Annotated in this window: 108 protein-coding genes, 5 tRNA genes and 1 pseudogene (2 of these 114 cut by a window edge); 17 read left to right on the plus strand and 97 right to left on the minus strand. The window is 61.1% G+C overall.

The genetic code is table 11. From position 1 onward, the window contains the following. Positions 1–748, minus strand: partial view of an acetate--CoA ligase gene (gene acsA / locus G485_RS0101090; RefSeq protein ID WP_027090989.1) — the beginning only. 977 nt of this gene lie to the left of the window's left edge; 748 of the gene's 1,725 nt are visible here — the first part of the coding sequence; it begins with the start codon at positions 746–748; the stop codon falls past the left edge of the window. Between the two features lie 282 nt (positions 749–1,030). Between acsA and G485_RS0101095 the strand changes: the two genes are divergently transcribed. Together G485_RS0101095 and G485_RS0101100 are read left to right on the plus strand one after the other, a co-directional pair. Next, positions 1,031–1,663: a GNAT family N-acetyltransferase gene (locus tag G485_RS0101095; protein WP_027090990.1), complete on the plus strand. Its 633-nt coding sequence runs from the start codon at positions 1,031–1,033 to the stop codon at positions 1,661–1,663. Positions 1,664–1,694: 31 nt separating this feature from the next. Further along, a complete protein-coding gene (locus G485_RS0101100) occupies positions 1,695–2,891 on the plus strand; it encodes an acetoin utilization protein AcuC (protein ID WP_051317932.1) in 1,197 nt (398 codons plus the stop codon). An 11-nt stretch (positions 2,892–2,902) separates the two neighbouring features. Here G485_RS0101100 and G485_RS28690 read toward each other — a convergent pair. The 10 genes and pseudogenes from G485_RS28690 to aroA all read right to left on the minus strand — a co-directional run. Then, positions 2,903–3,145, minus strand: a pseudogene (locus G485_RS28690) (2-thiouracil desulfurase family protein); the annotation flags it as partial. Between the two features lie 10 nt (positions 3,146–3,155). Beyond that, the gene (locus G485_RS0101105; protein WP_027090992.1) at positions 3,156–3,845 is read right to left on the minus strand and encodes a 5'-methylthioadenosine/adenosylhomocysteine nucleosidase; all 690 of its coding nucleotides are present in this window, start codon (positions 3,843–3,845) and stop codon (positions 3,156–3,158) included. A 92-nt stretch (positions 3,846–3,937) separates the two neighbouring features. Then, positions 3,938–4,942, minus strand: a complete 1,005-nt coding sequence (gene ccpA, locus G485_RS0101110) for a catabolite control protein A (protein ID WP_027090993.1) — start codon at positions 4,940–4,942, stop codon at positions 3,938–3,940. 142 nt (positions 4,943–5,084) lie between these two features. Next, positions 5,085–5,450, minus strand: a complete 366-nt coding sequence (ytxJ, locus tag G485_RS0101115) for a bacillithiol system redox-active protein YtxJ (protein ID WP_027090994.1) — start codon at positions 5,448–5,450, stop codon at positions 5,085–5,087. A gap of 100 nt (positions 5,451–5,550) precedes the next feature. Then, entirely contained in the window at positions 5,551–6,093 is a 543-nt protein-coding gene (locus G485_RS0101120) for a hypothetical protein (protein WP_169732277.1), read from the minus strand. Further along, entirely contained in the window at positions 6,090–6,497 is a 408-nt protein-coding gene (locus tag G485_RS0101125) for a VanZ family protein (RefSeq protein ID WP_035154315.1), read from the minus strand. Before G485_RS0101125 ends, G485_RS0101120 begins: the two co-directional genes overlap by 4 nt. 81 nt (positions 6,498–6,578) lie before the next feature. After that, the gene (gene ptsP, locus G485_RS0101130; RefSeq protein ID WP_027090997.1) at positions 6,579–8,327 is read right to left on the minus strand and encodes a phosphoenolpyruvate--protein phosphotransferase; all 1,749 of its coding nucleotides are present in this window, start codon (positions 8,325–8,327) and stop codon (positions 6,579–6,581) included. Continuing rightward, on the minus strand, positions 8,324–10,207 hold the full coding sequence (locus tag G485_RS0101135; RefSeq protein WP_027090998.1) for a glucose PTS transporter subunit IIA: 1,884 nt from the start codon (positions 10,205–10,207) through the stop codon (positions 8,324–8,326). The genes ptsP and G485_RS0101135 overlap by 4 nt, the downstream gene beginning before the upstream one ends. Positions 10,208–10,712: 505 nt before the next feature. Next, a complete protein-coding gene (locus tag G485_RS0101140; protein WP_027090999.1) occupies positions 10,713–11,150 on the minus strand; it encodes a CoA-binding protein in 438 nt (145 codons plus the stop codon). A gap of 66 nt (positions 11,151–11,216) precedes the next feature. Continuing rightward, the gene (aroA, locus tag G485_RS0101145; RefSeq protein WP_027091000.1) at positions 11,217–12,509 is read right to left on the minus strand and encodes a 3-phosphoshikimate 1-carboxyvinyltransferase; all 1,293 of its coding nucleotides are present in this window, start codon (positions 12,507–12,509) and stop codon (positions 11,217–11,219) included. Between the two features lie 114 nt (positions 12,510–12,623). On the opposite strand from aroA, the gene G485_RS0101150 reads away from it, so the two are divergent. After that, on the plus strand, positions 12,624–12,923 hold the full coding sequence (locus G485_RS0101150) for a rhodanese-like domain-containing protein (RefSeq protein WP_027091001.1): 300 nt from the start codon (positions 12,624–12,626) through the stop codon (positions 12,921–12,923). Between the two features lies 1 nt (position 12,924). On the opposite strand, the gene G485_RS24705 is transcribed toward G485_RS0101150, so the two are convergent. Beyond that, positions 12,925–13,446 (minus strand): shikimate kinase, encoded by a 522-nt coding sequence (locus tag G485_RS24705; protein WP_276203324.1) that lies wholly within the window; start codon positions 13,444–13,446, stop codon positions 12,925–12,927. Positions 13,447–13,568: 122 nt separating this feature from the next. On the opposite strand from G485_RS24705, the gene G485_RS0101160 reads away from it, so the two are divergent. Next, positions 13,569–13,862, plus strand: a complete 294-nt coding sequence (locus G485_RS0101160; RefSeq protein WP_027091002.1) for a hypothetical protein — start codon at positions 13,569–13,571, stop codon at positions 13,860–13,862. Position 13,863: 1 nt separating this feature from the next. Here the strand turns inward: G485_RS0101160 and gndA are convergent, their stop codons facing one another. Further along, the gene (gene gndA / locus G485_RS0101165) at positions 13,864–15,279 is read right to left on the minus strand and encodes an NADP-dependent phosphogluconate dehydrogenase (RefSeq protein ID WP_027091003.1); all 1,416 of its coding nucleotides are present in this window, start codon (positions 15,277–15,279) and stop codon (positions 13,864–13,866) included. A gap of 219 nt (positions 15,280–15,498) precedes the next feature. On the opposite strand from gndA, the gene G485_RS0101170 reads away from it, so the two are divergent. Beyond that, positions 15,499–16,062, plus strand: a complete 564-nt coding sequence (locus tag G485_RS0101170) for an LOG family protein (protein ID WP_027091004.1) — start codon at positions 15,499–15,501, stop codon at positions 16,060–16,062. Positions 16,063–16,129: 67 nt separating this feature from the next. Here the strand turns inward: G485_RS0101170 and G485_RS0101175 are convergent, their stop codons facing one another. The 6 genes from G485_RS0101175 to G485_RS0101200 form a co-directional block, all read right to left on the minus strand. After that, entirely contained in the window at positions 16,130–17,239 is a 1,110-nt protein-coding gene (locus G485_RS0101175) for a GerAB/ArcD/ProY family transporter (protein WP_240489034.1), read from the minus strand. Further along, positions 17,236–17,478: a hypothetical protein gene (locus G485_RS0101180; RefSeq protein WP_027091006.1), complete on the minus strand. Its 243-nt coding sequence runs from the start codon at positions 17,476–17,478 to the stop codon at positions 17,236–17,238. Before G485_RS0101180 ends, G485_RS0101175 begins: the two co-directional genes overlap by 4 nt. A 6-nt stretch (positions 17,479–17,484) precedes the next feature. Then, positions 17,485–18,672 (minus strand): Ger(x)C family spore germination protein, encoded by a 1,188-nt coding sequence (locus G485_RS0101185; protein WP_027091007.1) that lies wholly within the window; start codon positions 18,670–18,672, stop codon positions 17,485–17,487. A gap of 16 nt (positions 18,673–18,688) precedes the next feature. Continuing rightward, positions 18,689–20,269: a spore germination protein gene (locus tag G485_RS24710; protein ID WP_084423044.1), complete on the minus strand. Its 1,581-nt coding sequence runs from the start codon at positions 20,267–20,269 to the stop codon at positions 18,689–18,691. A gap of 145 nt (positions 20,270–20,414) precedes the next feature. Further along, on the minus strand, positions 20,415–21,065 hold the full coding sequence (locus tag G485_RS0101195; RefSeq protein ID WP_027091008.1) for an SGNH/GDSL hydrolase family protein: 651 nt from the start codon (positions 21,063–21,065) through the stop codon (positions 20,415–20,417). 134 nt (positions 21,066–21,199) lie between these two features. Further along, positions 21,200–21,796 (minus strand): hypothetical protein, encoded by a 597-nt coding sequence (locus G485_RS0101200; RefSeq protein WP_027091009.1) that lies wholly within the window; start codon positions 21,794–21,796, stop codon positions 21,200–21,202. Positions 21,797–22,004: 208 nt separating this feature from the next. Between G485_RS0101200 and G485_RS0101205 the strand changes: the two genes are divergently transcribed. Beyond that, positions 22,005–22,649, plus strand: a complete 645-nt coding sequence (locus tag G485_RS0101205; protein ID WP_027091010.1) for a YktB family protein — start codon at positions 22,005–22,007, stop codon at positions 22,647–22,649. 68 nt (positions 22,650–22,717) lie between these two features. On the opposite strand, the gene G485_RS0101210 is transcribed toward G485_RS0101205, so the two are convergent. From G485_RS0101210 to G485_RS0101235, 6 genes are all read right to left on the minus strand, one after another. Next, positions 22,718–25,726 (minus strand): efflux RND transporter permease subunit, encoded by a 3,009-nt coding sequence (locus G485_RS0101210; protein ID WP_027091011.1) that lies wholly within the window; start codon positions 25,724–25,726, stop codon positions 22,718–22,720. A 153-nt stretch (positions 25,727–25,879) separates the two neighbouring features. Continuing rightward, complete coding sequence (gene galU, locus G485_RS0101215; protein WP_027091012.1) at positions 25,880–26,767, minus strand: UTP--glucose-1-phosphate uridylyltransferase GalU; 888 nt, start codon at positions 26,765–26,767, stop codon at positions 25,880–25,882. Then, positions 26,764–27,180, minus strand: a complete 417-nt coding sequence (locus G485_RS0101220; protein ID WP_035154318.1) for a GtrA family protein — start codon at positions 27,178–27,180, stop codon at positions 26,764–26,766. The genes galU and G485_RS0101220 overlap by 4 nt, the downstream gene beginning before the upstream one ends. Next, positions 27,173–28,138: a glycosyltransferase family 2 protein gene (locus G485_RS0101225; protein WP_027091014.1), complete on the minus strand. Its 966-nt coding sequence runs from the start codon at positions 28,136–28,138 to the stop codon at positions 27,173–27,175. Before G485_RS0101225 ends, G485_RS0101220 begins: the two co-directional genes overlap by 8 nt. A gap of 14 nt (positions 28,139–28,152) precedes the next feature. Further along, the gene (locus G485_RS0101230; protein ID WP_051317934.1) at positions 28,153–30,351 is read right to left on the minus strand and encodes a glycosyltransferase family 39 protein; all 2,199 of its coding nucleotides are present in this window, start codon (positions 30,349–30,351) and stop codon (positions 28,153–28,155) included. A 251-nt stretch (positions 30,352–30,602) separates the two neighbouring features. Further along, a complete protein-coding gene (locus G485_RS0101235) occupies positions 30,603–31,781 on the minus strand; it encodes an MFS transporter (RefSeq protein WP_027091016.1) in 1,179 nt (392 codons plus the stop codon). A gap of 243 nt (positions 31,782–32,024) precedes the next feature. On the opposite strand from G485_RS0101235, the gene G485_RS0101240 reads away from it, so the two are divergent. Then, on the plus strand, positions 32,025–33,494 hold the full coding sequence (locus tag G485_RS0101240) for an aminotransferase class I/II-fold pyridoxal phosphate-dependent enzyme (RefSeq protein ID WP_027091017.1): 1,470 nt from the start codon (positions 32,025–32,027) through the stop codon (positions 33,492–33,494). 264 nt (positions 33,495–33,758) lie between these two features. Continuing rightward, complete coding sequence (locus G485_RS0101245; RefSeq protein WP_027091018.1) at positions 33,759–34,178, plus strand: DUF1885 family protein; 420 nt, start codon at positions 33,759–33,761, stop codon at positions 34,176–34,178. Positions 34,179–34,259: 81 nt separating this feature from the next. Here G485_RS0101245 and G485_RS0101250 read toward each other — a convergent pair whose 3' ends face one another. From G485_RS0101250 to G485_RS30310, 5 genes are all read right to left on the minus strand, one after another. Beyond that, positions 34,260–34,550 (minus strand): DUF1292 domain-containing protein, encoded by a 291-nt coding sequence (locus tag G485_RS0101250; protein ID WP_027091019.1) that lies wholly within the window; start codon positions 34,548–34,550, stop codon positions 34,260–34,262. Between the two features lie 115 nt (positions 34,551–34,665). After that, a complete protein-coding gene (locus G485_RS0101255; RefSeq protein WP_027091020.1) occupies positions 34,666–35,241 on the minus strand; it encodes a hypothetical protein in 576 nt (191 codons plus the stop codon). Between the two features lie 93 nt (positions 35,242–35,334). Further along, the gene (locus tag G485_RS0101260; protein WP_027091021.1) at positions 35,335–35,562 is read right to left on the minus strand and encodes a hypothetical protein; all 228 of its coding nucleotides are present in this window, start codon (positions 35,560–35,562) and stop codon (positions 35,335–35,337) included. A gap of 330 nt (positions 35,563–35,892) precedes the next feature. After that, complete coding sequence (locus tag G485_RS0101270) at positions 35,893–36,123, minus strand: hypothetical protein (RefSeq protein ID WP_027091022.1); 231 nt, start codon at positions 36,121–36,123, stop codon at positions 35,893–35,895. Positions 36,124–36,217: 94 nt separating this feature from the next. Continuing rightward, entirely contained in the window at positions 36,218–36,382 is a 165-nt protein-coding gene (locus G485_RS30310; protein ID WP_169732278.1) for a hypothetical protein, read from the minus strand. Positions 36,383–36,561: 179 nt separating this feature from the next. On the opposite strand from G485_RS30310, the gene G485_RS0101280 reads away from it, so the two are divergent. The 5 genes from G485_RS0101280 to G485_RS24725 all read left to right on the plus strand — a co-directional run bounded on the left by G485_RS0101280 (position 36,562) and on the right by G485_RS24725 (position 39,248). Further along, positions 36,562–36,637 (plus strand) — tRNA-Val (locus G485_RS0101280). A 133-nt stretch (positions 36,638–36,770) separates the two neighbouring features. Continuing rightward, positions 36,771–37,148 carry a WGxxGxxG family protein gene (locus G485_RS24715; protein WP_240489035.1) on the plus strand — a complete coding sequence of 126 codons (378 nt, stop codon included), beginning with the start codon at positions 36,771–36,773 and terminating at the stop codon, positions 37,146–37,148. Between the two features lie 124 nt (positions 37,149–37,272). After that, on the plus strand, positions 37,273–37,983 hold the full coding sequence (locus G485_RS28165) for a hypothetical protein (protein WP_027091023.1): 711 nt from the start codon (positions 37,273–37,275) through the stop codon (positions 37,981–37,983). 64 nt (positions 37,984–38,047) lie between these two features. Next, positions 38,048–38,123: transfer RNA gene (locus G485_RS0101295), tRNA-Val, on the plus strand. Between the two features lie 87 nt (positions 38,124–38,210). Next, positions 38,211–39,248 (plus strand): S-layer homology domain-containing protein, encoded by a 1,038-nt coding sequence (locus G485_RS24725; protein WP_156922039.1) that lies wholly within the window; start codon positions 38,211–38,213, stop codon positions 39,246–39,248. 18 nt (positions 39,249–39,266) lie between these two features. Here the strand turns inward: G485_RS24725 and G485_RS0101305 are convergent, their stop codons facing one another. Then, positions 39,267–40,088 carry an SPL family radical SAM protein gene (locus G485_RS0101305; RefSeq protein WP_051317936.1) on the minus strand — a complete coding sequence of 274 codons (822 nt, stop codon included), beginning with the start codon at positions 40,086–40,088 and terminating at the stop codon, positions 39,267–39,269. A 2-nt stretch (positions 40,089–40,090) separates the two neighbouring features. Then, positions 40,091–40,822, minus strand: coding sequence for a uracil-DNA glycosylase (locus G485_RS0101310; RefSeq protein ID WP_027091025.1), 732 nt, complete (start codon positions 40,820–40,822; stop codon positions 40,091–40,093). A gap of 105 nt (positions 40,823–40,927) precedes the next feature. On the opposite strand from G485_RS0101310, the gene dat reads away from it, so the two are divergent. After that, on the plus strand, positions 40,928–41,764 hold the full coding sequence (gene dat / locus G485_RS0101315) for a D-amino-acid transaminase (RefSeq protein ID WP_027091026.1): 837 nt from the start codon (positions 40,928–40,930) through the stop codon (positions 41,762–41,764). A 101-nt stretch (positions 41,765–41,865) separates the two neighbouring features. Here the strand turns inward: dat and G485_RS29650 are convergent, their stop codons facing one another. From G485_RS29650 to G485_RS0101380, 13 genes are all read right to left on the minus strand, one after another. Beyond that, complete coding sequence (locus tag G485_RS29650; protein ID WP_156922041.1) at positions 41,866–42,039, minus strand: hypothetical protein; 174 nt, start codon at positions 42,037–42,039, stop codon at positions 41,866–41,868. 99 nt (positions 42,040–42,138) lie between these two features. Further along, positions 42,139–42,651, minus strand: a complete 513-nt coding sequence (locus G485_RS0101325) for a metallophosphoesterase (RefSeq protein ID WP_027091027.1) — start codon at positions 42,649–42,651, stop codon at positions 42,139–42,141. Between the two features lie 316 nt (positions 42,652–42,967). Further along, a tRNA-Leu gene (locus tag G485_RS0101330) sits at positions 42,968–43,056 on the minus strand. A gap of 318 nt (positions 43,057–43,374) precedes the next feature. Beyond that, a tRNA-Ile gene (locus tag G485_RS0101335) sits at positions 43,375–43,451 on the minus strand. A 21-nt stretch (positions 43,452–43,472) separates the two neighbouring features. Further along, positions 43,473–43,549 (minus strand) — tRNA-Met (locus G485_RS0101340). A gap of 95 nt (positions 43,550–43,644) precedes the next feature. After that, positions 43,645–43,815, minus strand: a complete 171-nt coding sequence (locus G485_RS29655; protein WP_156922043.1) for a YycC family protein — start codon at positions 43,813–43,815, stop codon at positions 43,645–43,647. 91 nt (positions 43,816–43,906) lie between these two features. Further along, positions 43,907–44,071 carry a hypothetical protein gene (locus G485_RS30315; RefSeq protein WP_169732279.1) on the minus strand — a complete coding sequence of 55 codons (165 nt, stop codon included), beginning with the start codon at positions 44,069–44,071 and terminating at the stop codon, positions 43,907–43,909. 128 nt (positions 44,072–44,199) lie between these two features. Next, a complete protein-coding gene (locus tag G485_RS0101355; protein ID WP_035154322.1) occupies positions 44,200–45,750 on the minus strand; it encodes an ABC transporter substrate-binding protein in 1,551 nt (516 codons plus the stop codon). 111 nt (positions 45,751–45,861) lie between these two features. Next, the gene (locus G485_RS0101360) at positions 45,862–47,391 is read right to left on the minus strand and encodes an ABC transporter substrate-binding protein (protein ID WP_035154324.1); all 1,530 of its coding nucleotides are present in this window, start codon (positions 47,389–47,391) and stop codon (positions 45,862–45,864) included. Continuing rightward, the gene (locus G485_RS0101365; RefSeq protein WP_027091030.1) at positions 47,388–48,278 is read right to left on the minus strand and encodes an ABC transporter ATP-binding protein; all 891 of its coding nucleotides are present in this window, start codon (positions 48,276–48,278) and stop codon (positions 47,388–47,390) included. The genes G485_RS0101360 and G485_RS0101365 overlap by 4 nt, the downstream gene beginning before the upstream one ends. 4 nt (positions 48,279–48,282) lie before the next feature. Then, entirely contained in the window at positions 48,283–51,159 is a 2,877-nt protein-coding gene (locus G485_RS0101370; protein ID WP_027091031.1) for an ABC transporter permease, read from the minus strand. 3 nt (positions 51,160–51,162) lie between these two features. Further along, on the minus strand, positions 51,163–52,275 hold the full coding sequence (locus G485_RS0101375) for an efflux RND transporter periplasmic adaptor subunit (protein ID WP_027091032.1): 1,113 nt from the start codon (positions 52,273–52,275) through the stop codon (positions 51,163–51,165). Beyond that, positions 52,241–53,011: an ABC transporter ATP-binding protein gene (locus G485_RS0101380; RefSeq protein WP_084423046.1), complete on the minus strand. Its 771-nt coding sequence runs from the start codon at positions 53,009–53,011 to the stop codon at positions 52,241–52,243. The genes G485_RS0101375 and G485_RS0101380 overlap by 35 nt, the downstream gene beginning before the upstream one ends. 208 nt (positions 53,012–53,219) lie before the next feature. On the opposite strand from G485_RS0101380, the gene G485_RS0101385 reads away from it, so the two are divergent. Both G485_RS0101385 and nagZ read left to right on the plus strand, forming a co-directional pair. Then, positions 53,220–54,908, plus strand: coding sequence for a glutamine--tRNA ligase/YqeY domain fusion protein (locus G485_RS0101385; RefSeq protein ID WP_420805709.1), 1,689 nt, complete (start codon positions 53,220–53,222; stop codon positions 54,906–54,908). An 87-nt stretch (positions 54,909–54,995) separates the two neighbouring features. Next, positions 54,996–56,324, plus strand: coding sequence for a beta-N-acetylhexosaminidase (nagZ, locus tag G485_RS24730; protein ID WP_035154326.1), 1,329 nt, complete (start codon positions 54,996–54,998; stop codon positions 56,322–56,324). A gap of 119 nt (positions 56,325–56,443) precedes the next feature. Here the strand turns inward: nagZ and G485_RS0101395 are convergent, their stop codons facing one another. The 15 genes from G485_RS0101395 to lspA all read right to left on the minus strand — a co-directional run bounded on the left by G485_RS0101395 (position 56,444) and on the right by lspA (position 73,812). Then, positions 56,444–58,072 (minus strand): S-layer homology domain-containing protein, encoded by a 1,629-nt coding sequence (locus G485_RS0101395; protein WP_051317937.1) that lies wholly within the window; start codon positions 58,070–58,072, stop codon positions 56,444–56,446. Positions 58,073–58,138: 66 nt separating this feature from the next. After that, positions 58,139–59,125: a nucleoside hydrolase gene (locus G485_RS0101400; protein ID WP_051317938.1), complete on the minus strand. Its 987-nt coding sequence runs from the start codon at positions 59,123–59,125 to the stop codon at positions 58,139–58,141. Between the two features lie 146 nt (positions 59,126–59,271). Continuing rightward, entirely contained in the window at positions 59,272–60,000 is a 729-nt protein-coding gene (locus G485_RS0101405) for an ABC transporter permease (protein WP_084423048.1), read from the minus strand. A 108-nt stretch (positions 60,001–60,108) separates the two neighbouring features. Further along, on the minus strand, positions 60,109–60,930 hold the full coding sequence (locus G485_RS0101410) for an ABC transporter permease (RefSeq protein ID WP_051317939.1): 822 nt from the start codon (positions 60,928–60,930) through the stop codon (positions 60,109–60,111). Then, positions 60,927–61,934, minus strand: a complete 1,008-nt coding sequence (locus tag G485_RS0101415; protein ID WP_027091039.1) for an ABC transporter ATP-binding protein — start codon at positions 61,932–61,934, stop codon at positions 60,927–60,929. Before G485_RS0101415 ends, G485_RS0101410 begins: the two co-directional genes overlap by 4 nt. 272 nt (positions 61,935–62,206) lie before the next feature. Then, positions 62,207–62,449, minus strand: a complete 243-nt coding sequence (locus tag G485_RS0101420; protein WP_027091040.1) for a hypothetical protein — start codon at positions 62,447–62,449, stop codon at positions 62,207–62,209. Positions 62,450–62,577: 128 nt separating this feature from the next. Further along, complete coding sequence (pyrE, locus tag G485_RS0101425) at positions 62,578–63,225, minus strand: orotate phosphoribosyltransferase (protein ID WP_027091041.1); 648 nt, start codon at positions 63,223–63,225, stop codon at positions 62,578–62,580. Then, entirely contained in the window at positions 63,225–63,959 is a 735-nt protein-coding gene (gene pyrF, locus G485_RS0101430) for an orotidine-5'-phosphate decarboxylase (RefSeq protein ID WP_027091042.1), read from the minus strand. Before pyrF ends, pyrE begins: the two co-directional genes overlap by 1 nt. Before the next feature lie 92 nt (positions 63,960–64,051). Next, on the minus strand, positions 64,052–67,273 hold the full coding sequence (carB, locus tag G485_RS0101435) for a carbamoyl-phosphate synthase large subunit (RefSeq protein WP_027091043.1): 3,222 nt from the start codon (positions 67,271–67,273) through the stop codon (positions 64,052–64,054). Beyond that, positions 67,260–68,405, minus strand: a complete 1,146-nt coding sequence (locus tag G485_RS0101440; protein ID WP_027091044.1) for a carbamoyl phosphate synthase small subunit — start codon at positions 68,403–68,405, stop codon at positions 67,260–67,262. Before G485_RS0101440 ends, carB begins: the two co-directional genes overlap by 14 nt. Before the next feature lie 55 nt (positions 68,406–68,460). Continuing rightward, complete coding sequence (locus tag G485_RS0101445) at positions 68,461–69,759, minus strand: dihydroorotase (RefSeq protein WP_027091045.1); 1,299 nt, start codon at positions 69,757–69,759, stop codon at positions 68,461–68,463. A 157-nt stretch (positions 69,760–69,916) separates the two neighbouring features. Beyond that, positions 69,917–70,444, minus strand: coding sequence for a bifunctional pyr operon transcriptional regulator/uracil phosphoribosyltransferase PyrR (pyrR, locus tag G485_RS0101450; protein WP_035154446.1), 528 nt, complete (start codon positions 70,442–70,444; stop codon positions 69,917–69,919). Between the two features lie 305 nt (positions 70,445–70,749). Then, entirely contained in the window at positions 70,750–72,003 is a 1,254-nt protein-coding gene (locus G485_RS0101455) for an LL-diaminopimelate aminotransferase (RefSeq protein WP_027091047.1), read from the minus strand. Positions 72,004–72,314: 311 nt separating this feature from the next. After that, a complete protein-coding gene (locus G485_RS0101460) occupies positions 72,315–73,316 on the minus strand; it encodes an RluA family pseudouridine synthase (protein WP_035154447.1) in 1,002 nt (333 codons plus the stop codon). Further along, a complete protein-coding gene (lspA, locus tag G485_RS0101465) occupies positions 73,276–73,812 on the minus strand; it encodes a signal peptidase II (RefSeq protein ID WP_027091049.1) in 537 nt (178 codons plus the stop codon). Before lspA ends, G485_RS0101460 begins: the two co-directional genes overlap by 41 nt. 224 nt (positions 73,813–74,036) lie before the next feature. Here lspA and G485_RS0101470 point away from each other — a divergent pair, with 224 nt between their 5' ends. Further along, entirely contained in the window at positions 74,037–74,774 is a 738-nt protein-coding gene (locus G485_RS0101470; RefSeq protein ID WP_027091050.1) for a TraR/DksA C4-type zinc finger protein, read from the plus strand. A 22-nt stretch (positions 74,775–74,796) separates the two neighbouring features. On the opposite strand, the gene G485_RS0101475 is transcribed toward G485_RS0101470, so the two are convergent. From G485_RS0101475 to G485_RS0101665, 37 genes are all read right to left on the minus strand, one after another. Further along, a complete protein-coding gene (locus G485_RS0101475) occupies positions 74,797–75,165 on the minus strand; it encodes a DUF5665 domain-containing protein (RefSeq protein WP_420805710.1) in 369 nt (122 codons plus the stop codon). Positions 75,166–75,284: 119 nt separating this feature from the next. Further along, the gene (locus G485_RS0101480) at positions 75,285–75,623 is read right to left on the minus strand and encodes an FGGY-family carbohydrate kinase (protein ID WP_084423049.1); all 339 of its coding nucleotides are present in this window, start codon (positions 75,621–75,623) and stop codon (positions 75,285–75,287) included. A gap of 43 nt (positions 75,624–75,666) precedes the next feature. Next, a complete protein-coding gene (ileS, locus tag G485_RS0101485; protein WP_027091053.1) occupies positions 75,667–78,762 on the minus strand; it encodes an isoleucine--tRNA ligase in 3,096 nt (1,031 codons plus the stop codon). Between the two features lie 593 nt (positions 78,763–79,355). After that, a complete protein-coding gene (locus tag G485_RS0101490; RefSeq protein ID WP_027091054.1) occupies positions 79,356–79,844 on the minus strand; it encodes a DivIVA domain-containing protein in 489 nt (162 codons plus the stop codon). Between the two features lie 79 nt (positions 79,845–79,923). After that, positions 79,924–80,709: a YlmH family RNA-binding protein gene (locus G485_RS0101495; protein WP_027091055.1), complete on the minus strand. Its 786-nt coding sequence runs from the start codon at positions 80,707–80,709 to the stop codon at positions 79,924–79,926. A gap of 38 nt (positions 80,710–80,747) precedes the next feature. Further along, positions 80,748–81,017 carry a YggT family protein gene (locus G485_RS0101500; RefSeq protein WP_027091056.1) on the minus strand — a complete coding sequence of 90 codons (270 nt, stop codon included), beginning with the start codon at positions 81,015–81,017 and terminating at the stop codon, positions 80,748–80,750. 7 nt (positions 81,018–81,024) lie between these two features. Then, positions 81,025–81,474, minus strand: coding sequence for a cell division protein SepF (locus G485_RS0101505; RefSeq protein WP_027091057.1), 450 nt, complete (start codon positions 81,472–81,474; stop codon positions 81,025–81,027). Between the two features lie 50 nt (positions 81,475–81,524). Beyond that, positions 81,525–82,217, minus strand: a complete 693-nt coding sequence (locus G485_RS0101510) for a YggS family pyridoxal phosphate-dependent enzyme (protein ID WP_027091058.1) — start codon at positions 82,215–82,217, stop codon at positions 81,525–81,527. Positions 82,218–82,225: 8 nt separating this feature from the next. Beyond that, a complete protein-coding gene (pgeF, locus tag G485_RS0101515; RefSeq protein WP_027091059.1) occupies positions 82,226–83,077 on the minus strand; it encodes a peptidoglycan editing factor PgeF in 852 nt (283 codons plus the stop codon). A 68-nt stretch (positions 83,078–83,145) separates the two neighbouring features. After that, positions 83,146–83,421: a YlmC/YmxH family sporulation protein gene (locus tag G485_RS0101520; RefSeq protein ID WP_027091060.1), complete on the minus strand. Its 276-nt coding sequence runs from the start codon at positions 83,419–83,421 to the stop codon at positions 83,146–83,148. 335 nt (positions 83,422–83,756) lie between these two features. After that, positions 83,757–84,539: an RNA polymerase sporulation sigma factor SigG gene (gene sigG / locus G485_RS0101525; protein WP_027091061.1), complete on the minus strand. Its 783-nt coding sequence runs from the start codon at positions 84,537–84,539 to the stop codon at positions 83,757–83,759. A 64-nt stretch (positions 84,540–84,603) separates the two neighbouring features. After that, positions 84,604–85,326: an RNA polymerase sporulation sigma factor SigE gene (sigE, locus tag G485_RS0101530; protein WP_027091062.1), complete on the minus strand. Its 723-nt coding sequence runs from the start codon at positions 85,324–85,326 to the stop codon at positions 84,604–84,606. Positions 85,327–85,341: 15 nt separating this feature from the next. Continuing rightward, a complete protein-coding gene (locus G485_RS24735) occupies positions 85,342–86,304 on the minus strand; it encodes a sigma-E processing peptidase SpoIIGA (protein ID WP_035154330.1) in 963 nt (320 codons plus the stop codon). A 92-nt stretch (positions 86,305–86,396) separates the two neighbouring features. Beyond that, complete coding sequence (locus tag G485_RS0101540) at positions 86,397–86,576, minus strand: hypothetical protein (protein WP_027091063.1); 180 nt, start codon at positions 86,574–86,576, stop codon at positions 86,397–86,399. Between the two features lie 974 nt (positions 86,577–87,550). Further along, a complete protein-coding gene (locus tag G485_RS0101555) occupies positions 87,551–87,859 on the minus strand; it encodes a hypothetical protein (RefSeq protein ID WP_027091066.1) in 309 nt (102 codons plus the stop codon). After that, the gene (locus G485_RS0101560; RefSeq protein WP_027091067.1) at positions 87,856–88,230 is read right to left on the minus strand and encodes a GntR family transcriptional regulator; all 375 of its coding nucleotides are present in this window, start codon (positions 88,228–88,230) and stop codon (positions 87,856–87,858) included. Before G485_RS0101560 ends, G485_RS0101555 begins: the two co-directional genes overlap by 4 nt. 65 nt (positions 88,231–88,295) lie before the next feature. Continuing rightward, entirely contained in the window at positions 88,296–89,438 is a 1,143-nt protein-coding gene (gene ftsZ / locus G485_RS0101565; protein WP_027091068.1) for a cell division protein FtsZ, read from the minus strand. Positions 89,439–89,489: 51 nt separating this feature from the next. Continuing rightward, complete coding sequence (ftsA, locus tag G485_RS0101570; protein WP_027091069.1) at positions 89,490–90,731, minus strand: cell division protein FtsA; 1,242 nt, start codon at positions 90,729–90,731, stop codon at positions 89,490–89,492. A 187-nt stretch (positions 90,732–90,918) separates the two neighbouring features. Beyond that, positions 90,919–91,704, minus strand: coding sequence for a cell division protein FtsQ/DivIB (locus G485_RS0101575; protein ID WP_027091070.1), 786 nt, complete (start codon positions 91,702–91,704; stop codon positions 90,919–90,921). 105 nt (positions 91,705–91,809) lie between these two features. Beyond that, positions 91,810–93,093, minus strand: a complete 1,284-nt coding sequence (murA, locus tag G485_RS0101580) for a UDP-N-acetylglucosamine 1-carboxyvinyltransferase (protein ID WP_027091071.1) — start codon at positions 93,091–93,093, stop codon at positions 91,810–91,812. 16 nt (positions 93,094–93,109) lie between these two features. Beyond that, complete coding sequence (gene murB, locus G485_RS0101585) at positions 93,110–94,015, minus strand: UDP-N-acetylmuramate dehydrogenase (protein WP_027091072.1); 906 nt, start codon at positions 94,013–94,015, stop codon at positions 93,110–93,112. Positions 94,016–94,170: 155 nt separating this feature from the next. Further along, a complete protein-coding gene (gene murG, locus G485_RS0101590; RefSeq protein WP_027091073.1) occupies positions 94,171–95,280 on the minus strand; it encodes an undecaprenyldiphospho-muramoylpentapeptide beta-N-acetylglucosaminyltransferase in 1,110 nt (369 codons plus the stop codon). 5 nt (positions 95,281–95,285) lie between these two features. Beyond that, positions 95,286–96,383, minus strand: a complete 1,098-nt coding sequence (spoVE, locus tag G485_RS0101595) for a stage V sporulation protein E (protein WP_027091074.1) — start codon at positions 96,381–96,383, stop codon at positions 95,286–95,288. A gap of 48 nt (positions 96,384–96,431) precedes the next feature. Then, on the minus strand, positions 96,432–97,874 hold the full coding sequence (murD, locus tag G485_RS0101600; protein ID WP_027091075.1) for a UDP-N-acetylmuramoyl-L-alanine--D-glutamate ligase: 1,443 nt from the start codon (positions 97,872–97,874) through the stop codon (positions 96,432–96,434). 4 nt (positions 97,875–97,878) lie between these two features. Beyond that, positions 97,879–98,841, minus strand: a complete 963-nt coding sequence (gene mraY / locus G485_RS0101605) for a phospho-N-acetylmuramoyl-pentapeptide-transferase (RefSeq protein ID WP_027091076.1) — start codon at positions 98,839–98,841, stop codon at positions 97,879–97,881. A 4-nt stretch (positions 98,842–98,845) separates the two neighbouring features. After that, positions 98,846–100,255, minus strand: coding sequence for a UDP-N-acetylmuramoyl-tripeptide--D-alanyl-D-alanine ligase (locus G485_RS0101610; RefSeq protein WP_027091077.1), 1,410 nt, complete (start codon positions 100,253–100,255; stop codon positions 98,846–98,848). Beyond that, positions 100,252–101,739, minus strand: a complete 1,488-nt coding sequence (locus tag G485_RS0101615; RefSeq protein WP_027091078.1) for a UDP-N-acetylmuramoyl-L-alanyl-D-glutamate--2,6-diaminopimelate ligase — start codon at positions 101,737–101,739, stop codon at positions 100,252–100,254. The genes G485_RS0101610 and G485_RS0101615 overlap by 4 nt, the downstream gene beginning before the upstream one ends. A 135-nt stretch (positions 101,740–101,874) precedes the next feature. Next, entirely contained in the window at positions 101,875–103,794 is a 1,920-nt protein-coding gene (locus G485_RS0101620; protein WP_027091079.1) for a stage V sporulation protein D, read from the minus strand. A 91-nt stretch (positions 103,795–103,885) separates the two neighbouring features. Then, complete coding sequence (locus tag G485_RS0101625) at positions 103,886–106,201, minus strand: penicillin-binding transpeptidase domain-containing protein (RefSeq protein ID WP_027091080.1); 2,316 nt, start codon at positions 106,199–106,201, stop codon at positions 103,886–103,888. A 23-nt stretch (positions 106,202–106,224) separates the two neighbouring features. After that, positions 106,225–106,626, minus strand: a complete 402-nt coding sequence (gene ftsL / locus G485_RS24740; RefSeq protein WP_051317940.1) for a cell division protein FtsL — start codon at positions 106,624–106,626, stop codon at positions 106,225–106,227. Between the two features lie 38 nt (positions 106,627–106,664). Continuing rightward, the gene (rsmH, locus tag G485_RS0101635; RefSeq protein WP_027091081.1) at positions 106,665–107,639 is read right to left on the minus strand and encodes a 16S rRNA (cytosine(1402)-N(4))-methyltransferase RsmH; all 975 of its coding nucleotides are present in this window, start codon (positions 107,637–107,639) and stop codon (positions 106,665–106,667) included. A gap of 79 nt (positions 107,640–107,718) precedes the next feature. Then, positions 107,719–108,156 (minus strand): division/cell wall cluster transcriptional repressor MraZ, encoded by a 438-nt coding sequence (gene mraZ / locus G485_RS0101640; RefSeq protein ID WP_027091082.1) that lies wholly within the window; start codon positions 108,154–108,156, stop codon positions 107,719–107,721. Between the two features lie 128 nt (positions 108,157–108,284). Then, positions 108,285–109,517, minus strand: coding sequence for a DUF4349 domain-containing protein (locus G485_RS28170; protein WP_051317941.1), 1,233 nt, complete (start codon positions 109,515–109,517; stop codon positions 108,285–108,287). Positions 109,518–109,734: 217 nt separating this feature from the next. Next, positions 109,735–110,820, minus strand: coding sequence for an LLM class flavin-dependent oxidoreductase (locus tag G485_RS0101650; RefSeq protein WP_051317942.1), 1,086 nt, complete (start codon positions 110,818–110,820; stop codon positions 109,735–109,737). A 506-nt stretch (positions 110,821–111,326) separates the two neighbouring features. Beyond that, entirely contained in the window at positions 111,327–112,589 is a 1,263-nt protein-coding gene (locus G485_RS0101655) for an adenosylhomocysteinase (RefSeq protein ID WP_027091084.1), read from the minus strand. A 42-nt stretch (positions 112,590–112,631) separates the two neighbouring features. After that, on the minus strand, positions 112,632–114,266 hold the full coding sequence (gene bshC, locus G485_RS0101660; RefSeq protein ID WP_027091085.1) for a bacillithiol biosynthesis cysteine-adding enzyme BshC: 1,635 nt from the start codon (positions 114,264–114,266) through the stop codon (positions 112,632–112,634). A gap of 237 nt (positions 114,267–114,503) precedes the next feature. Further along, positions 114,504–114,601 carry the final stretch of an ABC transporter ATP-binding protein gene (locus G485_RS0101665; protein WP_084423052.1) on the minus strand. Its footprint extends 913 nt past the window's final position, so only the last 98 of its 1,011 coding nucleotides appear in the window; its start codon lies beyond the right edge, outside the window; the stop codon is at positions 114,504–114,506.

Below are 114,601 nucleotides of genomic sequence, written 5' to 3' on the forward strand. Positions count from 1 at the left end.
CGCCTTCCTTCAGATCGAGCACGACGCGGCCGGTATAATAATGATGGATCATAGCGTTCTGGACGTGGTAAACGCCCTTCGGCTTGCCGGTCGAACCCGACGTATAATGAAGAATGAGTCCGTCCTCGCGGCCGAGCCATTCGATGTTCGCTTCCTCGGACGCTTCCGCCATCGCTTTGCGGTAATCCACGATGCCGCCGCCTTCCTCCACTCCGTCGCCGTACACGATCAAGTGCTTCAGCTCCGGCAGCTCGTCGCGAGCGATGCGAGGCAGCAGCGCGGGTGTCGTCACGATGGCCACGGCCCCGCTGTCCTGCAGCCGGTCTTTGACCGCCGTCTCCATGAACGCTTCGAACAGAGGGCCGACGACCGCTCCGACCTTCAGAGCGCCGAGCAAGCCGATGTACAATTCGGGAGTCCGGGGCATGAATATGAACACGCGATCGCCTTTGCGAATCCCGAGCTTCCGAAGCGCGTTCGCAAACCGGTTGGACGCTTTGGCCAGATCGGCGTACGTGTAGCTCTCGTCGCGCTGATTGTCGCTGTAGTGCAAGGCGATAACGTCGCCCTTGCCGTTCTCTACGTGGCGGTCGATCGCCTCGTAGGCCATGTTGACCTTGCCTGTGGTCGCCCAGGAGAAATGCGCTTCGATGTCTTCCAGGCGGAAATTCTTCACCGCTTCTTCATAAGAGCCGAGGTTTGAGCCGGTTGCCGTAACGGCGATCTTCTCGTCGTGTTGCAGTGTCATTTCCATCACCATCCCGTAAGAGTACATGAATCGCTCCGAATAAAGTATGCGCTTACAACCGATAGATCGGAGGACGCTAACGTCATTATAACACAGTCTGCCGATGCTGGTCATTCCGGGGGAAGTGAATATTCGCCAAAAAGGGAAATTATGGCCGAACAGTGCGGTTCGCCAGGCAGATCGGTTCATGTTCGGCGGGAGTCTCGGCAAATTTCGGATTCCAACGCAGGCGCCGTTTGTTGTATAATGGCAGCAACCCAAAGGAGGATCGGGAGGATCGGAATGGAGCACCTGAAGCGGTATCAACGGCATATCCGGCAAGGACGTACGGGTCCGATCGTCGTGGAGGGTCCCGTTCCGCCCGACCGGCTGAAGCGCTACCGGATGCATCCGTCGCTCGACTCGTTCCGCCGTCCGCCCGAACAGCATGCGGCGCTCGTCGAGATCGCCGAATTGCCCGAAGGGCGAATTATCGCGGCGGTGGATGGCGACGTCATCGTCGGCTATGTGACGTTCCACTATCCCGACGAGCTGGAGCGGTGGTCCGAGGGCGGCATGGACGACCTGATCGAGCTCGGCGCGATCGAAGTGGCGGACGAATACCGGGGGCTCGGACTCGCCAAAGCGCTCATCGTCACCGCGTTCGAGGACGGCCAGCTCGACAACGCCATCGTCTACACGACGGAATATTACTGGCATTGGGATCTCGAAGGCAGCGGGCTAAACGTCTGGGAGTACAGGAAGATGATGGAAAATCTGATGAAAAACGTCGGTATGGTGTGGTTTGCAACGGACGATCCGGAAATTTGCGCGCACCCGGCCAATTGCCTCATGGTGCGGATCGGCAAGGACGTCCCGCTCTCCTCGGCGGAGAAGTTCGACCGCATCCGGTTCCGCCAGCGGTTCATGTATTGATTCGAACGTCCAGCGAAAGGAAGAGATTGCGTTGACCTCGTCTGCCCCCGCCCCGGTATGGATCGATTGCTCCGCATCCGGGCGCTACCGTTTCCATGAGGATCACCCGTTCCACCCGATTCGCCTCCGGCTGACGGAAGATTTGCTGTACGCTTGCGGAGCGCTCAGCCCCGGGCAAATCGTATCCGCCGAATCGAACGATGTCGACGAAACGCTTGAACGGATTCATCGATCGGACTACCTGGATGCCGTGAAGGAGCTCAGCACCCCCGTTCCCTCCCCGGATGCCGTGGCGCTAGCCGCCCGCTACGGGTTCGAACCGGACGGAGACACGCCGTACTTCGCCGGCATGCACGAGGCCGCAGCCGCGGTCGTCGGAGGCTCGCTGGCGGCGGCCGAAGCCGTCATGACCGGCCGCGCCTCGCACGCGCTTCATCTCGGCGGCGGGCTTCATCACGCCTTTCCCGACCGGAGCTCCGGCTTCTGCGTCTACAACGACGCCGCCGCCGCCATCTCCTGGATCAACTGGCGATACGGCGCCAAAGTGCTGTACATCGATACGGACGTGCATCACGGGGACGGCGTCCAATGGTGCTTCTACGCCGATCCGGAAGCGTTTACGTTCTCGATTCACGAGACGGGCAAATTTCTGTTCCCGGGCACGGGGTTCGCGAACGAGCGCGGGACGAATTCCGGTTATGGCGCGTGTCTGAACGTTCCGGTCGAGCCGTACACGGAGGACGATTCGTGGCTCGAATGCTTCACGGCTTCCCTGACGCGCATTCTGCGCTCGTTCAAGCCGGACGTCATCGTCAGCCAGCATGGCTGCGACGCTCATGCGTTCGATCCGCTCGCTCACGTCCATTGCAGCATGCGCGTCTACCGGGAAATACCCAAGATCGTTCACCGCCTGGCCCACGAATGGACGGAAGGCCGCTGGGTCGCGCTCGGCGGAGGCGGCTACGACCATTGGAACGTCGTGCCGCGCGCCTGGAGCCTGCTCTGGCTGGAGATGACCGATCATCCGATGCTGCGCGATATCGATTCCTCCCCGAACGGAGGCGAGCTTCCGAAGGATTGGCCCCGCATCGCGTCCGACCGCCGCCCGCGGGAGCTGCCCCGCACGTGGCTCGACGACACCGGCCGCTGGACGCCGATCCCCCGCCGCGCAGAGATCGAAGCCAAAAACCGCCAAGTGCTGGAGGTCGCCCTCCAGCACTTGGGTTGATCGTCTGCCGCTAACGGATTGACGTCCCTGCCCGACTTCTCGACGACGACTCTCGCCTTGCCATCCAGCACGTCGTCCCCGTCGCCTCCGACGATCTCGGCGGGCTCTCGCGGCGTGACGAAGCCCCCCAGCAGTTCCGGGCAGACGGTGATCGCCTCGTTCTCCTCCAACAGCTTGCGAATCCGGGCGTCCAAGCTGTTCGTGCCGTTAAATCGGACGTTTAACCCGGCCAAGCAGGCGCTCACAAGTATCATAAGGATTCACTTAAAGCTGCCGAAGCATTTCGCTCACGATGGCGAACGACCGGTTCGACGCTTCGACCGTAAACTCGGCAAAGTTGACCGAAGCCGAACCGTCGGCCTTGTCCGACATCGATCGAATAACGACGTAAGGAACCCCGTTCATCGCGCACGCTTGGGCGACCGCCGCGCCTTCCATCTCGGTGCATGCGCCTTCGAACGTCTCGCGAAGCCGTCTGACGACGTCGCGGTCGGCGATGAACTGGTCGCCCGACAGCACTTTGCCCTTCTTGACGCGCCCGGGCGCGGCCTTCTCTCCGGCCGTTGCGGCCAGCTGCACGAGCGCTTCGTCGGCCGGCCATTCGGATTTGTCCTGGTAGGGGATGACCCCCTTCGGAAAGCCGAGCGCCGTTACGTCCACGTCATGCTGCAGGCAGCTCGTCGAAATGACGACGTCCCCGATGTCGAGCTCCGGATCCAGCGCTCCCGCCACCCCCGTGAAAATGACTTTGGATACGCCGAACCGGTCGATCAGCACCTGCGTATAGACGGCCGCGTTCACTTTGCCGACGCCGCATTTGCAGATGACGACTTGATGACCGTGCAGCGTGCCCGTGTGAAACCGGATGCCGGAACGGTTCATCTCCACGGCATCCTGCAAGCTTCCCAACAATAAATCGATCTCTTCCTGCATTGCGCCGATGATGCCGATCAAATCGCATTCCTCCTCGAAAAAGTAAAGAAGATGCCCTCCCGCAGGCCGACTTGCTTCCCGCGAAGGGCATCTGTAGTCCGCAATGGCTCGTGTTAGACCGAAGCGACCGAACGGCGGACGATCAGTTCGTGCGGAAGCACGACCTTCGCTTGCTCCACCGATTCCTTCTTCATCAGCTTCGTCAACAGACGCATCGAGACGGCTCCGATGTCGTACATCGGCTGGGCCACCGTCGTCAGCTGCGGCCGAACCATGGAGGCCATCCGGATATTGTCGACGCCGATGACGGACACATCGCCCGGAACGCTCAGCCCGGCGTCCTGGATGGCGTGAATGGCTCCGATCGCCATCTCGTCCGTCGCGGCGAAAATCGCCGTCGGACGCTCTTCAAGCTCCAGAAAATATTGGGCCGCTTCCATCCCCGATTCGTATTTGTAATTCCCGATCCGCACGTAGCGCTCGTCGAAGGCGATGCCGGCCGTCTCCAGGGCCCGCTTGTACCCTTGGTACCGGGCGAAACCGTTGGCCGGATCCTGCAAGGTGCCGCTGATCATCCCGATCCGGCGGTGCCCTTCGGAGATCAGACGGCTGACCGCGTCGTAAGCGGCGCCTTCATGATCGATATCGACGGAAGGCATCGTCCCCTTCTCGTCGGTCGTCGCGCAGAGCACGATCGGCACGTTGGAGGAGCTGAACGCCTGAAGATGATCGTCGGTCACCGCACCGCCCATGAACAGCAATCCGTCCACCTGCTTCTCGAGCAGCGTGTTGATGACGCGAATCTCCTTCTCCTTGCGCTTGTCCGAGTTGCAAAGAATAATATTGTAGTGGTACATGTTCGCGATGTCTTCGATTCCGCGGGCCACCTCGGCGAAAATCGCGTTGGCGATGTCCGGAATGACAACGCCTACGGTTGTCGTCTTCTTGCTCGCCAACCCGCGCGCAACGGCGTTCGGGCGATAACCGAGCCGTTCGATGGCTTCGTAGACTTTCTTGCGCGTCTGCGGCTTAACGTTGGGATTGTTATTGACAACCCGCGATACCGTTGCCATCGATACGCCGGCTTCACGAGCCACATCATAAATAGTTACTGTCACGTCACTCGCTCCATTGTCATGAACAACCTCGTCTGTCGCCGGCTCGTCCATGGGATATTAAGGTAATGATACGACAAATCTGCCGTTTTCGCAATGTTTGCACAAGGATTCGCCTTCTAACGTCCGGTCTCGATCCGATTCGCTAGATTTCCGACGCCGCGCCGGGCGCCCCGAGCTTCTCGCTCAGAAACGAATACGTGATGCGCCAGTGGGATTCGTCCCACACCGCCTTGCCGTCCTTGACCAAAATCGCCTGCGGAGATTTATGCGTAACGCCGAGCGTCTCGGCGATGGCATTGCTTACGGGACGCTCCTCGATCACGCGAACGATCGCGAAATCGACCGCCGGCTCCCGAACGTCCGATACGTAGTGCGTCAGTTCCTCATGGGCCCCCGCGCTGACGGAGCACTGCGTGCTGTGCTTGAAAACGAGCAGCGGGCGCGAGCTCGAGCGCGCAAGCGCGTCCTCCCATTCCTCCAGCGTCGTTAAACGCCGAATGTCGGCCATGACCATCCCCTCCATGAAAATAAATACTGTCATTTTCATGGTATCAGAAAAACGCCGCAATCGCAAAAAAAACGGGGCCGGCCGCCCCGTTTTTTGCGACTTACGTTATGTACTGTGCGCTTAATTGCGACAATCGGCTCTTCAATTCCTTTTTCCACGTCTCGTCTCCTACCGAAGCGGCGACCAGCATCAGATCCAGCAGATCGTTCATCCGCTCTTCGGTTTTGCGGGCGATCGTCCACAACTGAAGCGGCTGCGTCTGGTCCAGCGCCTCCTTCAGGACGCCCGCCCACTCGTGAATTTCGTCGAACGGAATGGAACGGGGCAAGGGCTTCGCGCCCAATTCGCCGATCAGCCGTCCCAAATCCTCCTTGACGCCGGGAAACACCTCGTTCCTGAAGCATTGCTCGCAGGTATAGACGGGAACGTTGGTTATGCTCACTTTGCGCGCATGGATGACCGTGCGCAAAATCAACTTCATGGCTTGACCGCAGGTACAGCGCTTCAACAATGGGACTCTCTCCTCGGCCGGCTTGAAATGGAACGTGCGAAGCCCGTACGAATGGGCTTCCTCGACCATTGTATTCGCCAACTGAACGCCCGATTCCTGCTTTAGAAGCCGCTGTAAATTCTGGAACCTCATCGCAGCGTCCGCGCCCGCCACAACCAGATGACGAGAACGGCGACCGCCGCCCCGATCCCGTCGTGCAGCAAGTCGTGGATGTCCGGCGAGCGCTTCGGCACGAACGATTGATGCCATTCGTCCGTTGCGCCGTACAGCACGCAGAGCGCCACGACGGCCAGGCAGCGCCTCATGTCCATCCGGCGGAAGCCGAAGCCGAACGAGAAGGCGACGGCCAGCGCGAAGTAGGCGACATAGTGAACCGGATTGAAGCTTTCCAGCCCCGGCAGCAGCTTCTGGAACCAGGGGAGCCAGCTGTCGAGCTCTCCTCCCGTGCGGGACGACAGCGCGAAGATGACGGCCATGCACAAGACGGTCGGAAGCCAGCGAAGGATCGGATAAGGAAGCGAATTGCGGGGAGCCATACGGTATGAACCTCCTTCGAAATCGGATGCGAGAGTCGTCCGATCGGGCGAATTTTTCGACGTTCGCCGGTGCGACGCTTCTCAGGGTCGAACGTTGCCTTTGGCGAGCGCCGATTCCGCGTGGAACTTCTCCAGTCGCTCGCGAATTTCCTTCGCGGTCCGCAGGCGGAAAATTTCGTCCATGAGCATCCGGCTCTCCTGCGCGTACGTGCGGAGCATCGTCTCCTTGACCGGGAGAATCGACTGGGCGGACAAGCTCAATTCGTGAATGCCGAGACCGAGCCAGATCGGCATCGCCCGCACGTCCCCGGCAAGCTCGCCGCAGACGTTCACCTGCACGCCGTGGCGGTTCGCCGCCTCGACGACCGTGCGGAGCATCCGCAAGACCGCCGGATGGAACGGCTCGTACAGATGGCTGATCTGCTCGTTCATCCGGTCCACGGCCAGCGTAAACTGGACGAGATCGTTCGTTCCGATGCTGAAGAAGCTCACCTCTCCGGCGAGCAGCTCGGAGATGGCCACCGCGGCGGGCACCTCGATCATGACGCCCGCCGGCACGTCGGACCGGAACGGAACGCCTTCCGCGGCCAGTTCCTTCATCGCCTCGGCCAGCACGGCGTTCGCTTCGCGCACCTCGTCGACCGAAGCGATGAGCGGGTACATGATCTGGACGTTGCCGTGGGCCGAAGCCCGCAAAATCGCGCGCAGCTGCACCTTGAACAGGTCCGTGCGGCTCAGGCTGAACCGGATGGCGCGGAAGCCGAGGAACGGATTCTCTTCTTCCGGCATTTCGTAGTAGTCCAGATGCTTGTCGCCCCCGATATCGAGCGTGCGGATGATGAGCGGCTTCCCTTGCAGCTTCTCCGCCGCGGTCCGGTACACTTCGTACTGCTCCTCTTCCGTCGGGAACCGGTTCCGGTCCATGTACAGAAATTCCGTACGGAACAGCCCGACTCCTTGCGCCCCGTTCGACAGGGCGGCGTCCAGTTCCTTGACGGAGCTGATGTTGGCCGCCAGCACGAGCGTCTCCCCGTCCGGGGTGACGGACGGCACCTGGGCGAGCTGCTGCAGCCGCTCCCTCGTCTCCAGCTGCCGCTTGCGCATCTCCGAATAGCGCAGCACCGTATCGGCGCTCGGCTTGACGTGGAGCAGGCCGGCGCCGCCGTCGACGATGAGCAGATCCCCCGTCTCGATCGGCTCCTGCAGCTTGTTCTCGACGCCCATGACGAGCGGGATGCCGAACGCCCTCGCCATGATGGCCGAATGCGAGGACGGGCTTCCGACCATCGTGACGATGCCGAGCACGACGTCCGGCTTCAGATGGATCAGCTGCGACGGCGTCAGTTCCCGCACGACGAGAATGAACGGCTGCGTATCCGTCGGAAGCATAATTTCCGGAGCGCCGAGCAGATGCTTCAGCAGCCGGTTGCCGACATCCTTGATGTCGAGCGCCCGCTCCTTCATGTACTCGTCGTCCAGCAGATCGAACATCGTGACGAAATGATCGATCGCTTCCTTGACCGCGACTTCCGCCGCCTTGTACTGCCGCTGGATGATCCCCTTGATCTCGTTCATGAACACGGGGTCGTCGAGAATCGCCAGATGCGCTTCGAAAATGCCGGACTCCTCCGGCCCGACGGCCTCGTCCATCTCCGTCTTCATCCGGTGAATTTCCGACTTGGAGCGTTTGACGCCTTCGTACAGCCGTTCGAATTCGAGCGCCAGATCCCCGACGCCGATCTTGTTGTCGGGCAGCTCCCATTCCCAGTTCGGCAGAACGAACGCTTTGCCGATCGCGATGCCTTCCGATGCCCCCAATCCATGGATCATGATTCTTCCCCCCTGTTCTCTCTATCGCGCACGACGACCGACATGACCGCCGCCTGGCCTTTTTTGACGGATGTAAAAGGAGCAAAGCGCCAAGATCGAACGATGTCCGAATTGGTGATGACCATCGGCGTGGCAATGGACTTGGCTCCGCGCTTAAGCTTCTGCAGATGGAACCGGATGAGCGGCTGTCCCGGGCTTACCTCGTCGCCTTCTTTGACGAAGGCGGTGAAAATGTCGCTCAGCTGGGATGAATTGACGCCGATATGCAAAAGCACTTCCAGCCCTTCCTTCGTTTCGATTCCGACCGCGTGCTTCGTCGGATACAAGTGGACGATCTTCCCCCCGACCGGCGCGACGAGCTCCCCTTTGTCCGGCAGAAACGCGACGCCGCGCCCGACGAGCCGCTGGGCGAAGATCGGATCGTCGACCTCCTCCAGCGGAATCATCCGGCCCTGCACGGGCGCGTGGAATTGAACCTGATGGACGTCCTGCTGCATAAGCTTCGCGATCTCTTCGCGGATCAGATCGGAGTACGTGCCGAACACGACCTGGACGTGTCCGCCCCCGAGATGGATGACCCCGGCGGCTCCGAGATGGCGAAGCGACTTCGAGTCGATGCGGCGGTCATCGGCGAGCGTCAGCCGCAGCCTCGTAATGCAGGCGTCCAGGCGGACGATGTTTTCTTTGCCTCCGAGCGCCTGCAGAACGAGCGGAGCCCGGTAAGGAATGTCGCCGGCCCAGTCGTCCAGCCGGGTCGAGTCCTCGCGGCCGGGCGTCGACAGCTGGAATTTGCGGATGCAGAGCCGGAACATGACGTAATAGACCAGGGCGACGGCGAGGCCGAGCGGGACGATCATCCAGCCCTTCCGCGAGAGGGGCAGGTTGATCAAATATTCGAGCGCTCCGGCGGAGAAGCTGAACCCGTCCCGGATGCCGAGCTCGTAGGTCAGCCACATGACCCCTCCGGAGAGGAGCGCGTGAACGAGGAATAAATAAGGCGCGACGAACAGAAACGCGAATTCCACCGGCTCGGTCACGCCGGTCAGAAACGCCGTAAGCGCAGCGACGCGGAACTGCTTCGCGATCTTCGGCTTCAAGTCCTCCCTCGCCTCGTGGATGATGGCGAAGGCGATCGCCGGCAGCGCGAACATGATGATCGGATACAGGCCGGCCATGTACGATCCGGCGGTCGGATCGCCCGCGAAGAAGCGCGGCAGGTCGCCGAAATAAACGTTGCCGTCCGGCGTGCGGTATTCTCCGACCTGGAACCAGAACACGTGGTTCAGCAGATGGTGAAGACCGAACGCGACCAATATCCGGTGCAGGAATCCGTACAGGAAAACGCCGAAGCCGCCGGCCGAGCCGATGACGTTGCCCGATTGGGCGATCCACGAGCCGATCGTGCGGCCCGCCTCGATCATGAACCAGGAGAACAGCAGCGACACGCCGGCCATGAAGATCGGGACGAACCGCGAACCGCCGAAAAACTGCAGCGATTCCGGCAGCTGAAGCGCCTTGAACCTTTCGCTCGCGAGGCCCGAGGCGATCCCGATGACCGCGCCCGCGAACATGGAGGGCTGAACGCCGTTCGGATCATACGTATGCGTAACGCTGGCGAAAATGATCATTCCTGTCAGTGCGGCCATGCCGGCGAACACGGACTGGTTGGCCATGCTGAGCGCGATGCCGACCGCGAACACATAGGGGACATATTGGAAAATGGCGATGCCCGCCGCATGGAGCAGCTCGGGGGCCGCCGGCCACCCGAGCGCTTCCCAGGGAAGACGGGACAGCGCGAGGAGTATGGCGGCCGCGGGCAGCACCGTCATCGGTAGCATAAGTGCCCGGCCAAGCCGCTGGAGATAGCCCAATCCGAACATGAACCTGATACGCCCCCTTCTCTCTCTCGATGTTAAGTCTTCCGGGCTCTTTTTGTCAAAACAATCCGCATCGGCGAAGCCGGCTTCGCGCAGCCACCGGAGCTGATCGCCGACTTTGGCGTTCAGATCCTGCTTCCTTCTCTCCCGGGAAGCTTCGATTGCCTCGGCGCCCAGCCCGCTCGCCTCGACGCTCTCGTCCCAGCGTTCCCGGGTCGAACAGTTTTTTGACAAGATCGTTCATTCGAATGTCTCCCTTCGCTGGCGCCTATAACGCATTGTAGACATTGTAGCGAACGCCCTCGCCGGTTTGAAATATATTGAAACAACAGGATTTATAGTTTTTATCTATAAAAAGGAGGCGGGAACCCCGCCGCCCTTAACGAAGGGCGGCCAGAGGCTCCCGCAAACGGCTGTAAGCCGACATTAGCGGCTTACAGATCGTCTTCGCGCCGTTTTCCGTGCTGTAAGCCGACATCGGCGGCTTACGTGCGCTGCTGCCGGCCCGTCAAGAGGGCTTGCGCTTGCCTTCCGGCAGCAGAATCGAATCCTCCACCTTGATGCACCGGTCCATCACGACCGTCAGTCCGCCCTCTTGGGCGATGCGGGCCGCGTCGTCGTTCGCGATGCCGAGCTGCAGCCACAGCGCCTTCGCGCCGATGGCGACCGCTTCTTCGGCGATGGGCGGCGTGTGCTCCGGCCGGCGGAACACATTGACGATGTCGACCGGCTCCGGAATGTCTCGGAGCGACGGGTAGCTCTTCTCGCCCAGAACCGTCCGGGCGTTCGGGTTCACCGGGATGATCCGGTAGCCTTTGCGCTGCATCGCCTCGGACACCATGTGCGACGTCTTGGACGGATCTTCCGACAGGCCGACGACCGCGATCGTGTTCGACCGCTCCAGCAACTCCTTGATTTGCTCGCGGGACGGGTTCTCGAATGCCATGCCGACCAACCTCCGTTAAATGAGATACCGTTGCCGCGACCGGCCTGCCCGACCGCGCGACGGTTGTTACTTTACCCACTCGACCTGCGCGCCAAGCGCCTTCAAATGGTCGAAATAGTTCGGATACGACTTGGCGACGTGGTGCGCGTCCCGAATGCGGATCGGCTGCTTGGAGCGCAAGCCGACGACGGTCAGCGCCATAATGACGCGATGGTCGAAATGCGCGTCGATCAGGGCGCCGCCCTCGACGCCTTCCGGCCGGCCGTGGACGATGATCTCGTCGCGCTTCTCCTCGACGTTCGCGCCTGCCTTGCGAAGCTCCGCCAAGAAGTCGGTAATGCGGTCGCATTCTTTGTAGCGCAGGTTTTCGACGTTGTAGAAGCGCGACGTGCCCTCGGCGAACACGGCGGCCGCCACCATGGCGAGCACGCCGTCGGTGAATTCGTCGCCGTCGAACTCGCCCGCGATCAGCTTGCCGTTGCCCTTGACGCGCACGACGCCGTTCTCGTGCGTCAGCGGCGCTCCCATGCTGCGGAGCACGTCGACGACGGCCCGTTCGCCCTGCTTGCTGTTCTCGAGCAGGCGGTGAACGGTCACGTCGGATTCCGTGACGGCCGCCGCCGCCAGAATGGCCGCCGAGCCCGGGTAATCGCCCTGAACGGTGTACGTCTGGGCTTTATACTGCTGCCGGCCCGGCACCCGGTACCGCATCAAGTCGGCGGAAGCTTCGACGACGATGCCCGCCTGCGCCAGCACCTCCAGCGTCTGGCCGACGACGACCTTGGATTTGAGATCGTTCAGCACTTCGATCTCGCTGTCTTCGTCCAGCAGCGGTGCGAGGAACAGAAGCGCGCTCAAATATTGCGAGCTGACGCTGCCCGACACTTGGATTTTGCCGCCGCGCGGCCGGCCGCCGCGAATCGTAATCGGCAGCCGGCCGTTCTGGTGCTCCACTTCGACGCCCATGCTTTGCAGGGCGGCGATCAGGTCGTCGTGCGGGCGCTTGCCGAGCGATTGCGGATACGCGTTCACGAAAGTCACTTCCGGCAGCAGCGCCGCGACGGCCATCAGGAAGCGCAGCACCGCGCCGGCGTTGCCGACGTTCAGCTCCTTGACCGGGAACGGGCGCTTCCCGAACCCTTGGATGACGATCTTCTCGTCGTCCTCTTCCACCACCGCCCCGAGATCGCGAATGCAGCGTCTGAGCGCGTCGCTGTCCTCGCTGTGCGCCGGGAAGCGAATCGTGCTCGTGCCTTCCGCGAGAGCCGCGACGAGCAGGTAGCGGGTCGTATAATTTTTGGACGATAGCGCTTGAATTTCTCCTTGCAGCCTGGCGGTTGGCGTTACGATCATGTCCATGCCTGAAAAACGCTCCTTCTGGTTTAGGTGATAGATAGGCAGCCGCGCCCGATTTGACAGCCCGACGGGCCGTTCTTTATGATGAATGCAGGATAAGGAAAGGAGGCTTCCTCCATGAGTTACAAGACGACTACGGTCGAACAATTGAAAGCCAGACTCGACGCCGGCGAGAAGCCGGTGCTGATCGACGTCCGCGAGGACGAGGAAGTCGCCCAGGGGATGATCGAAGGCGCCATCCACATTCCGATGGGCCAAATCCCCGATCGGCTGGACGAAATTCCCCGCGACAAGGAAGTCATCTTCATCTGCCGGAGCGGCAACCGCAGCGGCAGAGTGTGCGAATTCCTGTCCGCGCAAGGGTACGACCGCACCGTCAACATGCTCGGCGGCATGCTGGCCTGGGACAGCCTGTAAGCTACATCCACCTCAGCAGCATCCCGGCGATCTCGTCCGGCGACAGGCGCGAGGTGTCGACCGTCGCGTGCGCGAAGTCGTAGGCGCGCCGGCGGGCGGCCAGCAGCGCGTCGATGCGCGCCTCCGCGTCCCCGGCCAGCAGCGGCCGGCCGGCCGCGTCGCCGCCCGCCGTCACCCGCGACAGCAGCGTCCTCTTATCCGCGGTCAGCGCGACGACCCAGCCTCCGGCCCGCATGCAGCGGCGGTTCTCCTCGCGAAGCGCGGCGCCTCCGCCGGTGGCGACGACGCGGCCGCTTCCGTCCAGCACCTCCGCCAGCACGCGGGTTTCCCAATCCCGGAACGCCGTCTCGCCCTGCTCGGCGAACAGCTCCGGAATGCTCCGGCCCGCCTGCCGGACGATCTCGTCGTCCGTATCGACGCGGGTCCAACCGAGACGTTCCGCCAGGATTCGGCTTACCGTCGATTTCCCCGTCCCCATGAATCCGACCAAAACGATGTTGCGTGGTTTGCTGAATCCGCTCAAGAACGTTTCCCCATTTCGCGTCTTTTGCTTCACCTATCATAGCATAATGCGCATCAGGTATAAATCAAGCCTTTCTACCGTATGGATGGTAATAACTTTGATGCAAAAAGGTGATGCCCGTTATGGAGTCCGCACCGAATCGCCGAACGCCCGACGCTCCCGTCGTGCCCGATACGCTCCGCCGCTTGCTGAACCCCGATTACCCGCTCCGCAGGGAAGATTTGATTTGGGCGCTCGACTATATCAAAAGAAAAGTGGCCGAAGGAGCGCCCGAATGGACGGGGCTCGATCGGCCACGGCTGCTTGCGCTTTTCGCCGCCTATGCGGATCTGGCGATGCACCTGCTCCGCCGCCAGGACTTGCACGGCCAAGACATGGAGCGTTTGCGCGCCTTGCTGTTGGACACGCTCCCCTGAATCAGGACTCCATCCAGTTGTGGTGGAACGTGCCTTCTTTGTCGACGCGCTTGAACGTATGCGCGCCGAAGTAGTCGCGCTGCGCCTGCAGCAAGTTGGCCGGCAACCGTTCGGAACGATAGCTGTCGTAATAGGCCAGCGCGCTGGCGAACGAAGGCACCGGAATGCCGTAGCGAACCGCCGTCGCGACGACGTCCCGCCATGCGTCCTGATAGGACTCCACGACATTCTTGAAGTAGTCGTCCAGCAGCAGGTTGCGCAGACCGGGATCGCGGTCGTACGCGTCCTTGATGTTCTGCAGGAAGCGGGCGCGGATGATGCAGCCGCCGCGGAAAATCATCGCGATGTTGCCGTACTGCAGATTCCAGTTGTACTCTTCCGAAGCCGCGCGCATTTGCGCGAAGCCTTGCGCGTAGGAGCAAATTTTGCTCGCGAACAGCGCCTTGCGCACGCTCTCCACGAACGCCGCCTTGTCGCCCTGGAACGGAGCCGTTTGCGGGCCCTTCAGCACTTTGCTGGCGGCGACGCGCTCTTCCTTCATGGCGGACAGGAAGCGGGAGAAGACGGATTCGGTAATGATGGACAGCGGCACGCCCAGGTCGAGCGAGCTTTGGCTCGTCCATTTGCCGGTGCCCTTCTGGCCGGCGGAGTCGAGAATGACGTCCACCATCGGTTTGCCCGTCTCCGGATCTTTCTTCGAGAAGATGTCGGCGGTGATCTCGATCAGGTAGCTGTCGAGCTCGCCTTTGTTCCATTCGCTGAAAATGCTGTGCAGCTCGTCCGTGGAGAGGCCCAGCACGTCCTTCAGCAGCTGGTAAGCTTCGCAAATGAGCTGCATATCGCCGTACTCGATGCCGTTGTGCACCATTTTGACATAGTGGCCGGCGCCGTCCGGTCCGATGTATGTGCAGCAGGGATCGCCGTTCACCTTCGCGGAGATGCCCGTCAAAATCGGCTCGACGAGCTTGTAAGCTTCCTCAGGGCCGCCCGGCATGATGGCCGGACCTTTGAGCGCGCCTTCCTCGCCGCCGGATACGCCGGTGCCGATGAAGTGGAAGCCTTGCTCCGTCAGCTCCTTGCTGCGGCGCTGGGTGTCCAGGAAGTAAGCGTTGCCGCCGTCGATGATGATGTCGCCCTTATCCAGATGAGGCGTCAACGACTGGATGGTGGCATCCGTTCCGGCACCCGCTTGGACCATGATCAAAATTTTGCGGGGCTTCTCCAGCGAAGCGACGAATTCCTCCACGGAATACGTCGGCACGAGGTTTCTGCCCTTGCCGTCCGTGTTCATCAAATCGTCCGTCTTCTCGCGGGAACGGTTGTAGACGGCTACCGTGAATCCGCGACTTTCGATGTTTAAGGCCAGATTGCGTCCCATGACGGCCATGCCGACGACGCCGATGTGTGCTTTAGACATAATTCGCTTCATCCTTTGGTACAAGATTTTTACAATATGCCTATTGTACTCTTTTTGGCCCCGGATGAAAACATTCTTCATCGAACTTTCATGTTTGGCCCCAAGCGGCGCTCCGCCCGGGAAAAAACGGCGCGGCGCGCAACGCTTCCGCAGCCCGGTTTATCTATCCGCGCAGGTTCGCTATAATCGTACTTGCACCGAATCGGAAGGAGAATGAGCATGAACAAGGTAGCCGTTTATTGCGGATCCAGCGACGGCGCGTCGGACGCATACAAGGCCGGCGCCAGGGCGCTCGGACGCGAGCTCGCGGAGCGGGGCGTCGCGCTGGTGTACGGAGGCGCATGCGTAGGCATCATGGGCGCCGTCGCGGACGCGGTTCTGGAAGCGGGCGGACAAGCGATCGGCATTATGCCGGCTTTTCTGCAAAATCGGGAGATCGCCCACCGTGGGCTGTCGGAGCTGGTCGTCGTCGAGACGATGCACGAGCGAAAAGCCAAAATGGCCGAGCAGGCCGACGGCTTTATCGCGTTGCCGGGCGGACCGGGGACGCTGGAGGAGTTTTTCGAAATTTTCACGTGGGCCCAGCTGGGGCTTCACCGCAAGCCGTTCGGGTTGCTCAACGTGAACGGGTATTACGACCCGCTCGTCGAGCTGCTGCGCCATATGGCCAAGGAGCGCTTCATGCAGGAGCAATATTTGTCCGCAATGATCGTGGAAGAGGATCCGGCCCGGCTGCTCGACCGTTTCTCGGCCTACACGCCGCCGGCGGTGAAGACGTACTAGGATCGGCGCGGCGGCGAGTCTCGAACAAACTGATCGCATTGCTTTCCGACCCCGTGCATCCGTTTTTTCACCCCTTTGCCGCCGTTCCCCGCCATCGTTTTTGCACCCAGGCAAGACAGAGCAGCAGCATCGGAACGATCACGAACATCGTCATAGCGGAAAACGTCACGGACGTCGATATCGAAAAAGTTAATTTCTGAAGATCGGGCGCAACCCACATGCTGCTCAACGTCACCAGAAGGCCGATCGGGAACACGATCGGGCGATAATCGGACAGGTTCATCCATTGGGCGGCGCCAAGAACGGTCACGTAAAAAAAGACGCATATTTTCACGAACGCGCCCAACACCCAGATGGCCATGAATATCGCCTCCAGATGGGTAAAAAACTCAGCCAGATTGATGTACCTCGCCAAAATTAGAAACGGATAAGTATAGCCGCCCGTTATGTCCCCGAGAAGCATCAGCGTCGCCAGATTGGCAACGACCAGTGTCAGAACGATCATCAACAAAGCAATCAGAACGCTTGTTTTCGCCTTTTTTTGATCGGCTACAAGAGGGAGCAAAAACGAGGCGCTGATCAGTTCGCTGAACCAGGTTTGCAGGACGAAAGCGCCTGCAAGCGAAGGCGTTATCCCATTTGCCATGATCGGGAACATATTCGGCACACGCAGATCCGGAATGATCGGAATAATGATGAATAAAAACAGCGTAACAAAGGCGGGAAGCAAAAGTTCGGCGAATCTCCCCACAATTTCGACGCCTCCGCGTACGGCGATGGCGCAAACCAGCACCATGCTGCCCGACACCACAATGAGCGGCGTAGTAAACAGGAAGGAGCCTACCACGAATTCGCCGTATTCCCGCAAAATAATCCCGATGAGATATAAATAATAAAGCAGGAAAAGGGCTCCCAGCAATTTTCCGGGCAACCGGCCGATGACGGCTTCGCACGCCTGGACGATATTGCGTCCGGGATATATCGCGTGGAGCCGAAATACGGCATAAAGGGTAATCAATCCGCAAAACGCCCAAATCGGCGAAATCCACATATCCTGCTTCGCAAATTTGAACGTAATCGCAGGCGTGGTGAGAATCGCCGTCGGGGTAATGGCCAAATAGATCATTCTGCCCATTTGAAAGGCGGAAATTCTCCCTTTCTCAACCATCTTCCTCATCCGCTCCTTTCCTGGGTTAAATTCTCGATCATCTTTACCAATGGTTTATATAAAGCGTCGAGGCATTGCGTAGGCCCCGGCGTCTCCGGATAGAAAACGAGCCAGGAAGCCAAGAGGCCTCCCAGGACGGCAATGGCGGCAAAAGCGGTTTTCTCCTTCTTCCCTTTCGTTTTCGGCCATTCGTACGCAGCCATCAGAGCCAAAAGCGCCGCGATCCCCAGAACCGCCGTCCATTTCATTTTTGCTCACCTCTGATTCGGAATAAGGGGACTTTTGCCGATCAATCCCGGTCTGGAAATGACGGATCTCGCCTCCACCCTGACCTTCACCTTCGGGAAGATGGCGTCCCAGCGGTCCTTGTTGCGGTTCCATTCTTTCGGATATTTGCGGTAAAACGCATCGGCGAATTGAAAAACGTCGGCGTTCCATTCCTTCTGCGCTTGCGCCAGAGCCATTTCCGTCCGTTGCCGGATATCGGCTTCCAATGCGGTTCTCAATTGTTCGATATGCTTCGGCACCGAAAGATCCAGGTCTGTCGCATTTTCAACGATGTCATCCCAGGTCTCGACTCGGACTTCGATGCTCCAGTCGTCCCCGCGTATGTGCGGAACCAGCTTGGTGTGGCTTCTCCGCAACTGGAAGGAAACGTTTCCGCCGGCGTTTTCCGGAGAAACGGTCACGGTGCCGTATTCGATTTCGTCTCTCAGCCACATGAGCCCCCGGGTCGCAACCTTGTTCATCCGTCCGACCATTTTTCCGTTTTTCAAAACCGCCGATCCGTTAATAAACGCAAACGCATCCTGGCTGGCTTCTCTCGGTTTGATTTCCACCATGGGGAGGACGGCCGCTTTGGCCTTGCCGCCCATCATTTGCGCCAGTTCTTTCATGGTGATGTTCAGTCCCGTTTGCAACTTGGCCATTTTCCGCAACGAATCCGCAATGGAGCGTTCGATGGGAGGGGCCAGTTGCAGCACGTCTTTCGCCATGCCTTTGCTGACGAATACGTTGCTGCGCTCTCTCGGACCGGGATGCCGCATCAGAAATTCAATCGGTTCGACAAAGCCTTGTCTCGACAATCTTTCCCCGAAAATGAACACTTCGTCCTGTCCCCAGAACACCTTGCGGCTTATCAACTGCTGCAATTTGGAAGCCGCATCCGCCACGGTAAGTCCCGTCGCCGAACGAACGACCGACAATCCGGCCCCTCCGCTGTTGGGACTGGAGAACCCGCCCATCTGCGGAGTGGACGAGGATGACGTAAGATAAATTTTTACGGACAGTTCCAACTGCTGATCTTCCGTCAAATCCAAACCGGCTGCCGTAATGATCGCCAAATCGTTCACTTCCGTTCGATCCCAGCAGCCGGTAAGACAAAGCGCATGTACAGACAGGAAGAAGAGGGCGAAAACGGCTTTTCGTTTGGTTGCGTCCATGCAAATCCCCTTCCGGTTATCCCCCTTCGTCCCCTTTGGCCGGACCCGGCCGTTGTCCGGGCGCCTGCCGATACGGGTTCCATTTTCCGGTCAGGTGCGGACGCGTGTTCAACATCCAGCGCGGAGCCCGCGCAAGCACATCTCTCAAATCGCGGCTTTTGAACGGAGCCAGAGGCGACATATAGGGAACTCCGAAAGAACGAAGGGAGAGCAGATGATTCAAAATGACAATGATCCCCAGGATCAGGCCGAGGAATCCGAGAAACCCAGCAAGGAGCATCATGGGGAAACGAAGCAGCCTGATCGCAATGCCTACGGTAAACCGGGGAGCCATAAACGATGCAATCCCCGTTATGGCCACGACCATGACCATCGGAGCGGATACGATTCCGGCCGCAATCGCCGCCTGGCCGATAACAAGCGCCCCGACAATGCTGACGGCGGTTCCGATTTGCTTGGGAAGCCTGGCTCCGGCCTCGCGCAGCGCTTCAAACATCGATTCCATCAGCAAAGCTTCCACCAAGGCGGGAAACGGGACTTGCTCGCGCGATTTCGCCATCGTGAGCAGCAGAGGAGTCGGAATCATCTCCTGATGATACGTAATGACGGCGACGTAAAAGGAAGGACCCAGCAACGAGATGCCAAAAAACAAATAGCGCAGCCAACGAATCGCCGTACCTACAACATATCGCTCATAATAATCCTCGGGCGACTGCAGCAAGGAAATAAACGTCACCGGCGCGACCAGCACGCTGGGAGTTCCGTCGACCAGCACGACGACATGTCCTTCCAGCAAATAGGCGCTCGCCACATCCGGCCGTTCCGTCGATAGAAGTTGAGGGAAAGGGGATGTCGGATTGTCTTCGATCAATTCCTCGATATAAACGCTTTCCAGGACGCCGTCAATATCAATCCGCCGCAACCGGCTCATCATTTCCTCGACCAATGCGGGAGCCGCAATTCCTTCGATATAGGCGACGGCGATCTTCGTTCCGGAATAAACGCCAATGTTCATCGCTTTGATTTTCAGGTTCGGGCTTTTTATTTTCCGCCTCAGCAACGCCGTGTTGCTCCGCAGCGATTCGATGAAGCCTTCCCGGGGCCCCCGCAACACCGACTCGGCCGAAGGCTCTTCGATCGCCCGTTTTTCCCACATGGGCAATCCGACCGACAGGCCTTGCTTTTCCCCTTCCACAAACAGGATGGGATTGCCGCCGGATAATTGTTCCACGATATCGGTCGTGCTTTTCAACTCTTTTATGGACGAGACGGCAATTGCTTTTCGAATGTTCGGAAGTTCGGGTTCCAGCGCGAAATGTTGCTGAAGCGGCGCGAGCACGTGTCGGTCGACCTCTTCGATATGCGTCAAACCCTCGATGTAAACAAGCACGGCGCGGGTTTGACCGCCAATGAAAAAGTCGTGAAAAATGACGTCGGAACAATCCTCGTAGATGCTCTGAATCATCCGAACGTTCTCGTCCAGATTGGCGGAGAGTTCGGTCGGTGGATTCGGATCTTGGCCCTGCGGGTCGGCGTTTGCAGACTTTTGCCGAACGGAACGCAGCAGACGCTTCATCAATTTTTTTCCGTTGCCCATGGCGATCTCCTCGTCCAAGCGCTTGTTCTCATCCGTTTTTTTCCTAGTATGAGTATGGTTTGCTCCTGCTCCGAATATACAAATGGAAGCGCAGAAAAGAGCCGTCCCGAGGCCATCGGCCTGACGGAACGGCTCATTGTTGCGCTTATTGCCACACAAACCCTACGGCCTGGAGAAACGCCCGAGCGAGCGTCGCGTGGCCGGCCATGCTCGGATGCACCCGGTCCCACGCCAGCGCGGCCGGATAAATATGCGCCAGCACCTCGTCGAACGCGGCTTGCGTATCGACGAACACGGTGCCGTGCCGCTCGGCGACCCGCTTCACGATCTCGCCGTACCGGTCCATCGTCGCCCGCATCGGGTCCGACCGGTTCGGCTCCAGATAGAAAGGCGTCATCAGCACGATGCCTTTGACCCGCATCTTCGTCTTGGCCACGAGCTCGTCCAGCGTCGCCTCGTATTCCTCCGGATAAACGTGCGACTCCGGTATGTACGGCTGGTCGAACTGGCGCCAGACGTCGTTCGTGCCGATCATGACGGACAGCCAATCCGGCTTCAAGTCCAGCACGTCCTTCTGCCAGCGCTCGGCCAGATCGCGGACCGTGTTGCCGCTCGTGCCCATGTTGACGACCCGGATCGCCAGCTCCGGATAGACGGTCTTGAGCAAGCCGTCCACCAGCGACACGTAGCCTTTGCCGTAAGGATCGCCGATGCCTTCCCCGACCGGGCGGTTGCGGCCGCAGTCCGTGATCGAGTCGCCGATCATGACGAGCTTGTCGTTCTTCTTGAATCTCATTAAGACTCCTCCCCACGCGTTGCATCCTGCACAATACCCATTATATAGAATCGGTAAGCGCATTCAACCGAATGTTCGCGAACATCCGGAAAGGCGCCCCGAAGGGCGCCCCGGTACGCAACGCGAGGCGAAGGCTACAGCTCGAGCAGAAGCATCTCCTTGCGCATCTCTTCCAGCCGCCTCTTGCTCGCTTCGACTTCTTCCGTCCGTTCTTGCTGCAGCGCCTCATGGAGCACCGCAAGCTCGTAATCGATTTCAAGCCGGAGAACACCCGCCCGGTGTTCCGCCCGCTTGGACTTGAATGCCTGAACCATATCTTCTACCGTAATTTGGGGACGCTTCTGGAAAATAATCCGATGTTCCATGCCCGACACCTCCACGAGACGAATGATTTCGCCAAACATAATGTTCTCGATAAGCACTTGGCGGTCCCGAAACCGCTTGACGACGGCATGACCCCGGGAATCGTTGATAAGCCTCTCGATCCATTGCGCCAGCTTCTCGTCCTTCACGATGTAATCGCCTACCATCTTGTAACGATTGCGCGTCCGTTGAAACCTGAGCTTCAGCAATTTGCGGCCGGTCCGCACGGAGATTAGGAACTGCTGCTCGTTCTCGTTCCAGTACAAGGAGTACCCTTCCGAGATGAGCTCCCGGATCAAATTCTGAATTTGCCTTCGGTCGAATCGAAGCTCCAAATTGCAATATTCAACCTCATGGCTCCGGTGCACGGCCATCCCCCCCTCCTGCCGAGTTCGCATGGTTCGAGCGTTGACCGAATGTTCAGAATATTTGTTCTTACCACTATCTTATACTCCATCTTATGATAAGGCAACTTGGTTTCTTGACTATTTTCCAGTATAGTGAGGGAAAGCTTTCCGGAGCCCCGGAACCGGGGAAACTCCGGCCGCAACTTTATAGCCGCGAGGTGACTTGAACATGCAAGCAACCGCCAACCCCGGCTTCGCCGGATTCGCGGAGCAGGACTTCGACGCCATGAGCGTGCCCGGCCTGGAAGGCCGCATGGAAGCGATCGTCGGACAAGTCCGCCCGAAACTTCACCTGCTGGGAGACGCGCTCGCTCCCGTCATCGCCCGGTTGACAGGAGAGCAAACGTTCCCCCACGTCGCCAGGCACGCCAGACGCTCGGTCAACCCGCCGGACGACACGTGGGTCGCCTGGTCCCCGAGCGCCAGAGGCTACAAGGCGTTCCCGCATTTTCAGATCGGCCTCTGGTCCACACATCTGTTCATTCAGTTCGCCATCATCTACGAATGCCCGAACAAGACGGTATTCGCGGAACGCGCGGCGCGCGAGCTCGCATCGATCCGCGCCTCGGTGCCGCCGCACTACGTTTGGTCGAAAGACCATATGGTGCCGTCGGGATTGATCCATGGCGAGCTGACGGACGAGGAGCTGGAGGCGCTGTTCCGCCGGCTCGGAAGCGTCAAGGCGGCGGAGCTGACGTGCGGCGTCCACATCCGGCGCGGCGACCCGCTGCTCGGGAGCGGCGACGCTCTTCTTCGCAAGGCGGAGTCGGTATTCGCGACGCTGCTGCCGCTGTACAAGATGGCGCAGCCCTGACGTATCTGCGGCGCAAAAAAACGGCCTTCCCGTTCCGGACGGAACGCGGAAGGCCGTTTTCGGTTGCGTCAAGCCGCGGCCGACTGCCGCGCCGCTGCGCGCTGGCGGCGGGATTTGCGGAAGAACAGCAGTTCGTAAAGGCAGGGCACGATGACCAGCGTGAGCAGCGTGGCGACGACGAGGCCGCCGATGACGACGATGGCGAGGCTCCGGGAGACGATGCTGCCGCTCTCCGCCTGGCCGAACACGAGCGGCAGCATGGCGCACACGGTGGCCACGGCCGTCATCAGAATCGGGCGCATCCGCGTGCCCGCCGCTTCCAGCAGCGCTTCGCGGATCGTCATCCGCTCTTCGTTCGTCTTGACGCGGTCGATGAGCACGATCGCGTTCGTAACGACGATGCCGATGAGCATGACGACGCCGAAGATGGCGGTGAAGTCGGGCGTCACGCCGGAGACGATGAGCCCGAGCACCGCTCCGATCGGCACGAACAGAATCGAAGCCAGAATGGCGATCGGCGCCCGCAGCGTCTTGAAGGTGACGACCATAATGAGATAGACGATGCCGATGGAGACGATCATCATGGCGAACAGGCTGGCGAAGTCCGCGGATTGGTCCGCCGACGCGCCGCCGACCGACAGCTTCACCCCTGCGGGCGGCGAGAGCTCCTTCATCGCTTTGGAAATTTCGTTCCCGACGACGGACAACCGGCTCGGCTCGACCGTCGCGGTAATGCGAACGTAGCTTTTCCCGTCCTTATGATAAAACTTCGTCGGCTTCTCTTCCTTCACCCACTCGGCGACGCTGGATACCGGCTTCGGACCGGCGTCCGTCATCACCGTCAGGTTTGTCAGGTCGGCCGCGGTTTTCGGCTGCAGCGCGGGTTCGAGCACGACCGGCAGCGACCGGCCGTCCGCATGCAGCGTGCCGATCGGCACCGGATTCAGCATCCCTTGCAGCTGGGAAGCGATATCGGAAGCTTTCGCTTCCGCCGCGTTCACGGCCAGCGTGTAAACTGTCTTGCGCTCCTCCTGGTTGCTTTCGACCTTGAGCACGTCTTTGATCGGCTTGATTTTCGCCATCGCTTCGTCGGCCACAGCCGTCAATTGGCTCAGATCGTCTCCGGTTACGTCCACGAACACCTGCGTAGAGCTGCCGTCGCCGAAGAACGAGCCGGCACCGGCGTTCAGCTCCGCGCCCGGGAACTGCGAACGCTCGGCCTTGACGGCCTCGATGACTTTCTCGGCGTCGGCGCCTTCCTTCATCTTCACGTTGTAGGAGACGAGCGTCGGGGACTGCACGCTGCCGTATTTCGCGGCGTCGGCGCTGTTGCCCATGCTCATCATGACCCACTCGGCTTCCTCCTGCTTCAGCAGGAACGACTCCAGCCTTTTCCCGTTATCCAGCACTTGATCGACCGGCGTATCCGGCTTGTATTCGAGCGTGACGTTCAGACTGGACGCGCTGGAGGAATCGACGGCGCCCTTCGGGAGGCTGAAATACGTAGCCAGCGAACCGACGAGCAGAACGAACGCAATGGCCAGCGGCACCCACTTGTGGCGAAGATTCCAATGCAGGAAAGCGGTAAACCGCTTGGACGGCTGATGCTCCTTGATCGTCGAGTTTCGCAGCACGCCTGCGCTCAGAAGCGGAACGACCGTCAGCGCGACGAGCAGCGACGACAGCAGCGAGTAGGTGACCGTCAAGGCGAACGGCAGCAGGAACGCTTGCAGCGAGCCGCGCAGCAGGCCCATCGGCAGGAACACCGCCACCGTCGTCAGCGTGGACGCGGTGATCGCCCGGGACACTTCCTTCGTCGCGTCGACGACGAGGCCGACCGAGAACGATTCCTTCTGGAGGCGGCGGAAAATGTTCTCGATGACGACGATGCTGTCGTCCACGAGACGACCGACGGCGACGGCGACGCCGCCCAAGGTGAGAATGTTGAGCGAAATGCCGGACAGATCGAGCAAATACAGCGTCAAGGCGAGCGACAGCGGGATCGACACGATCGTGACCAGCGTCGCCCGGAAGTTGCGCATGAACAGCAGGATGACGATCGTGGCGAACAGCGCGCCCATGAGCACCTCGCGAAGCATGCTGTTGACGGAGTCCACGACCTGATCGGAAGTGCTCATAAGCAGCTTCAGCGAGGCGTCCTTGTATTCGCCGTTCAGACGGTCGATCGTCTTCGCCACTTCTTTGCCGACGCTGACCGCGTTGGCGTTCGCCGCTTTGGAGACGACCAGCGTGAGCGAATCCTTGCCGTCGACGCGGCTGACGCTCTCCCGATCGTCGTTCAGCTTCACGTCGGCGACGTCGCCGAGCGTGACGCCGTTTGCGACGGGCAGCTTCTTCAAGTCGTCGATGCTTTGCAGATTCGCCGACGCCACGTTCAAATTGACGACCGTCCCGTCCAGGGAGGTTTGGCCCACCGAAGCGGAGGCGTCCCGTCCCTGCAGCACGGCGTACAGCGCCTGAAGCGGCACGCCCTTGGCGGCCAGCTTCGCGGGATCGGCAGTGACGGCGACGGTCGGCGTCGATTTGCCGGACAGCTGCACTTCCCCGGCGCCGTCGATCGAGCGGAACGCATCGACGACCTGCCGCTCGATCGTTTCCTTCCGCGCCTCGGTCGTTCCGTCCTGGAACGTAAGCGACGCGAAGGAGATCGGGATCATCGAAGTGTTGAACTGGACGACGTACGGCGGCGATACGCGCTCCGGCAAAGGCACCGCGCCGACCGCGCGTTCGACCTCCGCTTTCGCGTCCTTCATGTTCGTCTTGGAATCGAAGTTCAGATTGACCTGGGAAAAGCCGTCTCCCGACGTCGAGAAAATGTTCGTCTTGCCCTTGACGCCCGCCAAGGCTTGCTCCAGCGGGTTCGTCACCTGGCTTTCCATCGTCGCGGCGTCATAGCCTTGACCGATGACGCTTACCGTGACCTGCGGGTTGTCCGCTTCCGGCAAAAATTCCATCGGCAGCTTCAAATAGCTGAAAAGGCCGAGGCCGAGCACCATCACGACCAGAATCGCGATGGCCGCCTTGTTGCGGAACGCTCCTTGAATAAATGGTTTCAACTTGGATCTTTCCCCTTCCGCTCCATGTTTTCATGGTCTGTTTTCATATTCATGATAACGGGGGGCGGGAAAGATCAGGAAACGGCTGCAGACCGTTTTTGCACCTGGACCGAAGACGGAGGCCTTATCCGGCCGAAGTCGGTGCGGGGGACGTCAGCCCGGCACGTTCACGCCGTTCCTCGCGCACAGGTCTTGCAAATAATCGAGCAGCCGGGGACGAAGCTCGTCGCGCCTCAGCCCCATTTCCACAATGGCCTTCAGGTAGCCGAACTTGTCTCCGATGTCGTGCCTCTCGCCCTGCATCTCGAGCGCGAGCACGCCCTCGGAACGGCAGACGACCTTCAGCGCGTCGGTGAGTTGGAATTCGTTGCCCGCGCCGCGCTCGATCTCGTGAAGAACGGGAAAAATCGCCGGGGTCAAAATGTAGCGCCCGAGAATCGCCACGTTCGACGGCGCTTCCTCCGGCCGCGGCTTCTCGATCAGATCTTCCACCTCGTAAAGCCGGCTCGCGAACGGCTCGGCCTGGATCATCCCGTATTTGCCGACGTCGTCCTGCGGAACGGGCTGCACGCCGACGACCGTCTTGCCGTAAGCTTCGTAAACGTGCAGCAGCTGCTTCAGCGCGGGCGGGTCCGACACCATGATGTCGTCGCCGAGCAGAACGGCGAACGGTTCCCCGCCGATGAACTGCTCCGCGCACAGAATGGCGTGGCCCAGCCCGAGCGGTTCGCTTTGACGGATATAGTGAATGGCCGCGAGCCCCTGGATGCCTTGGATTTCCTCGAGGAGCTCCGTCTTGCCCTTCTCCTCCAGCACCCGCTCCAGCTCGGCGGATTTGTCGAAATGGTCCTCGATCGCTTTCTTGTTGCGCCCCGTAATAATGATGATGCTCTCGATGCCGCTGGCAACGGCCTCTTCGACGATATATTGGATCGCCGGCTTGTCCACGATGGGCAGCATCTCCTTCGGCTGCGCCTTGGTGGCGGGCAGGAAGCGGGTTCCGAGCCCCGCCGCGGGAATGACGGCTTTGCGGATTTTCATGGCGTATCGCTCCTTCTGGTGGAATTGCCCGGATCGCGGAACGCCCACTTGCTCGTTCCAGCGTAATTGAAGATGAGACCGGCTCCGGTCGCCGCCGCCTTGCCGGCCAGCAATGGCCAGCCGAGGCGCCCGACGAACGCGTACAACAAAGCCGACGTCAATGCGAACGTCGCCGCGTTCACCGCCGCGAACCGGGGCAGCGAACGGGTCGAAGCCGCGCGGTCCCGGAACGTCCAGCTTCGGTTCCAGACGTAGCTGTTCAGCACGCCGCAGGCGTAGGAGAGGCATTGGGCGGCGAGATAGGGGAGGCCGCACCGCGTCAGCGCGGCGAATACCCCGTAATCGACCGCCGTGTTCGCCCCGCCGACGACACCGAACTTCAGCCATCGCCGGACGGCGGCGAGTTCAAACAATGCGGCTCGCCCGCCTCTCCTGCTTTCCCATGCCGTAGCAGGCGCGAACGATGTACAGCGGGCGCCCCCTCGCTTCGTCGAGAATGCGGGTGACGTACTCCCCGACCAGCCCGACCGCACCTAGCACGATGCCGGCCAGCAGCAGTTGCAGGGCGGCGATATAATTCAAGCCGTTGGCGGCGCGGCCGGCGATCGAGACGATCGAATCGGCGAGAAGGTAGAGGAAGCCTGCGGCAAAAAGCACGGTTCCGCCGGAAACGGCGAGCTTGATCGGTTTGTTGGAGAAGGACGTGAGTCCGTCCAGGCTCAGCTTCAACATTTTCTTGAACGGATATTTGGATTCGCCCGCGAACCGCTCCTGCCGGACGTATTCGATCGCCGTCTGCCGGAAGCCGACCCAGCTGACCAACCCCCGTACGTAACGGTTGCGCTCCGGCATCTTCTTCAGCTCGTCGACGACTTTGCGGTCCAGCAGCCGGAAGTCGCCGGTATCGACCGGAATGTCGATGTCGGTGGAAGCCCGGAGCAGGCGATAATACAGCTTCGCCGTCATTTTCTTGAAGAAAGTCTCGCCCTGCCTTTCGATCCGCTTGGCGTAGACGACGTCGTAGCCCGACTCCCACTTCGCGATCATCTCGAGAATGAGCTCCGGCGGGTCCTGAAGGTCGGCGTCGATGACGACGACCGCGGCTCCGGAGGCGTAATCCATTCCCGCTGTAATGGCGACCTGATGCCCGAAATTGCGGGAGAAATCGATCAGCTTCACCCGCGGATCCGTCAGGGCGATCGATTGGAGAATGACCGACGTCCGGTCCTTGCTGCCGTCGTTGACGAAGAGCAGCTCGTAGCTCTCCGCGGTCAAATCCATGACCGACCGAAGACGCCGGTACGTCTCCTGAATGACCGCCTCCTCGTTATAAACCGGCACGACGATGGAAAAGCGAATGTTTGCGCTCATGTCGATGTCCCTCCTTAATTCAAGGTCACTTCGTACAGCGTGCCGCCGGACGATTCCGGTCCGCCTCCGAAGCCGCCAAAGCCGCCGCTGCCTCTCTTGACGCTTGCGGAAGACGCCGAAGTTCCGCTGTCGTATTCGCTGCTCGGGATCTCCGTCCCGTTCTCCTGAATCCATTGCGTCACTTCCGAATTGCCGCCCCGTCCGCCGCCGGACAGGTAGAAATATTTCACTTGTCCTTCCTGCACCAGTTCCTTCAGCTTGTCGACCGTCAGAATCGGGTCGCTGCCCGAGAAGCCGCCCATCGCCATCACCGCTTCGCCGGTATGGATAATGTAGGTTTCCGCCGTATTGACGTTTGTCGTGGCGAACAGGAATTTCTCACCGGTGTTGTGGGCTTTGAGATATTCGTAAAGGCCTTCGTTGATGCTGCTGACCGAGCCGCCTCGGCCGCCGCCGAAGCCCGATTGGCTCGAAGGACCGGCAGCCGGAAGTTGGCTGCTCTGCCCGTACACGATCGGCGTGGCCGCCCAATAGAGCGGTGCCAGCAGCAGAACGGCCAGAGCCGCGATAGCCGTGTAGTAGGAACGCCGGTTCGTCCAAATGTTCGCCGTCAGGATGACCGACAGGGAGAGCCCGACGACGCCGACGACGATCGGCCACAGAATGCCGATTTGATCCGCGTATGGGTACAAAACGTACACTTCAAACGCGGTCGTCGCGGCCACGCCCGCCGGGAGCAGCCAGCGCCGCCAGCCCGCCCGATCCCGGTAGAAGCTCCACAGCTCCGTCCAGCCCGCTCCGACGAGCGCCGCAATCGGGGGCGCCAGCATGATCAGGTAGTATTGGTGGAAGAAGCCTGCCACGCTGAAGAAGCCCATGACCGGAAGGAGCCACGCCAGCCAGAAAAGCGTCTCCTTCTGCTTCGCCGTGAGCGGTTGTTTGCGGCGGATGCCGCTGAGCAGCCCGACCGCCGCGAAGCCGACGAACGGAAGCAGCCAGCTTGCCTGGCCGGACAGCTCCGACTGGAACAGCCGCAGCGGGCCTTTCCTTCCGGTGTTGAACATGCCGCCACCCGGAAATCCGCCGCCCTGGAAGCCTTGGCGTCCGAGGCGGCCATTGGCGAAGCCGCCGTCCCGGCCGTCTCGGCCGCTCATGCCACTTTGGCTGTCCGTGCCGTTCGGAGCGCTCATGCCGTCGTCGCTGGCGCTTCCTTGTCCGCCGGCGTTCCCGCTCGACCCGGGAGCCGCCATTTGAACGGAGCCGTCAACCGCACTTGAGCCGTTGCCCCGGTTGTTCGAACCGCCGTCGTCCCCCGTTGGCGAGCTGACGGAAGCCGTGCCGTCCGGATTTTGCATCCGGAATCCGTTCGGCATGCCGCCGCCGAATCCCCCTCCTCCTCCGCCTCCGCCGATTCCGCGGTTGCCTGTCAGCCTCGATACGCCGTTGTAGCCGAGCGCCAGCTCCAGCACGGAGTTCGTCTGGCTGCTTCCGATATACGGCCTTTGGTCCTTCGGAACGCTGTCCACGTAGACCGCCCAAGACAGCGAGACGATGACGAGCGCGGCCGTCGCCCCGGCCAGAACGGCCACCTTGCGCTTCCAGTTCGTCTTGAACGCGATCAGATAGAACAAATAGAAGGCGGGCAGCACCATAAACGCCTGCATCATTTTCTCGTTGAAGCCGAGACCCACGACCGCAAAGGCGCCGACCGCCCAGCCCCATTTGCCCGTGCGGACGGCTTTGAACAACAGCCAGGTCGCCACGAGCAGAGTGAACACCAGCATGGCGTCCACGTTGTTCGTGCGGCTGACCGCCGCCGCGACGGGAGTGCACGCGGCCGCGAAGGCGGCCAGCCGCGCGGCCAATCGACCGAACGACGGCTTCACGAGAGCATACACGAGAAGCACGGAGCCGACGCCCGCGAGCGCTTGGGGCAAGATGACGCTCCAGCCGTGCAGGCCGAAAATTTTCGCGCTGATCGTCTGAATCCAGAAGGTGAGCGGCGGTTTATCGACCGTTACGAAACCGCCGGGGTCGAGCGAAGCGTAGAAAAAGTTATGGAAGCTTTGCAGCATGCTGGTTACGGCCGCCGTATAATAGGCATTCACGTAGTGATCGTTCCAGATGCCGTACACATTCAGAATGGCCGCCATCAGAGCGGCAGCCGCCAATGGCCAATCGGGCTTGCGCCCGGATCGCCGTTTGTCGTTCATAGAAATCCCTCGTTTCTGTGTTTGCCTTGTCTCGATAAACAAGATAAACAACAAAACTTAAATCAAACTGAAACGAGGATGAGGGGGGATTAAAGTTCGCGGGCGAAAGGGGAGGCGACTGGTCAAACGGTGAACCTCAGCTCTGTAACCCGACATTAGCGGCTTACGGCTCGCCAAACGGCCCCCCACACACAAAGCGCAAACAAAAAAACCTCCGATCCGCGCCATGCGGTCGGAGGTTTCCAAATCCATTACCGTTCCGCGCTCGCCAAGGCGCGGTCTTCGCTGCGGAAGCGGGCCAGCAGGCCGAGCGCGGCAAGCGACAGCGCGCCGGAGACGATGAACGGCAGAAACGCGTACAGGCCGAGCAGCGACGTTCCGAGAATCGGCCCGACAATGCGGCCGAGGCTGTCCATCGACGAGCTGAGGCCCGAGGCGACGCCTTGTTCGACCTTCGTTTTCTGCGTAATCAGCGAGGTGACGCAAGGCCGGATCAGTGAGTTGCCGATGCCGAAAATACACAGGTAAACGGTGGCCGTTCCCCAGTGGCGGGCGGTCAGCAGCAGGAAAAAGCCGAGCGCCGAAATGATCAGGCCCGCGGCGATGTACGCTCCCTCCTGCCCCTTCTTGACCCTGCGCCGCACGACGCCGCCCTGGACGAGAGCGCCGACAATGCCGCAGAAGAAAAACATATAGCCGACGTTGCGCGGCGTAGCGTCGAACCGCTCCATGCCGAACAGCTGCATCGTCGCCTCCAGGATGGCCAGCGAGAATGTCACAAAAAAGGCGAGCACGTACAAGTTTTTGAGCGGCCCCTGGAACGCGGTCCAGCGGGACACCTTCGGCTGCTTCGCGATCTCGGCCCGCCGCTCCGGCGGCAGCGATTCCCGCAGCTTGCTCCAGGCGGCGGCGAAGGTGACGAGCGCCAGCCCGGCCGCCGCGTAGAACGGCGCCGCCAGCGAGATTCGGCTCAGCTCTCCGCCGACGAACGGTCCGAACGTAAAGCCGAGCCCGATGCTCATGCCGACGACGGCCATTCCTTTCGTCCGTTCCTCGTTCGTCGTAATGTCCGCGACGTAAGCGACGATGCAGGCGGTCACAGCGCCGGAGAACAAGCCTCCGAGCAGGCGCGACACGTACATCATGGCGAGGTTGTCGATGAACAGCCCGAACAGCAGGAAGCTGAGGCAGAAGCCAAGCACGCCGGTCATAATGACCGGACGCCGGCCGATCCGGCCCGACAGTTTTCCCCAGAAGGGGGATAATAGAAAGGATACGAGCGAATACAGCGACAGCATCGCTCCGGTATGAAGCCTCGCCCGTTCCGGGTCGATATCGGTCACGGCTTGCGGCAGAACGGGAATAATGATGCCGAATCCGATGAAGGTCGTCACGAGCATAAGCGCGACGATTACCAGCTTGCTTCGCAAAGCGATTCTCTCCTCCGGTGCGAATGTGTTCCGACTCCATAAAATATGGTAGCACAGCCGCAAGTCCGTTCCAAATCCCGTTTGATGGCGTTTTCGTGACAGCTTGCGGCCGGATGCGTTCCCGTGGCGGTGCTCCCCCGTCCCGCGCCGGATCGCCGAATGTTGCATTCCCCCCCATTTTTGCTATACTCATGCTTGTTCATTCAACCGTACGTTACGGCATGGAAAGGCAGGCGCTTATCTTTGGATCATTCCCGCACTCCCCTGTTCGACGCCCTGTTGCGTCACGCGGCGCAGAATCCGGTACAATTCCATATCCCGGGCCATAAGAAAGGAACCGGCATGGACCCGGCGTTTCGCGAATATATCGGGCAGAACGTGCTCGACATCGACCTGATCAACATCGCGCCGCTCGATGACCTTCATCAGCCTGTCGGCGTGATCCTGGAAGCGCAGCAGCTGGCGGCCGACGCGTTCGGCGCCGACGCCACCTTCTTCTCCGTGCAGGGAACGAGCAGCGCCATCATGGCGATGATTCTGGCGGTATGCGGCCAAGGCGACAAAATCATCGTTCCGCGCAACGTTCATAAATCGGTCTTGTCCGCGATCATCTTCTCCGGGGCTCGCCCGGTGTTCTTGTCCCCGGTGCGCGACCGCAATCTCGGGATCGACCACGGCATTACGACCCGCTCGGTGCGGCGGGCGCTCGAACGGCATCCCGACGCCGCCGCCGTGCTCGTCATCAACCCGACCTATTTCGGCGTCTGCGCCAATCTGAAGGAGATCGTCGATCTCGTCCACGAGTACGACATTCCGGTGCTCGTCGACGAGGCCCACGGCGCGCTCATCCATTTCTCGGACCGGCTGCCGATGTCCGCCATGCAGGCCGGCGCTGACATGGCCGCCACCAGCGTTCACAAGCTGGGCGGTTCGATGACCCAAAGCTCGATTCTCAACGTCCGCGCCGGCCGCGTCAACATTCAGCGGGTGCAGACGATACTCAGCATGCTGACGACGACGTCGACGTCTTATCCGCTGCTCGCTTCGCTCGACGCGGCCCGCCGCCAGCTCGCGCTGCACGGGCGGGAGCTCGCGGAGCGAACGGTCCGGCTGGCCCAGGAAGCGCGGGAGGCCATCAACAAGATCGAAGGTCTGTATTGCTTCGGTGAAGAGCTTCTCGGCGACGAGGCGACTCACGATTACGACCCGACGAAGCTGACGATTCACGTGCGCCATCTCGGCATTACGGGATACGATGCGGAAAATTGGCTGCGCGAGCGTTACCGCCTCGAAGTCGAGCTGAGCGATATGTACAACATCCTCTGCCTCGTGACGCCGGGCGACGACGCGGAATCGCTGGGCATCCTCGTCGAAGCTCTCGCCCGCATGGCTGACGAGTTCCGTCATACTCGGGAGGTAAAGGATGTCGTTGTGAGAATTCCGGAAATTCCGCATCTGTCGCTGACGCCCCGGGATGCCTTCTACGGCGAGACGGAGGCGGTGCCGCTGACCGAATCGGCCGGACGGATCATCGCGGAATTCATCTACGTCTATCCGCCCGGCATTCCGATCCTGCTCCCGGGAGAAGTCATCTCCCAGGAGAATATCGATTATATCGTCGAGCATTTGGACGTCGGCTTGCCGGTCAAAGGACCGGAAGACCGCTCCGTTCGGCAAATCAAAGTCATCGTGGAGGAGACGGCCATCTCCTGACTGTCTGCAGCCCGACGGCAACCAAAGCCCCCGCTTCCGGCATCGGCACCGGCTGCGGGGGCTTTGTTCATTCGGCTGGTCGCTGTTATAGACGATGGCGAAGTCGAACCGGCTGCTCTCGGAAGCGCATCCGACAAAGTTCACATTAGACGATTCCGTCAAGTCGTACAGAGGCTCGAACATCACGTCCCTCCTCCGCAGCAACGGAACTCGTTGCCAATCCGTTCCGCAGATGCTATCATTTCCCTTGGGGGGTGGCTACCGATGAGTCAAAGCGCTTACATTTCGCTTGTTCAAGGATCCGCCGCAGATCGGATTGCCTTGGAGGACGTGAAGGAGCATCTTCTGCATTACCGGGAACAAACCTCGCTTACCGGGCAGCAGTTGGATTGGAATTACGCGGAGGCGGCATTCCCCTATTCCATCGAGACCAAGCCCGGCGAAGAAGAGCGGTGGTTCTATCTGAAGGGCAAAACCCCGCAGTACCGCTTCATTCTGTTCGGAACGGGCGTTCGCTCCGAAGGCGAAGCCGAAATTCCGTTCGTTCACGTCGTCCTTCCCGATGGAGCGACCCACGGGGACAAGTCCAAAGCCAACGAATTTTGCAAGTGGCTGGGCAAGCGTCTGCTGGCCGAAGTGAAGCTGTTCAACGGGCGCATCCTTTCCTATAACCCTCGGAAATAAACGGCGCAACAAAGAGCCGCTCCTTCGTCCGTTGCGGACGCCGGAGCGGCTCTTGCCCGTTAAGCCTGAACAAGGGTCGAATCAGTCCGCTTCCTGTGCAACCAATTCTTCGTATACTTTCATAACGCGCTCCCACTCTTCATCGTCTTCGATGTTGACGAGCACTTCGTCTTCCCCATCTTCCTCGATGCGGAAGATGACGCCGTCGTCCTCGGGATCGTTGCGATCGAGCAGTACCGCGTACGCCTGATCGCCGCTCTCAAAAGTATACACAAGCACCATCTCGTGTTCGTTGCCGTCTTCGTCCGTTACGACGAACACGGCCTCTTCGTGCTCGTGATCGCAATTTTCGTCATGAACATGATCGCTCATGGAGAACCTCCGTTCGATCGGTTGAATTTACCTGCTTCCGTATCGTACCATTTCACGGCCTATCCGGTCAAACGAAGCGCCCCGCCCTGCACCGGTCGGAGCGCGCCGGAACGCCTTATTTGGAGATGATCGTCTTCTCGGATACGACTTGCATAGGGGAGTTGTCGGAGGGCTTCATCCAGAAGCGAACCGTGTATTTCCCGCTGTATTTGAATTCATAGGACGTGTCGGCGGACGTGAACCAGAAGTTGTCCTTGTCCGAAGGGAAGTCGCCGTCCTTGTCGGTGCGGCCGTCGATCCATGTCTCGTCTCCGTACGGATCGGCGATCGTCACCTTGAAGCCGCTGATGCTCGTCTGCAAATTGTCGATCTGCGCGAACACCCGGAAGCTGACTTTGCCTTTGGCTACCGAGCCGAAAGGCTTGTTGCCGGTCATCAGGAACATGTGCACGTTCGGTTTGTAGATCGTCACCTTCTTCGCGCTGTCGTCCCAGGCGACAATCCCCTGCACGACGTCGCCAAGCGAGCGGACGCCGACGTAAGCCTTGCCGTCGATGAGCGTTCCGTCGTCGTCCATCTCCTGCTTGTTGAATATGATCTTCACCTTCTGCGAGACCGTGTCCGCAAAAATAGCCGTGCCGCCCAGCAACGTAAGCACCACGGTTAATAAGAGAAGCTTGCGGATTCTCATCCGTCATTACCTCCGTCGTCCCCGTCTGTTTCCTGGTCTGTATTTGGTTATACCAACCTCGACAGGAAAAGTTGCGGACTGGAGGAAAAAATGCTACAGAGCCGCCTTAACGGCCGCCTTCGGCAGCGTCAGGACGCAAGGAACGCCGTTGCCTACGGCGCCGGGAGCGGACATCCGGGCGAAATACGCCAGTCCCCTCGCGCACGGGGTGGGACATACCGCGCATACGTCCGAAGTTACGATTTTCATCTGCGGCTGCTGGCTGTCCGAGGAAGCCCTCTTCTTTTTGACCGTTTTCGCTTTGCCCGCCGGTTTGTTCATCGCCGATTCCCCTTATTCGAACCGAATTCGTCCCCGATAAGGTATGCGCGGAGGCCGCGATCGGTGATTGGGCGCCTGGGCGTAAGCAAGCCGGGTGTTCAAAACCGCGAATATCCGCTATGATGGAAGAACGTACGGGCGAAAGGAAGCTGATCGATTGTGGTGACCACGTATATCGTGGCGGGCATTATCGCCGTCATTATTATTTTGTTGTGCGTCTGGGTAACGGGCAAAGCCTATTCCCGGAAATGGGAAGAATGAAAAACAAGAAGCTCCGATGCGCGCTAGGCGCGATCGGAGCTTCTTCGTAGCGGCAACGTCCGAGAGGCGCTACCAGCTTCTCGGCGTGAACTTTCCCCCGGATGCGGGCCCCGGCGCATATACGTCTCCGGTGACGCTCTCGATTCCGCGTCCGTAGACGTTCGCCGAGACGGCTCGCTCTTGCGGCGGCGCGGGCGCGATCCGGCAAGCGCCCAGCACGGCCGACAGCGCGGCCATGATCGCCGCGGCGCCCGCGGCGCGAAGCAGCTGCCGCCGAATCGGAGCCTTTCGAATCCCCATCTCGATTCTCTCCTTGGACAGACCTTCCTGCAGTTCCATTCTGTCCGAGGCCGAGGAGGATTATTCCGCAAGTCGCCGTATCGCGAACACGGCTTTATTTTATATCCTTGTCCCAATTCGACTTCATTCGCCAGACGAACTTTTTGTCGTGCTCCCTCGTATCCTTGCGGACGAGATTCGCAACCGCGGCCATGACGAAGCCGATCAGACTGAACAATCCGATCAGCCATACCGCAAGCCAAGCCCACTCTTGATCCATGGCAGACGCCTCCCGCTCTTGTGCCGATGGTTCATGTTTACGCCCGGCGAACCCCAATCAGCACTCGCGGCAAAGGATACGGAAGCAAAAAATTTGGCGTCGATTGTGCAAAAAAGGCGGCCCTCTTCTCTGTTGACTTCGGGCCGCTCTCTTGGTATTATACTAAATGTCCTCGATACGATCTGGTAGCTCAGCTGGGAGAGCACTACCTTGACAGGGTAGGGGTCACAGGTTCGATCCCTGTCCAGATCACCATAACGACAATCGTTAGAGCCCGTTGGAATGATTTCCAACGGGCTCTTTTTCATGGTGCGCCCGAATAAATTCGGACCGGTAAGGGACATTAAGGCTGCCAAGCAAAATGACTCAACAAGAAAGGACGAATACGGTGAAAAAAACGGGGCTTCTTGTTTTAGCCATAGCCTGTTTCTCGCTTGCGTCTCCGCTGGCCGCCATCGCTCACACTTCGCACGGAACAACTGGCTACATTACGACCGGCACCGGCACGACGACTTACGGAACGGCCGGCACGGAAACGACAGGCGTTGTCGGACCTTACAGCACGACCTACGGCACGACCGAAGCCGGAGCGTACACGACGAACAACTACACCCCCGACGCCCGGAGCGTCGGCAATGTCCGCGCCAACAATTACCGGACGTACGCGACGAACGGCAGAGCCTCCAATTGGGGCTGGCTCGGACTGCTCGGCCTGATCGGGTTGGCCGGCCTCCGCAGCCGGGACCGGGACCGGGAACGTTCCTGATCTCCTTCGCTCCGCAACGAAAAGATCGTCCCCCCTGCCTGCTTGGCGGCTATGGACGATCTTTTTTTGATGTATAGATCAACCTTCGAATACCCAAAATGGTGGTTGAAGGAGTGAGAACAACATGAATAAACGGATCAATGGATTGTTCAAACGGATGGCGCTGACGGCCGGAGCGGCCCTCGCCATCGCCGGCACGGGTTACGCCGGCTTCGCTTCCGCGGCTGTTGCCGAAGACTCCGCACAGACGCATCCGGCGTTCGGCCCGCATCACCATAAGGAACCCGTATGGATCCTCACCGTCGAGGGCAAAGAAGGCAACGCTCCCCTCCTGTCGCTGCTCAAAATCGACGCCGAAACGCTGGAAAGCCGGCTCCGCTCCGGCGAGTCTCTCGCGGACATCGCGAAGAAGCAAGGCGTGGACAAGATGAAGGTCGTTGATTTGCTCGTCGCCCAGCAGAACGAGCGCCTGAACGAAGCGGTCAAATCCGGCCAATTGACGGAAGAGCAAGCTTCCAGGTGGAGAAGCGGCTTGCAGGAACGGACAGAGCGGTTAGTCGAAAAGCACCATTCCTTCGGACAAGGCATGGGGCGCCGCAAAGCGCGATATTTGGAAGATACCGCCCAAGTGCTCGGCATGAGCCCGAGAAGCTTGCTGGAAGAGTTGAAGAAAGGCAAATCGATCGTGCAAATCGGCAAGGAGAAAGGCATCGCGGAGGACACGATCGTCTCCAAGCTGCTTGATAAAGAGAAGGTTCGGATCAAGGAACGGATTCATCGCATCTGGGGCAACACCAGTCAGGTCAAATCGCACGAAAAAAACGATAAAAATTAAGACAAAACGCTTTACAACTCCCGGACAAGCCGCTATAATAGATCAAGTCGAAAGGATTTCACTTGATCTGATAGCTCAGCTGGGAGAGCACTACCTTGACAGGGTAGGGGTCACAGGTTCGATCCCTGTTCAGATCACCATAACTTATCCAACGAACCCTACCGGATGCGGTAGGGTTTTTTCGTGCAACCTTTTCCATAACGGCCTCGTCTGAGGGGTTGACTGACATGTCGGCAACACACCCGAAGAACAACCGATTGGAGGACGAACGTATGGCCAGAACGAGCAAATCCGCCGCCGCCCTGCTGCTTGCCGGACTGTCCTGTCTCGTGCTGAGCGGAACCGCGAACGCTTTTACCGACATTCAAAACGATCCGGGGAAGGCGTCGATCCTTGACCTGAAGCAACGCGGCATCGTGCATGGCATCGGCAACGGGCAATTCAAGCCGGGCGCGAAGGTTACCGGCGCTTCCGCCGTGACGCTCATCGTCAAGGGACTGGATCTGAACATCGACAACATCCGCTTCGTCAAGAAGCCGAAAGCAAGCCAGTATTTCTCGAAAATCAAAGACAACGCGCCCTATGCCTCCGCGTTTATGATCGCGCAATTGAACGGCCTGGACATTCCGCGCGATATCGACCCGTCCGCGAACGTCACGCGGGAACAATTCGCGCACTGGCTGTTCCAGGGCATCTCCGCCAAAGGTGAGTTCGCTTTCACCGAACAGTACATCCTGCTCGCCGATGAGGACAGCGTGACGAAGAACTACATGAACAGCATTCAGAAGCTGCTGATCGCGAATATTGCCGAGCTGGACGCCAGAGGAAAATTCCGTCCGAAGGAGGCGATCACCCGCAGCGAGGCGGCCGTCCTGCTGGACAGAGCGATCGAATTCGTGGAGAAAACGAAGCCTATCCCCGTCCCAGATCCGGGCAAAAGCATTCTGAGCGACGTCAAGCTGACATCCGCCCCGCTCGCCGACGGCGTCACCAAAGTAACGCTGACGGCCACAGCCCCGCATCCCGGCTACGGCATCGAAGTGTCGAACATCTCGTTCATCGGCAGCGCTGCGGTCATCGATTACCGGGTCGTTCAGCCGGACCCCGACAAGATGTACCCTCAGCACGTCGCGACGGTCAAGACGGAAACCTATATTCCCGCTTTTTACAAGCCTGTGCTCGGGTCGGCGACGGCATCCGTCGATTCCGGCGCTTCGACGGATGCCGCCACGGGAGGCTCGACGGGCTTTCCGATCGACGAGTAAGCGGGGCGGTTCCCCCGCTTAAGGAGCAAGCGGCGGCGGAGCGAAGCCTTCCGCGCTGACCGTGACCGCGCCCGGAGGCATGAGGCGCCCGAGCTCGGCCGCGAGCGCCGCCAACGGCTCCGGCCCGTACCATTCGCTCCAGCCGTTGCGCGCATATAGGCCGCGCATGCCGAGCCGCTCGCTGCGGCGTCCCCCGCTACCGTCGCCGCGGAAATAGTCGTCCACGACGACGCGCGGCACCGCCGCGGCCAGCTGCGCCGCGAACGCGGGCGTATGCGGCAGCAGCGGCGAGACGGCCGCCTGCGTGGCGACGCCCGCGGCGGCGAGCTCGCGCAGCGCCCGCAGCCGCGCCGCGAAGGGCGGAGCCGACGGCGTCAGCGCGCGGCGCACGTCGTCGCGATCCGTCTCCACCGTCACGCTGACGCGGACGCGTCCGGCCAGACGGCGCAGGACGTCCGCATCGCGGAGCACGAGCGGCCCGCGCGTTTGGAGCAGCACGAAATCCGGCGGTTCCTCCGCCATCGCTTCCAGCAGCCCTCTCGTAAGCTGCAGCTTCGCTTCGAGAGGCTGATAAGGGTCCGTTGCCGACGAGAAGAAGACGGCGACGGGCCCTTTCGTTTTGGCTCTCGCCAGCTCCCGCTTCAGCGTCGCCGGGTCGCCCTTCTTGGCTTCAGCCCATTCCCCCCAAGGCTCGGAGCGAAACATCGCGACCGGCAGCCTGCGCACGTAGCAATACGAGCATCCGTACGAGCAGCCGACGTACGGATTCAATGTATGCGTATAGCCGCTCAGATAGCCGGTTGCCGGCGTCAACCAGCGGATCGGACGGGCAGCGCTCAAGCTTAAGCCCTCCTCCCGTCCTCGCGCCCGGCGGCGGCTTCCGCCTCGGCCGGATTTCCCAGTTCCGGCACCTGCCAATCGATCTCCGGCAGTCCATGCGCCCTGAGGAACGCGTTGGCGCGCGAGAACGGCCGGCTGCCGAAGAAGCCGTTATGGGCCGACAACGGGCTCGGATGCGCCGATTCGATGACCAGGTGCCGCTTCCGGTCGATAAACGCCGCCTTCTCCTGCGCGTTGCGGCCCCACAGAATGAAGACGAGCGGCCGCTCGCGCTCGTTCAGCGCCGCGATCACCGCCGTCGTGAACGTCTCCCAGCCGAGGCTGCGGTGAGAGTTCGGCTGGCCTTCGCGCACCGTCAACACCGCGTTGAGCAGCAGCACGCCTTGTCTTGCCCAATGCTCCAGGTAGCCGTGGCTCGGGATCGTGCAGCCGAGATCGTCCCGCAGCTCCTTGTAAATGTTCTGAAGCGAAGGAGGCGTTCGGACGCCCGGCCGGACGGAGAAGCTGAGCCCGTGCGCCTGCCCCGCTCCGTGATAAGGGTCTTGTCCGAGAATGACGACTTTGGCGTCCTCGTAGGAAGTCAGATGGAGCGCTTGGAAAATATGATGCATGTCCGGGTAAATCGTCCGCTCCCGGTATTCGGCGGCCAATTGCCGGCGAAGCTTCTGATAATAAGGCTTCTCCAGCTCCGGCTGGAGAAGCGGTCCCCAATCGTTGTGAAAAATAACGGCCATGCCGATTAGACCTCCATCCATGCAAAAAAGGTTTACAAATGGATCGCTCCCCTTCATTATAACAATGAAAAGGCAAAGGAACCTAGTCGAAAAGGAGGAAAACCCATGTCATCCGTTTATTGGGACGGGCGCCGGTTCGTCGGCAAGGAGGAGATCCGGATATCCCCCGACGACCGGGGCTATTATTTCGGCGATGGCGTCTACGAAGTATTCCGCGTCTACGGCGGCCGTCTTTACGAGCCGAAGGCGCATTTCGACCGCCTCGTCCGTACGGCGGACGGCTTGCGTCTCAAGCTGCCGCTGTCGGTGGAAGCGATCGAAGAGAACCTCACCCGGCTGATCGCGCACAACCGTTTGTCCGAAGGCACCGTATACATGCAAATTACCCGCGGGGCGGCGCCGCGAAGCCATCCGTTCCCGCAGGAGGCGGAGCCGGTCGTTCTCGCCTACTGCAACGAAGTGCCGAGGCCCGCCGCTTCGATGGAAGCCGGCATCAAGGCGATTACCGTCCCGGACATCCGCTGGCTCCGCTGCGACTACAAGACGCTCAACCTGCTCCCCAACGTGCTCGCGAAGCAGGAAGCGCTCGATGCGGGCGCGCAGGACGCCATCTTGCACCGCGACGGGACGGTGACCGAATGCAGCGCCTCCAATATTATGATCGTGAAGGACGGAGCGGTCGTCACTCATCCGGCCGATAATTGGATTCTGCACGGCGTCACCCGCGGAGTCGTGCTCCGTCTGGCCCGCGCTTCGGAGATCGAAACGATCGAGCGCGCGTTTACGGTCGAAGAGCTGCTGAACGCGGACGAAGCATTCATTACGGGAACGACCGTGGAAGTGACCCCCGTCGTCGCCGTGGACGGACAAGCTATCGACAACGGATCGCCGGGCCCGGTCACCCGCCGGCTCCAGCGCGAATTCGCGGCCACGATCGGTTAATCGGTTATGAAGAGAGAAAGGGCCGTTCCGAGGAAGCGCGGCAAGACGCCTCCTTCGGACAGCCCTTTTTTCTATATCCCCTTCGCCTGTCTTCCCGCCGGTTAATCGTATGTTTCGATGCTGAAAACGACGTATCGGTTCAGATGGTCTCTCTCCACCTCCGCCTTTTCGACGACTCGGCACTCCTGGGATTGAGGGTCTTCGACTACAAAATAGGAACGGTTGTTGTCGCGGTACAGCCTCTTGGCCAGATCGATGGCATATTGCTTCGTCATGCTCTCCCTCTCCCCTTGCATCGAATGGATCCGAGGATAGAATTCAACGATCGGAAGCCAATTCCTGCCGGCTCGTTCGTGCCAAATTTTTCCCTTCCTTCAACCCTGCTCTTCGCTTGCAACGACGGAATCCCGGATTTGCTCGAACGTCAACGGCTTGTACGCCCAATGCTCCACGCAGACGTTGAAGTGGTTCTTCCCTTCGTATTTCTGCCCGTGGATATGCCCATGGACATTAACGTAAGGCATGTGCTTGTTCATGTACATCGGCTCGTGCGAGAGGAAAAAGAACTCCTTGTAGATGATCGGATACTCGCTCACCTCGTCGAAGCCGACCTCCAGCCACCAGCTCCTCGTCCTCCCGCGATCGTGGTTGCCCAGAATCAGAAACTTGCGTCCGTTCAGCCTGCCGACAATCTCCCTTGTCTTCTCCCGGTTCAGGAACGAGAAATCGCCCAGATGGAACACCTGATCGTCCTTTCCGACGACCGAGTTCCAGCTCTCGATCATGGCGAGGTTCATCTCCTCCACGTCCCCGAAAGGCCGGGATTCGAAATCGATGATGTTCCGGTGGCCGAAATGGTGATCCGATGTAAAAAAGGTTTTGGACATCCGGCTTTGCTCCTCTCATTCGCTTTCTTCGCTGATCGAAATCGTCTGTTTACAACTTAACCGATTTGGGCCCGCAACGGAAGTTTTCATCCAGCCCCGGTAACGAAAGAGGCAGTCTCCAAAGTCCGAATGACTTCAGGGACGGGCAGCGCCGTTCTTCTTGTTTAAACGAAAATACCCCGCTTCGTTATTTCCGCCAGCCTGACGAAAAATACGAAGTGGGGTATTGCGTCTCTACTTTTATGTATCGAATCACTCAAGCGAATGATCGGGCCGTCGGAGTCCAAAGTTGGAACATTCGGCCTAATAATCGAAGTGGTGCCGAGGACGGGAATCGAACCCGTACGATGGTCACCCATCCCAGGATTTTAAGTCCTGTGCGTCTGCCAGTTCCGCCACCCCGGCACGAAAAAATGCCCTGAAAACTTGACCAATTCTTTGCGACGACAAGAAAGATCATAACATGTATCCTGGTGTAATGCAACATAGAATGGAAGAAAAAAGACGGCCGTCCCCGCGGCCGCCTTCGTTGTTTCCGTTCGACTCCGACATCAAACTTTAAACTTGCCAATGAGACTTTGCAGCGCTTCCGCCATGCCGGCCAGTCTCGAAAATAAAATAAGCACAAGAATCCCAAATCCGAACACATCCGGATTCAAATCCTGTGCGTCTGCCAGTCTATTTAAGCTGGCTTCGCTATGGGAACGCTTGCTTGTCCTCTTGTGGTGGGCCCTGAGGGACTCGAACCCCCGACCAATCGGTTATGAGCCGACAGCTCTAACCAACTGAGCTAAGGGCCCTCGTTAGGTCTTACGAGGAATTGGTTGCGGGGGCAGGATTTGAACCTGCGGCCTTCGGGTTATGAGCCCGACGAGCTACCGGACTGCTCCACCCCGCGTCATTCATAGCAAGTATCCTTGAACAGCGACAAGAACTAATATACTACATAAACAGGCCTATCGTCAAGGAAGATCTCGAGAAAAGACGTAAAAATCAGGATTGTTTTTCCTCGTCTTTCGGCTGTTGGGCCGCTTCAGCTTTGGCCATCTCCGCCAGCTTCTGCAGCAAAATATGCTGGGGCATATGCATCAGATGCTCCAGCGGCACGTTCAGGTGCTTCGCCAGCTTAACGGCCGTATCGGCCGACAAAGGCATTCTCCGCATCTCAATCCGCTCCTTCCACCTTAGACCTTACCACAAAGGCGCGAACGTGCCAAGGCCCGCGGCGCGATCGCCGCAGGCCTTGGCAGACGAATCAGGGAACGTAGCGCACCCCGTATTTCCCTTTTCGGGAACGGTAAATCTCGATTTCGTGCGGCATGTCGATGCCGAACAGCCAACCGTCGTACTCCATCCTGCGAACGAGACAGCCCGCCTGAAATTTGGTGTCGTACAGACGAGACCAATATACCCATTTCATTGCGAATCCCTCCGGATCGTAGGTGATGGGCTTAGGATTTGCGCCCGGAGCTTCGATTAATCGCGAATGGCGGGTTGGCAAATGATTGTAGCCTCGCTAAGCCGGCGACGGGCACGCGGCCGATGCCGTTAAGGGATTTCCCCAGCCGCGCGCATGGCGGCTTCCTTCTCCGGCGACAGTCCGCTATTGTCCATATAAGGCGTCATGTCGATCTCGCCCTTCGGATTCGCCTTGATTTTCTGCAGCAGCTCGTCGCCCTTCTTCTGCCAGTCTGCCAGCGCCTCCTTGACGGTCATTTTGCCGCTTAGCGCCTTCTGGAACGAGAGATCCGCGAGCTGGTTGACCAAACTCAAATTCGGACGCTCCCGATACAGCTTCTCTTCGGCGTCGCTCGATTCGTACAGAGCCGGCTTCAGCTTGTAGAACGCTTCGATGTTGAACGCGCTGCCGTCGCGCGGTTTGATGAACTCCTTAAGGGTGCTGAGCTCGTAATTGCTGCGCGCCTTGAACTTGGCCGTCTCCTTGCTGTTGATAAACTTGACGAATTCCCATGCGTCGTCCGGATTTTGCGCGTTGGCGCTGATTCCGGTCAACTCGCTCAAATAGACGCTCGGGCCGACGTCGGGCATCTCGGGCAGCACGGGATACGTGACGACGTCCCAATCCAGCTTCTCGTACCCTTTCATTTTGTCCACATTCTGGTTGAAGGTGATCAGATCGTTCACCAGACTGAAGCCGCCGATCGTCATGGCGACGCGGCCCGTGAAGAACGGCCGTTCCTGATACGGATTGTACCTGTAATTTCCGTCCGCCGGTTGCTCGGGCCGGAGATCTTCCTGATGCGGGATGACGCGGTCCTTGTAGAGCTGGATCGGCTCGTTCCACGCCCGCTCCCATTGGGGAGTGTCCACCGTCATTTTCTCCCCTTTGTCGTCGAACATGCGCAGCTTCAGCGGCGAGACGATGTTCTGCACGTTGTAGAATTGCAGCCCCCCGCCCCAGTCGTTCAGCGACAAGCCGTAGACCGCGTCCTTGCCCGTTCCGGACTTCAGCCGTTTCGCGAGATTGAACACGTCGTCCCAGTTCATCCCGTCTGTCGGAACCCCGACGCCGGCTTGCTGGAACAGCTTCTTGTTGTAGAAGAGCGCCGATGCCGAGAACGTCGGGGACAGCGCGTACAGCTGGCCGTTGCCCTTCTCGCGAATCGTGTCCAGAATGGACGGAACGTAAGCCTCCAAATCCACCTTATCCTCTTTGATGAGCGGATCGAGCGGCTTGAGCAGGTTCTCTTGAACAAGCTTGCCCAGCGTCCCGGTATCCAGCATGACGACATCCACAGGATTGGCTCCTGTCATAATTTCTTTCAGCTTCTCCACCGGGTCCGGCTGTTCTTTCTGCATTCTCTCTTCATTGGATTCGTACATCGAATCCGAATAATCGATCGCGTTGACCAGCTCGATATCGATATTGCCGTGGGCAAGCTCGAACATGTCGGTATACTGCTGGCGAAAATACGATTCGTTGTCCTTGCTGCCGTACAGCATGCCGATTCGCAGCGTGCGGCGGTTGTTCGGATCGTCGGCGTCCGAACTGCTGCAAGCCGCGGCGATCGGGACGATCATGGACATGGCCATCAGGGCGGCAAGGGAACGGACGTTGCGGTGAAGTGTCGGTCTCAACAAATTTTTCCTCCTTCGGTTCAAAAGAACGCCGCTCGCGTTAGCTTTCTTGCTTGCACGAGCGGCGTTCCGAATTTTATCTGGTCGTCGATCTGGCTCGTTTATTAGGGGTCAGCCAATCGGCTTGGCGATGGCGCCTCCGCCCATGCCGCCGTAGACATCGCCGGGCACCCCGCCGATTTGGCCTTTCGGGTTCAGCTTGATTTTCTGCAGCAAGTCGTTGCCCTGCGTCTCAAATTCCGCCAGCGCTTCCTTGACCGATTTCTGATTCTGAATGACCTTGTTGAATTCCGTTTGCGCAAGCTGCTGGATTAGATACAGATTCGGCCGCTCCTGGTTCAACTTCTGCTCTTCGTAGCTGTTCTCCGAGATGAGCGGCTTCACCTGCGTGAAGGCGTCGATGTTGTAGCTCATCCCGTCCTTCACCTTGACGAATTCCTTCAAGGCCGGCATTTCGTAGCTGCTGCGGGACCGCAGCTTGCCCCACTCTTTGCCGTTCATGAATTTGACGAATTCCCAGGCGTCGTCCGGATTTTGCGCCTTCGTGTTAATGCCGGCCAAGCTGCTCAAATAAATGTAGCTGCTGACGCCCGGCATTTCGGCGAAGGTCGGCACCGGAAGAACGTCCCAATCGAGCGGCTCCATTCCTTTGAACTTCTGATAGTTGCGGTTGTACATGTCGATATCGTTGATCATATTATAGTTGCCGATGACCATCGCGGCCTTGCCGTTGAAGAAGGGCTGCTGAAAATACGGATTATAGCGGTTCTGGTCTTCCTGCGGCTGCTGGACTTGAAGATCCTCGTTGCTCGGCAGCACGTGATCCTTGTAAAGCTGAGAGATCGTCGTCCATACCTTCTCCCATTGCGGCGTGTTGACGGTCATTTTCTCCGCCTTGTCGTCGTATAATTTGAGCTGCAAGGGAGCCGCATAGTTCGTCATATCCGAATACGGATCGCTGTAGCCCCACTGGTTGAACGTAAATCCGAACTTGGCGTCTTTGCCCGTGCCCGACTTCAAACGCCTCGCCAGATTGAATACGTCGTCCCACGTCAGATTGCCGGTCGGAACGTCGACGCCCGCCTGGGCGAACGCCTTCTTGTTGTAGAACAGAGCGGAAGGCGTATAAGTCGGAGCCAGCGCGTACAGCTGGCCGTCGCCGGCGGCCTTGATCCCTTCGATGACGGCGGGAACGTAATCGTTGACATCGATCTTGTCTTCCTTCATGAGCGGATCGAGCTGCTTGAGCAGATTCTCCTGCACGAGACTTCCGAGCACGCCCGAATCCATGATCATGACGTCGACCGGGTTCGCGCCGGTCATAATCTCCTTCACCTTCTCGATCGGATCGGGCTGCGGCTTGTCGGGCGTCTGCTCGTCGAACTGCGTCTCCGTGTAGTCGATCGCCGGAACGATCTCGATGTCGATGTTATTATGGGAAAATTCGAACAGGTCGGTGTACTGCTGGCGGAAATACGATTCGTCCTGCGAGCTGCCGTACATCGTGCCGATCCGGAGCGTCCGGCGGTTGTTCGGATCGTCCTCGTTCTTACTGGTGCATGCCGCCAGCGTCGGTACGAGAATCGCCAGAGACATGGCGACCAGCGTCCACCTGGGGATCGAATGTTTGCGAATGGTCATGCGGTTTCCCCCTCCAATGATTTCGGTGCGCGAATCAAAATTTTCTCCCCGTCGAATTCCATGCTCGCCTTGTCTTTAATGTCCAGCGCCTGCAGGAATTCCTTCGGGATTTGCAGCCTGCCGACGCGGTCGACGACGACGTACGCTTCGTGAACTTCGTCCAGCCCCCCTCCGCTTCCGTGAAGCGAAGGCGCGTTGTCCAGATTCGGATTCCGCTTGATGAACTCGGTGCTGGTCAGGCCGTCGCGGATGGCGACGACGCGGTCCACCTTCCCCGCGAGCGACAAGTCGTGGGTGACGATGACGACCGTAAGGCCCAGCTCGCGGTTGAACCGGCGGAAAATATCCATAATCATGTCCGAGGTCCGCGAATCGACCGAGCCCGTCGGTTCGTCCGCCAGCAGCATCTGCGGCTTGTTGGCCAGCGAGATCGCGATGGCGACCCGCTGCTGCTCGCCGCCCGACAGCTGCGTCAGCTTGTTGTGCATCCGGTCCTTCAGCCCGACCCATTCGAGCAGCTGCTTCGCGTAAGCCCTGTCGAGCTTGCCGGAGAACATCATCGGCATCTCCACGTTCTCCAGCGCCGTCAGGAACGGCATCAGATTGCGCGCGTTGTTCTGCCAGACGAAGCCGACCGTGTCCCGTTTGTACTTGACCAGATCGTCGTCGCTCGCCTTGAGCAGATCCCAGGGACCGACGCGCACCTGGCCGGCGGAGGGCCGGTCCAGCCCTCCGAGAATGTTCAGCAGCGTCGACTTGCCGCTGCCGCTGTTGCCGATAATCGCCATCATCTCGCCGTCGCTCACCGACAGGTTCAGCCCCTGGAGCGCAACGACTTCCAGATCGTCCGTCTTGTAAATTTTCACGAGTCCTTCGCATTGGATCATGGCGTTAACGCTCCTCTCCCAGCTTGACAGCCTGATGAACCTTCAGGCGGCGGATGTGCGACACGAGCAGGGCGACGCCGATCGCCATCATGACGCCGACAACGATATACAGCTTCACGGTGTCGGCGTTGTCGAACACGACGCGGAACGGCGGAACCTGATTCGCGGCGTTGTCCGTCGTCTGCAGGAACGGCAAGAACAGCACGCTCGTCAGCTTGCCGATCCCGATGCCGAGGCCGATGGACAGCCCCGCAGTAAAAATCTGCTCCAGCAGAAGCATCCCGGTCAGTTGCTTGCGCGACAGCCCCATCGCCCGCAGAACGCCGATCTGCACGATCCGGCCGGACAGGTTGAAAAACCAGAAGAGCACGTATCCGGCCAGCGATACGACGATCGTGACGAGGAAGCCGAGGCTCAGAATGCCGAACACGCCGCCGCGCGCGGGATGCTTGCTCTGGGTAATGAGCTCGCTGCGGGCGTCGCTGATCGACGCGATCTCGATGCCGTGCTTCTGCAGCTCCGGAATGATCGGAGCCGTCTTGGCGCCCGGCTTCATCTTCAGCCATACGTCGTACTGCATCATCGGCGCCTGATCGTAAATGTAATCGAGGTTGGCGACGATAAACGGCGACTGGTCGGGATATTGGGCCGGCCAGTAAGGCAGAAGGGCCGCGACGGTGAAAACGACGGGTTCTCCCTGCAATATGGCCTGGATCTGGTCGCCTTGCTTCAGATTGTACTTCTTGGCCATATTGGACGAGACGAGCGCGTATTCCGGCGCCTTGCCCATCAATGCCAGGTAGCGGTAAGGACTCGCCGGATACAGATCGCTGCGGAACCAGGCGACGCGCGCGAAGTCGACGTTGTCGATGCCGACGATCGTTCCCTGCCCCGCCGTGCGGCCGGAGATCGTTATGCTCGCTTTGGTCTGCAGGACGCGGGCGGCGTGCTCGACGCCGGGCAGCGTGCGAAACACCTCGAACGGCGGCTCGTTGTAATTGATCTTCGTCGGCGTCGGCTGTTGCCCGCCTCCGCCGCCGTTCCCGCCCTGGCCGCCCCCGCCTTGGCCCGAGCCTCCTTGACCGGAGCCGCCGCCCGAATTCGTCGGCGCCGACATCTCGGGGCTTCCTTCCCAGACGGTCGACACGATGACGTCCGTTCCGTATTTGTACAGAATCCGCTCCTCGGAGTTGAGCCCGATCGTCCGGGCGGCAGCCGAGTTGTACACGCCGAGCCCCAACGTCAGAATAAGCAAGATCATGAGCGGGTAATACGAACGGGAGGACCGGGACAGCTGCGTCAGCGTCAAATAGAGCGGCACGGGCAGGATCGCCCTCCACAGCTTGTTGAACAGCTTCAGCAGCAGCGGGAACAGCCGCAGGAACAGCAGCCCGGCCGCGAAGATAGAGATCGCCGGCACGAAGAACAGGAACGGCTGCACGTTGAGCTGGTCGGTCGTCATGCCGGTCTTGAACGACACCATCTGCCGCTCGTTGAACAAGTACCAGCCGTAGCCGGCGACGCCGATCAGCGCGACGTCGAGGAACCAGCGCTGCCAGACGGGCGCCCGGTCCGTCCGCGCCATCTTCCGCTTGTAGTCGACGATCGACGTCCGGGTGAACACGAGCGCCGGAATGACGGCGGCCCCGATGGCGACCAGGACGGCCGCGATGCCGGCGAGAATGCCGTCGATGCTCAGGCCGACCGGAATCGCCTTGCGGTTGACGAACGACAGGAAGCCGTCCGCCGAGCCGATGCTCTTGGCCATAAACCAGCCGATGAACGGTCCGATCAGCAGCGATATAAGGCCCAGCAGGACGCCTTCGAGCAGGAAGATCAGGAAGATTTGGCGCGTTCCCGCTCCCCGGCTGCGCATAACCGCGATGTCCGAGCGCTGCTTCTCGAGCGCCTGGCGTGCGTTCATCGTAATAAAGTAGAACACCATCGCGATCATCGGCGCGGCCAGGGTGAACAGCATCGTCTGCAGTTGAATGCTCTGGCTGCGGAACTCGCCCAGCATGCTCGCGAACGATATTTCCACCCGCGTATCCTTCAGCAGCTGGTAGACTTCGATGTCGACCCGATTCAGCGTGCGGCCGAGCGGAGTCAGCTGGCTCGTCTTGATCTCGCGAAGATCGTAGGCGGTATACCAGCTGGCCGTCTGCAGCGGGATTTGCATCTGCCCCATCAGGTCTTCCTTCATCGCGGGCTCGGCGATAAACAGCGTGTTCATGAGGCTGTCGAGCCCCTGATACCAGTAGGGCCCCGCTTCGTCCTTCGGCTTGAACGAACCGACGATCTCGACCCGCAGCGTCAAATTCAGCCCGCCGTAGATCGGATAGAGCAGCACGTCGCCGACGTGCAGATCGTTGCGGTACATCGCCTCCTCCATCATGACGGCCTGGATCGTTCCGTCGGAGTCCGCGCGGTCCGCGTACATCTTCCCGCCCGACATTTCGACTTGATCGGCGAGGCCGCTGAACGAGGCGAGCGTCATTTTGCGGGAGCGGCTCGCGTCCACCTTGCTCGGGTCCTCCGGCGTCACTTCCGCGCTGCGAATCGTCAGGCTTCGCTGGGAAGCTTCCGCCGGGAAGCCGATTCGGGCCGGAACGTCGTCCGTAATGTATTTGTCGACGTTGTCGAAGCTGGTGCGATCCGTCTTCCCGTCGGTAGACTGGTAGCGGATAAGCAGCGATCCGGCGGGCAATCCTTCGCTGTTGTCCTTGAGCGATTGCGCGACGACGCGCTTCAGGGCGCCGTCCGCATACATCGGAATGCTGGTCGTGAACGCCACCGCCACGAGCAGGCCGGCCAGCGTGCTGATCGTAAGCCAGCGGGTGTTCCACATCTTGCGGAATAAGAAACGGATCAGCGCGCTCATCGGTTACCGCCCTACGACTTTCTGTCCCGGCGTTAATCCTTGCAGCACTTCGGCTTCCGTCGCGGTCTGCTGGCCGACCTCGATGTCGACCTCGCGCTTGCTGCCGTCCGCTTCCGCCACCTGGACGTAAGTGCGGGCGCCGATCGTGCGCAGCGCGGAGAGCGGGATGACGACGGCGTTCTCCTTGCGGTTGACGACGACCGACACCGTGAGCGGCGTGCCGCGCGTCACCGACGCGGGAAGCTTCGGCACGTCGACGACCAGATAGTCGTCGATGCGCTCGATTTTCTGCCCGTTGCCTTGGCCATTCCCGTTGTTATCGTCGGTCTGGGGCGAAGGCAGCGCCTTGACTTTGCCCTTGACCGTGCCTGCGCTGTTGATGTCGACGTCCGCCTCCATGCCGACGGCCACCTTCGCCAGATCGTCCTTGGAGAACGAAGTGCCGACGACGACCAGCCGGCTCGTGTCCGCGACGATGGCGATCGGGTCGTACGCTTTGACGCTGGCCCCCTCCTGCACGCTGACCGAGACGATCGTCCCGTCGAACGGCGCCGTCAGCACCGCGTCGGCGATATCCTGCTGCAAATCCGCGATATCCTGGCGCTGCTGCTCGAAGGCGATCTTCTTCTTCTCGAATTCGATCGGATCCATCTCGTCGCGCTGGCGAAGCGTCTCCTTCATCGCCGTCTCCGCTTCGCTGAACGCGAGCTGCTGGTCGCGGAGCGACTTCTTCATGTCTTCCACGTCCAGCTCCGCGATGGGTTGTCCGGCCTTCACGCTGTCTCCGACATGTATGTATAATTTCTTCAAATACTTGCCGTCGAGATTTTTCGAAGTGAAATACAGCGTCTTCTCCTGCATCGACATGATCTTGCCGGAAGCCTGCACCTTCGTCTCCAGCGTCTTGGTCGTCACTTCGTACTCGGGCTTCTTGGAAATTTGCGGAAGCTGAATCGTCGACAAATCCTCCTCCGCCGGCTCGTCGGGCAGCAGACCGCAGCCCGTAGCCGCCACTGCGAGCGCTAGGACGGCCAGCAGTCCCGCGGCGCGGCGCCTGTGCGGCCGCTCCTTTCCGTCGTCCTTAGACGAACACGCCGTCCACCATTTCATAGACATGATCGGCTACCTCCATAATTGTTGTATCGTGGGTCGTCATGCAGATCGAGATGTTCTCGGTCTCGACAATCTCCCTAAATACCGCCATCACCTGCGCCGCCATCTGCGAATCGAGCTCCGCCGTCGGCTCGTCGGCCAGGATGAGGCTGGGCCGATGGGAGATCGCCTTGGCGATGGCCACCCGCTGCTGCTCGCCCCCGGACAGCTCGAACGGACGGTGGTGCATCCGTTTGGCCAAGCCGACAAGCTCCAGGCAAGCGGTGGCGCGAGATTTCCATTCGCTGCGGGGAACCTTCGCCATCCGCATCGACAGCTCCACGTTCTCGTAGGCGGACAGCAGCGGCATCAAGGCGTAAGCCTGGAAAATAAAGCCGATATCCTTGCGGCGGATCGCCGTCCGGCGGTTGTCGTCCCATTCGTGGAAAGGCTGTCCGCGAAAATAGATTTCGCCCTTCGTCGGAACGTCCAGGCCTCCCATTAAATTCATCAGCGTCGTTTTGCCGGAACCCGAGCGTCCTTTGAGCATGACCAGCTGCTTCGGATAAAGCTGCAAATCGATGCCCTTGAGCACCCTGAGCTTCTGGTTCCCGACGTCGAACGACCTTTCGACGCCGCGCACCGTAAGCAGAGGCTCCGCGTTCCCGCTTGCGCTCATTCCGCCGCTCTCTCTCTCTTCGGCGTCCGGCTTGCCTCCCGGCTGCTTCCGGGACGGGCTGCGCTGTCTCCAAGCGAGCATTCGACTTCCCTCCTTCTGCCAATTGCCTTCCACAATTATAACGAGGCTATCCGGCAAAAAGTTACGACTTTAGCATTTTTTTATGAGAATCATGAGAAGACGGCGGAACCAAAATTTCGACACCGAACGACAAATGCGCCTGCCAAGCCGATTTTTTTCGCTGCCTCTTTATAAGGAGGGGATATTTTGTGTATGATGAAGAAATAACATGTTACTGCGAGGAAGGTTGGTCGGATTGGAAAGCAAATCGGCGTCATCGAATTTCATTCGGAACATTATCATGGAAGACCTCGAATCGGGCAGAGTGACCGAAGTGGTCACGAGGTTCCCGCCGGAGCCGAACGGTTATTTGCATATCGGACATGCCAAATCCATCTGCCTGAACTTCGAGTTGGCCGACGAATTTAAAGGACGGACGAACCTGAGGTTCGACGACACGAATCCGGTCAAGGAAGACGTCGAGTACGTCGAATCGATCAAGCGGGACGTCCAATGGCTCGGGTTCCAGTGGGACGGACTGTTTTTCGCTTCCGATTATTTCGGGGAAATGTACGAGCGGGCGCTTCTGCTTATTCGCAAGGGCCTGGCCTACGTCGACGATCAAACCGCGGATCAGATTCGCGAAACCCGCGGAACGCTGACCGAGCCCGGCGTCGAAAGCCCGTACCGCAACCGTTCGGTCGAGGAGAATCTCGACCTGTTCCGGCGGATGAAGGACGGGGAATTCGGCAACGGGGAGAAGGTGCTCCGGGCGAAAATCGACATGGCGTCGCCGAACGTCAATATGCGCGACCCGGTTATTTACCGGATCGTCCACGCGCATCATCATAATACGGGGGACGCCTGGTGCATCTACCCGATGTATGCGTTCGCCCATCCGCTCGAAGACGCGATCGAAGGAGTTACGCACTCGATCTGCACGCTGGAATTCGAGGATCAGCGTCCGTTCTACGACTGGGTCGTCGAGCATTGCGAGATGGAAGCGAAGCCGCGGCAGTACGAGTTCAACCGGCTCAACCTGACGAACACGGTCATGAGCAAGCGCAAGCTGAAGCAGCTCGTAGACGAGAAAATCGTCGACGGCTGGGACGACCCGCGCATGCCGACCATCTCCGGGTTGCGGCGCAAGGGCTACACGCCGGAAGCGATCCGCGCGTTCTGCCGCGAGATCGGCGTGGCGAAGAGCTACGGCGTCGTCGACGAGCGCATGCTGGAGCATTTCATCCGCGAGGATCTGAAGCTGAAGGCTCCGCGGACGATGGCGGTTCTCCGGCCGCTCAAGGTCGTCATCACCAACTATCCGGAAGGACAAGTCGAATGGCTCGATGCGGAGAACAATGCCGAGAACGAAGAGCTCGGCCATCGCCAGATTCCGTTCTCCCGCGAAATTTATATCGAGCAGGACGATTTCATGGAAGTTCCGCCGCCGAAATATTTCCGGCTGTTCCCCGGCAACGAAGTGCGGCTGAAGCACGCTTACTTCATTAAATGCGAGGAAGTCGTGAAGAACGATGCGGGAGAAGTCGTGGAAATCCGCTGCACGTACGATCCCGAGACGAAGAGCGGCTCCGGCTTCACGGGCCGAAAGGTGAAGGGAACGATCCACTGGGTCGAAGCGAGCCATGCCGTTCCGGCCGAATTCCGGCTGTACGAGCCGCTCATCCGGGACGAAGAAGAAGGGGACGATTCGTCGTTCCTTGAGCGGATCAACCCGAACTCGCTTGAGACGCTTCGCGGCTTCGTCGAGCCGGGCATGAAGGAAGCGGCTCCGCAGGACAAGTTCCAGTTTTTCCGCCACGGCTACTTCAATGTCGATCCGAAGGACAGTGCGCCGGGACGTCCGGTGTTCAACCGCATCGTCTCGCTCAAAAGCTCGTTCGAATTGCCGAAAGCTTGACAAATCCGCTTCCATTGCGCTTATCATCCGGCTCCACCCCCTCGTTCGGGGCGGCGGAGCCTTGCTTTTCGCCGAAAGGAGCGAACGATGATGACATGGCGTCCGCTGCTCTGTCTCTGTCTGGCAGTCTCAACCGTTGTCGGCGCGGCGGGATGCGCCCGAGACCATACGCCCGCGGGCTCTCCCTCCGCCTCGCCGACCGCGTCGGCAACCGCTTCCGCCCCGTCCGCAAGCGTCACTCCGTCCCCTTCGCCTTCCGTTTCCGGCCCGGGCAACGAAGCCTCCTCTTCGCCGTCCGAGTCCGCATCTTCGCCGCCCGCCGATCCGGTCCGGCGTGAGCTGCAACGGATGACGCTCAAGGAGAAAGTCGGCCAGATGATTCTCGCGGGCATCGACGGCACCGAACTGGACGCCCAGGCCAAGCGGATGATCGGCGAGGACAAAATCGGGGGCGTCATCCTGTACGGGAACAATATCTCGGACTTGAAAGGCATGGTCTCCCTCGTCAACTCGATCAAACGGGAGAACGCGCCGAATCCCGCGCCGATCTTCGTCAGCGTCGATCAGGAGGGCGGTCGGGTCAGCCGCCTGCCGAGGGAGTACGTCAAGATGCCGGCGAACGCGACCGTCGGCCGGACCGGCAGCGCGGAGCTGGCGGGAATGATGGGCCGGCTGCTGGCTCGGGAGCTTCTCTCCGCCGGCTTCAACATGGATTTCGCCCCGGTGCTGGACGTCAACAGCAATCCGGACAATCCCGTCATCGGCGACCGCTCGTTCGGCAGCTCGGCCAGCCTCGTGACGAAGCTCGGGTTAGCGGAGATGAAGGGGCTTCGCGAAGGGGGCGTCATTCCGGTCGTGAAGCATTTCCCCGGCCATGGCGATACGTCGGTCGACTCCCACCTGGAGCTGCCCGTCGTCGACAAGACGCCCGCGCAGCTGGCGAAGCTGGAATGGGTTCCGTTCCAGGCGGCCGTTAAGAACGACGTCGAAGCCGTCATGGTCGCTCATATTTGGTTCCCGAAAATCGACCCCGACAAGCCGGGCTCGCTGTCGGAGGAGATCGTCGGCAAGCTGCTGCGGGGCGATTTGGGCTACAAAGGCGTCGTGATCACGGACGATCTGGGCATGGGGGCGATCGCCAAGCATTATACGCTGGCTGAGGCGGCCTTGGACGCCATCCGGGCGGGCGCCGACATTCTGCTCGTCGGCCACGGCTACGACAACGAGCGGACGATTTACCAAGCCGTGCTGCAAAGCGTGAAGAACGGCTCCATCGCGGAATCGCGCATCGACGAGAGCGTCTACCGCATACTGGAGCTGAAAAGCCGCTACAAGCTGCACGACCGGGAAGTCAAGGTGCCGGACCTCGCCGACTTGAACGCGGACATTCGCAGTTGGCTCAAGCAGGTGGGGTAGCGCGCAATCGTGCCGCGGCCCGGCTTGTAAGATCGTTTTTCGATCTTACAGTGCGCGGAACGCCCGACGGAATGAGCGGACTTTCTGCGGCGAGCATATGAAGGGGCTGCGCTGCTCCGTTATTCGAACGCGAACGAAGCGTACTTCGCCGCGTTCCGGATCGCCGGCCAGACGTCGGCCGTCTCCCCGCCGATGGACCAGTAGGCGAGGCCGGCAACGCCGCGTTCGGCGACGGCCAGGCTTTTGAGCGTCAGCGAGCGGCTGTCCTCCGCCCAAATGCGGTACGTCGTCGCCCCCTTCGCGAACGTGTAAATATACTGCCCGACCGTATCGTTCCAGGAGCGCGTGCCGGAAGTCAGCGACGAGATCGTCTCCGCCTGCTCGGCGATCGTCATCTCCAGGGACGACACCTTCGGCGACACGGTCCATTGTCGGGTATAGAACGGCAAGGCGACGATCGTTTTTGCCGCCGGGACGTTGCCGATCAGCTTGTCCAGCCCTTTTTCCAGCCATGGAAGCGAGGATACGGAGCCGGCGATCGGGTCGGTCTCCCAATGCTCGTCATAGGCCATCAGCACAAGATAGTCGGCCGAACGGCCGAGCGCCGCGTAATCGAACGCCGCCGTCCAGTCGTCGCCCTGATCCGGCGATACGTCGACCGACACCACCGCGCCGACCTTATGAAGCGCCGCCGCCAGTTCCGTCACGAACGAAGTCATTCCGGAACGGTCGTCCGGCAATACATTTTCGAAATCGACATTAATGCCGTCCATTCCGTACTTCTGCACGAGCGAAGCGAGCGCCGCGACGATCGTCTGGCGTTTGGACGCGTCGCTCAGCATGGCATGGGTGGTATCTGCGTTCGAGCGGTTCCCGATCATTCCCCACACCTTCCTGCCGTTCGCGGAGGCCCACTTCAGGAGAGCCGTGTCCGTCGCATCGGTAAGCGTCTTCGCCGAATCGAGAAAAAAGACGCGCGGGACGAGCGTATTGACGGTCGAGCGGCTGACGCTCGCGATATATTCCGAAGTCGTCTGCCCGTATTGCCAGCCGAGCTGCAGTCCCAGCGAGGGAGCGGCCTCGAACTGGGCCTCCCACTCGTCGCGGAACGCGATCCGGCCCAGCAGCGCAGCCGTCTCCGCGCGGGTGAGCGGATCATGCGGGCGGAACAGCCCATTATCCCCTCGGATCAGGCCCGCATTCGCGGCGATCTGCACCGCTTCGACGGCCCAGTCATCGATTTGAGCCGCATCCTTGAAGGAAGAGCGCGCATCGCCCGCCCCCTTGTCTTTCAGCCGCAGCGCCCTTACGAGAATAGCCGCCGCCTGCTCGCGGGTGACCGCCGCGCCGGGGCCGAACGAGTTGGCGGACGTTCCCCGCACGATGCCAAGCTGCGACGCCGCCCCCACCGAGGCGTAATACCACGCCTTTCGGCCGACGTCCTGAAAGGCGGGGATACTGGCATCGACCGGCTCCAGCCCGAACAAGCGCAAGACCATCGCCGCGAACTCCGCTCTCGTAATCGATTTGGCCGGTTCGTATGTACGCGGGCCCGTGCCCCCTACGATGCCCCGCTCGTAAAGCGCCGCGATATCGGCTTTGGCGAAGCTGGAAGCGATATCGTCGAACGGCAAACCGGCCGAAGCCGACGAAGCGGGCGAAGAAGCCGCCGCAAGCGTCATCCCGATAAGCACGCCGAGCGCGACAAGCGACGAACGAATCCAATGATAAGTCCTCAGTGCAGACACCTCTTTTCCGATAAGACAGCATTCTACCACTCTATCCTATCAGAGAAAGAGAGCCTCACAGGAGCCTCAATTGTTGGAAAAAGCGCCGAAATCCCCCTGCAGCACCGCCGTCAGCATCCGGTAGAACAGCCGGTAATCCGCCTCCAGGACGACCTCCGCGTTCGGGCCGGCGCCCGTCCAGGCCGGCGTGTTCTCGGGAGCGGGCCGCGTATCGACGGCGCTGAAGCCCCGGTTCGCCTCGCTCTGGCATTCGATCTCCACCCGGTAACGGCCCGATCGGACGATGAGCTCCGGGCGAAGGCACATCGCGATCGTCACGGAATCGGGATGGGTGACCCCTTCCAACCCGTTCGCCAGGTTGAACGCCAGCGCTTTGCGGTTGACCTGGTGATAGAACCTTGCGATCGGCGTGTCGATCGCCTTCAGCGCCTCGAGATCGTTCCCGCCGACAAGCGCGTACCGGCAGCAGACGTCCCAGCCGACCATCGTGATCGGGAAGCCGCCCTCGAAGACGATTCGCGCCGATTCGGGATCGACGTAGAAGTTGAACTCCGCCGTCGGCGTGATGTTGCCCCGAAAGTGGCAGGAGCCGCCCATAACCCACAGCCGTTTGATTTTGCCCGCAATGGACGGGTCCAGCATGTAAGCGACCGCGAGATTCGTCAGCGGACCGTGGGCGACGATCTCGAGCTCGCCGGGCGACTCGTTCACCAGCCGGACGATCGCGTTCGCGGCATGCTCGGCTTCGGCCTGGATCGCGGGCGGCGGGAATCCGGAATCGCCCATCCCGTCCGCACCGTGCACGTAAGCGGCCTGGACCAGGGGCCGCAGGAGCGGGCGGTCACAACCTCGATAGACCGGCACCTGCCCGCTCCTTCCCGCCCGCTCCACCGTCAGGAGCGCATTCGCCGTGCATTGTTCGACCGGGATGTTGCCCATCACGGTCGTAATGGCTTCTACCCGCACGCCGGGCCATAGCAGCCCGAACAGGAGCGAAGTGACGTCGTCCCCCGCCGTATCCGTATCGATGATCAAACGTTTGCTCGTCTCCAAGTTTCTTCCTCCCGCTGTCGTTCAGTTCGGCGGCGAAACGCGCCGGCGCGTTCTTCCCCGTCATTTCCATTATAAAGGACGACGGGCGGCTTGGCTGCTTCCCGTTCCGGCTCATCTGCGGAAGGGCCGTCAGCTCCCGGCTTCCGTCAGCTTCGCATGGCGATGGCGTTGCCGGAACCGTACCGCTTCAGCCCGCGGCCGAACAGCCAGGCGCCGGCCAGACAGCTGCCGACGGCCATCGCCAGCGCGCCGGCTGCGAAGGCGGGGTCGAAGTCGCGCAGCAGTCCGATCGGCAAATAGCTGATGAAGCCGGCGGGAACGATCGAGAACAGCGCGATGCGCGCCATGCCGCGGAAAATGTCGGCCGGATACGTCGTCAGCGAGACGAAGCTGTTGAACACCTGCGACGCAATGCCTTCCGAATTGCCCAAGTAGAAAGCGAGGCAGCCGGCAATAAGCATCACTCCCATGAACAGCAGGCCGCTGATGAGCAGGCCGAGCGCGAATGCGCAGGCGCCGGCAAGCGAACGGTCGCCAACCCATGCGTATATGGCGAGCCCGAACAACAGGTCGCCCGCCGCCGTCACCGACATCCGGCTTGCCAGCACACCCAGCAGCACCGGCTTCGGCTGGGACAGGTAGACGTCGAGCTGGCCGGACGAGACGATGGCGGCGATCCGGTGGAAATTGCCGAACAGCACGCTCGCCCAACCGAAGCCGCCCGCTCCTACCGCCCACAGCATCATGACATCCCGGAGCTCCCAGCCGTTCACGACGGGAAACCGGTTGAAGAACAAGCTCCAGAAAAACAGCCATAGCAAATTGTTCACGAACATCATGCCGGCCAGCAGCGCGAAGCTGAGCCGGTATTCCATCGCCGCGGCCAGGTTGACTTTCCAACTGGTCAGCAGGAAGCGAACGATCCCTATCCCTTTGGCTAAGGGACTCCGTCCGGGCGCAGCGAGAAAGGGCTCCGGCTAACGTTATCCTCCGTTGACATACAGCTTCCTCACTCCTCTCCGGTACATGAAGGCGACGAGCGCCCCGAGAACGGCGATCCAGCCGATTTGAACGGCCGCGAATCGCAGCAGCATCGCCCCGTCGTAATGGACTGCCGCCCGAGCGGGCAAGTACAGCGCGGCCTGAAAAGGAAGCCAGGCGCAAACCCGTTGCAGCCATCCCGGCATCAGATCGACCGGGAGCAGCATGCCGCCGATCGTAAATTGCAGCTTCTGCAGCACGAACTGCAGCCCGGCCGTCTCCTCCACCCAGAACGCGCACAGCGCGACGGACGCGTTCAGCAGAAACGCTACGGTCAAAGCGCCGAGGCTGAGCGCCATAAAGCCCGGCCACCCGAAGCCGAAGTCCGGTGCGCCGACGAACGACCACGCGACGGCGCTGCCGACCAGCAGATGGACGGCGCAGCGAAAGGCCGCTTCGGACAGAAACGCCGAATAATGATAGCCGAGATAGGACATCGGGCGGATGAGGCGCACCGCGATGTCCCCGCTTTTGACCTCTTCCTCGACCTTCGCGGTCAAGGGCGGAGCGGCCATCGTCAGCGATTCGGTGAACACGAGATACCAGATAATCTCCTTCATCGTGAAGCCGGAGATGACCTTCGCCGAGTCCCCGCCGTAAGCGGCCGTCCACAGCTGGACGAACACGAATAGAATGAGCAAGAGAAACGAGGAACGGAGCAGAAAATCGGTCTTGTACGCAAGCTGCTGTTGAACGGTCAGCCGCGCCACCGCTTCCGCCTTGCGTCCGGACGCCGCCCGCAGGACGAATCGCCAACCTGTCATGCTCCCGCCTCCGTCTCTTGGCGCATGCCGTAGATATGTTTGATCGTCTCTTCCAGCGGCGGGTCCTCGACCGTAATGTCCTCGAGGCGAACCCGGCCGATCCACGTGGCCAGCACCTGCTCGATCGCCGTCCGCCGGAGATCGACGGCCACCGTCAACGTCCGCCCTTCCGCGCGGACGACGCGCGCTCCGTCCGGAAGCGCCAGAGCCGCATCCGACACGGGATCGGCCAACGTAACGTTAATTGTCTTGCGGTTCAGAACGTCCCGCTTCATCCGCTCGACCGGCTCGTCGAGCAGGAGGCCGCCGTGATGGATGACGACGACGCGCGAGCACAGCTCCTCCACGTCGCCCGCATCGTGGGACGTCAGGAAGACCGTCGTCTCTTCGCTGCGGTTGCGCTCCCGGATCAACTCGCGGATGCGCTGCTTCACGACGACGTCGAGCCCGATCGTCGGTTCGTCGAGGAACAGCAGCTGCGGACGATGAAGGAAGACGGCGGCGATCTCGCACCGCATCCGTTCCCCGAGCGACAGCTTGCGGACGGGCGTATGCAGGTAAGGGCCGAGCTCGAAGCGCTCGATCAGCTCGCGGCTTCTTCGCGCGTACTCGTCGCGGCGCATTTCGTATACCCGGCCGATCAGCTCGAACGTGTCGACGGGAGGCAAGTGGTACCAAAGCTGCGACTTCTGTCCGAAAACGGCGCCGATCCGGTAAGCGAGCTCGGCCCGCTGTCTCCAGGGCGACAAACCCAGCACCTCGGCCTCGCCGGACGACGGATGCAGAATGCCCGTCAACATCTTGATCGTCGTCGATTTGCCGGCGCCGTTCGGGCCGAGGAAAGCGACCGTCTCTCCTTGCTCGACATCGAGATCGATCCCTCGCACCGCCGGCTTCGTCTCCCATTGCGGACGGAACAGGGAACGCAGGCTGCCCCCGAGCCCCGGCTCCTTCCGCTTCACCTTGAACGTCTTGCTCAACCCTCTCGTACGAAGCGCCAACATGGCCCGATACTCCCCCTGTCTCCATTTGCCTCTGTCGTGGTAAAGCAAAAAAGACCCCGGCCCGCTCCGCGTCGAATGCGGAACTTGCCGAAGGTCTTTTATCCCTACGGTGTAGCGCGGCGCCTTGCCGCCAGCCGGTCTCGCTCGGTTCGCCCGCCGGGTCGCCCTCCCGCGGCGTCGGATCCCTAGAAACCCTTCCGTTTGATGTAACATATTACCAGCGGAACGGCGCTTTGGCAATCCCTTTTTTGCACGAGCAACCGTTGCCCGACTCAAGCGGTGTACAGCAGATCCTCCATGATCGTCAGCAGCCGCTGCCGCATCCGCTTCAACTTTTCGACCGCCCGGTCCGCCATCGGCTCCGCGCCCGCCATCTTCTTCATGACGCCGAGCATCCGGTGCGCCTCGCTGATCTCGGAAATTTCGCGGCTGAACGCCATGTGCCGGTCGTACTTCTTGACTCTGTGCAGCAGATCCGCCGTGCTTGCCCACAGTTGTTCGAAGGTCGGTGTCATTGCATTCATCCTTTCCGGAACAAAGTATACCCCTTATCTACCCCCTCGGCGGCCGCTTGAAACGCAAAAAACCTCCAACCGGGCGGGCCGGATTGGAGGTTGGAGCCGGACATGCGCTTGCAGCCGACTTAAACGCCGAATGCCGACGGATTCTCGCGCCACGACTTCAGCAGCGCGACGTCTTCCTCGCGGATCGCGCCGCTCTCGAGCGCGACGGAGATGAGCGCCGTATAGTTGGAGAGCGTGTCGAGCGGAATATTCTCCGCCGCGAACGCATCGAGCGCCTGGGCGAACTGGTAGGTGAAAATGGCGACGACGCCCTGCACGACGCAGCCGGCTTCGCGGACGGCGACGGCCGCCTTGAGCGAGCTGCCGCCGGTCGAGATCAAATCCTCGATCAGCACGACCTTCTGGCCCGGCTCGAAGTGCCCTTCGATCTGGTTCGTCTTGCCGTGCCCTTTCGCCTTGTCGCGGACGTACAGCATCGGCAGGCCGAGCTTCTGGGCGACCCAGGCGGCGTGCGGGATGCCGCCGGTGGCGATGCCGGCGACCGCCTGGCAATCCGGATAACGGCTGCGGATGACGGCGGCGAAGCCTTCGGCGATCAGCTCGCGGATGGCCGGGTAGGACATCGTCAGCCGGTTGTCGCAATAGATCGGCGATTTGATGCCGGACGTCCAGGTGAAGGGCTCGTTCGGGCGCAAGGCGACGGCGCCTATGCTCAGCAGGCTTTTGGCGATTTCGTTCGGCAGTTGCTCCAGTTGGACGGTGGACATTACGAGCTCATCTCCTCAACAATGGTTTGAAAAGCTTGAACGGGATCCGGCGCGCCGGTAATCGGCCTGCCGATGACGAGGTAGTCGGTGCCGCCCCGCACCGCATCCAGCGGCGTCGTCATGCGCGACTGGTCGCCGGCGTCGGCGCCGCGGGGCCGGATGCCCGGCGTGACGGTTGCGAAGTCCGCGCCGCAGGCGGACTTGATCGCCGCCACTTCGAGCGGGGAGGCGACGACGCCGTCCAGTCCGGCGGACTTGGCCAAGCGGGCGTAACGCACGACCGCATCCTCTACCGGGCCGGGAATGCCGATCTCGTCGTTTAGCGTCGCCTGGCTTGTGCTCGTCAGCTGCGTAACGGCGATAATGAGCGGCCGGTTGGGCGCGTCGCCCGCTTCGATCGCATCCCGCACGCCTTGGACGGCGGCGCTCATCATGGCCGAACCTCCGGCCGCGTGAACGTTGAACATGTCCACGCCGAGCCGGGCGATGCTGCGCGCTCCGCCTCTGACCGTGTTGGGAATGTCGTGCATTTTCACGTCGAGAAAAACGTTGAAGCCTCGCGCCTTCAGCTCGCGCACGATGTCGGGACCGGCGGCGTAGAACAGCTCCATCCCCACCTTCGCCCAGCATCCGCTTCCTTGCAGCCGTTCGGCCAGCTGCAGCGCGGCCCGGGCGTCCGGCTTGTCCAGCGCCACCATCACCTTCGACGCCGCTTCGCTTCGAGTCAATGCCATATAGGCCTCCTATTTCTTCTATTTTGTTCATATAGAAGCCCGATCTCCCTCCCGCTTCGAACGGGTGGGAAACCGGGCGTAAACCGATCGGCTTAAGCTTGCAGAACCGGCATCGGCGAGCTGGAGAAGCGGAGCGACTCCAGCATGTGCAGCAGCGCGCGGGCCGTATCGAGCGAAGTCAGGCAGACGACGCCGTTCTCGACCGCTTCGCGGCGGATGCGGAAGCCGTCGCGTTCCGGCGTTTTGCCTTTCGTCAGCGTGTTGACGACGAACTGCGCCTGGCCGGTGCGGATGAGGTCGAGAATGTTCGGCGAGCTCTCGCTCAGCTTGTTGACGCGCTTGACGCGCATGCCCGCCTTCTCGAGCGCGTCGGCGGTGCCGCCCGTGGCGAGCAGCTTGTAGCCGAGGTTGTAGAAGCCTTGCAAAATTTCGATCGCTTCATCCTTGTCCTTGTCGGCGATCGTGGCGATGATCGAGCCGGATTGCGGTATTTTCATACCGGAGCCGATGAGGCCTTTGAACAACGCCTTGGCGAAGTGGCGGTCGCGGCCCATGACTTCGCCGGTAGACTTCATCTCCGGCGTCAGCGTCGGGTCGACGCGGCGCAGCTTGGCGAAGGAGAAGACCGGCACCTTGACGGAGACGAATTCGTCTTCCGGCCACAGCCCTTCCTTGTAGCCGAGGTCGGCCAGCTTCACGCCGAGAATCGCCTGCGTCGCGAGGTTGGCCATCGGCACGTTCGTCACCTTGGACAGGAACGGCACCGTGCGCGAGGAGCGCGGATTGACTTCGATGACGTACACTTTGTCTTGCCAGACGACGAACTGAATGTTGACCAGGCCGACCGTCTTCAGCTCCTTGGCGATGCGGATCGTAATGTCGATCGCCTGGCGCTTGACATCTTCCGACAGCGTCTGCGGCGGATAAACCGCGATCGAGTCGCCGGAGTGGACGCCCGCGCGCTCGACGTGCTCCATAATGCCCGGGATGAGCACCGTCTCACCGTCGCAGATGGCGTCGACTTCGATCTCTTTGCCGAGCATGTAGCGGTCGATCAGCACCGGATGCTCCGGATTGATCTTGACGGCCACCTTCATGTAGTTGAGCAGCTCCTCGTCGGAGTAGACGATCTCCATCGCGCGTCCGCCGAGGACGTACGAAGGACGGACGAGCACCGGATAGCCGAGCTCGCGGGCCGTGCCGACCGCTTCCTCGACGGAAGTGACCGTGCTGCCCTTCGGCTGCGGAATGTTCAGCTTGCGAAGCAGCGCTTCGAACCGTTTGCGGTCTTCCGCTTCATCGATGCTGTCGAGCGACGTGCCGAGAATGCGCACGCCTGCTTTGGCCAGCGGGCCGGCCAGGTTGATCGCCGTCTGGCCGCCGAACTGCACGATGACGCCGATCGGCTGCTCCTGCTCGATGACGTTCATGACGTCCTCGAAGAAGAGCGGTTCGAAGTACAGGCGGTCGGACGTGTTGAAGTCGGTGGACACCGTCTCCGGGTTGTTGTTGATGATGACCGCTTCATAGCCGGCGTTGCGGAGCGCCCATACGGCGTGGACGGTCGAGTAGTCGAACTCGATGCCCTGGCCGATCCGGATCGGGCCGGAGCCGAGCACGATCACTTTCTTTTTGTCGCTGGGCAGCACTTCGTTCTCGGTCTCGTAGGTCGAATAGTAGTACGGCGTCGTCGCTTCGAATTCGGCCGCGCACGTGTCGACCATCTTGTAAACCGGCTTCACGCCTTGCTGCAGACGGTAAGCGCGCACGTCGGCTTCGGCCGTGTGCGGGGCGCCGGCGCCCTGGCCTTCGCGGCGGAGCTCGGCGATCGCCCGGTCGGTGAAGCCCATGCGCTTCGCTTTCAGCAGCGTCTCCTTCGTCAGTCCCGGCTCGCGGCGGATGACATCCTCGAACGAGATGATCCGCTCGATCTTATCCAGGAACCACCAGTCGATGCTCGTCGTGTCCTGGATGGATTGGAGCGTCCAGCCGCGGCGGAACGCTTCCGCGATGAGGAACAGCCGCTCGTCGTCCGCTTTGGCAAGGCGCGCCTTGAGCGTCTCGTCGTCGATCTCGCTCGCGCCTCTCAGCAGGAGGCGGTGCACGCCGATCTCCAGCGAACGGACAGCCTTGTGAATCGATTCCTCGAACGTGCGTCCGATCGCCATCACTTCTCCGGTCGCCTTCATTTGCGTGCCGAGCTTGCGGTTCGCGTCGGTAAATTTATCGAACGGCCAGCGCGGAATTTTGCTGACGATGTAGTCCAGCGTCGGCTCGAAGCAGGCGTACGTTTGGCCCGTAACGGGGTTGACGATCTCGTCCAGCGTGTAGCCGACCGCGATTTTGGCCGCCATCTTGGCGATCGGGTAGCCGGTCGCCTTGGAAGCGAGCGCCGACGAGCGGCTGACGCGCGGATTGACTTCGATCACGTAATATTGATAGCTGTGCGGATCGAGCGCGAACTGCACGTTGCAGCCGCCTTCGATGTTCAGGGCGCGAATGATCTTGAGCGATGCCGAGCGGAGCATTTGGTACTCGCGGTCGGACAGCGTCTGGCTCGGCGCGACGACGATGCTGTCGCCCGTATGGACGCCGACGGGGTCGAGGTTCTCCATGTTGCACACGACGATGCAGTTGTCGTTCGCATCGCGCATCACTTCGTATTCGACTTCCTTCATGCCGGCGATCGACTTCTCGATGAGGCACTGGCCGATCGGGCTGTAGCGGATGCCGTTCGCGACCGTCTCGCGCAGCTCTTCCTCGCTTCCCACGATGCCGCCGCCCGTGCCGCCCAGCGTATAAGCCGGACGCACGATGACCGGATAGCCGATCCGGTTCGCGAATTCGACGGCCGCTTCGACGGTCGTGACGATGTCGCTCTCCGGCACCGGCTGATCCAGCTCGCGCATAAGGGCGCGGAACAGGTCGCGGTCTTCGGCGCGCTCGATTGCGGCCAATTGGGTGCCGAGCAGCTTGACGCCTTCCTGCTCCAGCACGCCCGCGCGGGCCAGCTCGACGGCCATGTTCAGGCCCGTCTGTCCGCCCAGCGTCGGCAGCAGGCCGTCCGGCCGCTCCTGACGGATAATTTGCGAGACGAACTCGAGGTTGATCGGTTCGATATACACTTTGTCGGCCATGTTCGTGTCGGTCATGATCGTGGCCGGGTTGCTGTTGATGAGGACGACTTCGAGGCCTTCTTCCTTGAGCGCCTGGCACGCCTGGGTGCCCGCATAGTCGAATTCCGCCGCTTGTCCGATGACGATCGGACCGGAGCCGATCACGAGAATTTTCTTGAGGTCTTTATTTCTGGGCATACTGCAGCTCTCCTCTCAGCATCTGGGCCAGCTCAGCCTGACGCGGCTTTTGCGGGTTGTTGCGCTTGTGCTCGCGGATCATCTCCAGGAAGCGGTCGAACAGGTAGCTGTTGTCGAAAGGACCCGGGGCCGCCTCCGGATGGTATTGAACGGTGAAGGCCGGATATTTCGTGTGCTTCAGACCTTCGATCGTCTTGTCGTTGTTGTTGATATGCGTCACTTCGAGGTCCGTGCCCGCGATCGATTGCTCCTTGACCGTGTAGCCGTGGTTTTGCGAAGTGATGAAGCAGCGGCCGGAAGCCAGCTCCTTGACCGGATGGTTGCCGCCGCGATGGCCGAACTTCAGCTTCTCCGTGTCCGCGCCGCAAGCGAGTGCGAACAGCTGGTGGCCGAGGCAAATGCCGAACAGCGGATATTCCCCGAGCAGCTCGCGAATGGTCTCCACGGCGTGGGGAACGTCCTTCGGATCCCCGGGGCCGTTGGACAGCTGGATGCCGTCCGGGTTCAGGCGGCGAATTTGGTCCGCCGTCGTGTCGTGCGGCACGACGACGACGTCGCAGCCGCGCTCGGTCAGCTCGCGAAGAATGCCGCTCTTGGCGCCGTAGTCGATCAGCACGATGCGCTCGCGGCTTCCCGGGCTGGAGAATACGTGCTTCGTCGACGTGCGGGCCACTTGGTCGCGCAGCAGCGATGAAGCGGCCAGACGCTCGCGAAGCTCTTCCACGCGCTCGTTGCCCGTGGACAGAATGCCTTTCATCGTGCCGTGGCGGCGAAGAATGCGCGTCAGCATCCGGGTGTCGATCTCGCTGATCCCGACGATGCCGTATTCCTTGAGCAGATGGCCCAGCGTATATTGCGCGCGCCAGTTGCTCGGAATGTCCTCGTGCCGGCGCACGACGAAGCCGTGAATATAGGGACGCACCGATTCGAAATCGTCGCGGTTAATGCCGTAGTTGCCGATAAGCGGGAACGTCATGGTGACGATCTGACCGCAGTAGGAAGGGTCCGACAGCACCTCCTGGTAGCCGGTGATTCCCGTGTTGAACACGACTTCCCCGGTCGACGCGCCCTCCGCGCCGATGCTCTGTCCCGTGAACAGCGTGCCGTCTTCCAACAACAATCTTGCTTGCATCCCGATTCCTCCTATGGTTTAAACTCGCAGCGCGTTGATCCGTGCTGTCCGGTGCTTAGCGAATGCCTTCTTCTTCCGTCCAAACGACCCGTCCGTCCACCATCGTCAGCGTCGGCCAGCCGTACAGCTTCCAGCCGGCGAACGGGGTGTTGCGGCCTCTCGTCAGGAACGCTTCGGGGTCGACTTCCCGTTCGTTCTCCAGATCGATCAGAACGAGGTCGGCGGGTGCGCCCGGCTCCAGCTTCCCGGTGTCGAGCCCGAACACGCGAGCCGGGTCGCTCGTCATGCGGCTGAGCAGGAAGCCGAGCGTCCAGCGGCCCGTTCGAACGAACTTCGTATAGAGCAGCGGGAACGCCGTCTCGAATCCGACGATGCCGAACGGCGCGCGTTCCATGCCCCGCGCCTTCTCTTCGGCGCTGTGCGGCGCGTGGTCGGTGACGATGATGTCGATCGTTCCTTCCTCAAGCGCCCGGATGCAAGCTTCGACGTCGCGAGGGGTTCTCAGCGGAGGGTTCATTTTCCAATTGGCGTCCATCGTGTCCGGAATGTCTTCGTCGGACAGCACCAGATGGTGCGGACACACTTCGGCCGTCACGTTCACGCCGACCGATTTGCCCAGCTTGATCAGGCGGACCGACTGTTCCGTGCTGACGTGGCACACGTGGTAATGGACGCCCGTCGCTTCGGCCAGCAGAATGTCGCGCCCGACGTGAATCGCCTCCGATTCGTTCGGGATGCCCTTCAGGCCGTGCTTGCGGGAGAACGCTCCTTCCGTCACGGCGGCGCCTTCCACCAGCGAATCGTCCTCGCAATGGGCGATGACCGGCAGGCCGAGCGACTTGGCGAGGGCCATCGCGTTTTTCATCATCTGCGCGTTCTGGACGCCGACGCCGTCGTCGGTAAACCCGATCGCGCCGGCCTCCTTAAGGGCCGCGAAGTCGGTCAGCTCGCGGCCGAGCTCGTTCTTCGTAATGGCGGCGTAAGGCAACACCTTCACGACGCCTTCCGAAGCCGCCTTGTCCAGCACGTACCGGACCGTCTCCGGCGTGTCGGTGACCGGCCGCGTATTCGGCATGCAGGCGATCGTCGTGAAGCCGCCTTTGGCCGCCGAGCGCGTGCCGGACGCGATCGTCTCCTTGTATTCGAAGCCCGGCTCCCGCAGGTGCACGTGCATATCGATGAATCCCGGCGACAGCAGCTTGCCGGAGGCGTCGATCACTTCGCAGCCGTTCGTATCCGGCGACGCCGATCCGTCCGCCCACTCCGCGATTTTGCCGTCCTGCACCTTCAGGTGCCTTTTCACCAATTGCCGATCCCCGTCCACGAACAAGGCGTTCAATATCCAGGTTGTCATGTCGTTCGTCCTCCTCTGCCGCTTGCGCCTCTGTTCAACCCAACGGACGGTCATGCATCTTTATACATTATATTGTATATGCATGAACTTCTTTTGTCACTATTGCGCCGCGGTTATGAATAAAAATTCACATTTTGTTTGTCTCTTCCGGTTTCTCTCAGCGTTCCGATTCCGCCGGATGAATAATGGCGACCCCGTCGGTCCCGTCGCATTCCAGCAGGCGCACTTCGATTTGCTCCTGGCGGGAAGTCGGCACGTTCTTGCCCACGTAGTCCGGCCGGATCGGGAGCTCGCGATGGCCGCGGTCCACCAGCACGGCGAGCTGGATCGATTGCGGCCGCCCGCAGTCCATCAGCGCGTCGAGCGCGGCGCGGATCGTCCGGCCCGTGTACAGCACGTCGTCGAACAGAATGATCCGCTTGTCCTGAATCGGGAACGGAAGCTCGCCGATCCGGGGGCTTGGCTCGGATGGCTGGGGGCGGTCGTCGCGATACCTCGTAATGTCCAGCTCGCCGACTTCGACCGGCTGCCCTTCGATCTCGAGAATCCGCTCCGCCACTCTCCGGGCCAAGTAAATTCCCCGGGTGCGGATGCCGACCAGGACGCAGCCTTCGATGCCTTTGTTTTTCTCAACGATCTCGTGGGCGATGCGCGTCAGCGCGCGGCGAATGGCCGATTCGTCCATCAGAATTCGGATATCCTGCACACAAAAAACCTCCTTGCGCCTTTAGCAAGGAGGTTCGCTTCAAATGTCTTCCCGGGCATGACCCGCCGAACCCTCGCGATCGAGGGATGCGTACGGAAAAAGAGCATGCCGACGGTTGCATGTAAGCTGCGCCACCTTGCCAGTCTCACGGGACTGATTTAAAGGTACCAGATTATTATTGGAATTATCGCATTTTCGACAGGCTCTGTCAAGGCATGAAGAAGCCCCGGGAGCCGATGAACCGGGGCCCGGGGCAGATGGAGCCGGATCGTCCGGCCCGGAAATTAAAATTCGAATTCGACGTCGGACAGACGGCGTTTGATCTCGTCGATGACGCGCAATTCTTCGGCTTCGCCCTTGGCGATGAACGTGACGGAGAAGCGGACGAAACGGCCGGCGTCGTCCCACGGCACCGTCGAGATCAGCTTCTCGCGGATCAGATATTGCGAGAACGCCTCGCCGGATTCGAACCGCTGGCCGCCTTTGATGCCTTTGGGCGCTTCGACGTACAGGAAGAACGATCCTTTCGGCTTCTCGGCTTTGAAGCCGAGCTCGTTCAGCGCGCCGACGAGCAAGTCGTGGCGGCGGGAATACTTGGCCGCGATCGCTTCGGTAATTTGCGGATTCGCAAGCCCGTAAGCGGCTGCTTTCTGAATGGCGATGAACTGGCCGGAATCGTTGTTGTCCTTCACGTCGCCGAACGCCTTGACGATCAGCGGGTTGCCGGCGATGAAGCCGATCCGCCAGCCGGTCATGTTATAAGACTTGGACAAGGAGTGCAGCTCCACGCCGACGTCCTTGGCGCCCGGCACGGACAGGAAGCTGAGCGGCTTCACGCCGTCGAAAGTAAGCGCCGCGTAAGGCGCGTCGTGCACGACGACGACGCTGTATTTTTTCGCCCAAGCGACGACTTTGGCGAAAAACTCGGGGGTCGCCGCCGCACCGGTCGGGTTGTTCGGATAGTTCAGGTAAAGCAGCTTCGCGCGCCGCGCGATGTCCTCCGGAATGGAATCGAGATCCGGCAGGAAATGGTTTTCCTTCGTCAGCGGGACGTTGTAAACTTCGCCGCCGAGGTATTTCGTGTGCGTGCCCATGACCGGATAGCCGGGAACGGTCATGATCGTCACGTCGCCCGGGTTGATGAACACGCTGGGCAGCATCGCGAGCGCCGGCTTCGTGCCGATCGTATGCAGCACTTCCGTCGCGGCGTCGATGCCGTCGACGGAGAACACTTCCTTCAAATATTTCGCGGCGGCTTCCTTGAATTCCGGGATGCCGTTGTCGGCATAGCCGCGGTTCTCGGGTTTGGCCGCTTCTTCGGCAAGCTTGGCGACGACGCCCGCGTCCGCCATTTCGTCCGGCTCGCCGACGCCCATGTCGATCAATTCGACGTCCGGATGGGCCAGCTTGGCCGCCGCTTTGGCGCGTTTGATTTTCTCGAATTTGTAGATGTTCGTATCTTTGCCGTAATTGGCGCCGCCGATGCGGTCCGCGAACTGCTGCTGGATATACGTCGATTGGTAATGTTCTACGCTCACTGTCGGACACTCCTCGAATAAAGTTGATGATTCGTTACGCCAAACATTCCCGCGTCTTTGCACTATTTCGCCAAAATTTCGCACGGGAGCTACTGTATTAAATATGCCTGAACGGTTATGCAACCGCCATGGATTTTTTCGCCGAACATTTGCAGGATTTGCAAAAGGACGCGCCGCCATGGGAAAAAGCGGGACTTAAGAGCGGTCCGTGGTTCGATGAAAAAAGCATTCCCGTGGGACGCCGCCCGTTATAATCGTGCAACTTCGGCCATCCCGCGCTCCTTCACCCTGCCCCCGCGCGATCCGTCCGCTTACCGCGACCGGAGCATGCGCAGCGCGTGCTCCATGTCCTCCGGCAGCGGAACGCTGAATTCCAGCGTCTCGCCCGTGCGCGGATGGACGAAGCCGAGCACGCCCGCGTGCAGCGCCTGGCCGACCATGCCGAGCGAGCGGCCGCTGCGGCCCCCGTACATCGGATCGCCCACAATCGGGTGGCCGATGTACTTCATGTGCACGCGAATCTGGTGCGTGCGCCCCGTCTCGAGCCGCAGCTCGACCAGCGTATAATCGTCGAACCGCTCCGCCACCGTGAAATGCGTCACCGCGCGCTTCGAGCCGCGGTCGGTGACCGCGAACATTTTGCGGTCATGCTTGTCCCGCCCGATCGGCGCGTCGATCGTGCCTTTGTCGTGAGGCAGGACGCCGTATACGAGCGCGCAATACCGGCGGATGACCGTGTGCGCTTTGAGCTGCTCGGCGAGCGAAGCGTGCGCCAGATCGTTCTTCGCCGCCATGAGCAGGCCGGACGTATCCTTGTCGATGCGATGAACGATGCCGGGACGCATCATGCCGTTAATGCCGGACAAATCGCGGCAGTGGTACAGAAGCGCGTTGACGACGGTTCCGCTCGAATGCCCGACGGCCGGATGGACGACCATTCCCCGCGGCTTGTTGATGACGATCACGTCGGCGTCCTCGTATACGATGTCCAGCGGGATGTTTTCCGGCATGGCTTCAACCGGCTCGGGCTCGGGAAACCGCACGACGATCTCGTCCCCGGCCGACACCTTTGCGTTCGGCTTCACCGCGGCGCCGCCCACAGTGACGGCTCCCTGTCGGATCCACTCTTGAACTTGGGATCGCGATACCGTCCCGTCGCCAATCGCCTCCGTTACGTGCTTGTCGATCCGTTCTCCGGAGCGGTCGGCGTCGACCGTCCAGACCAGCGTATTTTCCGCCGGATCGCCGTCCCCCGCATCCGCATCCTCAAGCTCAGGATACGGTCGATTCTTCTTCTCCGGATTGTTCTCCATGTTCATGGCTACCTTTCTTCTCCTTGCTTGACGACAACAGCGAGTCCAGTATGATCAGCGCCACTCCGCAGACGATCGCGCAGTCCGCCAAATTGAATATCGGGAACGTGTACGTGCCGAAGTTGAATTGCAGAAAATCGACCACTTCCCCGTAAATCGCCCGGTCGAGGAAATTGCCTACCGCTCCGCCAAGAACCAAGGAAAGCGCGATGAGCATCAGCGTCCTGCCGTCGCGGTAGGCCCGGTGAAGGTACCAGACGATGGCGACGGCGACGGCGACGGTAATCAGGATGAAAAATACGCGCTGCTCCTGAAGGATGCCGAATGCGGCGCCCCGGTTGCGAATGGAAGTAATGAGGAAGAAATTGCCGATCACCTTGATCTGCTCGTTCAACTCAAGGGAGCTGTCGATGATTTTTTTGGAGATGTAATCGACGGCAAAGACGAGCAATGCCGCCAGATAGTAAATCCATATCCCCGGTCTTCTACGTTGCATACGAAGCGTCCGCCTTTCAAACGGTTAGTTCCTGCCTGATGATTTTACCATAACGTCGAACCGACCGTCCACGCGCCGCTGTCGTTCGCTCCTTTCCCGGAATTAATACTTTCCGCCCCGCTAACGAAAACTAGCGTGTAGTCGAACCGCCGGCCGGATCAAGAACGCCCCGAATCGCCCGAAGCCGTGCCGGCGGCCCCATCTTACGATAAGGAGTGGACACGATGACCCTCCCGCTTACCGAGGAACGGCTTCAATCGCTGCGCAGGCGGCTGCTGCGCGACAAGAACGACATCGAACAACGCACGCGGCAGAATGGGCATTTCGGATTGACGAACGCTTACCGCGAATCGACAGGGGAGCTGTCCGGCATCGACAACCATCCCGCGGACGCGGGTACGGAGACGTTCGAGAGAGGCAAGGACGTCGCGCTGCTGGAAAACGAAGCGTTCAGGCTGGAACGAATCGAAGCCGCGCTCCGACGGATGGATACGGGCGAATACGGCCGGTGCGCGGCCTGCGGGCGGTTCATCCCGGCGGAACGGCTCGAAGCGCTTCCGACCGCCATTTACTGTCTGGAGCATGAACCTAGACAGCGGGAAAAAGAGGGCCGGCCGGTCGAGGAGACGTTCCTGCATCCGCCGTTCGGCCGCACGAGCCTCGACGAGCGGGGCGACCAGAACGGCTTCGACGGCGAGGACGCCTGGCAAATCGTCGAGTCTTGGGGCAACTCCGACAGCCCCGCCATGGCGGAAGACGGCAATATCGACGATTACGGCAGCATGGCGATCGAATCGGACGAGAACGACGGCTTCGTCGAGCCGCTCGAAAGCTTCCTCGCCACCGACATTACCGGCCGCGACATCAGCGTCGTCCGCAACCGGGCTTATCATCGCTACCTGGCGAACCGCGAAGGCGATCCGCTGCTGGAGCCGGACGAGTCGGCGGACGAGCAGACTTGACGACTTGTCGACTTGATGCCGCTCAATACGGATTGATCTCCAGCTGGCGCTGCACGATCCGGACAATGTCGGCGATGTAGTCTCCGACGACGGGCAAATTCAGCGCGCCGAGCAGCTGCAGCAAATAGACGATTGTCGCGGCGAAGAACGTAAAGCCGAGCGCGATGCCGATGCCCCGCGTCAAGCCGGAGACGAAATTGCGCCAAATGAGGCTCCACGGCTTTTGCATCAGGTTGACGTACTCTCTCAGCTCCGCTTTCTCCAATTCGGTCGCAAGCCGGTCGATCCGGCCGGCCAGCGCGTCCAGCGTCCGTCTCAGCAGCTCGGCCTGCTGCTTCAGACCGGCTCCGGAACCCTTCGTTTTCAAATCCGTATCATTGCGTTTGTCCACTCCATGTCCCCCGCGTCTCGAAGTAGTCGCTATCCATAGGTTGCCACAATTTCCAACTCCAATCCGCAATCGCAAAAGCGGCCGTCATCGACCCTACGGGTCGAGCGGCCGCTCTTCGTCTATTTCATGCGTTCCCTGTAATAACGGTTGATCGAGCGGTAAATGTCCCGATACCCGTCGTAGATGCCGTCGTAAACCGCATGCACGGATTCGTCCGGCTCCAGGCGCGACTTCCAGGCGACGGCACGGTCGACCGCTTCGTCCGGCGACGAATAGCATTTCGCCCCGATTCCGGCCAGCATGGCCGCGCCCAAGGCGGAAGCGTCCCGGTTCTCCAGCATGGACACCGCCTTGCCGGCGACGTTGCCGACCATTCGGCACCAGACGGGGTTGCGGCTGCCTCCGCCGCCCAACCTCAGCTCGCGAACGGGAACGCCCGCCTTCCGTCCGAGTGCGATGCGCTCCGGACCGAAAGGCCTTTTGTCGTTCTCTGCTTCGCTATTACTTCGTCACAATCGCCAGCCCGATCGTCTTGTCGCCGACTTGCACCGTCTCCGTCGCTTCCGTCCGGCCGAACGCCACTTCGTTGACCAGCACGTTCTCCCGGAGCACATGGTCGAACGCCTTCAGCGCCGCTTCCGTCTCGGCGTCCACGTCAAGCACGAGCCCGACGCGCTGCTCGATCGGCAGATCCAGCTTCTTGCGCGTATCCTGCACGGCGCGGACGATCTCGCGCACAAGCCCTTCCTGCTCGAGCTCCGGCGTGATGTCGGTGTTGAGCGCGACCGTCAGGCCGTAGCCGGACGCCGACGCGAAGCCAGGCTTCGCCTGCTTCTCGACGAGCAGCTCCTCCAGCGAGACGTCCATCGCCTCCCCTTCCGGCGAGACGAACGCCAGCTTGCCCTCGGTCACGACCTTGCGCGCCTCGTCCGCCGACAGCCCCTTGAGGACACCCTGGATCGGGCCGACATGCTTGCCGTATTTTTTGCCCGCCAGCTTCAGGTTCAGCTTCAGCGTGAAGTCGACGAAGCCGCTGTCGTCGGTGACGAGCGTAATCCGCTTGACGTTGATCTCGTCCTTGACGATGTCCTCGTAGCCCGCCACGTCGAACGCTCCGCTCAGCGACACGAGCAGCTCGGAGAGCGGCTGCCGCGTCTTGATGCCGGCTTCGTTGCGCACGTTGCGCGCCAGTTCGACGATGTTTTTCACCGTCTCCATGTCCCGCTCCAGCTCGGCGTCGATCTTCGACTCGTCGGCGGTCGGATAGTCCGCCAGATGAACGCTGTCCCCGCCGCCCAGGTTGCCGAAGATGTCTTCGGCCACGAACGGCGTGTACGGCGCGATCAGGCGCGACAGCGTGAGCAGCACCTCGCGCAGCGTCTGGTAGGCGGACACTTTGTCCTCCGTCAGCCCGCTGCCCCAGAAGCGGTCGCGCGAGCGGCGGACGTACCAGTTCGAGAGCTCGTCGACGAACGTCTCGATCGCCTTGGCCGGGTTCAGGAAATCGTTCGCGGAGAGACCGCGGCCGACTTCCCCGATCAGCGTGTGCAGACGGGAGACGATCCACCGGTCCAGCTTGTTCGCGGACGGGCGAATCGGGTGCTCCGCGGGATCGAAGCCGTCGATCGAAGCGTACAGCGCGTAGAACGCATGCGTGTTCACCAGCGTGTCGATCACTTTCGATTTCGCTTCGGCGACGATGCCTTTGGAGAACCGCTTGCTGTTCCACGGCGCGCTGTCCGCGAGAAGCGCCCAGCGGAACGCGTCGGTGCCGAATTCCTCGATGATGTCCCACGGGTCGATGACATTGCCCTTCGACTTGCTCATTTTCTGGCCGTTCTCATCCAGCACGTGGCCGGTGGAGATGACCGACTTGTACGGCGCTTGGCCGTTGTAAAGCGTCGATACCGCCAGCAAGCTGAAAAACCAGCCGCGCGTCTGGTCGATCCCTTCGCAGATGAAGTCCGCCGGATACTGCTCGCGGAATTTCGCTTCGTCCCCGAACGGATGATGATATTGCGCGAACGGCATCGAGCCGCTGTCGAACCAGACGTCGATGACCTCCGGCGTCCGCTTCATGACGCCGCCGCATTCGCAGCGCAGCTCGACTTCGTCCACGTACGGCTTGTGCAGCTCCAGATCTTCCGGCACGTCGCCGATCGCCAGCGCGCGAAGCTCGGCGTGGCTGTGGGGCGCCTTCTCCTTGCCGCACGTCTCGCACGTCCAGACGTTGAGCGGCGTCCCCCAGTAGCGGTTGCGGCTGATGTTCCAGTCGACCAGATCCTCGAGGAATTTGCCGAACCGGCCGTCGCGCAGATGCTCGGGATACCACTGAACCGTCTTGTTGTTGGCGATCAGCTGATCCTTGACGGCGGTCGTGCGGATGAACCAGCTCTCCGTCGCGTAGTAGAGCAGCGGCGTTTTGCAGCGCCAGCAGAACGGATAGCTGTGCTCGTGCTTTTCTTTATGGTAGAGCAGCCCGCGCTCGGACAGCTTCTTTACGATTTCGACGTCGACCTCCGGATCCTTGACGAACCGTCCCGCGAGATCGGTCACGGCGTCGATGTAGCGGCCGACGTTGTTCACGACCATGAGCATCGGAATGCCGTGCTTCTGCGCGACGCGATAGTCGTCTTCGCCGTGCGCCGGCGCAATGTGGACGATGCCGGTACCGCTCGAATCGGTGACGAAGTCCCCGTCGATGACGCGATACGCGCCTTCCACCGGCACGTACGTGAACAGCGGCTCGTATTCGAGCCCGACCAGCTCCTTGCCCTTGACGTAGCCCAGCGTCTCGTATTCGCCCTTCATAACTTTGTCCGCCAGCGTGCCGGCCACGATGTACGTCTCGCCGTCCTGGCGGACGCGGACGTATTCGATATCCGGATGAACGGCCAGCGCCACGTTCGCCGGCAGCGTCCAAGGCGTCGTCGTCCACGCCAGCACGAACTCGCCGCTGTCCTTCAGCCTGAACTTGGCCGTGGCGGTCAAATCCTTAACATCCTCGTAGCCTTGCGCCACTTCGTGCGAGCTGAGCGTCGTCTGGCAGTCCGGGCAGTACGGGCTGACGCGGTGGCCGCGGTACAGCAGCCCTTTGTCGTGAATCGTCGCCAGAATGTTCCAGACGCTCTCGATGTAGCGGTTGTCCAGCGTGATGTAAGGGTCGTCCATGTTCGTCCAGTAAGCGATCGCTTCGGTCAGCTCGCGCCATTGGCGCTCGTATTCGAACACGCTCTCCTTGCACTTCTTGACGAACGCTTCGACGCCGTACCGTTCGATCTCCTGCTTGCCGGAAATGCCGAGCTGCTTCTCGACGCCGAGCTCGACGGGCAGGCCGTGCGTGTCCCAGCCGGCTTTGCGGATGACGCGGTAGCCGGACATCGTCTTGTAGCGGCTGACGAAATCCTTGATGACGCGCCCGAGCACGTGCCCGATGTGCGGCTTGCCGTTCGCGGTCGGAGGCCCTTCGTAAAAAACGAAGTTCGGCGCTCCTTCGCGATTGTCGATCGACCGGCGGAACGTATCCTCTCTCTTCCATTTGTCCAGGACGCGCAGCTCGCGGGCGCGCGCCTTCTCTTTGACGTCTACGCGGTTCATATGTCGTTCGCTTCCTTTCGTGGAGTCTGTGGAAAAAATAAAAAAACCCGTCCCGGCAAAGGGACGAGTTCGACTCGCGGTACCACCCTTGTTCCGCCTCGCGCAGCCCTTGGGCGTGCGATAGCGGCACTCGAGAGCGCAGCGGCAAGAAGCTGCGCCGCCCTGATAACGGCAGGGAATCCGTCCGCGCCTAGCATGCCGGAAGGTCCGGCCGTTCGGCGCGACGTCTCGGGGAGGATATGCCGCCATCGCTTCACGCTGGCTCGCACCGGCCGCCAGCTCTCTGACATCCGCTCATGAGGCACTTGTTCCCGTCTTCGACGTTCGTCTTCATCTTCTTCCCTTTTTTATAACGATAAATCCTCCGTTTGTCAAATCATTTGTGCGATCGACCGACTCGGACCCGCGCGCCGACGACTCGCGCATCAAACGATGGTTATCGCTGCACCCTACATGCCCGGCATCCGCATACGTTCCATACGGCCGATCGATGATAGAGGCAGGTTCGCGCACGCGACAAAAGGCCGTCCCATAGGCCCGAAAGCTGGGAGACGGCCTCCCTCGGCCATTCCTGATAAAAAAATGCGCGAACGCTACTCCAATTCGCGTACGCGGGAATCGCTTGCTTCGAGCGAATCCCAGCCGTCCTGGTTGAGCAGGTCGAGCTGCGATTCGACGAGCGCCCGGAAGCGCGCGCGGTAGATCGCGGCCTGCTTCTTCAACTCCTCCGCTTCCATCGCCACCTTGCGGGATTTGACGAGCGAGTCGTTGATGATGCGGTCGGCGTTCTTCTCCGCTTCCTTGACGATGAGCTGCGCTTCCTTCTTCGCGTTATTCTTGAGCTCGTCGGCCGCTTCCTGGGCGACGATGATCGTCTTGCTGAGCGTCTCCTCGATATTCGCGAAGTGGCTCAGCTTCTCCTGAAGCGCAGCCACCTGGTTTTGCAGCTCTTTGTTCTCGCGAATCATCGCTTCGTAATCTTTAATAATCTGATCCAGAAATTCGTTGACTTCGTCTTCGTCGTAGCCGCGAAGGCGCCGGGCGAATTCCTTGTTATGAATGTCCAATGGAGTAAGCGGCATTAACGTACCTCCCGAGTTCTTTGTCCGGTTATGTTCATTCACTCAATTCGACGGAAGACGGCAAATTCCTCCCGGGAGCTTATACAAATTTGCCGATTCGCGCGCGGATTCTCCCGCTTTTGGAGACGCCCTCCACGTTCAAAACCTTGAAACGGCCGAACCCTTTGAGCGAGACGACGTCGCCTTCCGACAGCGGGACGGACGGATCCTCGACCGTCTTCCAGTTGACGCGGCAGCGGCCGGCGCGGATCGGCTCGACGATTTTCGCCCGGCTCAGCCGGAACACGTCGCTCGCCACGCCGTCCAGCCGCATGGAAGCGACGGAGACGACCGATTCTTCAAGCTGCGGCTTCACTTCGCGCAGCTCTTCCAGCGGGAGCAGCGACGCCGTCACCGCGGCGCGGTGGACTTGCCTCAGATGGGTGCGAAGGAAGTCGCCGATCTCCTCGGCGATCAGCGCGTGGCAGCCGTCCTCGCGGACGTGGATGTCGCCGATCTTCTCGCGCTTGATGCCGAGGCCAAGCAGCGCCCCGAGATAATCGCCGTGATCAAGACCCGCGATGCGGCGGTCGCTTGAGGCGATGTCCAGCACGGCGATGCCGATCGGCTCGTCCTCGAGCGGCCGGTAGTCGGGCGCCACGATCGCCCGGCGGCGCTCCGCGTCGGGGCTGCCGCCGTCGAGCCGGATGGCGGCGTTCGGATGGCGATTCGCGAGCGTAAACAAAATATGCGCCTGGCGGGGATCGAGAAAGTCGGTTCGCCGAACTTCATGAAGCTCGGCGGCTCTCTCGACCCACTCCCAGGCGCGGTCGACGAACGGTCGCTCGTCGGGATGAAAGTGCGCGTAAATGTCGGGATGCGGCATCAGTCGATCGATTCCTTTCGGGCACAACGTGAGCGGATCTAGCGGATGAACACGTCCAGGACCGCAATCAGCCCCTGAGCGATGAAGCGCAGGGCGATAAGCGCGACAATCGGCGAGATGTCGAGAACGCCTCCGATCGCCGGAATGAACCTGCGGAAAATTTGCAAATAAGGCTCGGCGATCTTGCCGAGCAGCTCTCCGACGAAGCTCTCCCTAACCGCGGGAACCCAGGACATAAGCACATAGATCAGAATCACGTAAAAGTAGATGTTGTATACGAGCCATATAAAGCTTGCCAGTTGGTCCAAACAGAGGTCACCTCATTTTTTGATAGTCGGCTTCCTCCGCCATCATTTCCGAGATCGTTCCGGATATTTCCACGGAATCGGGCGTGCAGAGGAAAATATTCGTACCGATCTTGGAAATATGTCCTCCGAGCGCATAGACGGTTCCGCTCAGGAAATCGACGATACGAACCGCTTGCTCGCGCCGGACCCGCTGCAAATTGACGATGACGGAACGTCGGGACTTCAGGTGATCCGCCATCTCCTGCGCCTCGTCGTACGTGCGCGGCTCCGCGAGCATGACGCGGACGCTCTTCTGCGAATGAATGCTGACGACGTTGTTCTTACTTGATTGTTTACGGAGCTCGAACGGAGAAGTTTCAACTTCCTGCTCGTCTTCGATTCCCATCTTATCCCGGTCGGCCGGAGCTTCCTCTTCCTGCAAGCCCAAATAGTTCAAAAATTTGTTCATTACGCTCATGATTTTCCCTCCCGTGTGGCCGACCCGGATCGGTCCGGCGAATCGCATTGTCAGGCTTCTTCTTCTTTACCCACCAATATGCTGCCCAATCGCACCCAGGTCGCGCCTTCCTCGATCGCCACCTCGAAATCGCCCGACATGCCCATGGACAATTCGGTCAGCGGCGCGGGGAACGCTCTCTTCGCGTTCATCTGGTCCCTTAGCTGGCGAAGGCGCCTGAACACGGGCCGCGTCTCCTCCGCCTCGCTCGCCAGCGGCGCCATCGTCATGAGGCCGACAGGCCGAATCCGGTCGAGCCCGCGGAGCGCGGCGGCGAGATCGTCCAGCTCCTCCGGCCGCATGCCGTGCTTGGACGCCTCTCCGGAGACGTTCACCTGCAAGAAGCAGGGGACGACGATGTCCAGCGCGGCGGCCCGCTTCTGGATTTCCTCCGCGAGCGGCAGGCGGTCCAGCGAGTGTATGTAATCGAAACGGCCGACGACGTCTTTGACTTTCCTCGTTTGCAGCGAGCCGATAAAGTGGAAGACGGCTTGTCCGTGAAGCAGCCGCCATTTCTCCTCCGAATCCGGCCAGCGGTTCTCCCCGATGTGCCGGATTCCTTGAGATACGGCGTTCGCCGCGGTCGCCGCGGACACGTACTTGGTGACGGCGACGACGTTCACGTCCTCCCGCCTCCGGCCGCTGCGCCGGCAAGCCTCTTGTATTCGTTGTTCCACGTCGCGCATCCGGTCTTGCAAGGCCACGGAAGCGTTCACCCCTTCAGCTTGCCGAGCCAGCTCATCATCCGGCCTGTCGCGCCCTTCTCCATGCGATGCGAGAAGAACAGATCGGTCCGGCACCCGGTGCACCATGTTGTCATTTCGATGCGGCTCGGCAAAATTCCTGCTTTTATCATAAGATGTCGGTTGATTTCTTTCAAGTCGAGCCGCGCGCGGCCGTTGCCGCCATCCTTGTAAAACGTCTCTTCCGGCGCCCCGAACTCCTCCCGAAGCCGCCCCGTCAACGGCCTTACGCGCCCCATCACCGCTTCGTCCACCTCGTAGCAGCAGGCGCCGATCGACGGTCCGACGGCGGCGCGCATCGTCTCCGGACGGGCGCCGTACGTCTCGCCCATCGCCCGGATCGTCTCGCCGGCGACGTCCGCGACGGTGCCCTTCCAGCCGGCATGGGCCAGCCCCGCCGCGCCCGTGGCCGGGTCGTAAAAATAAAGCGGCACGCAGTCCGCGAAATACATGACGAGCAGCACGCCGGGCTCGTTCGTGATCAGCGCGTCCGCGTCCGGAATCGCGGATTCGCGGTCCAGGCGGCCGCGGCCCCGGTCGGCGGCGGTCACCGCGTGGACGCGGTTGCCGTGCACCTGCTCGGCGCAGGTCCACGCCGCGAAGTCCCAGCCGAGCGCTTCGGCCACCCGGCGGCGGTTGGCGATGACGTCGGCAGCAATGTCGCCGACATGCAGCGCCGTATTGAGCGTGTTGCGCGGAGAAGCGCTCACCCCGCCGTTCCGGGTCGAGAAGCCCGCCGTGACGCTCTCGTTCTCCTCCCAGACGTCCAGATGCAGAAGCGCGGCTTCATGCCGCCCGCTTCGCGGTTTGAACGGTTCCATGGTCTCCACCTCCGCCCCAAGTGTAACACAGCGGCCGCTTCGCGAAAAGGAAAGGAAGGCGCCGGACGTTACCTCCCGCCCCCTTCCGACTCTTCGGTGCGGTACGCTTTGGCGTCATCCAGCCGCACGAGCACGACGTCGGCTCCGATTTTGACGATGTTGCGCCAGGGAATGACGACGTCGTTGCCGCCGCCGAACATGCCGAAAAACCGGCTGACCGTCGGCACAACGATCGAATCGATCCGACCCTGGCGCAGATCGAGCTCCAAATCGCTGACCTGGCCAAGCTTTTTCCCATCCACGATATTAATGACGTCCTTCGTCTGGAAATCGGAAATTTTCATGAGCCGCCTCCCCCGCTTTCTCGGCGCGTCCGAATCGCTTCTCGTACAGTATATGAGCCTGCCGGTCGGAAAGGACTTCATTTTATCCCCCAAAAGTGACGTGATGCGTTGCAGCGTATTCCGATTCCTTTTGGGGGAGCCCCGATATCAAATCCCCCAAAAGTGACGTGATGCGTTGCAGCGTATTCCGATTCCTTTTGGGGGAGCCCCGATATCAAATCCCCCAAAAGTGACGTGATGCGTTGCAGCGTATTCCGATTCCTTTTGGGGGAGCCCCCGGTATCTCCTAACAAAAAGAAAAGGCGGGCGCGCGGCCCGCTTCCTTCGGTTCGGATTCAGATTTTGACGTGCTTCTGCATTTGCTGAATGGCCGACTTCTCGAGCCGGGACACCTGCGCCTGCGAGATGCCGATCTCGTCGGCCACTTCCATCTGCGTCTTCCCTTCGAAGAAACGCATCGACAAAATCATTTTCTCGCGTTCGTTCAACTTGCGCATCGCTTCCCGGAGCGCGATCTCCTCGATCCATTGGATGTCCTTGTTGCGTTCGTCGCTGATCTGGTCCATGACGTAGATCGGGTCGCCCCCGTCATGGTAGATCGGCTCGAACAGCGAGACGGGATCTTGAATGGCGTCGAGCGCGAAGACGATGTCCTCCTTGGGCACGCCCAGCGCCTCGGAAATTTCCAGAATCGTCGGCTCGCGGGAATGCTGGTTCGTCAATTGGTCGCGCACCTGCAGCGCTTTGTAGGCGATATCCCTGAGACTCCGGGAGACGCGGATCGGATTGTTGTCGCGCAAGTAGCGGCGAATTTCCCCGATAATCATGGGCACGGCATACGTCGAGAAGCGTACGTTCTGGCCGAGATCGAAATTGTCGATGGCCTTCATCAGTCCGATGCAGCCGACCTGGAACAGGTCGTCCACGAATTCCCCGCGGTTGTTGAACCGCTGGATGACGCTCAGCACAAGACGCAAATTGCCGTTGACCAATTTCTCCCGGGCTTCGAGTTCCCCTCGGGTTTGCAGAGCGAGAAACAGTTCCCTCATTTCGGCGTTGGTGAGGACGGGCAGCTTTGAGGTGTCGACTCCACAAATCTCCACTTTGTTGCGGGTCAAGGTGAATTCCTCCCGGGGAGCAGCGTTAATGTAAAGTATCTCCGGGGAAGGGGTTTTTATTCGATCAAACCATTTTGTTGAATTCCTTCCGCAGCCGTTTGATAATCCGTTTTTCCAGCCGGGAAATGTACGATTGCGAGATGCCGAGCAGGTCGGCGACGTCCTTCTGCGTCTTCTCCTCCCCGTCGGCGAGGCCGAACCGGAGCTCCATGATCGTCCGCTCCCGCTCGCTCAGCTTGTCGAGCGCCTTGTGCAGCAGCTTGCGGTCCACCTGCTCCTCGATGTTGCGGTAGATCGTATCGTTCTCCGTGCCGAGCACGTCCGACAGCAGCAGCTCGTTGCCGTCCCAGTCGATGTTCAGCGGCTCGTCGAAGCTGACTTCGGTCCGCGTCTTGCTGTTGCGGCGTAGGTACATCAAAATTTCGTTCTCGATGCAGCGCGAGGCGTACGTGGCCAGCTTGATCTTTTTCTCCGGGTCGAACGTGTTCACCGCTTTGATCAGCCCGATCGTCCCGATGGACACCAGATCTTCGATATGGATGCCGGTGTTCTCGAACTTGCGGGCGATATAGACGACGAGGCGAAGATTGCGCTCGATCAGCATGGCGCGGATGGCGGCATCGCCCGTCGAGAGGCGCTCCAGCAAGTATTCCTCTTCCTCGCGGGTCAGCGGAGGCGGAAGCGCCTCGCTCCCCCCGATGTAGTACACTTCCTCGCTCTTCCATCCTAACCGGAACAACAGGCGATAGAGCGTCAGTTGGGAGATCAGCCTTAATTTTACGAGCACTTCTTCAACCTCCTGTCATGCAGGCTGGGATGGGACCGGTTCCGCGTCGAACGCCATTCCCAGATCGGGATGCACGATGGCGCGGTACGATCCGTCCGGAGACAGCGTGCCTCCGTCCATTCCGATCAACACCCGTTTATAATCGCGGGCCGGAGAGCCGCTGCGGGCGACGGCGACGGAATCGGGCTTGAACGCCAGCAGCAGACGGGTATTCCCGTTCACGCTGCGATAGGGAACGAGCCTCAGCCGGTCACCCCAGGCGCAGCCTTCCTCCGACGCGGCGTCCAACTCCGCGACGAGCCGGTCGGCCGGCTCGTCGCGGAGCCTCTCGGCCCAGCCGGAAGGCAGACGATCCTTCCACAGCGACGCTTCCATCATCATGACCGGAATTCGCGTCAGCGGATCGTACAGCCGGTTGCCCGTATCCACCAGCCCCCGGCATTCCCGCTTCTCTCCGCCCACCGAGACCGTCACGTCCACGATCAGCGCCTCCAGCCGTCCGGTTCGTTCGGCGCTGGCCGACGCGCCCCGGAACAGCCAGACCGAAAGGGCGAACGACGCCGCGAACAGGCCGAGCTGCATATGCCAGTCCAGCAGCAATCCTCCGTCCGGGGTGAACGTCATGCCCCCCCACGGCGTGCCGGATTGCCGCAGCAGGAAGGAGAAGCCGAGAACGCCGCCCAGCGTGGCGAAGTTGACCAGATAGAACGTGGCGAACAGACGCAGCAGCCTGAGCGGTCCTCCGTAGCCGAATGCGCACAGCACCATAACGAGCGAGACGAGCACTTTCGCGCCGAAGCTGTACAGGTAAGGGACGTCCGCCAGGAACATCGCGGCGGCATAAACGGCGCCCAACCCCGCGGAGAGGGCGATGCGGCGCCGTTTGGGCCGAAGTTTGCGAGCTTTGGCGGTCGTAAGCAGAACCGTCCCGTCAATGGCCAGGTTCGTGAGAAACACCAAATCCACATACACGGTCATCCGGATTCGCCATCCTTCTTCGCCCGGAACGCCGTTTGGTCGAGGCCGGGATGGATGAACCCAGTATAATCCGATTCATCTCCGGTGTCTGTCTAATCCTGCCGCCCTTCCGTTTGTTTTTTTGTCGGCTTATTGCGGGACGTTCGCGTCCCTTCCCGAACGTCGGATGCCGCTTCCGTCTTCTCGGGCGTCTCCGGCCCGATCTCGTTCGGCCGCTTCTCGATCGCGCCGCTGCGTTCGACATCGACGCCGTTCTCGTCCCCGCCGCGCATGGCGTGTGCTGGGCCAGGCTGGCGTAAGGAGGCTCCTATTAGCGAGACTCTTCGGCGTGTTCCCGGTCATCAGGCTGAACGAGGCTGAAATTGTGGGACGCATCGGCGCAATCTCTGCGGAAGCGACGAAAGAGATTCAGATACTGAAACACATCGGCGTATGGGCGTCCGAAATGGCTAAAGTGACTCAACTGCTGACACTCTTCGCCGCATTCTCGGCCGAAACCGCCAAAGTGACTCAAATGCTGAGACTCTTTAACGTGTTCCCGGCCACAACGGTCAAAGCGGCTCAACGATTGAGACACATTGGCGCACACCCGCCGCAACAGGAAAGGGGCCGCCTCCAAACGGTCGAAGTCGACCTTCGGAGACAGCCCCGGGAGAGCGGCCTGAGCCACCCGAACAGATCGTCCCGGCGTCCGAAATACGTGCAGAGCACGGCGCCGACGCCAAGGAGCGTAATCACAATCGCCAACAGGGCGAACAGCGAGGCGCGTCCGAATCTTCGGTGCCAAGCGGCGAAGACGAGGCCGAGAAAGAACAAGTTCAGAAATAGAACGAACATCATCCAGACCCATCCGCAACCCGGACGTCGCTAAGCCACGGAATCCGGAAATAGTCCAGTTTAACGCCCCAGCCGCCCGTAGCCTTCTCCGCAACGGACAGCAGACTCAGCAAAAACGCATAAATCGCGCTCAACACGGCGCCGGCAACGGTCGTTCCGAGGAAGAAATTCTTCCTTCGCACACTGGAGCCCTAGCGCAAACGGGAACGTTTGCGAGATCGTCAGCACGCCGCATACGAAGAGGTAGATGAAGATGCTTCCCAAACCGCCGCTGGAAAAGCCCATCTGCTCGCGATGAGCACGCCGATAATCAAATTTACGAGAAAAGAAAAGAGGAGAATGGACCAGGGCACAATCATCCAAAACGTTTTGTCCCGCAGATGCATGCGTACGACGCCTTCAATCCGGTTCATGCGCGATCCCCTGCCTTTGCCGTCGAAATCCCGTCTTTCGTCAAATAAACGATCAACTGCCGCAGCGACGCCGTCGCAAATTCCAGTCCCGCCCGTTCGGCCTCCTCGCGGTCGCGCCGGGCTCCGGTCTCGGCGCCCATGACGACGGCGGACACCGAACCGCCGAACGGTTCGCGGTGAAGCTCCCGCTTGCCCCGAACGAACGCGTCGACTTTCGCCGCCGGCCCCGTCACGGTATAAGCCATGCCGCGCAGCCGGTCGGTCTCCGTTTTGCGAAGCCGGTTCACTTCCACAATCGCGTTCATCGGCCGTTCTCCCCTCTTCGAATCATATTCGCCAATTCGTCCTTCGTAATCCCGAGCTTCTCCGCTTCCCGGAGCATCGACAAGGCGTACTGATCGTAAAATTGTTCCTTGCGCTTCTCGATCAGTACGGCGCGAGAGCCTTCCTTGACGAACATGCCGATCCCTCTCTTCTTGTACAGAATGCCTTGATCCACTAGCTGGTTGACGCCCTTCGCCGCCGTCGCCGGATTGATCTGATAGAAGGCCGCAAATTGGTTCGTCGACGGCACCTGCGTCTCTTCGGGCAACGTCCCGTCGATAATGTCGTTTTCGATCTTCTCCGCGATCTGGATAAAAATCGGGAGCTCGGAGGGGATTCGCTTCAAAAGCAAAGAAGCCTTGCTCCGAGACGATCGGAGCAAGGCCGGATGAGTAGCTATGCGGAGGAGCGGAAGGTTTAGCGGTCGCCGCGGGGACGGTTGCGCAGGAATGCCGGGATGTCCAACTGGTCGCTGGGCAGGTTGTTGCTGCCGAACGGCCGCAGGTTGCTGCCGGAGTTCGCGGAACGCGTATCGTGCGGCTCCGGCGGCTGCGGATGTTGATGCTGGTGCTGAGGCGTCGTCTGAATGCGGCCGCGGCTTTGCACCTTGTTCTCGAAGCCGGTCGCAATGACCGTCACTTTGATCTCGTCCTTCATGCTGTCGTCGATGCTGGCGCCGAAAATCATGTTCACTTCCGGGTCGGAAGCGGCGATGACGATCTCGGCGGCCTCGTTCACTTCGAACAGCGAGAGGTTGGAGCCCCCGGTAATATTCATAATAATGCCGCGCGCGCCTTCGATCGACGTCTCCAGCAGCGGGCTCATGATCGCTTTCTTCGCCGCTTCCATGGCGCGGTTCTCGCCGGAAGCGACCCCGATGCCCATCAGCGCCGAGCCGCGCTCGGTCATGATCGTCTTCACGTCGGCGAAGTCGAGGTTGATGAGTCCGGGAACCGCGATCAGGTCGGAGATGCCTTGCACGGCTTGCTTGAGCACGTTGTCCGCTTCGCGGAACGCTTCCATCATCGGCGTCTTCTTGTCGACGATCTCCAGCAGCCGGTCGTTCGGAATGACGATCAGCGTGTCGACTTTCTCCTTGAGCGCTTCAATGCCTTGTTCCGCCTGCGTGGACCGCTTGCGGCCCTCGAAGGTGAACGGGCGCGTGACGACGCCGACCGTCAGCGCTCCGGCTTCCTTGGCCAGCTCGGCGATGACCGGAGCCGCGCCGGTTCCGGTGCCTCCGCCCATGCCGGCGGTGACGAAAATCATGTCGGAGCCGCGCAGCGAGTTCATGATGGCTTCGCGGGACTCTTCCGCCGCCTTCTTCCCGACTTCCGGATTGGCTCCGGCGCCGAGGCCGCGGGTCAGCTTGTCCCCGATCTGCAGCTTCTGTTCCGACTTCGTTAAGTGAAGCGCCTGGGCGTCCGTGTTCACCGTAATAAACTCGACGCCCTTGACGCCGTTCTCGATCATTCGGTTGACCGCGTTGCTGCCGCCGCCACCGACGCCAATGACTTTAATTTTTGCGAGCGGCTCCATTTCAAAATCAAACTCCAACATAATTCCAAATTCCTCCTCGCATCGCTATCTGAATCTCTTCTCAGCGGCGGCTCATATGAATTCTTTGAACATGTTCTTGACCCATTCCAATATTCCGGGCTTCGTAGCGGCCCCCGCCGCCGGTTTGCTCTTCGCCTGACGCTTGGGAGCAGCCGGTCCTCGGGTGCGGACGTATTTCGTGACGTATTGAATCATGCCGACGCCGCTGCTGAACGAAGGATCGCGAACGCCGATAAAGTCCGGCACCGCAATCCGAACGCTCGATTCCAATTCGCTTTGCGCGAGGGGGAGCACACTGGGCATAGACACCGATCCGCCCGTCAGGACGTACCCGTTGAGCTTGTCCAAATAACCGAGCCGCTTGACTTCTTGGCGGATCATCTGGAAGATCTCCTGCATGCGGGGCTCGATGATGGCCGCCAGATCGTATTGGGAAAATTCCTTCTCCACGTTGCTGCCGACGCGCATCACCTTGAACTTCTGGTCGTCCGCGGCGTCCTCCGTACGGGCGCAGCCGTACTTGAGCTTGATCTTCTCCGCATGTTCGGTCTGCGTCTTGAGGCCGTAGCAAATGTCGCTCGTCACGTAGTCGCCGCCGATCGGAAGCGTGGACACGGCGGCCAGGCTGCCGCCTTCGAAGATGGCGAGCGTCGTAGCCCCCGCGCCGATGTCGGCAAGCACCGTTCCCATCATCTTCTCGTCCTTCGTGAGCGCCATCATGCCGGACGCCAGAGACATGAGAACGATCCCGGCAATCCGCAACCCCGCCTTCTCGACGCACCGCATCAAGTTATGTACGGCCGCTTTGGTTCCCGTAATAATCGTGCACTCGACTTCCAGACGCACGCCGATCATGCCGCGAGGATCCTGAATGCCGGCCAAGCCGTCGACGAGGAACTGCTTGGGCAGCAAGCCGATAATTTCCCGCTCCGGCGGGAGCGCGACGACTTTGGCCGCCTGGAGCACCCGTTCGATGTCTTCTTCCCCGATCTCCCTGTCTTCGTTCGACACGGCGACGACGCCGTGGTTGCTCTGCAAAGCGATATGGTTGCCGGCGATGCCGACATATACTTCGCCGATCGTAATCCCCACCATGCGTTCGGCGTGGTCGACGGCGTTTCGGATCGATTGAACGGTCTGGTCAATATCGACAATGGCGCCTTTGCGGATGCCCTCGGAATCCGCGGAACCGACGCCAATGATGTTAATGGCCCCGTTGCTGATTTCCCCGATAATCACCCGGACTTTCGACGTGCCGATGTCCAGGCTGACGATGAGGTCGTTGCTGCTCAACCGGTGGCACCTCCAATTGATCGTTGAAAATAGCTGCGAAATGGGATGCTTCCTCTACATATTCAACATCTCCGAGGTTTTCCCTCTTTTTTCAACAAAAATTTTCATGTTTCTCATTCTTATTTCTCAAATCCCTCAGCAGGGATGATCGTGCAGCCGATATTTGAAATTCTAGCATTGTTTCGGGCTATTGAGTAGAGCCCTTTTCCTTATTATTATCGGCTTCCGCGGAGTTTTGGAGCGCACTTTGTGCCGAATAAGGCATATAAGTGTCCGCTTCCAGCAGAACGACCTTTCCGGGCTCCCGATTCTCTACGATCTCGCTTAATATATTCGCCTTCTCGGGCAGAAGGCCGATCGTCGTGACGACTTCGAATTTGGACCGCGTATACAGTTTGATCCGATCCGGGTAAGCCTTCGAAGCGTCGGGCGCAATTTGGGAAAAGTCGCCAAGCAGCGCAGGCCGCAAACCGCCGAGCGCAGCGCACAAAGCCGCGCGATTCGGATCGTTCGCGCTCCAGCCCGTCAGAACCGGCATGTCCGGCAGCGCCTCCCCTGCGTCCAGGGGGACGGACAGGCCGTTCGCCAGTACGACCGACGATTGGCCGGATCCGTCCAGTTCCACGGCGACTTCGGGATATTCCTCGACGGCGACCGTGAGCTTCCCCGGGAACGTCTTGGTCACCTTGACGGACTTGACCGCTCCAAGCGACTTGACCTTGCGCTCGAGCGCTGCCGGACTGCCCCGGAAGTAAGAATCCCCCGTCCGAACGCCGAGCGCTTGCTCGACCTCCGCTTTCTTCACATGCTTGAGCCCCGTCACTTCGATATCGGTGATCCGCGACAGCGAAGAGCGGAAAAACAGGACGACCAGCGCGATGACGAATAACGAGATCACGATGCCGAGCAGCTTGCCGACCGGCCGCCGCTTCTCTACAACTTCCCGCTTGAGCGCGGGTATCCGTTCGGCCATGCCGTGCTCCTCCTTTCGCGGGCCGGTTCTTCCGAAGACGCTTGTCCGCTTGCGCGGTAAAAAAAGACCCCACCAAAGGATCGTTCCGCTTCAGCGGGGGATGAATTATCGATGCGAGCCTGCCGCAATCCGCTCGAACGGTTGGCGAACGATTTCCCCGCCCAATCGTCCGAACATGTTCTCGATCCGGTCGTAACCCCGGTCGATATGATGAACGTGCTCCACCACGGTCCGGCCTTGGGCGGCCAATCCCGCGATGACGAGCGCGGCTCCGGCCCGAAGGTCGGTCGCTTCGACCGTCGTGCCGTAAAGCTGGGGAACGCCGCGGATGAACGCAGTGTTCAGGTCGAGCCGGATATCGGCCCCCATGCGGCTCAATTCGTCGACGTGCTTGAACCGCCCTTCGAACACCGTCTCCTTCACGATGCTGACCCCGTCGGCCAAGGCAAGCAAAATCATGAGCTGCGCCTGCAGATCCGTCGGAAACGCCGGGTACGGCGACGTGACGACCCGATCGACCGCGCGCGGACGGCCTGCGGCGCCGATTCTCATTATAGCATTCTCTACTTCGATGTGAACACCCGCGCGCCGCAGCACGTGAATCAGCGAGGTCAGATGGCCGGGCTGCGTTCCCTCGAGCGTCACGTTGCCTTTCGTCGCGGCGGCGGCCACCATGACCGTGCCCGTCACGATGCGGTCGGGAATGATCTCGAAATCGCAGCCGGACAAGGAAGACACCCCGTCGATGGTGACGGTATCCGTTCCCGCTCCCTTGACCTGGCCGCCCAGCTCGTTAAGAAACCGCTGCAAATCCTGGATTTCCGGCTCCCGCGCCGCACCGACGATCGTCGTCCGGCCTTTGGCGAGGACGGCCGCCAGCATAATGTTCTCCGTCGCGCCGACGCTCGGAAAATCGAGGATAATCTCCGCGCCGACGAGCCGTTTGGCCTTGCACACAATCCGGCTGCCGGTCTCGCGAATGTCGGCGCCGAGCGCTTGCAGCCCGCGCAGGTGCAGATCGATTTTCCGCTCCCCGATGGCGCAGCCTCCCGGCTGGTACACCTCGACTTCCCCGAAGCGAGCCAGCAGCGGACCCATCAGGAACACCGACGACCGCATCAGGCGCATCAGGCTTTCCGGCACGTGCGAGGAGGAAGCGGTGGAGCTGTCGACCGTCACCCGGTCGCCTTCGTGCAAAGTCTTGCAGCCCAAATCTTGCAAAATATGAAGCATCACTTCGATATCCAACAGTCGAGGAACGTTGCGAATCGTCACCGGTTCTCCCGCAAGCACGCTGGCGGCGAGAATCGGCAGAGCGGCGTTTTTGGCTCCGTGGATGCGTATGGTGCCCGAAAGCGGCTTGCCGCCTTCAATCACCAGTTTGTCCAAGGGTTTCACCTCCGGATTACCGCTCACCCATCAGGAGAACCTCCGGCACCAATCGAATTCCGAATCGGTCTTCCACGGTGCTCTGAATCCGGCGAATGAGGGTGAGGACGTCCTCGGCCTTGGCATCGCCATGGTTTACGATAAAGTTGGCGTGCAGAAGGGAGACTTCGGCGCCGCCTTCGCGGGCGCCCTTGAGACCGGCGGCTTCGATCAGCCGGGCGGCATGATCGTTCGGCGGGTTGCGGAACACACTGCCCGCGCATGCCATCTGCAGAGGCTGCGTGCGCCTGCGGCGATCTTTGTAGGAAGCCATCGCGGCGGCGATCTCCTTGCGGTCGCCTTTCCGCAGCTGGAACGTCGCTTCTGTCACGATGCCGCGGCGATCCTGCAGAACGGAGCGGCGATAATCGAAGGCCATCTCATCCTTTCCGTACGTTTCCAGCGTTCCGTCCTCCCAGACGATGTCGGCCGACTTGAAGATGCGTGACACGTCCGAGCCGTGCGCTCCGGCGTTCATATAGACGGCTCCCCCCACCGTACCCGGAATTCCTCCCGCGAATTCCAGTCCGGAGAGCCCTTCCTTGCCGGCCACGACCGACAGCTTGACGAAGGAAAAGGAAGCGCCCGCCCGGACGGCGCTGCCGTCGAACTGCGCGAAATCAAAGCCCGCGCCCAGTTTGACGACGGCCCCCCGGACGCCCTTGTCGGAGACGAGCGTGTTGGAGCCCCGGCCGAGCACCGTCCAAGGAACGCCGTGCCGGTGCAGGACGCGAATCGCCGCGGCCAATTGTTCTTGGGAATCGGGAACGAGGAAGATGTCCGCGGGTCCGCCGATTTTCCAAGTCGTATGTCCGGCGAGCGGTTCGTTCAAGCTCACGCGGCCGACTCGGGCTTGTTCCAGTTCCGCGACCAGCTGTTGCATAAATGTTCCCCCTTGCCCCTGAATTGGTTCGGCTTCGCTGCTCCGTTCGCCGCTCGCGCAAGCTCGACTATCACGATCACGCTGTATCTTATGTCGAAGCTGACGGCGAGGTGACAAACGCCCAGCAGCCAAGCCGTGCCCTTCTTTGTGCAGCTTTATTTGCGCTTCATCGCTTGAAGCATCTGTTCGTAAATGGCGGCCGCCGCCCCCGGCATGCCGAGGCTTCGCGACACCCGCGCCATCCGTTCGCGCTTCGCCGGATCCCGCACGATCTTCGTCACGGCGGAAAGCAGCGACTCGCCGTTCAAATCCTTCTCCAGAATCATCTCCGCGGCTCCGGCGGCCGCCAGGCTCTCCGCGTTCGGCTGCTGATGATTGTTCGTCACGTTCGGCGACGGAATCAGGATGGCCGGAACGCCGAGCGACGTAATCTCGGCCAGGGAGGAAGCCCCCGCCCGGCTGACGACGAGCGAAGCCGCCGCCAGCACCTCCGGCATGTTGTGCACGTAAGGAAGCGTGTGAACGCGCGGCTTGACGGCGGCCGGCAGCTCGGCCAGCCGCGTCTGTGTCTGTTCGAAGTACCGTTCACCGGTCACGAAAACAAAGTGGATGCCGTCCAGGTCCGCGAGCCCCGGCAGCATCGCCGAGATCGCTTCGTTGACGGCTTGCGCGCCCCGGCTGCCGCCGACGGCGAGCACGAACGGGGTGCCCGGCGCAAGGCCCAGCGAGGCGAAGCCTTTGGCCTTGTCGGCTTTCGCCACCGCGGAAGCGACCGGATTGCCCGTGTGCTTCACGTTGCGGTGGCGCGAGAAGTGCGGCAGGGAGTCGGCGAAGCTGACCGCCACCGCGCTCGCGTACCGGCTTAAAAATTTATTCGTCAAACCGGGCACGACGTTCTGCTCGTGAATAAGCGTCGGAATGCCGAGCCGCGAGGCCGCGTACACGACGGGGCCGCATACGTACCCGCCCGTGCCGACCACGATGTCCGGCTTGAACCGGCGAAGCAGCTCCTTGGAGCGGCGAACCCCTTGCAGGAACCGGACGATCGTCCGGACGTTCTCCATGGACAGCGACCGGCGGAAGCCGGAGATGTCGATGCTCTCGAACGGCAAGTCCGTAGGCGGAACGATGCGGCTCTCGAGCCCTTTGGCCGTGCCGATGTACAGCAATTCGCTATCCGGCTCATGCTCTGCCGCTTCGCGGCCGATCGCAAGCGCGGGGTAAATGTGGCCGCCGGTGCCTCCGCCGGTCAACACTAGACGCATTCCAGTCACCTCGTATAACGGGATAGATTAAGCAAAATGCCGAGCGCCGTCAGCAGCAGCGTCAGCGAAGAGCCACCGTAGCTGACGAGCGGCAGCGTAATGCCCGTCACCGGCAGCAGTCCGATGACGACGCCGATGTTGATGAGCACCTGGGTGGCGATGATGCCGACGATGCCCGCGGCGAGAAAGCTGCCGAACGGGTCGGAGATCGTAATGGCGGTGCGGATTCCCCGCCAGATCAAGAGCAGGAACAGCAGCAGCAGCAGCGATCCGCCGATAAAGCCCAATTCCTCCGCGAGAATGGAGAAAATAAAGTCCGTCTGGGGCTCGGGCAAATAATTGTATTTCTGCCGGCTCATGCCGAGGCCGAGGCCGACGAGCCCGCCCGGCCCGATGGCGTACAGCGACTGAATGGCCTGATAGCCCGCGCCTCGGGGGTCTTGCCACGGATCGAGGAACGCCGTGATCCGCTGAAGCCGGTAAGGGGCGGCGGCGATCAGGCCGACCAGTCCGGCCACGCCGAGCAGGCCGAGACCGCCGAGATGCGACAGCCTCGCGCCCGCAACGTAAATGACGAGCAGCGCGGCACCGATCATGACCGCTCCCGTGCCGAGGTCCGGCTGGAGCATGATGAGCCCGAACGCGGTGCCGAGAACGGCGAGCGGCGGGAGCAGGCCGCGGGTGAACGAAGTCATCAGATTCTGGCGCTCGGACAGCAGCCGGGCGAGATAGAGAATCATCGCGAGCTTCATGAATTCGGACGGCTGGATGCCCAGGCTTCCGATGCCGAGCCAGCTTCTGGCGCCGCCGCGCACGACCCCGATGCCGGGAATGAGCACGACGACGAGCAGCGCGAAGCAAATGATCAAACCCGGCAGCGCCCATTTGCGCAAGCGGGAGTAGTCGACGTTCATCGTCGCGAACATGGCGGCCACTCCGATCGCGGCGAACAGCAGCTGGCGCTTGACGTAATAAAACTTGTCGCCGTAATCGTGGAAGGCCGCGACGGCGCTGGCGCTGTACACCATGACCACGCCGATGGCCAGAATGCCGAGCGTGGCCGCGATCATCCAGATGTCGGGAGCGGAACGGGATTTGACCATGGTACCGGACACCTCACGTGTACGAAGAAGTGGGGACGAGCCCCCTTCTTACAACGTATGCGCCGATTCCTTAAAAATGCGGCCTCGAACTTCATAGGACGGGAACATGTCCCAGCTCGCGCAGGCGGGCGACAGGAGCACGGTGTCTCCCGGCTGTGCGAGCGCGGCGGCTTCCCGGACGGCGAGGCGCAGCGTATCGGCGGCATCACCCACAGGTTCGACGATTTTCACCGCCGTTAAACCGGCCGCCTCCGCCACCTTCCGAATCTTCTCTCTCGTCTCTCCGAGCGCGACAACCCCTTTGAGCCGGTCCCGGAACACGGGCAGCAGCTCCATATAATCGGAGCCCCGGTCGAGCCCGCCCGCGATCAGAATGAGCGGGGACGGCAGCGAGGCGACCGACATGGCGGTCGCCGTCGGATTGGTCGCTTTCGAGTCGTTAAAATAGCGAACGCCGTGGAATTCGCCGACGAATTCGAGCCGGTGCTCGACGCCGCGGAAGCTCGTAAGCGGCTCCCGCAGCGCGTCCGGCTCCGCGCCGGCGGCCAGCGCGACGGCGACCGCCGCGAGCGCGTTCGCCGCGTTGTGGCGGCCGGGAATGCCGACCCGGTCCACCGGGACGATGCGCCGCTCGGAGCCGTCTCCGGGGCGGTAGACGATCCACCGCTCCGGCCCGGCCGTCTCCGGGACACTCTCGCCCGGCTTCGCCGGCGGGAAGGGCGGCTCCACGGCCACGCCCGTCTCCAGCCGCTGCGTCAGCGAGAACGGGAGCTTGCGGGCCGCTGCGCCTTGGACGACTTCGGCGCACACCGGATCGTCCGCATTGTAGACGGCGGTGTCGTCCGCCGTCTGATTGGCGAACAGCTTCGCCTTCGAGCCGACATAATCCGCCATCGTGCCGTGATAATCCAGATGCGTCTCCGCGAGATTGAGCAGGCAGGCGATGCGGGGACGGAACGCGTTCGTCCCCTTCAGCTGGAAGCTGCTCAGCTCGGCGACAAGCCAGTTGTCGGCCGCGACCTCCTGCGCCGCGTCGCACAGCGGACGGCCGATATTGCCCGCGACGACCGGCTTTAATCCGGCGGCCTCCAGCAGCGCGCCGGTCCACGTCGTCGTCGTCGTTTTGCCGTTGGAGCCGGTGATGCCGATAATCGGGGCCTTCGAGATGAGCCCCGCCACCTCCACCTCCGTCACCGTCTCCACGCCGAGCTCGGACGCCCGGCGAACCGGGTCCGCGGCGTACGGAATGCCGGGATTTTTGACGAGCAATGCCGTATCCGGCGTCACCAGATCGTCCGGATGGCTCCCGCATACAACAGAAATGCCCAAAGCCTCGAGTTCCTCGGCTTCGGGACATTGCTCCCTCGGTTTGCGGTCGTTGGCGATGACGTCCGCCCCGATTCCATGGAAGAGCTTGGCGGCGGCGACGCCGCTTCTTGCGAGCCCGAGGACGACGACGCGCCGTCCCCGGTAGTTGTCCAAAGATTTCATGTTTTTATAGCCCCTTGTAAAGGATCAAACCGGCGGCGGCAAACGCGAGCCCGACCGCCCAGAACACCGTGACGACGCGCCATTCGGACCAGCCGGACAGCTCGAAGTGGTGATGGATCGGGCTCATCTTGAACACCCGCTTGCCCCGGGTTTTGAACGAAGCGACCTGAATGATGACCGACAGCATCTCCATGACGAACACGCCGCCGATCAGGATGAGCAGAAGCTCCGTCTTCGTCAGAATCGCGACCGCCGCCAGCCCTCCGCCGATGCCGAGCGAGCCGGTGTCGCCCATGAACACCTTGGCCGGGTGCGCGTTATACACGAGAAACCCGAGCACGGCGCCGATCATCGCCGCGGAGAAAATCGCCGATTGCGGCTGGGCCGCTTGCAGCGCGATGAGCATGTAGGCGCCGAACGCCAGGGCGCTTGTCCCGGACAGAAGGCCGTCCAGGCCGTCCGTGAAGTTCACGGCGTTGCTGGAGGCGAAGAAGATGACGATGACGAATAAATAATAGCCCCATCCGAGATCGAGCGTCCCGTGCACGCCGGGGAATCCGATCGCCGTGCTGTGTCCCATCCGGTGCAAAATGACGCAGAACAGAATGGAAAACAGCAGCTGCCCGAACAGCTTCTGCTTGGCCGTAAGGCCCAGGGAACGCTTCATGACGATCTTGATGTAGTCGTCCAGGAAGCCGACCAGCCCAAAGCCCAAGCAAGCGACGAGGAGCGCCCAGAAGGCGAGGCCCCGGTCGGAAAATTTCAGGAACGCCAGCGTCAGCGCCAGCAGGATGATGACGCCGCCCATCGTGGGGGTTCCGCTTTTTTTCCGGTGCGATTGCGGTCCTTCTTCCCGAACCTGTTGTCCGAACTTCATCCGACGGAGCACGGGAATGCACAGCGGACCGAGCAAGGCCGCCAGCACGAAGGATACGCCTAGCGTCCATAACGTCGATGCGTAGTCCATAAGCTCACTCCACGGCCCCTCTCTGCAGCGCGAATACGACTTCTTCCAGCTTCATGCCCCGCGACGCCTTGACGAGCGCCAAGTCCGCCGGCCCGAGGCGCGCGAGCAGCTCCCCGATCAGCTCCCGCTTGTCGGCGAAGTGCCGGACGGCTCCCGGAGGGAAGACGCGCTCCGCTTCGCGTACGGCGTGAAGCGACAGCGGCCCGTACGCGAACAGGAAGTCCGTCTTGTCCGGCGTCGCATACCGGCCGATGCCGGCATGGAACGCCGCCTCTTCGGGGCCGAGCTCCAGCATGTCGCCGATGACGAGATATTTGCGGCCGCCGGCTTCGGGCGCTAGGCCGCCCAGCAAATCGATCGCGGCCCGCATCGACGTGGGGCTCGCATTGTAAGCGTCGTTGAGGACGGTCGCGCCGCTTCGCGCGGTCGTCCGTTCGATGCGCATGCCCGTAAGCTTCGCGGTGCGAAGCCCTTCGGCGATCCGCCCGGCGGACAGCCCGAACAGCCGGCCGATCGCCACGGCCGCCAGCGCGTTCAGCGCGTTGTGGCGGCCGGGAACGGGCAGCTCGTACTCCGTGTCCGGATCGTCCGCGACCGTAAAGCGGCTGCCTTGGGCCGTTCCTTCGAGGCGGCCGAGACGGAGGGCGCAGCCTTCGCCCTGGCCGAACGTAACCGCGCGCGTTCCTTCCGGAAGCGGCGCGGCCGCCAGCTCTTCGGCCAGCAGCGGCTCGTCGCCGTTGTAGACGAGCGTGCCGCCCGGCTGCAGCCCTTCCGCGATCTCCAGCTTCGCACGGGCGATGTTGCGGCGCGAGCCGAGCTGGAGCAGGTGCGATTCGCCGATGTTCGTAATGATCGCGACAACGGGCTTCGCGATCCGCGTCAGCAGCGCAATCTCGCCTCGGCCGCTCATGCCCATCTCCAGCACGAGCACCTCTGTATCCGCGGGAGCGCGCAAAATTGTCAGCGGAAGGCCGATATGATTGTTGAAGTTGCCTTCGGTTTTCGTTACTTTATAGCCGGTCGACAGCACCGACGCGACGAGGTCCTTCGTCGTCGTCTTGCCGTTGCTGCCGGTTACGCCGACCGCCTTCGCCCCGATCGAGGCGAGGTAGCTTGCGGCCAGCCGCTGCAAAGCCGCGAGCGTATCCGCCACGACGATGAGCGGCAGCCTCGTGTCCGGCAGCGGCCGGTCCGCCTGCCACAGCGCCGCTGCGGCTCCCGCCGCTTCGGCGGCGGCCAGATGGTCGTGGCCGTCGAACCGTTCGCCCGCGAGCGGCACGAACAGCTGTCCGGCCGCCAGCGTGCGGGTATCGGTCGACACGCCCGCCACCCGCAGGTCTCCGGCTTCCGGTTCCGACGGAAAGCTTAAAGAGCCGCTCCAGGCGGCCACTTGTCGCAAAGACGCTTGCATCACTTGACTAGGCTCCTTAACGCGGCTCTCGCCACGAGGCGGTCGTCGAAATCGTGGGTGACGCCGCCAATGATTTGATAGGTCTCATGCCCTTTCCCCGCAATCAATACTACATCTCCGGGGCTTGCCATTTCAACCGCTTTGTGAATGGCCGCGGCGCGGTCCGGCTCCAGCTCGTAAGCGGCCGGATCGGCCCCCGCCTCCTTCAATCCGGCCTCGATGTCGGCCAGGATGGCGAGCGGGTCCTCCGTCCGCGGATTGTCGCTCGTGACGACGACGTAGTCCGACCATTCGTAGGCGATGCGGCCCATGATCGGACGTTTGGTCCGGTCCCGGTCTCCGCCGCAGCCGAATACGCAAATGACGCGTCCCGCCGCGATCTCGCGCACGGTCCGCAGCACGTTGTCCAGGCCGTCCGGCGTGTGGGCGTAGTCGACGACGACGGCGAACGGCTGGCCTTCGTTCACGGCTTCGACTCTTCCCGGAACGCCCGGCGTACGCTCTAGGCTGTCCGCGGCCCGGTCCAGCTCGATGCCTTCGCACAGCGCGGCGGCCAGCGCGGCGAGCGCGTTGTACACGTTGAACTTGCCGACGAGCTGCAGGTTCACCTGGCGTTCGCCCCGGAACGTCTCGACCCGGAACGACGTGCCGGAGGCCGAGATGACGACATCCTTCGCCCGCACATGGGCGTCGTTCTCGACGCCGTACGTGACGACTTCGGCCGACGTCAGCCGGGCGAACTTCCGCGAAGCCTCGTCGTCCGCGTTCAGCACGGCGTAGGTCCGCTCGCCCGGATCGCTTGCGTATGTATTGCCGAGCCGCGAGAAAAACAGCCCCTTCGCGTCCGCGTAAGCTTCCATCGTGCCGTGATAATCGAGATGGTCCTGCGTCAGGTTGGTGAAAATGGCCGTGCGGAACCGCGTTCCCTTCACCCGGCCTTGCTCCAGCGCGTGGGAACTCACCTCCATGACGCAGCGCTCCGTCCCGGCGTCCAGCATGTCGCGGAAGATGCGCTGCAGCTCGAGCGCGTCCGGCGTCGTCCCCGGCATCGGGAAGCTTCTCCCCCGGTAGCGCGTCTCGATCGTGCCGATGACGCCGGGCTCGATGCCGGCGTCCGCCAGAATGCGCTCGATCAGGTACGTCGTCGTCGTCTTGCCGTTCGTGCCCGTGACGCCGATCGGCCGCAGGGCGTGCGAAGGATGTCCGTACCAGGCATCGGCCAGCATGGCGAGCGCCTGACGGACGTTCGGCACGACGACCTGGGCGACCGGAAGCGGCAGCTCGCGGGAGACGACGAGCGCGGCGGCTCCCTTCTCGACCGCTTGCGGGGCGTAGTCGTGGCCGTCGACCGTATGGCCCGGCAGACAGAAGAACAGCTGGCCGGGCGAGACGCGGCGGGAATCCGATTCCAGTCCGGCGATGTCGATCCCGGCGTCTCCGACCGTCCGATATACCAACAAATTGCCTATGAGCTCTCGCAACTGCATTCGCGTTCGTCCTCCCGGATTTCGGTCCGCCCCTTGGGGCGGACCGTACCCTCATTATCGTCCAACCTTCCGGCCCTTTACAAGGGCGGCGGAGGACATTTTCAGAAAATGAACGATTTTTAACGAGGCGGCGCCTCAATCGTCCGATCCGAGGTAGATGCGGATGACCGACCCTTTCTCGACTCTCGCTCCGGCCGCCGGCGCCTGGCGGAGAACGGTGTCGCCCTTGCCGGACGACGACAGCCGGAAGTTCATGTTCATGTCCTCGTACAAGTCGGACACCGTCTTGCCGACGAGGTTCGGGACGGTCACCGTCGGCGTCTCGCCGTACTTGTACTCCTTGTTCAACTGCTGCTTCCGCGGTTCGACGCCGAGATGCGGCAGCGCGTCGGCCATAATGTTCCGGACGATCGGCGCGGCGACGACGCCGCCGAATTGAATCCCTTGCGGATTGTCCACCGCCACGTAGACGATGAGCTTCGGATCGTCCGCGGGGGCGAAGCCGATGAAGGAAACGATGTGCTCGCTGGCGGAGTAGCGGCCGTTCACGACCTTCTGCGCCGTCCCCGTCTTGCCTCCGACCCGGTAGCCGTCCAGGAACGCCCCGCCGCCCGTTCCTTGCGCCACGACGCTCTCCAGCGCTTCGCGCACCTGCTTCGACGTCTCGGGCGAGATCACTTGCCGGACGAGCTCCGGCTGCACGTCCTCGAGCACCATGCCGGTCTCCGGCTGAATCCACTGCTTGGCGACGTGGGGCTTGAACAGCTTGCCGCCGTTGATCGCCGCCGCCACCGCCGTAATCTGCTGGATCGGGGTGACGGACACCCCTTGCCCGAACGAAGTCGTCGCCAGCTCGACCGGTCCGACCTGATTCGGCTTGAACAGAATGCCGTTCTCCTCGCCGATCAGATCGATGCCGGTCCGCTTGCCGAAGCCGAAGTTTTTAATATACTCGAAAAGCTTCTCCTTGCCAAGCCGCTGCCCGAGCGCTACAAAGCCGGGGTTGCAGGAGTTCTCGACGACTTCCAGGAACGATTGGCTGCCGTGTCCGCCCCGCTTCCAGCAGCGCAGCTTCGCGCTGGCGACATCGGCGTAGCCGGGGTCGTAGAAAAATTCGTTTTTCAAATCGACCTTGCCCTCTTGCAGCGCGGCGGACAGCGTAATGATCTTGAACGTCGACCCGGGCTCGTACGTCATCCAGATCGGCAGGTTCCGGTTGTACACCTCCGGACTGGCCTCCTGGTAGTGGGCCGGATCGAACGTCGGCCGGCTCGCCATCGCCAGCACTTCTCCCGTGTTCGGGTCCATCGCGATGGCGATGGCGCTGTTCGGCTGATATTTCAGCACCGCCTGGTCCAGTTCCCGCTCCACGATCGACTGGACTGTCTGGTCGATGGTCAGCTTCAGCGTCAGTCCGTCGCGGGGCGGCGTATATTTCTCGGACGAATTCGGCATCGTGCGTCCCGCCGCGTCGGTGAGCGACGATACGTTGCCCTCGATTCCCTTGAGCAAGTCGTTGTACTTGAGCTCGACGCCGTTCAGCCCGTCTTCGTAGCCGGTGAAGCCGAGAATGTTCGCTGCCAAATTGCCGAACGGATAGTAGCGTTTGCTGTCTTCCGCGACGACGATGCCGGGGAGATTCAGACTGCGGATTTGCTGCGCCAGCTCGGTCGTAATGCGGCGGCCGCCGGGCTGAAGCTTGACGTTCATTTCGCCTTTGGTCAGCTGCCCGTACAGCTTCTCTTCCGTCATCCCGAGCAGAGGGGCGAGCACGGCCGCCGTCCCCTTCGGATCCTTCACCTGCACCGGCACGGCGTAAATGGTCGGGTTGGTCACGTCGTAAGCCAGCTTGACGCCGCCGCGGTCGACGATGTCGCCTCGCTTGGCCTCGAACGGAATTTCCCGCCGCCACGAATTCTCCGCCAGCTGGGACAACTTCCCGCCGGCCCATAGCTGAACGTAGCCCAAGCGGAAGAGAAGCCCGCAGAAGGCGAGGATCACGCCGATCAGCACGAGAAAAAGCCGCCTTCGCACGGTCACCTGCGAGATTTTCACATGAGGTCCTCCTTCCCGAAAAAGCCGAAACAAGCCATAAGCGCTTAGTTCCAAGCTATTCCGGGAAGGCGGCGGTTAGAACAAGCCCCCGTTATCCGGAAGGGTAATCATCCCCGCTCCCGTTACCGGATTGGCCGGACGAGCCGCCGGTTCCGCCTTCGCCCGCCTTGTCACCGTTCGCGTCTTCCCCCGCTGGCGCCTCCGCTTCTTGCCCGGCTGCCGCTGCCTGTCCCGGCGGCGCCAGCGTCAGCGTCACGGCGAGCTTGCCGTTCCGCTGCGCGCTTTCCTGCGCAACGACATAGCCTTCTCCTTTGGCGGTGCAGGACGCCTCCAGCAGCGAGCACATTTCCAGAGCGTCGCGCAGCGACAGGCCCTTCATATCCGGCACGCTGCCGACCTCGTTCTCGGTGACGAGATAGATGGATTGATCGGTCGGAATGACGCTGCCTTTCTTCGGAAGCTGCTGCAGCACTTTGGTCCCTCTGCCGATCACCTGAGCGTCGAACGAGCGGCCCGCCAGCTCGCTCTTCGCCTGAGCGACCGTCATGCCCGTCACGTCCGGTACGGTTGTCGTGACCGGAACCGGCGACGAGCCCGCGTTGTCGGCCGCTTTTCCTTCCTCTTCCTTCGGCAGCTCCGGCATGACGCCCAAATGCTGCAGCGACTGTCCCATAATTTGCTTGAAAATCGGCGCCGCCACGGAGCCGCCGCCAGCGAATTTGTCGTCCGGCCGGTCGACCAGAACGTAAAGCACGATTTTGGGGTCGTCGACCGGCGCGTAACCGATAAACGAGACGACATATTTGTCTTCCGAGTAAACGCCGTTCTCGACGACCTGCGCCGTTCCCGTCTTGCCGGCGATCCGGTAGCCGGGGATGTAGGCGTTGCGGCCGGTGCCGATCTCCTGATCGCTGACGACCTGCTCCAGATACTCCCCTACCTTCTTGGACGTCTCCTCCGAAATGACTTGGCGAACGACTTCCGGTTCGATCGTCGTCTTCTGCCCGGTGGCCGGGTCGGTGATCGCCTTCACGATATGGGGCTTCATCAGCTTGCCGCCGTTCGCGACCGCCGCCACGGCGGCGACCTGCTGAATCGGCGTCACCGTGACGCCCTGGCCGAAGGTGGCGGACGCGTAGTCCCGGTTCCAGGTCAGCGTCGTCTTGCCGAGCACTTCGCCTTGCAGCTCGATGCCGGTTTTGGCGCCGAAGCCGAATTTGTTGATATATTCCTTGAATTTCTCTTTGCCTAGCATCTCGTAGCCGAGCTTGACAAAGGCGACATTGCTCGAACGCTTCAGGCCTTCCAGGAAGGATATCGTCCCCCATCCGACGTAGTTATGGTCGTGGATGGGCCTGTCCTTGCTGGAAATGCTGATGCTTCCCGATTTATAGGTAGCGTTCGGATTGAACAGCCCTTCCTGCACGGCGGCCGCGAGCGTGACGATTTTGAACGTCGAGCCGGGCTCGTAGACCGATTGGATCGCATTGTTCTTGAACGCTTCCTGGTTCGTTGTCAACCAGTAGGCGTTCGGATTGAAGTCCGGCAAGCTGACCATGCCGAGAATGTCCATCGTCTTCGGGTCCGCGGCGATGGCGGTGATGCTGACGGGATTATATTTCTGATAGGCTTCCCGCAGCGCTTCTTCCATGTAAAATTGAATGTCCCGGTCGATCGTCGTCGTCACGTTCTTCCCGTCGACCGCCTGCTTCACTTCCACTTTGCCGTCGGGCAGCTGCGTGCGAATGCCGTCCTTCTCGTACTTAATTTCCCCGGGTTCGCCCTTGAGCTCGTCGTTCATCGTTTTCTCGAGCCCCATCTTCGCCTCGCCGTCCTTGTTCTCGAATCCGAGAATTTGCGAGGCGAGCGAGCCGTTCGGATAATAGCGCTTCTTATCTTCGATGAAATAGATGCCTACGTCCGATTTGCCCGTCAACTTGCTCATCTGGTCCTTGAACGCCTTCAGCCGGTCGGCGACCTCCTTGTCCATCTTCCAGCCCTCGGGCCGCACTTCCCGCTGCTCGTAATAAGTGCCGTCCCCCTTGGTCGCGTTCACGATCGCCCGGACTTCCGATTCCGGCTTGCCCAGCACGAGATGAATCTTCGAGACGATCTGATCGAGCAGCCGCCACTCGGGATGAGCTTCTTCCAGCTCGTGAATCTTCGAAGGACTGACGGCGAGCGTATACGCCGAAGCGTCGGCGGCGAGCACCTTCCCGTCCCGGTCCAGAATCATTCCCCTCTCTTGCGGCAGCTTCTTGCTCGTCATCCACGTCTCCCGCGCCTGCTTCTCCCAGAAGGCGGCGTTCGCCACCTGAACCCAGTAGATTCGGCCGAATAAACCGACAAAAAGGAGGGTCAGCAACCCTCCCAGCATCAACGTGCGCAATTTGATTCTTCTTGTCATGCCCTTTCACTCCTCTTGCTGGCTTACGGCTTCGTCGTCTCGGCCGACGGACCGGAAGGGGGAGTCAGAGTGATCGGTTGTCCGTCGAGGGGCTGCAGGCCGTATTTGGTCGCCATCTCCTTAATGCGGCCGGGATCCTTCAACCGCTCGACTTCCCGCTGCAGTTCCTTCGATTGTTCGACCGCTTGGTCGTATTGATCGCTCGTCGTCTGAATCTCGCGGTTCAATTGATAGAGTTCCGCGTAACGGTAGACGACGAGGCTGGCCACGGCGACAAACACGAGCACGGCCAGCAAATACAGCAGCTTCTCTCCGACCGGAATGCCGCGGCGCCGGTTCCTCGGCGCCTGCTGCGGATTTCGTCTGTTCGCCGTCTCCGCTTTCTTGCGTTCCTCGCGCAGCGCCAGGTTGCCGTAATATTGCATGCTTTATGCCCCCCTTGCGGATTTCGGTCTCATTGTATTTAGATTTGGCTTGTGTCTTCGAGTTTCTCGGCGATTCGCAGCTTGGCGGAACGGGCCCGGTTGTTGGCTTCCAGCTCCCGTTCGGACGGAACGATCGGCTTGCGCGGCGTCAGCCGCAGCCTGCCGCCGCCCCCTCCGCAGACGCACACCGGAAAATCGGGCGGACATCGGCACGCCGCGACTTCCTTGGCGAACGTCATCTTGCAAATGCGGTCTTCCAGGGAGTGGAACGTAATGACGGCGATGCGGCCCCCCGGCCGCACGCAATCGATCGCTTGGAGAAGCGCCTCGCGGAACGCTTCGAGCTCGTCGTTCACGGCGATCCGAATCGCCTGGAACGACCGTTTGGCCGGGTGAGGGCCCGTTCTTCTCGCCGCTGCGGGGATGCCGGCCTTGATCAGCTCGGCCAGCTCTCCCGTCGTCTCGATCGGCGCTTTCGCCCGGGCCTGAACGATCTGCCTCGCGATGTTGCGGGCGAACTTCTCCTCGCCGTAATCGCGGAGAATGCGCGCGATGTCGGCTTCGTCCCAACCGTTCACGATGTCCTTGGCCGACAGGGGCTGGGAACGGTCCATCCGCATATCCAGCTCCGCGTCCTGGTTGTAGCTGAAGCCTCGATCCGCTTCGTCCAGTTGCGGACTGGATACGCCCAGGTCGAACAGCACGCCGTCCACCCGGGGCATTCCGTTCGTCTCCGGAACGCCGGCTTTGCGAAGCGCCTCGATCAGGCGCCGGAAGTTGCTCTTCACCAACGTTACGGCCTCGCCGTAAGGCTTGAGCCGCTCCCGCGCATGGGCGAGGGCGTTGTCGTCCTGGTCCAGGCCGATCAATCGCCCCTGTCCCGGTATGAGCTTCTGGGCGATCGCCTCGCTGTGACCCGCCCCTCCGAGCGTGCAGTCGACGTAAATGCCGTCCGGACGGACGCGCAGCCCTTCGACCGCTTCCTCTTTCAGCACGGTAATATGGTGGAACATCTATGCAAGCCTCCCGGCAACCTCTCGGGGTCGTTCGTTTTTGTCTATGTTGTAGGAGTGTGTGAACCGAATCAGAGAATCAGAAATTGAAATCGAAGTCGACCAGCTTCTCGGCAATCTCGTTGAACGACTCTTGCGATTGCTGGTTGTACGCCTCCCAGGTGGCTTTATCCCAAATTTCCACCCGCGTGGAGACGCCGATCACGATGCAGTCCTTGTCCAGCTTCGCGTATTCCCGCAGATGCGACGGCACGTTTACCCTTCCCTGTTTGTCCCACTCGCATTCCGATGCGCCCGAGAAGAAGAACCGGGTAAAGGCGCGCGCGTCGGACTTCATCATCGGCAGCTGCTTCAGCTTCTGCTCCAGCTGGTTCCATTCCTGCCGGGGATAGACGAACAGACAGTTGTCCAGTCCGCGGGTGATAATAAAATCGGGGCCGAGGGCTTCGCGGAATTTCGCGGGAATGATGATGCGGCCTTTGTCGTCGATGGAGTGCTGATATTCCCCCAAAAACATGCGCCCTCGTCACTCCCCCCATTTTACACCACTTTCCCCCACTTTGAACCACTTAGGATGAATTATTCGCCCCCTAAAATAAAAATCCTGCTGCGAGAGCAGGATTAAGAAAAAATTATTTTACGAGATTAACGACCCGCTTCCTCGTCGGGAAGGGCTTTCCCGCCCTTCGGCGGGCGATGTCCTCCGTCCGGATTCGCCGGTTCGGCGCGCTCGCTTCCGGCGGCGGGATCGGGCTCCCCGGCCGAGTCGGACGGATCGTTCCGGGTCCGCTCGGCCGGGGCGGGTAGGCTTTCCCCGTCCGCATCCGGCTGCGGCGCGTTCCATCGCTTGCGCTTCTCCGCCGCTTGCAGCCTCCGGTTGGAACGGCTTCGGCGGACGCCCCACCCTATCGGCAATCCGATCGCGGCCGCGACGATCAGCACCGGGAGCAAGGCGGCCAGCACCGTCAAGATGCCTTCGCCGATGTTCCCCAAGGCGCGCAAGCTTCCGCTCAAGGCATCCCCGAGCTTGTCGCCCAAACCTTTGGCTTCCTTCCCGCCGGCCGCCATCTTCTCCCCTTCCGCCGCCTCGTAAAGCTTCAGATTGACCGTCGAATAGGCGACGTTCTGGTCCAGATAGCGCATCCGCCCCTTGATCTGCTCGATCTCCTCCTGCACGCTTCCGAGCTCGTTCGAGAACCGGACGAGATCGTCGGACTTCGTCGCCTTGTCCATGAAGGCCAGCAGCCTGGCTTCCACCGCTTGCTTCGCTTTCAGCCGGGATTCGAGATCGACGTACTCTTCGGTGACGTCGTTGCCCTGAACCTGGCGCTCGAAGCCTTCGTTCGGAATCGCCTTCAGCGCAGCAAGGAAGGAGCTGAAGCCGGACGACGGCACCTTGATCACGTAAGTGGAACCGATCTCGTCCCCATTGCGGGTATCCGCAAATTGAACGATAAAGCCCCTGGCCTGAAAAATGGCGTTGCTCACCCGCTCCTCCGCCTGCGCGAAGTTTGCCGCTTTCAAGACGACGCTTGCGGAATAAATCATTTTGCGGTTGTAGCCCGCGTCGGCATCGGCAATGGCCCCGATTCCCGCACCCGTCTCCGCCGCGGCGGAGGGCGGCAACCCGGAGCCGGCCGCCGCAGAAGCGTTCGCCGCCGATTTGGCATCGGAAGCGGCGTTCTCGCTGTACTGGGCGTTCAGCGATGTCTTGGACGCTGCGTCGCCTAATGCCTCCGAGGCTGCCCCCTTGGCGGCCTCGGGAGCGGCCGCCGAATTCGAATCGTCGCTCGAGCCGGCGCTGCAGGCGGTGAGCGCCAGAGCCAGCGTCATGACCGCGAGCATGCCCGCCGCCGCTTGTCTCCACTTCCCCTTCATAGACATTTCCCCCTTTTTTGGCCGATCGTCCTTATGAACGAGGAAAAGGTGGAAAATGTTTCAAATATTCGGAACAGTTGCAAATGCACGGCTTTCCTCGCCGCTCGGCGTTCGCGCACGGGGACGGCCTCCTGCCGGAAGGTGCCGTCCCTCCCATCCGGGCAACCGCGGTGAAGCGGTCCGGCACCATGCCGAATCGCTGCGGGGAAATTCCCGTTTACTTGCCCCCGCGCAGCTGCGGCAGCACCTTCTCGCCGAAGTAGCGCAAATCCCCGACGTAATCGGCGAAAGTCAGCATCATGCCGTCCAGCCCCGTCGTCTCCATGATGATCTTGATTTGCTTCACGATGCTCTCCGCGTCGCCGATCAGCATCTCGTTCATGAAGACGTTGCGGGCGCGGGCCTGCATTGAATTTTCGCGGCCGTCCGGCTCCAATCCGTAGCTGCGCAGCAGCCCCTTGATCGCTTCGAGATCGGCCCCGTCCTCATATTTCTTCACGCGTTCCCGCGCTTCTTCCTCCGTATCCGCCGGCAGGACGCCGAACATCGAATACGTCTTGATCGTCTTGCCCCGCTCCTCGGCCATTTCCTTCGCCCGCCGGCTGATTCGGGCCAGCTCTTCGAGGTCGCGGCCGCCGATGAAGCAGGCGTCCCCTTCGTCGATCGTGAAGCCCATCCCCTTCTCCGACGCCCCCGCACAAATGATGGGCGGACGCGGGCGCTGCACCGGCTTCGGATTCGATTCGCAATCCTCGAGCCGGAAGTACGTCCCGCTGTGGGTGACGCGTTCTTCGCTCCACAGCCGCTTGACGACTTGCATCCATTCCTTCGCCAGGTCGTATCTGGCGTCGTGGTCCAAATGTTCCGGCCACATGCCCATCTGGCGGAACTCGCCCGCGTAAGAGCCGGAGACGACGTTCATGCCGACGCGGCCGCCGCTCATCTGGTCGAGCGTAGCGAACATTTTGGCGGCGACGGCGGGATGGAACAGCAACGTGTGTACCGTGGCGTACACCTTCACCCGGGAAGTCGCCTCCGCCAGCCCCGCCATCATCGTCATCGATTCGAGCGAGACGCCCCAATGGTTGGTCGTGCCGCCGTAGCCGCGCCATTTCGCCATCGACATGATGAAGTCGAAGCCCAGTTCGTCGGCCAGGACGGCCGCTTCGCGGTTGAGCGCGTAGCTGCCGTCCGGCCGCGGCTCCGCTTCCGAGATGATCCAGCCGCCGTTCGCGATCGGAAGAAAGACGCCGAAATTCAGTTTATTGTAGTCCAGTCCGCTTCCCGGTGAAGACGTCGTCATAACGGATTCGCTCCCGTTGGAAATGATGAAATATTATAGCAGATTTGGAGCATCTTAGCTTCGATTATTGCCCGGGCTATAATGAGCCTGTCGCCGTCGCTCTGCCCTCGACGATAGCGGCTTGCCGCGCGCCATTGGGCAATCTCGCCAACCGTTCGTTCCCGGCCGGTGCAAGCAGCCGATCTCTGACGGACCTACAGGACGTTATTTCTCAAAAAAACGTGTTTTTGACGATCTAACGGACCGTCGTTCCGTTAAAGGCCGGATATTCCCCCATTGGGGCTCCCCTTGAGGCGAATAACGGATCTACAGTCCGTTGAGTTTTCCAAAAGGGCCTCCGAACGGGAAATAACGGACTCACGGTCCGTTACGACCAAGAACACCAACATCGCTTCCGACCGCCAAAGTTCTAGTCTGTCAAAAAGGCCGACTCATCAGGTTCAGCCCTGAAAAGTCGGCCTCTTCTCGTTCTTGCGGCGAGCCGGTTAGCCCGGCGCCGCCGTTGATCAGTGCGCGGCCCAGCTGTCCAGATACGCCTTCTGCTCCGCGCTCAGGCTGTCGATTCGAATGCCGAGCGACTCCAGCTTCGTTCGGGCCACTTGCTCGTCAAGCTCGTAAGGAACATTGACGACGCGGTTGCCGATCGACCGGTAATGCTCGTTCACGTACTTGAGCGACAGCGCCTGCAGCGCGAACGTCATGTCCATAATTTCGGCCGGATGGCCGTCGCCGGCGGCCAAGTTGACGAGGCGTCCTTCCGCCAGCACGTAGATGCGGCGGCCGTCCTTCAGCTGATACTCCTCGATGTTGCGGCGAACCGTCCGCTTCGACACGGACAGCGCGGCGAGCTCCACAAGATTGACCTCGACGTCGAAGTGCCCGGCGTTGGACAGGATGGCGCCGTCCTTCATCTTCTCGATATGCGAGCCGCGAATGACGTCCTTGTTGCCCGTGACGGTCACGAAAAATTCGCCGACCTTCGCCGCCTCGTCCATCGACAGCACGGTGAAGCCGTCCATGTACGCTTCAACCGCCTTGATCGCATCGACTTCCGTCACGACGACGTTGGCGCCGAGCCCTTTGGCGCGCATCGCGACGCCTTTGCCGCACCAGCCGTAGCCGTTCACGACGACCGTCTTGCCCGCCACGACCAGATTGGTCGTGCGGTTGATGCCGTCCCATACCGACTGTCCCGTGCCGTAGCGGTTGTCGAACAAATACTTGCAATACGCGTCGTTGACCGCGACCATCGGGAACTTGAGCGAGCCTTCCCGGTCCATCGCCTTCAGGCGGAGAATGCCGGTCGTCGTCTCCTCGGCGCCGCCGCGCACGCCCGGCAGCAAATCCTGCCGCTCCGTATGCAGAATCGTCACCAGATCGCCGCCGTCGTCGATGATCAGATCCGGCTTCGTCTCGACGGTTCTCACCAGCAGGTCGTGATATTCCTCGGGCGTCGGGTTGTACTTGGCGAAGACGGCGATGCCGTCTTCCACGAGCGCCGCACAGACGTCGTCTTGCGTCGACAGCGGATTGCTGCCCGTAATCGCCACTTCGGCGCCCCCCGCCTGCACCACTTTGGCCAGGTAGGCGGTTTTCGCTTCCAAGTGGAGCGAAATGGCGACGCGCAGCCCTTTGAACGGCTGCTCCCGCTCGAATTGCTCGCGGATCCGGTTCAGCACCGGCATATGGGCCGACGCCCAGTCGATTTTCAGCTTCCCTTCCGGCGCGAGAGCCGGATCCTTGATGACGCTCGTCAACGTGGTTTTCATGCGGGGATGATCCCTCCTGTTATAATGGAAGTCCGATAAGGGCTATTGCGAGACCAAACGATGCCCGCCCGTCGCGTCGTAAGGCACTTCCCTCCACGAGGTCAGCCAATCCGGTCCGTACCGGTTGAGAAAATGAATGGCGCCGTACACCCGCTCCTGCGGCTTGCCTTGCGGCCAGAGCGAGGAGCGCATCCGGTCCCATTGCCGAAGCGCCGCTTCGTGCCGCTTCGCCAGCGCGTCGGCCGCCCGGTTCTCCAGGTAGGCCATCTGCTCCAAAATTTTGTCGCGGTTCGTCTCGCCCAGCTTGGCCAGCGCCGGCTGCAGCGCGGCGACGGTGTCCAAGATCGGCGCGTACAGCTCAGCGAACCGCTCGCGCGCCTCCGCGAACTTCTCCTCGAGCCGCCACTCGTCCTGGCCCTCCAGCCATTCGGCTTTGAGGCTGTCGCCGCGCAGCATGATGTCTTCGGCCGTCACGCCGTACTTGTCGAGCAGCTTCGCGACGCTTGGCTCCAGGTACGAGAACGATTGCCTCGGCACGAGCAGCGGCATCGACAGCTCGAACCGGGCGAAAGCGGGGCCGAGCACGCCCCAATAGGCAATCTCCGACGGCCCGAGCACGGCGGCGAGGACGGGGAGCGCGTAATCCTGCATAAGCGGCCTCGTCAACGCGTTGTTGCTCAGCCGCTCGGGATTCTCGTCCGCAAGCCGGAGCAACTCTTCCCGGGAGAAAACCGTCTCTTCCTTGCGATCGGCGAAGCGCCCGTCTTGCCTGAAAAGCAGCGTCCGCCCCGCCTCGGCGTGGACGAACAGATTGGCGCTCCCGGGCGCGGCTTCCGCCTGAATCGGAAAGCCCAGCTCGCGAACCCGGTTCTCTCCTTCCCGCAGAGCGGCCTCCAGCTCGTCGTTGCGTTCGATCAGCCGGCGGAAAAACGGCCCTTCCAGCTTCCGCAGCTCCGGATCGTCGGCATCGAGCAGCACGAGCCCTTCGGACCCGAACCAATCCGACAGCAGCCGGGCGAAAGCGACGGTCAGCGTCGGCGCGTCCGCCACCTGGCTGCGGATTCGCTCGAGCCAGACCGGCTTGAATTCCGTGTCGGGAAGCGAAGCCGACAGCTCTTCGACGGCGGCCGCCCATTGATCGGCCGAGATCGGCGTGCGGCTGACCGCCTGCCGCGGCCCTTCGGGGCGCTCCACCCGAATCCGCTTCACTTGCCCGTCCAGGGAAGCGACATGAACATGGTTCGCTTCCTCGAAATCGTGGTCTTCGCCCGCGATCCAGAACACCGGGACGACGGGCCGGCCCAGCAGCTTCTGCGCGTGCCTTGCCGTCTGAATGACCGTCAACGCTTTGTAGACGACCAACAGCGCGCCGCCGAACAATCCGGCCTGCTGTCCGCCTACGACGATGAGCGCGTCCTCGCGCTCCAGCGTATCGATGGAGCGGCTGACCGCTTCGCTGGGCGCAGCAAGGCGCGCTTGAAACGCTCTGAGCGCATCGGCGAGCCGCTTGCGGTCGATTCGGCTCCCGGCGGTCCGGTCGAGCAACTCCGCTCTGCGGCGCCAGTCTTCGGAATGGGAAGGATGGGAGCCGAACAAGCCGCACACGTCCGAGTCTCCCATCCGGTAGCGTTCCGCCAGAGACGGAGAAGACAACCCTTCAAGAGGGGTAACGTTCATAAGGGGTCCTCCCGACAATAAGTAGCATGTCAAAGTTGATTGTACATGAACAGGGGGAATTCGGCAAAGACAGCCGGTGGAAAATCCCGTAAGACATGCCGGACGCCCGTTCTCTGGCATTCCTTCAAATATACGCCCGCGCCATAGGCAACGTTCGGGCGGCCGCTCATCCCGATGACGGGCGGTCAAAAAAAAGAAGGAGCCAGCTTAAAGCGCCTGCCCCTTCCTTCTATTCGATTATGCGTAGTGGCAAGCCGCCCAATGGCCGTCCTTCACTTCGCGGAATTCCGGCGCCTCGGCCGCGCACTTCTCCGTCGCGTGCGGACAACGCGTGC

The sequence above is a fragment of the Cohnella thermotolerans DSM 17683 genome, assembly GCF_000429825.1.
GTDB classification, from domain to species: Bacteria; Bacillota; Bacilli; order Paenibacillales; family Paenibacillaceae; genus Cohnella; species Cohnella thermotolerans.

What these genes read in the sequence shown, in the direction of transcription:
- pyrR (WP_035154446.1), bottom strand. Translation starts at nt 70,444, where the DNA reads ATGGACGAATCGGCCATTCGCCGCGCGCTGACGCGCATCGCCCACGAG.
- G485_RS0101470 (WP_027091050.1), top strand. Translation starts at nt 74,037, where the DNA reads ATGACCCTCCCGCTTACCGAGGAACGGCTTCAATCGCTGCGCAGGCGG.
- G485_RS28165 (WP_027091023.1), top strand. Translation starts at nt 37,273, where the DNA reads ATGAATAAACGGATCAATGGATTGTTCAAACGGATGGCGCTGACGGCC.
- G485_RS0101625 (WP_027091080.1), bottom strand. Translation starts at nt 106,201, where the DNA reads ATGACAAGAAGAATCAAATTGCGCACGTTGATGCTGGGAGGGTTGCTG.
- G485_RS28170 (WP_051317941.1), bottom strand. Translation starts at nt 109,517, where the DNA reads ATGAAGGGGAAGTGGAGACAAGCGGCGGCGGGCATGCTCGCGGTCATG.
- G485_RS0101420 (WP_027091040.1), bottom strand. Translation starts at nt 62,449, where the DNA reads ATGACACCGACCTTCGAACAACTGTGGGCAAGCACGGCGGATCTGCTG.
- lspA (WP_027091049.1), bottom strand. Translation starts at nt 73,812, where the DNA reads ATGCAACGTAGAAGACCGGGGATATGGATTTACTATCTGGCGGCATTG.
- G485_RS0101405 (WP_084423048.1), bottom strand. Translation starts at nt 60,000, where the DNA reads ATGGAATACCGGCTCAGCTTCGCGCTGCTGGCCGGCATGATGTTCGTG.
- G485_RS0101410 (WP_051317939.1), bottom strand. Translation starts at nt 60,930, where the DNA reads ATGACAGGTTGGCGATTCGTCCTGCGGGCGGCGTCCGGACGCAAGGCG.
- G485_RS0101360 (WP_035154324.1), bottom strand. Translation starts at nt 47,391, where the DNA reads ATGACCATTCGCAAACATTCGATCCCCAGGTGGACGCTGGTCGCCATG.
- pgeF (WP_027091059.1), bottom strand. Translation starts at nt 83,077, where the DNA reads ATGGAACCGTTCAAACCGCGAAGCGGGCGGCATGAAGCCGCGCTTCTG.
- G485_RS0101575 (WP_027091070.1), bottom strand. Translation starts at nt 91,704, where the DNA reads ATGGCCGAACGGATACCCGCGCTCAAGCGGGAAGTTGTAGAGAAGCGG.
- ptsP (WP_027090997.1), bottom strand. Translation starts at nt 8,327, where the DNA reads ATGATCCATGGATTGGGGGCATCGGAAGGCATCGCGATCGGCAAAGCG.
- pyrE (WP_027091041.1), bottom strand. Translation starts at nt 63,225, where the DNA reads ATGTCCACCGTCCAACTGGAGCAACTGCCGAACGAAATCGCCAAAAGC.
- nagZ (WP_035154326.1), top strand. Translation starts at nt 54,996, where the DNA reads ATGATGACATGGCGTCCGCTGCTCTGTCTCTGTCTGGCAGTCTCAACC.
- G485_RS30310 (WP_169732278.1), bottom strand. Translation starts at nt 36,382, where the DNA reads ATGGATCAAGAGTGGGCTTGGCTTGCGGTATGGCTGATCGGATTGTTC.
- G485_RS24735 (WP_035154330.1), bottom strand. Translation starts at nt 86,304, where the DNA reads ATGACCGTGTATGTGGATTTGGTGTTTCTCACGAACCTGGCCATTGAC.
- G485_RS0101225 (WP_027091014.1), bottom strand. Translation starts at nt 28,138, where the DNA reads ATGAGCGCAAACATTCGCTTTTCCATCGTCGTGCCGGTTTATAACGAG.
- G485_RS29655 (WP_156922043.1), bottom strand. Translation starts at nt 43,815, where the DNA reads ATGCGGAGAATGCCTTTGTCGGCCGATACGGCCGTTAAGCTGGCGAAG.
- aroA (WP_027091000.1), bottom strand. Translation starts at nt 12,509, where the DNA reads ATGGACATGATCGTAACGCCAACCGCCAGGCTGCAAGGAGAAATTCAA.
- G485_RS0101415 (WP_027091039.1), bottom strand. Translation starts at nt 61,934, where the DNA reads ATGTTGGCGCTTCGTACGAGAGGGTTGAGCAAGACGTTCAAGGTGAAG.
- G485_RS0101445 (WP_027091045.1), bottom strand. Translation starts at nt 69,759, where the DNA reads ATGACAACCTGGATATTGAACGCCTTGTTCGTGGACGGGGATCGGCAA.
- G485_RS0101380 (WP_084423046.1), bottom strand. Translation starts at nt 53,011, where the DNA reads ATGCTCGCTTGGAGACAGCGCAGCCCGTCCCGGAAGCAGCCGGGAGGC.
- G485_RS0101310 (WP_027091025.1), bottom strand. Translation starts at nt 40,822, where the DNA reads ATGGCCGTTATTTTTCACAACGATTGGGGACCGCTTCTCCAGCCGGAG.
- G485_RS0101555 (WP_027091066.1), bottom strand. Translation starts at nt 87,859, where the DNA reads ATGAACGCGATTGTGGAAGTGAACCGGCTTCGCAAAACGGAGACCGAC.
- gndA (WP_027091003.1), bottom strand. Translation starts at nt 15,279, where the DNA reads ATGTCTAAAGCACACATCGGCGTCGTCGGCATGGCCGTCATGGGACGC.
- G485_RS0101170 (WP_027091004.1), top strand. Translation starts at nt 15,499, where the DNA reads ATGAACAAGGTAGCCGTTTATTGCGGATCCAGCGACGGCGCGTCGGAC.
- G485_RS0101270 (WP_027091022.1), bottom strand. Translation starts at nt 36,123, where the DNA reads ATGGGGATTCGAAAGGCTCCGATTCGGCGGCAGCTGCTTCGCGCCGCG.
- G485_RS0101135 (WP_027090998.1), bottom strand. Translation starts at nt 10,207, where the DNA reads ATGTTCGGATTGGGCTATCTCCAGCGGCTTGGCCGGGCACTTATGCTA.
- G485_RS0101095 (WP_027090990.1), top strand. Translation starts at nt 1,031, where the DNA reads ATGGAGCACCTGAAGCGGTATCAACGGCATATCCGGCAAGGACGTACG.
- G485_RS0101255 (WP_027091020.1), bottom strand. Translation starts at nt 35,241, where the DNA reads ATGAGAATCCGCAAGCTTCTCTTATTAACCGTGGTGCTTACGTTGCTG.
- G485_RS0101125 (WP_035154315.1), bottom strand. Translation starts at nt 6,497, where the DNA reads ATGGCTCCCCGCAATTCGCTTCCTTATCCGATCCTTCGCTGGCTTCCG.
- mraY (WP_027091076.1), bottom strand. Translation starts at nt 98,841, where the DNA reads ATGGACTACGCATCGACGTTATGGACGCTAGGCGTATCCTTCGTGCTG.
- G485_RS0101440 (WP_027091044.1), bottom strand. Translation starts at nt 68,405, where the DNA reads ATGCAAGCAAGATTGTTGTTGGAAGACGGCACGCTGTTCACGGGACAG.
- G485_RS0101205 (WP_027091010.1), top strand. Translation starts at nt 22,005, where the DNA reads ATGCAAGCAACCGCCAACCCCGGCTTCGCCGGATTCGCGGAGCAGGAC.
- G485_RS24710 (WP_084423044.1), bottom strand. Translation starts at nt 20,269, where the DNA reads ATGGGCAACGGAAAAAAATTGATGAAGCGTCTGCTGCGTTCCGTTCGG.
- G485_RS0101185 (WP_027091007.1), bottom strand. Translation starts at nt 18,672, where the DNA reads ATGGACGCAACCAAACGAAAAGCCGTTTTCGCCCTCTTCTTCCTGTCT.
- G485_RS0101460 (WP_035154447.1), bottom strand. Translation starts at nt 73,316, where the DNA reads ATGGAGAACAATCCGGAGAAGAAGAATCGACCGTATCCTGAGCTTGAG.
- G485_RS0101140 (WP_027090999.1), bottom strand. Translation starts at nt 11,150, where the DNA reads ATGGCATTCGAGAACCCGTCCCGCGAGCAAATCAAGGAGTTGCTGGAG.
- G485_RS0101230 (WP_051317934.1), bottom strand. Translation starts at nt 30,351, where the DNA reads ATGAACGACAAACGGCGATCCGGGCGCAAGCCCGATTGGCCATTGGCG.
- ftsZ (WP_027091068.1), bottom strand. Translation starts at nt 89,438, where the DNA reads ATGTTGGAGTTTGATTTTGAAATGGAGCCGCTCGCAAAAATTAAAGTC.
- G485_RS0101540 (WP_027091063.1), bottom strand. Translation starts at nt 86,576, where the DNA reads ATGCGCGGCGGGGACGAGAACGGCGTCGATGTCGAACGCAGCGGCGCG.
- G485_RS0101495 (WP_027091055.1), bottom strand. Translation starts at nt 80,709, where the DNA reads ATGCCGCATCCCGACATTTACGCGCACTTTCATCCCGACGAGCGACCG.
- murD (WP_027091075.1), bottom strand. Translation starts at nt 97,874, where the DNA reads ATGAAATCTTTGGACAACTACCGGGGACGGCGCGTCGTCGTCCTCGGG.
- G485_RS0101175 (WP_240489034.1), bottom strand. Translation starts at nt 17,239, where the DNA reads ATGAGGAAGATGGTTGAGAAAGGGAGAATTTCCGCCTTTCAAATGGGC.
- G485_RS0101120 (WP_169732277.1), bottom strand. Translation starts at nt 6,093, where the DNA reads ATGAGGTTCCAGAATTTACAGCGGCTTCTAAAGCAGGAATCGGGCGTT.
- G485_RS0101245 (WP_027091018.1), top strand. Translation starts at nt 33,759, where the DNA reads ATGAGTCAAAGCGCTTACATTTCGCTTGTTCAAGGATCCGCCGCAGAT.
- G485_RS0101180 (WP_027091006.1), bottom strand. Translation starts at nt 17,478, where the DNA reads ATGAAATGGACGGCGGTTCTGGGGATCGCGGCGCTTTTGGCTCTGATG.
- G485_RS0101150 (WP_027091001.1), top strand. Translation starts at nt 12,624, where the DNA reads ATGAGTTACAAGACGACTACGGTCGAACAATTGAAAGCCAGACTCGAC.
- murG (WP_027091073.1), bottom strand. Translation starts at nt 95,280, where the DNA reads ATGCGTCTAGTGTTGACCGGCGGAGGCACCGGCGGCCACATTTACCCC.
- G485_RS0101385 (WP_420805709.1), top strand. Translation starts at nt 53,220, where the DNA reads ATGTTACTGCGAGGAAGGTTGGTCGGATTGGAAAGCAAATCGGCGTCA.
- spoVE (WP_027091074.1), bottom strand. Translation starts at nt 96,383, where the DNA reads ATGGTCAAATCCCGTTCCGCTCCCGACATCTGGATGATCGCGGCCACG.
- G485_RS24725 (WP_156922039.1), top strand. Translation starts at nt 38,211, where the DNA reads ATGTCGGCAACACACCCGAAGAACAACCGATTGGAGGACGAACGTATG.
- G485_RS0101375 (WP_027091032.1), bottom strand. Translation starts at nt 52,275, where the DNA reads ATGTCTATGAAATGGTGGACGGCGTGTTCGTCTAAGGACGACGGAAAG.
- pyrF (WP_027091042.1), bottom strand. Translation starts at nt 63,959, where the DNA reads ATGGCATTGACTCGAAGCGAAGCGGCGTCGAAGGTGATGGTGGCGCTG.
- G485_RS0101160 (WP_027091002.1), top strand. Translation starts at nt 13,569, where the DNA reads ATGGAGTCCGCACCGAATCGCCGAACGCCCGACGCTCCCGTCGTGCCC.
- ftsL (WP_051317940.1), bottom strand. Translation starts at nt 106,626, where the DNA reads ATGCAATATTACGGCAACCTGGCGCTGCGCGAGGAACGCAAGAAAGCG.
- ytxJ (WP_027090994.1), bottom strand. Translation starts at nt 5,450, where the DNA reads ATGGCCGACATTCGGCGTTTAACGACGCTGGAGGAATGGGAGGACGCG.
- mraZ (WP_027091082.1), bottom strand. Translation starts at nt 108,156, where the DNA reads ATGTTTTTGGGGGAATATCAGCACTCCATCGACGACAAAGGCCGCATC.
- G485_RS0101325 (WP_027091027.1), bottom strand. Translation starts at nt 42,651, where the DNA reads ATGTCCAAAACCTTTTTTACATCGGATCACCATTTCGGCCACCGGAAC.
- G485_RS0101655 (WP_027091084.1), bottom strand. Translation starts at nt 112,589, where the DNA reads ATGAAAACCACGTTGACGAGCGTCATCAAGGATCCGGCTCTCGCGCCG.
- G485_RS0101615 (WP_027091078.1), bottom strand. Translation starts at nt 101,739, where the DNA reads ATGCAGTTGCGAGAGCTCATAGGCAATTTGTTGGTATATCGGACGGTC.
- G485_RS29650 (WP_156922041.1), bottom strand. Translation starts at nt 42,039, where the DNA reads ATGACGAAGCAATATGCCATCGATCTGGCCAAGAGGCTGTACCGCGAC.
- G485_RS0101365 (WP_027091030.1), bottom strand. Translation starts at nt 48,278, where the DNA reads ATGATCCAATGCGAAGGACTCGTGAAAATTTACAAGACGGACGATCTG.
- G485_RS0101195 (WP_027091008.1), bottom strand. Translation starts at nt 21,065, where the DNA reads ATGAGATTCAAGAAGAACGACAAGCTCGTCATGATCGGCGACTCGATC.
- G485_RS0101260 (WP_027091021.1), bottom strand. Translation starts at nt 35,562, where the DNA reads ATGAACAAACCGGCGGGCAAAGCGAAAACGGTCAAAAAGAAGAGGGCT.
- G485_RS0101505 (WP_027091057.1), bottom strand. Translation starts at nt 81,474, where the DNA reads ATGAGCGTAATGAACAAATTTTTGAACTATTTGGGCTTGCAGGAAGAG.
- G485_RS0101520 (WP_027091060.1), bottom strand. Translation starts at nt 83,421, where the DNA reads ATGAAAATTTCCGATTTCCAGACGAAGGACGTCATTAATATCGTGGAT.
- bshC (WP_027091085.1), bottom strand. Translation starts at nt 114,266, where the DNA reads ATGAACGTTACCCCTCTTGAAGGGTTGTCTTCTCCGTCTCTGGCGGAA.
- G485_RS0101490 (WP_027091054.1), bottom strand. Translation starts at nt 79,844, where the DNA reads ATGCCGCTTACTCCATTGGACATTCATAACAAGGAATTCGCCCGGCGC.
- ileS (WP_027091053.1), bottom strand. Translation starts at nt 78,762, where the DNA reads ATGAACCGCGTAGACGTCAAAGAGAAGGCGCGCGCCCGCGAGCTGCGC.
- G485_RS0101370 (WP_027091031.1), bottom strand. Translation starts at nt 51,159, where the DNA reads ATGAGCGCGCTGATCCGTTTCTTATTCCGCAAGATGTGGAACACCCGC.
- galU (WP_027091012.1), bottom strand. Translation starts at nt 26,767, where the DNA reads ATGAAAATCCGCAAAGCCGTCATTCCCGCGGCGGGGCTCGGAACCCGC.
- G485_RS30315 (WP_169732279.1), bottom strand. Translation starts at nt 44,071, where the DNA reads ATGAAATGGGTATATTGGTCTCGTCTGTACGACACCAAATTTCAGGCG.
- G485_RS0101650 (WP_051317942.1), bottom strand. Translation starts at nt 110,820, where the DNA reads ATGACGACGTCTTCACCGGGAAGCGGACTGGACTACAATAAACTGAAT.
- rsmH (WP_027091081.1), bottom strand. Translation starts at nt 107,639, where the DNA reads ATGTTCCACCATATTACCGTGCTGAAAGAGGAAGCGGTCGAAGGGCTG.
- G485_RS0101250 (WP_027091019.1), bottom strand. Translation starts at nt 34,550, where the DNA reads ATGAGCGATCATGTTCATGACGAAAATTGCGATCACGAGCACGAAGAG.
- murB (WP_027091072.1), bottom strand. Translation starts at nt 94,015, where the DNA reads ATGCAACAGCTGGTCGCGGAACTGGAACAAGCCCGAGTCGGCCGCGTG.
- dat (WP_027091026.1), top strand. Translation starts at nt 40,928, where the DNA reads ATGTCATCCGTTTATTGGGACGGGCGCCGGTTCGTCGGCAAGGAGGAG.
- carB (WP_027091043.1), bottom strand. Translation starts at nt 67,273, where the DNA reads ATGCCCAGAAATAAAGACCTCAAGAAAATTCTCGTGATCGGCTCCGGT.